Source organism: Methylocaldum sp. GT1TLB, assembly GCF_051027445.1.
Lineage (GTDB): Bacteria > Pseudomonadota > Gammaproteobacteria > Methylococcales > Methylococcaceae > Methylocaldum.
This window is the reverse complement of sequence record NZ_CP194898.1, coordinates 806,316-921,658: the sequence shown is the minus strand read 5'-3', so window position 1 is coordinate 921,658 and position 115,343 is coordinate 806,316. Positions and strand designations below refer to the sequence as shown.

Annotated in this window: 100 protein-coding genes (2 of these 100 cut by a window edge); 71 read left to right on the top strand and 29 right to left on the bottom strand. The window is 56.2% G+C overall.

The annotated features are described in order from the left end of the window. The 4 genes from atpD to ACR2R1_RS03960 all read left to right on the top strand — a co-directional run. Positions 1–667: the final stretch of a F0F1 ATP synthase subunit beta gene (atpD, locus tag ACR2R1_RS03975; protein WP_156880889.1), read on the top strand. Its footprint begins 719 nt before the window's first position; only the last 667 of its 1,386 coding nucleotides appear in the window; the start codon falls outside the window, past its left edge; its stop codon occupies positions 665–667. 194 nt (positions 668–861) lie between these two features. After that, the gene (hxlAB, locus tag ACR2R1_RS03970) at positions 862–2,031 is read left to right on the top strand and encodes a bifunctional 3-hexulose-6-phosphate synthase/6-phospho-3-hexuloisomerase (protein WP_156880888.1); all 1,170 of its coding nucleotides are present in this window, start codon (positions 862–864) and stop codon (positions 2,029–2,031) included. 279 nt (positions 2,032–2,310) lie between these two features. Further along, positions 2,311–3,219, top strand: a complete 909-nt coding sequence (locus ACR2R1_RS03965; protein ID WP_086133936.1) for a cation diffusion facilitator family transporter — start codon at positions 2,311–2,313, stop codon at positions 3,217–3,219. Positions 3,220–3,455: 236 nt separating this feature from the next. Continuing rightward, on the top strand, positions 3,456–4,325 hold the full coding sequence (locus ACR2R1_RS03960) for a L,D-transpeptidase family protein (RefSeq protein ID WP_156880887.1): 870 nt from the start codon (positions 3,456–3,458) through the stop codon (positions 4,323–4,325). Positions 4,326–4,734: 409 nt separating this feature from the next. On the opposite strand, the gene ACR2R1_RS03955 is transcribed toward ACR2R1_RS03960, so the two are convergent. Then, a complete protein-coding gene (locus ACR2R1_RS03955) occupies positions 4,735–4,896 on the bottom strand; it encodes a hypothetical protein (protein WP_156880886.1) in 162 nt (53 codons plus the stop codon). A 511-nt stretch (positions 4,897–5,407) separates the two neighbouring features. Between ACR2R1_RS03955 and ACR2R1_RS03950 the strand changes: the two genes are divergently transcribed. The 13 genes from ACR2R1_RS03950 (at position 5,408) to hxlB (ending at position 18,226) form a co-directional block, all read left to right on the top strand. Further along, positions 5,408–7,219: an ABC transporter ATP-binding protein/permease gene (locus tag ACR2R1_RS03950; RefSeq protein ID WP_434112748.1), complete on the top strand. Its 1,812-nt coding sequence runs from the start codon at positions 5,408–5,410 to the stop codon at positions 7,217–7,219. Continuing rightward, the gene (locus ACR2R1_RS03945; RefSeq protein WP_077731042.1) at positions 7,219–7,851 is read left to right on the top strand and encodes a hypothetical protein; all 633 of its coding nucleotides are present in this window, start codon (positions 7,219–7,221) and stop codon (positions 7,849–7,851) included. Before ACR2R1_RS03950 ends, ACR2R1_RS03945 begins: the two co-directional genes overlap by 1 nt. A 92-nt stretch (positions 7,852–7,943) precedes the next feature. After that, the gene (gene rlmKL / locus ACR2R1_RS03940) at positions 7,944–10,145 is read left to right on the top strand and encodes a bifunctional 23S rRNA (guanine(2069)-N(7))-methyltransferase RlmK/23S rRNA (guanine(2445)-N(2))-methyltransferase RlmL (protein ID WP_434112746.1); all 2,202 of its coding nucleotides are present in this window, start codon (positions 7,944–7,946) and stop codon (positions 10,143–10,145) included. An 18-nt stretch (positions 10,146–10,163) separates the two neighbouring features. Continuing rightward, a complete protein-coding gene (locus ACR2R1_RS03935; RefSeq protein ID WP_086133940.1) occupies positions 10,164–10,445 on the top strand; it encodes an acylphosphatase in 282 nt (93 codons plus the stop codon). Between the two features lie 69 nt (positions 10,446–10,514). Next, the gene (locus ACR2R1_RS03930) at positions 10,515–12,581 is read left to right on the top strand and encodes a DCC1-like thiol-disulfide oxidoreductase family protein (RefSeq protein WP_240506919.1); all 2,067 of its coding nucleotides are present in this window, start codon (positions 10,515–10,517) and stop codon (positions 12,579–12,581) included. Between the two features lie 172 nt (positions 12,582–12,753). Beyond that, complete coding sequence (locus ACR2R1_RS03925) at positions 12,754–13,371, top strand: MotA/TolQ/ExbB proton channel family protein (protein WP_077731046.1); 618 nt, start codon at positions 12,754–12,756, stop codon at positions 13,369–13,371. 6 nt (positions 13,372–13,377) lie between these two features. Beyond that, complete coding sequence (locus ACR2R1_RS03920) at positions 13,378–13,800, top strand: ExbD/TolR family protein (protein ID WP_086133942.1); 423 nt, start codon at positions 13,378–13,380, stop codon at positions 13,798–13,800. Continuing rightward, on the top strand, positions 13,793–14,824 hold the full coding sequence (gene lpxK, locus ACR2R1_RS03915) for a tetraacyldisaccharide 4'-kinase (RefSeq protein WP_434114193.1): 1,032 nt from the start codon (positions 13,793–13,795) through the stop codon (positions 14,822–14,824). Before ACR2R1_RS03920 ends, lpxK begins: the two co-directional genes overlap by 8 nt. Further along, a complete protein-coding gene (locus ACR2R1_RS03910; RefSeq protein WP_077731049.1) occupies positions 14,805–14,993 on the top strand; it encodes a Trm112 family protein in 189 nt (62 codons plus the stop codon). The genes lpxK and ACR2R1_RS03910 overlap by 20 nt, the downstream gene beginning before the upstream one ends. Positions 14,994–15,003: 10 nt before the next feature. Further along, entirely contained in the window at positions 15,004–15,765 is a 762-nt protein-coding gene (kdsB, locus tag ACR2R1_RS03905) for a 3-deoxy-manno-octulosonate cytidylyltransferase (protein WP_156880921.1), read from the top strand. A 355-nt stretch (positions 15,766–16,120) separates the two neighbouring features. Continuing rightward, a complete protein-coding gene (locus ACR2R1_RS03900; protein WP_434112743.1) occupies positions 16,121–16,696 on the top strand; it encodes a hypothetical protein in 576 nt (191 codons plus the stop codon). A gap of 343 nt (positions 16,697–17,039) precedes the next feature. Beyond that, the gene (hxlA, locus tag ACR2R1_RS03895) at positions 17,040–17,681 is read left to right on the top strand and encodes a 3-hexulose-6-phosphate synthase (protein WP_077731052.1); all 642 of its coding nucleotides are present in this window, start codon (positions 17,040–17,042) and stop codon (positions 17,679–17,681) included. 11 nt (positions 17,682–17,692) lie between these two features. Beyond that, on the top strand, positions 17,693–18,226 hold the full coding sequence (hxlB, locus tag ACR2R1_RS03890; protein ID WP_077731053.1) for a 6-phospho-3-hexuloisomerase: 534 nt from the start codon (positions 17,693–17,695) through the stop codon (positions 18,224–18,226). Between the two features lie 629 nt (positions 18,227–18,855). On the opposite strand, the gene ACR2R1_RS03885 is transcribed toward hxlB, so the two are convergent. Together ACR2R1_RS03885 and ACR2R1_RS03880 are read right to left on the bottom strand one after the other, a co-directional pair. Continuing rightward, the gene (locus ACR2R1_RS03885) at positions 18,856–19,380 is read right to left on the bottom strand and encodes a hypothetical protein (protein ID WP_133716093.1); all 525 of its coding nucleotides are present in this window, start codon (positions 19,378–19,380) and stop codon (positions 18,856–18,858) included. A gap of 395 nt (positions 19,381–19,775) precedes the next feature. Further along, positions 19,776–20,762 (bottom strand): transaldolase, encoded by a 987-nt coding sequence (locus ACR2R1_RS03880; protein WP_156880884.1) that lies wholly within the window; start codon positions 20,760–20,762, stop codon positions 19,776–19,778. Positions 20,763–21,217: 455 nt separating this feature from the next. On the opposite strand from ACR2R1_RS03880, the gene tkt reads away from it, so the two are divergent. The 4 genes from tkt (at position 21,218) to ACR2R1_RS03860 (ending at position 26,216) form a co-directional block, all read left to right on the top strand. Continuing rightward, positions 21,218–23,254 (top strand): transketolase, encoded by a 2,037-nt coding sequence (tkt, locus tag ACR2R1_RS03875; protein WP_434101861.1) that lies wholly within the window; start codon positions 21,218–21,220, stop codon positions 23,252–23,254. A 198-nt stretch (positions 23,255–23,452) separates the two neighbouring features. Then, entirely contained in the window at positions 23,453–24,517 is a 1,065-nt protein-coding gene (gene fba, locus ACR2R1_RS03870; protein ID WP_077731055.1) for a class II fructose-bisphosphate aldolase, read from the top strand. A gap of 3 nt (positions 24,518–24,520) precedes the next feature. Further along, a complete protein-coding gene (locus tag ACR2R1_RS03865; RefSeq protein ID WP_077731056.1) occupies positions 24,521–25,300 on the top strand; it encodes an HAD-IA family hydrolase in 780 nt (259 codons plus the stop codon). 37 nt (positions 25,301–25,337) lie between these two features. Then, on the top strand, positions 25,338–26,216 hold the full coding sequence (locus ACR2R1_RS03860; RefSeq protein ID WP_086133945.1) for a phosphoribulokinase: 879 nt from the start codon (positions 25,338–25,340) through the stop codon (positions 26,214–26,216). A gap of 221 nt (positions 26,217–26,437) precedes the next feature. Here ACR2R1_RS03860 and ACR2R1_RS03855 read toward each other — a convergent pair whose 3' ends face one another. Next, positions 26,438–28,762: a dynamin family protein gene (locus ACR2R1_RS03855; RefSeq protein ID WP_347257411.1), complete on the bottom strand. Its 2,325-nt coding sequence runs from the start codon at positions 28,760–28,762 to the stop codon at positions 26,438–26,440. Between the two features lie 338 nt (positions 28,763–29,100). Between ACR2R1_RS03855 and ACR2R1_RS03850 the strand changes: the two genes are divergently transcribed. Together ACR2R1_RS03850 and gndA are read left to right on the top strand one after the other, a co-directional pair. Continuing rightward, positions 29,101–29,790 carry a retropepsin-like aspartic protease family protein gene (locus ACR2R1_RS03850; protein ID WP_434112740.1) on the top strand — a complete coding sequence of 230 codons (690 nt, stop codon included), beginning with the start codon at positions 29,101–29,103 and terminating at the stop codon, positions 29,788–29,790. A gap of 245 nt (positions 29,791–30,035) precedes the next feature. Then, positions 30,036–31,547, top strand: a complete 1,512-nt coding sequence (gndA, locus tag ACR2R1_RS03845; protein ID WP_347257409.1) for an NADP-dependent phosphogluconate dehydrogenase — start codon at positions 30,036–30,038, stop codon at positions 31,545–31,547. A gap of 303 nt (positions 31,548–31,850) precedes the next feature. On the opposite strand, the gene ACR2R1_RS03840 is transcribed toward gndA, so the two are convergent. Then, positions 31,851–33,245, bottom strand: coding sequence for an amidohydrolase family protein (locus tag ACR2R1_RS03840; RefSeq protein WP_434112737.1), 1,395 nt, complete (start codon positions 33,243–33,245; stop codon positions 31,851–31,853). A 176-nt stretch (positions 33,246–33,421) separates the two neighbouring features. Between ACR2R1_RS03840 and ACR2R1_RS03835 the strand changes: the two genes are divergently transcribed. Beyond that, positions 33,422–34,633, top strand: a complete 1,212-nt coding sequence (locus tag ACR2R1_RS03835) for an alpha/beta fold hydrolase (RefSeq protein ID WP_434112736.1) — start codon at positions 33,422–33,424, stop codon at positions 34,631–34,633. 26 nt (positions 34,634–34,659) lie between these two features. On the opposite strand, the gene ACR2R1_RS03830 is transcribed toward ACR2R1_RS03835, so the two are convergent. Further along, entirely contained in the window at positions 34,660–36,027 is a 1,368-nt protein-coding gene (locus ACR2R1_RS03830; protein ID WP_434112734.1) for an MFS transporter, read from the bottom strand. Between the two features lie 116 nt (positions 36,028–36,143). Here ACR2R1_RS03830 and ACR2R1_RS03825 point away from each other — a divergent pair, with 116 nt between their 5' ends. Together ACR2R1_RS03825 and ACR2R1_RS03820 are read left to right on the top strand one after the other, a co-directional pair. Beyond that, a complete protein-coding gene (locus ACR2R1_RS03825) occupies positions 36,144–37,214 on the top strand; it encodes a glycosyltransferase family 4 protein (RefSeq protein WP_347258857.1) in 1,071 nt (356 codons plus the stop codon). Positions 37,215–37,541: 327 nt separating this feature from the next. Then, positions 37,542–38,618 (top strand): hypothetical protein, encoded by a 1,077-nt coding sequence (locus ACR2R1_RS03820; protein WP_156880879.1) that lies wholly within the window; start codon positions 37,542–37,544, stop codon positions 38,616–38,618. A 42-nt stretch (positions 38,619–38,660) separates the two neighbouring features. Here ACR2R1_RS03820 and ACR2R1_RS03815 read toward each other — a convergent pair whose 3' ends face one another. The 5 genes from ACR2R1_RS03815 to ACR2R1_RS03795 form a co-directional block, all read right to left on the bottom strand. Continuing rightward, on the bottom strand, positions 38,661–39,383 hold the full coding sequence (locus ACR2R1_RS03815; RefSeq protein ID WP_168175551.1) for a DUF3142 domain-containing protein: 723 nt from the start codon (positions 39,381–39,383) through the stop codon (positions 38,661–38,663). Further along, a complete protein-coding gene (locus ACR2R1_RS03810; protein WP_434112731.1) occupies positions 39,380–41,506 on the bottom strand; it encodes a tetratricopeptide repeat protein in 2,127 nt (708 codons plus the stop codon). Before ACR2R1_RS03810 ends, ACR2R1_RS03815 begins: the two co-directional genes overlap by 4 nt. Before the next feature lie 275 nt (positions 41,507–41,781). Then, the gene (locus tag ACR2R1_RS03805) at positions 41,782–42,945 is read right to left on the bottom strand and encodes an ATP-binding protein (RefSeq protein ID WP_434112729.1); all 1,164 of its coding nucleotides are present in this window, start codon (positions 42,943–42,945) and stop codon (positions 41,782–41,784) included. 184 nt (positions 42,946–43,129) lie between these two features. Next, complete coding sequence (locus ACR2R1_RS03800) at positions 43,130–44,437, bottom strand: AAA family ATPase (protein WP_434112727.1); 1,308 nt, start codon at positions 44,435–44,437, stop codon at positions 43,130–43,132. Beyond that, the gene (locus ACR2R1_RS03795; protein ID WP_434112725.1) at positions 44,434–45,561 is read right to left on the bottom strand and encodes a metallophosphoesterase family protein; all 1,128 of its coding nucleotides are present in this window, start codon (positions 45,559–45,561) and stop codon (positions 44,434–44,436) included. The genes ACR2R1_RS03800 and ACR2R1_RS03795 overlap by 4 nt, the downstream gene beginning before the upstream one ends. Before the next feature lie 290 nt (positions 45,562–45,851). Between ACR2R1_RS03795 and ACR2R1_RS03790 the strand changes: the two genes are divergently transcribed. From ACR2R1_RS03790 to hypE, 16 genes are all read left to right on the top strand, one after another. Further along, complete coding sequence (locus ACR2R1_RS03790) at positions 45,852–46,952, top strand: hydrogenase small subunit (protein ID WP_086133952.1); 1,101 nt, start codon at positions 45,852–45,854, stop codon at positions 46,950–46,952. Beyond that, the gene (locus ACR2R1_RS03785) at positions 46,949–48,742 is read left to right on the top strand and encodes a nickel-dependent hydrogenase large subunit (protein WP_077732682.1); all 1,794 of its coding nucleotides are present in this window, start codon (positions 46,949–46,951) and stop codon (positions 48,740–48,742) included. Before ACR2R1_RS03790 ends, ACR2R1_RS03785 begins: the two co-directional genes overlap by 4 nt. 318 nt (positions 48,743–49,060) lie before the next feature. Beyond that, positions 49,061–49,645: a HupE/UreJ family protein gene (locus ACR2R1_RS03780; protein ID WP_434112721.1), complete on the top strand. Its 585-nt coding sequence runs from the start codon at positions 49,061–49,063 to the stop codon at positions 49,643–49,645. Positions 49,646–49,655: 10 nt separating this feature from the next. Then, positions 49,656–50,342: a Ni/Fe-hydrogenase, b-type cytochrome subunit gene (gene cybH / locus ACR2R1_RS03775; protein WP_077732680.1), complete on the top strand. Its 687-nt coding sequence runs from the start codon at positions 49,656–49,658 to the stop codon at positions 50,340–50,342. Beyond that, entirely contained in the window at positions 50,339–50,941 is a 603-nt protein-coding gene (locus tag ACR2R1_RS03770; RefSeq protein ID WP_077732679.1) for a HyaD/HybD family hydrogenase maturation endopeptidase, read from the top strand. Before cybH ends, ACR2R1_RS03770 begins: the two co-directional genes overlap by 4 nt. Beyond that, a complete protein-coding gene (locus tag ACR2R1_RS03765) occupies positions 50,910–51,245 on the top strand; it encodes a HypC/HybG/HupF family hydrogenase formation chaperone (RefSeq protein ID WP_346425860.1) in 336 nt (111 codons plus the stop codon). Before ACR2R1_RS03770 ends, ACR2R1_RS03765 begins: the two co-directional genes overlap by 32 nt. After that, positions 51,242–51,613: a hypothetical protein gene (locus ACR2R1_RS03760; RefSeq protein ID WP_434112718.1), complete on the top strand. Its 372-nt coding sequence runs from the start codon at positions 51,242–51,244 to the stop codon at positions 51,611–51,613. The genes ACR2R1_RS03765 and ACR2R1_RS03760 overlap by 4 nt, the downstream gene beginning before the upstream one ends. Further along, complete coding sequence (locus ACR2R1_RS03755) at positions 51,613–52,461, top strand: hydrogenase expression/formation protein (protein ID WP_168175550.1); 849 nt, start codon at positions 51,613–51,615, stop codon at positions 52,459–52,461. Before ACR2R1_RS03760 ends, ACR2R1_RS03755 begins: the two co-directional genes overlap by 1 nt. A gap of 2 nt (positions 52,462–52,463) precedes the next feature. Beyond that, entirely contained in the window at positions 52,464–52,640 is a 177-nt protein-coding gene (locus ACR2R1_RS03750) for a rubredoxin (RefSeq protein ID WP_240502670.1), read from the top strand. A gap of 194 nt (positions 52,641–52,834) precedes the next feature. After that, complete coding sequence (locus ACR2R1_RS03745) at positions 52,835–54,022, top strand: nickel-dependent hydrogenase large subunit (protein ID WP_133716072.1); 1,188 nt, start codon at positions 52,835–52,837, stop codon at positions 54,020–54,022. 1 nt (position 54,023) lies between these two features. Further along, on the top strand, positions 54,024–54,365 hold the full coding sequence (hypA, locus tag ACR2R1_RS03740; protein WP_434112716.1) for a hydrogenase maturation nickel metallochaperone HypA: 342 nt from the start codon (positions 54,024–54,026) through the stop codon (positions 54,363–54,365). Positions 54,366–54,367: 2 nt separating this feature from the next. Further along, positions 54,368–55,240 carry a hydrogenase nickel incorporation protein HypB gene (gene hypB, locus ACR2R1_RS03735; RefSeq protein ID WP_086133397.1) on the top strand — a complete coding sequence of 291 codons (873 nt, stop codon included), beginning with the start codon at positions 54,368–54,370 and terminating at the stop codon, positions 55,238–55,240. Next, the gene (gene hypF / locus ACR2R1_RS03730; protein ID WP_434112714.1) at positions 55,237–57,543 is read left to right on the top strand and encodes a carbamoyltransferase HypF; all 2,307 of its coding nucleotides are present in this window, start codon (positions 55,237–55,239) and stop codon (positions 57,541–57,543) included. The genes hypB and hypF overlap by 4 nt, the downstream gene beginning before the upstream one ends. Beyond that, the gene (locus ACR2R1_RS03725; RefSeq protein ID WP_077732254.1) at positions 57,534–57,782 is read left to right on the top strand and encodes a HypC/HybG/HupF family hydrogenase formation chaperone; all 249 of its coding nucleotides are present in this window, start codon (positions 57,534–57,536) and stop codon (positions 57,780–57,782) included. The genes hypF and ACR2R1_RS03725 overlap by 10 nt, the downstream gene beginning before the upstream one ends. Beyond that, positions 57,769–58,860 carry a hydrogenase formation protein HypD gene (hypD, locus tag ACR2R1_RS03720; protein WP_434112712.1) on the top strand — a complete coding sequence of 364 codons (1,092 nt, stop codon included), beginning with the start codon at positions 57,769–57,771 and terminating at the stop codon, positions 58,858–58,860. The genes ACR2R1_RS03725 and hypD overlap by 14 nt, the downstream gene beginning before the upstream one ends. 22 nt (positions 58,861–58,882) lie before the next feature. Further along, positions 58,883–59,914, top strand: coding sequence for a hydrogenase expression/formation protein HypE (gene hypE, locus ACR2R1_RS03715; protein ID WP_276205416.1), 1,032 nt, complete (start codon positions 58,883–58,885; stop codon positions 59,912–59,914). A 166-nt stretch (positions 59,915–60,080) separates the two neighbouring features. Here hypE and ACR2R1_RS03710 read toward each other — a convergent pair whose 3' ends face one another. Next, the gene (locus ACR2R1_RS03710; RefSeq protein ID WP_077732256.1) at positions 60,081–60,746 is read right to left on the bottom strand and encodes a class I SAM-dependent methyltransferase; all 666 of its coding nucleotides are present in this window, start codon (positions 60,744–60,746) and stop codon (positions 60,081–60,083) included. 207 nt (positions 60,747–60,953) lie between these two features. Between ACR2R1_RS03710 and ACR2R1_RS03705 the strand changes: the two genes are divergently transcribed. The 6 genes from ACR2R1_RS03705 to ACR2R1_RS03680 all read left to right on the top strand — a co-directional run bounded on the left by ACR2R1_RS03705 (position 60,954) and on the right by ACR2R1_RS03680 (position 68,375). Next, positions 60,954–62,000 (top strand): VIT1/CCC1 transporter family protein, encoded by a 1,047-nt coding sequence (locus tag ACR2R1_RS03705; protein ID WP_077732257.1) that lies wholly within the window; start codon positions 60,954–60,956, stop codon positions 61,998–62,000. Between the two features lie 214 nt (positions 62,001–62,214). Next, complete coding sequence (locus tag ACR2R1_RS03700) at positions 62,215–63,108, top strand: DUF2231 domain-containing protein (protein ID WP_434112710.1); 894 nt, start codon at positions 62,215–62,217, stop codon at positions 63,106–63,108. A gap of 337 nt (positions 63,109–63,445) precedes the next feature. Continuing rightward, positions 63,446–63,694: an OadG family protein gene (locus ACR2R1_RS03695; RefSeq protein WP_077732259.1), complete on the top strand. Its 249-nt coding sequence runs from the start codon at positions 63,446–63,448 to the stop codon at positions 63,692–63,694. Between the two features lie 30 nt (positions 63,695–63,724). Then, a complete protein-coding gene (gene oadA / locus ACR2R1_RS03690; protein ID WP_434112708.1) occupies positions 63,725–65,518 on the top strand; it encodes a sodium-extruding oxaloacetate decarboxylase subunit alpha in 1,794 nt (597 codons plus the stop codon). A gap of 8 nt (positions 65,519–65,526) precedes the next feature. Further along, the gene (locus ACR2R1_RS03685) at positions 65,527–66,654 is read left to right on the top strand and encodes a sodium ion-translocating decarboxylase subunit beta (protein WP_077732261.1); all 1,128 of its coding nucleotides are present in this window, start codon (positions 65,527–65,529) and stop codon (positions 66,652–66,654) included. 356 nt (positions 66,655–67,010) lie between these two features. Beyond that, positions 67,011–68,375, top strand: coding sequence for an NAD-dependent succinate-semialdehyde dehydrogenase (locus ACR2R1_RS03680; RefSeq protein WP_086133391.1), 1,365 nt, complete (start codon positions 67,011–67,013; stop codon positions 68,373–68,375). Between the two features lie 88 nt (positions 68,376–68,463). Here the strand turns inward: ACR2R1_RS03680 and phaR are convergent, their stop codons facing one another. From phaR to ACR2R1_RS03660, 4 genes are all read right to left on the bottom strand, one after another. After that, the gene (phaR, locus tag ACR2R1_RS03675; RefSeq protein WP_077732263.1) at positions 68,464–69,012 is read right to left on the bottom strand and encodes a polyhydroxyalkanoate synthesis repressor PhaR; all 549 of its coding nucleotides are present in this window, start codon (positions 69,010–69,012) and stop codon (positions 68,464–68,466) included. Positions 69,013–69,033: 21 nt separating this feature from the next. After that, positions 69,034–69,780, bottom strand: coding sequence for an acetoacetyl-CoA reductase (gene phbB, locus ACR2R1_RS03670; RefSeq protein ID WP_086133390.1), 747 nt, complete (start codon positions 69,778–69,780; stop codon positions 69,034–69,036). A 213-nt stretch (positions 69,781–69,993) separates the two neighbouring features. Further along, complete coding sequence (locus ACR2R1_RS03665) at positions 69,994–71,172, bottom strand: acetyl-CoA C-acetyltransferase (RefSeq protein WP_434112705.1); 1,179 nt, start codon at positions 71,170–71,172, stop codon at positions 69,994–69,996. 117 nt (positions 71,173–71,289) lie between these two features. Beyond that, a complete protein-coding gene (locus tag ACR2R1_RS03660) occupies positions 71,290–71,838 on the bottom strand; it encodes a phasin family protein (protein WP_077732266.1) in 549 nt (182 codons plus the stop codon). A 386-nt stretch (positions 71,839–72,224) separates the two neighbouring features. Between ACR2R1_RS03660 and phaE the strand changes: the two genes are divergently transcribed. After that, entirely contained in the window at positions 72,225–73,493 is a 1,269-nt protein-coding gene (gene phaE / locus ACR2R1_RS03655) for a class III poly(R)-hydroxyalkanoic acid synthase subunit PhaE (RefSeq protein ID WP_434112703.1), read from the top strand. An 18-nt stretch (positions 73,494–73,511) separates the two neighbouring features. Next, a complete protein-coding gene (gene phaC, locus ACR2R1_RS03650) occupies positions 73,512–74,570 on the top strand; it encodes a class III poly(R)-hydroxyalkanoic acid synthase subunit PhaC (protein WP_077732268.1) in 1,059 nt (352 codons plus the stop codon). Between the two features lie 329 nt (positions 74,571–74,899). On the opposite strand, the gene ACR2R1_RS03645 is transcribed toward phaC, so the two are convergent. Together ACR2R1_RS03645 and ACR2R1_RS03640 are read right to left on the bottom strand one after the other, a co-directional pair. Continuing rightward, complete coding sequence (locus ACR2R1_RS03645) at positions 74,900–76,114, bottom strand: phospholipase D-like domain-containing protein (protein ID WP_434112701.1); 1,215 nt, start codon at positions 76,112–76,114, stop codon at positions 74,900–74,902. Positions 76,115–76,423: 309 nt separating this feature from the next. Further along, entirely contained in the window at positions 76,424–78,502 is a 2,079-nt protein-coding gene (locus tag ACR2R1_RS03640) for a thioredoxin domain-containing protein (protein ID WP_434112699.1), read from the bottom strand. A 140-nt stretch (positions 78,503–78,642) separates the two neighbouring features. Between ACR2R1_RS03640 and ACR2R1_RS03635 the strand changes: the two genes are divergently transcribed. Next, positions 78,643–79,737, top strand: a complete 1,095-nt coding sequence (locus tag ACR2R1_RS03635) for an alpha/beta fold hydrolase (protein WP_434112697.1) — start codon at positions 78,643–78,645, stop codon at positions 79,735–79,737. A 741-nt stretch (positions 79,738–80,478) separates the two neighbouring features. On the opposite strand, the gene ACR2R1_RS03630 is transcribed toward ACR2R1_RS03635, so the two are convergent. Further along, entirely contained in the window at positions 80,479–84,546 is a 4,068-nt protein-coding gene (locus tag ACR2R1_RS03630; RefSeq protein WP_434112695.1) for a hypothetical protein, read from the bottom strand. 1,307 nt (positions 84,547–85,853) lie between these two features. Between ACR2R1_RS03630 and ACR2R1_RS03625 the strand changes: the two genes are divergently transcribed. From ACR2R1_RS03625 to ACR2R1_RS03570, 12 genes are all read left to right on the top strand, one after another. Then, on the top strand, positions 85,854–86,651 hold the full coding sequence (locus tag ACR2R1_RS03625) for an ABC transporter permease (protein WP_434112693.1): 798 nt from the start codon (positions 85,854–85,856) through the stop codon (positions 86,649–86,651). Further along, positions 86,641–88,026, top strand: coding sequence for an ABC transporter ATP-binding protein (locus ACR2R1_RS03620; RefSeq protein ID WP_156880861.1), 1,386 nt, complete (start codon positions 86,641–86,643; stop codon positions 88,024–88,026). The genes ACR2R1_RS03625 and ACR2R1_RS03620 overlap by 11 nt, the downstream gene beginning before the upstream one ends. Positions 88,027–88,181: 155 nt before the next feature. Next, positions 88,182–88,880: a class I SAM-dependent methyltransferase gene (locus ACR2R1_RS03615; RefSeq protein ID WP_156880860.1), complete on the top strand. Its 699-nt coding sequence runs from the start codon at positions 88,182–88,184 to the stop codon at positions 88,878–88,880. 27 nt (positions 88,881–88,907) lie between these two features. Further along, positions 88,908–89,951, top strand: coding sequence for a hypothetical protein (locus ACR2R1_RS03610; protein ID WP_156880859.1), 1,044 nt, complete (start codon positions 88,908–88,910; stop codon positions 89,949–89,951). Positions 89,952–90,256: 305 nt separating this feature from the next. Next, complete coding sequence (locus ACR2R1_RS03605; protein ID WP_156880914.1) at positions 90,257–92,050, top strand: glycosyltransferase family 2 protein; 1,794 nt, start codon at positions 90,257–90,259, stop codon at positions 92,048–92,050. Positions 92,051–92,329: 279 nt separating this feature from the next. Continuing rightward, positions 92,330–93,697, top strand: a complete 1,368-nt coding sequence (locus ACR2R1_RS03600) for a glycosyltransferase family 4 protein (RefSeq protein WP_434112690.1) — start codon at positions 92,330–92,332, stop codon at positions 93,695–93,697. A gap of 20 nt (positions 93,698–93,717) precedes the next feature. Continuing rightward, complete coding sequence (locus ACR2R1_RS03595) at positions 93,718–94,596, top strand: dTDP-4-dehydrorhamnose reductase family protein (protein WP_156880856.1); 879 nt, start codon at positions 93,718–93,720, stop codon at positions 94,594–94,596. A gap of 17 nt (positions 94,597–94,613) precedes the next feature. Then, complete coding sequence (locus ACR2R1_RS03590) at positions 94,614–95,675, top strand: polysaccharide biosynthesis protein (RefSeq protein ID WP_156880855.1); 1,062 nt, start codon at positions 94,614–94,616, stop codon at positions 95,673–95,675. Next, positions 95,672–96,754 (top strand): non-hydrolyzing UDP-N-acetylglucosamine 2-epimerase, encoded by a 1,083-nt coding sequence (gene wecB / locus ACR2R1_RS03585; RefSeq protein ID WP_156880854.1) that lies wholly within the window; start codon positions 95,672–95,674, stop codon positions 96,752–96,754. The genes ACR2R1_RS03590 and wecB overlap by 4 nt, the downstream gene beginning before the upstream one ends. Further along, entirely contained in the window at positions 96,751–97,716 is a 966-nt protein-coding gene (locus tag ACR2R1_RS03580; RefSeq protein ID WP_434112688.1) for a glycosyltransferase, read from the top strand. Before wecB ends, ACR2R1_RS03580 begins: the two co-directional genes overlap by 4 nt. Before the next feature lie 99 nt (positions 97,717–97,815). Further along, on the top strand, positions 97,816–99,159 hold the full coding sequence (locus tag ACR2R1_RS03575; RefSeq protein ID WP_434112686.1) for a glycosyltransferase: 1,344 nt from the start codon (positions 97,816–97,818) through the stop codon (positions 99,157–99,159). Between the two features lie 134 nt (positions 99,160–99,293). Then, the gene (locus ACR2R1_RS03570) at positions 99,294–100,256 is read left to right on the top strand and encodes a glycosyltransferase family 2 protein (RefSeq protein WP_434112684.1); all 963 of its coding nucleotides are present in this window, start codon (positions 99,294–99,296) and stop codon (positions 100,254–100,256) included. 114 nt (positions 100,257–100,370) lie between these two features. Here ACR2R1_RS03570 and ACR2R1_RS03565 read toward each other — a convergent pair whose 3' ends face one another. From ACR2R1_RS03565 to ACR2R1_RS03545, 5 genes are all read right to left on the bottom strand, one after another. Then, positions 100,371–102,161 (bottom strand): glycosyltransferase, encoded by a 1,791-nt coding sequence (locus ACR2R1_RS03565; RefSeq protein ID WP_434112682.1) that lies wholly within the window; start codon positions 102,159–102,161, stop codon positions 100,371–100,373. 479 nt (positions 102,162–102,640) lie between these two features. Next, the gene (brnA, locus tag ACR2R1_RS03560; RefSeq protein ID WP_077732287.1) at positions 102,641–102,862 is read right to left on the bottom strand and encodes a type II toxin-antitoxin system BrnA family antitoxin; all 222 of its coding nucleotides are present in this window, start codon (positions 102,860–102,862) and stop codon (positions 102,641–102,643) included. Continuing rightward, the gene (locus tag ACR2R1_RS03555) at positions 102,843–103,112 is read right to left on the bottom strand and encodes a BrnT family toxin (RefSeq protein WP_086134743.1); all 270 of its coding nucleotides are present in this window, start codon (positions 103,110–103,112) and stop codon (positions 102,843–102,845) included. The genes brnA and ACR2R1_RS03555 overlap by 20 nt, the downstream gene beginning before the upstream one ends. A gap of 611 nt (positions 103,113–103,723) precedes the next feature. Next, positions 103,724–103,990, bottom strand: a complete 267-nt coding sequence (locus ACR2R1_RS03550; protein ID WP_434112680.1) for a PIN domain-containing protein — start codon at positions 103,988–103,990, stop codon at positions 103,724–103,726. Between the two features lie 180 nt (positions 103,991–104,170). After that, complete coding sequence (locus ACR2R1_RS03545; protein ID WP_434112678.1) at positions 104,171–104,320, bottom strand: hypothetical protein; 150 nt, start codon at positions 104,318–104,320, stop codon at positions 104,171–104,173. A 405-nt stretch (positions 104,321–104,725) separates the two neighbouring features. Between ACR2R1_RS03545 and ACR2R1_RS03540 the strand changes: the two genes are divergently transcribed. Beyond that, on the top strand, positions 104,726–104,956 hold the full coding sequence (locus ACR2R1_RS03540; protein WP_077732290.1) for a DUF433 domain-containing protein: 231 nt from the start codon (positions 104,726–104,728) through the stop codon (positions 104,954–104,956). After that, the gene (locus tag ACR2R1_RS03535) at positions 104,953–105,324 is read left to right on the top strand and encodes a DUF5615 family PIN-like protein (protein WP_077732291.1); all 372 of its coding nucleotides are present in this window, start codon (positions 104,953–104,955) and stop codon (positions 105,322–105,324) included. The genes ACR2R1_RS03540 and ACR2R1_RS03535 overlap by 4 nt, the downstream gene beginning before the upstream one ends. A 46-nt stretch (positions 105,325–105,370) precedes the next feature. Here ACR2R1_RS03535 and mpl read toward each other — a convergent pair whose 3' ends face one another. Both mpl and ACR2R1_RS03525 read right to left on the bottom strand, forming a co-directional pair. Further along, the gene (gene mpl / locus ACR2R1_RS03530) at positions 105,371–106,741 is read right to left on the bottom strand and encodes a UDP-N-acetylmuramate:L-alanyl-gamma-D-glutamyl-meso-diaminopimelate ligase (protein WP_347259266.1); all 1,371 of its coding nucleotides are present in this window, start codon (positions 106,739–106,741) and stop codon (positions 105,371–105,373) included. Positions 106,742–106,767: 26 nt separating this feature from the next. After that, on the bottom strand, positions 106,768–107,280 hold the full coding sequence (locus tag ACR2R1_RS03525; RefSeq protein ID WP_077732293.1) for an ankyrin repeat domain-containing protein: 513 nt from the start codon (positions 107,278–107,280) through the stop codon (positions 106,768–106,770). A gap of 510 nt (positions 107,281–107,790) precedes the next feature. Between ACR2R1_RS03525 and apaG the strand changes: the two genes are divergently transcribed. The 3 genes from apaG to ACR2R1_RS03510 all read left to right on the top strand — a co-directional run bounded on the left by apaG (position 107,791) and on the right by ACR2R1_RS03510 (position 110,217). Further along, the gene (apaG, locus tag ACR2R1_RS03520; protein WP_077732294.1) at positions 107,791–108,168 is read left to right on the top strand and encodes a Co2+/Mg2+ efflux protein ApaG; all 378 of its coding nucleotides are present in this window, start codon (positions 107,791–107,793) and stop codon (positions 108,166–108,168) included. 3 nt (positions 108,169–108,171) lie between these two features. Then, a complete protein-coding gene (locus ACR2R1_RS03515; RefSeq protein WP_347258420.1) occupies positions 108,172–108,999 on the top strand; it encodes a symmetrical bis(5'-nucleosyl)-tetraphosphatase in 828 nt (275 codons plus the stop codon). A 210-nt stretch (positions 109,000–109,209) separates the two neighbouring features. Continuing rightward, entirely contained in the window at positions 109,210–110,217 is a 1,008-nt protein-coding gene (locus tag ACR2R1_RS03510) for an AI-2E family transporter (RefSeq protein ID WP_347258419.1), read from the top strand. Between the two features lie 147 nt (positions 110,218–110,364). On the opposite strand, the gene ACR2R1_RS03505 is transcribed toward ACR2R1_RS03510, so the two are convergent. From ACR2R1_RS03505 to htpX, 3 genes are all read right to left on the bottom strand, one after another. After that, positions 110,365–111,204 (bottom strand): HDOD domain-containing protein, encoded by an 840-nt coding sequence (locus tag ACR2R1_RS03505; RefSeq protein WP_077732298.1) that lies wholly within the window; start codon positions 111,202–111,204, stop codon positions 110,365–110,367. A gap of 28 nt (positions 111,205–111,232) precedes the next feature. Beyond that, positions 111,233–112,204 (bottom strand): YgfZ/GcvT domain-containing protein, encoded by a 972-nt coding sequence (locus ACR2R1_RS03500; RefSeq protein WP_434112674.1) that lies wholly within the window; start codon positions 112,202–112,204, stop codon positions 111,233–111,235. 77 nt (positions 112,205–112,281) lie between these two features. Beyond that, on the bottom strand, positions 112,282–113,175 hold the full coding sequence (htpX, locus tag ACR2R1_RS03495) for a protease HtpX (RefSeq protein WP_434114188.1): 894 nt from the start codon (positions 113,173–113,175) through the stop codon (positions 112,282–112,284). A 132-nt stretch (positions 113,176–113,307) separates the two neighbouring features. Here htpX and ACR2R1_RS03490 point away from each other — a divergent pair, with 132 nt between their 5' ends. The 3 genes from ACR2R1_RS03490 to radA all read left to right on the top strand — a co-directional run. Then, positions 113,308–114,426, top strand: coding sequence for a PQQ-dependent sugar dehydrogenase (locus ACR2R1_RS03490; RefSeq protein ID WP_077732301.1), 1,119 nt, complete (start codon positions 113,308–113,310; stop codon positions 114,424–114,426). A 125-nt stretch (positions 114,427–114,551) separates the two neighbouring features. Further along, positions 114,552–115,202 (top strand): class I SAM-dependent methyltransferase, encoded by a 651-nt coding sequence (locus tag ACR2R1_RS03485; protein WP_434112672.1) that lies wholly within the window; start codon positions 114,552–114,554, stop codon positions 115,200–115,202. Beyond that, positions 115,193–115,343: the 5' end (the start) of a DNA repair protein RadA gene (radA, locus tag ACR2R1_RS03480; RefSeq protein WP_434112670.1), read on the top strand. It continues 1,229 nt past the right edge of the window; the window shows 151 of its 1,380 coding nt (coding positions 1–151); it begins with the start codon at positions 115,193–115,195; the stop codon falls past the right edge of the window. Before ACR2R1_RS03485 ends, radA begins: the two co-directional genes overlap by 10 nt.

Genomic DNA, 115,343 nt, shown 5'->3' with positions numbered 1-115,343 from the left:
CGACTCTTTGGGTAAAGAAGTTTTGTTTCTCATGGATAACGCCTTCCGTTTCGTGCAGGCAGGAAGCGAGGTTTCGGGATTGCTCGGACGGATGCCGGCCACGGTGGGTTACCAGCCCACCCTAGCGAGCGAGGTTGCGGAACTTCAGGACCGAATCGTGTCGACCCATAGAGGCGGTATTACATCGGTTCAGGCGATTTATGTTCCGGCCGACGATATGACCGACCCGGCGGTAAATGCCATCCTGGGCCACCTGGACACCCGCGTGATCCTGTCGCGCGCTCAGGCGGCCAAAGGAATTTATCCGGCGGTCGATCCGCTCTTGTCCGGCAGCAAGATGATGGACCGCTATTTTCTGGGGAATCGCCACTACGCCGTCGCCGAGGCCGTGAGAGAGCATCTGGCCCGTTATCAGGAGCTGGAGGACATCATCACGATGCTGGGTGTCGAGGAGCTTTCCGAAAAGGACAGGCTCATGGTTCTGCGAGCCCGCAGGCTTCAGAGATACCTCAGCCAGCCGTTCCACACGGTTGCCGAACATACCGGCATTCAGGGGATTTCCGTTCCCTTGGAGCGAACTCTGGCCGACTGCGAAGCCTTTCTGCGCGGCGACTATGACGATTTACCGGAGGATCGCTGCTATATGCGCGGAGCAATGCAGTCGTAACCGCTAGGTCGATCATCGCGAGCGCATGGGAGTCGTCCTGTACCGGACATCTTGCCGACGATCCGCACTCTGCTAGCATAGGCAGTCCAACGACGGGGGGAATCGGCCGGCGAACGAGATTCCGTTGGCCTTACCGGTCGCTGGCCCGTGCGGCATACACGATAACCAACGATAAGCAGTCGGAGCACATATTCATGGCAAAACCATTAATACAATTGGCATTGGACTCCTTAGACGTCGATCAAACCCTAAGGCTGGCCAGTCTTACGGCGCCCTATGTCGATATCTTCGAAATCGGAACGCCGTGCATCAAACATAACGGGATCGGTCTGGTTACCGAGCTGAAGAAACGGTTTCCGAACAAGCTGATTCTCGTCGATCTCAAAACGATGGATGCCGGCGAGTATGAGGCTGCGCCTTTCTATACGGCCGGCGCGGATATCTGCACGGTTCTCGGCGTGTCCGGTCTTCCCACCATCGCAGGCGTGATCAAGGCGGCCAACGCCCATAATGCAGAAGTTCAAGTCGATCTCATCAATGTGCCGGATAAGCTGGCATGCGCGCGGGAAGCGGCCAAGCTGGGCGTCCACATCATCGGCGTGCACACGGGTCTCGATGCGCAGGCCGCTGGGCAAACGCCGTTCGCGGACTTGCAAGCGATCGCCAAATTAGGCTTGCCGGTCAGGATATCCGTCGCGGGAGGAATAAACCAATCGACGGCTCGCCAAGTCGCGAAAACGGGCGCGGACATCATCGTCGTCGGCGCCGCGATCTATGGCGCGTCCTCGCCCGCCGATGCCGCGCGGGAGATTCGCGAACTGGTCGAAGGCAAGCATCATAAGTTCATCATGTCGAAGCTTGCGGGCGTGCTCGGGTCTACGGATTCCAACTACGAAGCAAGACTGACTACGATGCTGGACAGGGCGTCCCGAGTTTTTATCGCGGGCGCGGGGCGTTCCGGATTGGTTGCGAAGTTCTTTGGCATGCGCTTGATGCACGGCGGTTATGACGCTTACATCGTCGGCGAGGTCGTCACGCCGAGCATTCGAAAGGGCGATTTGTTCATCGTCATTTCCGGCTCCGGAGAAACCGAGACGATGATGGCGTATACCAAACGCGCCAAGGAAATGGGAGCCAACATCGCCTTGATTACGACGAAAGACAGTTCGTCGATCGGCGATTTAGCGGACGTCGTATTCCGGATCGGCAGTGCGGAGCAGTATCGCAAAGTGGTCGGCATGCCGATGGGAACGACATTCGAACTGTCCACGCTGCTGTTGCTGGAAGCGACCGTATCCCACATCATACATGCCAAGAAGATTCCCGAGGAGCAGATGCGGACCAGGCACGCAAATTTGGAATAACAACCAAGGAGGGAAGCTTGGGAATTCCAGCGCCCCGGCACGCTCCGTCGGATCGGAAGCGGGCGTGTTTTCGTTGAAAACGCACTGACACATCCGGCGAATAAGTTTTTATTCGACAAGAGATTGTTCGCCGATCGGCCGCAGGTGTTCCGCCTGAATCACGCGGCTGTCGGCGAATATGGCGATTTGCCGCGGGCTTTCCGGCCCAGATTGGGGTGCTGCGCAAATGCTATTCTTTTCACTCCTTCGATACGAAAAAGAACGACGCCACGAGGAGTCATGTCCCATCAAGCCGATTCGCTGAAATCCATTTTTTTCGCCCTGGGCGCAAACGCGGCCATTGCCGTAGCCAAGCTGTTCGCCGCCATGCATACTGGTTCCAATTCGATGCTGGCGGAAGCAATTCATTCCTTCGCCGATTGCGGCAACCAAGGTTTGCTGATCCTCGGCCTCAAGCGGGCGAAGCGTCCGCCATCGCCGGATTTTCCTTTGGGATACGGCAAGGCGATTTATTTCTGGTCGTTCATCGTCGCGCTGATTCTTTTCAGTATGGGAGGATTGTTTTCGATTTACGAAGGCATACACAAGCTGGAGGCGCACGAAGGGCTGGAGTCGCCGTGGCTGGCGGTCGGGATTCTGGTGTTCAGCATTGCCATGGAAAGTGTCTCGCTTTACGGATGCCTGCGGGAAGTTAACAAGGCCAGGGGTAACCGAGGACTTTGGCGCTGGTTCCGCGACACGCGTCAGAGCGAACTGATCGTGGTTTTGGGCGAGGACGTAGCGGCCTTGGCGGGATTGGTGTTCGCTCTGATCGCTGTCGGGCTCGCCATGGCGACCGGCGATCCGGTTTACGACGCCGCAGGCAGTATCGCAATCGGTGGGTTGTTGGTATTGGTTGCCGTGGGCATCGGTGCGGAAGTCTCCGAGTTGTTGATCGGCCAAAGCGTTGAGCCCGAGATCAAGCAAGCCATACATAATCATCTGGACAAGTGCGAGGAAGTCGCGCAGATTTTCAATCTGATCACTCTGCAACTCGGCAGCGACGTAATGGTGGCGGTGAAGGCGAAGATGCGTCGAGTGGCCGAAATGAACGAAATGATCGCCGATATCAATCGCTGCGAGGCTGGTCTGAAAACGGCTTTTCCCCAAGTGAAATGGGTGTTTTTCGAACCCGACGCGGCCGATTGACCGGATCTGTGTGCCGTAATGCCGACGAGGCAATTCGATTCGGGCCGAACCGGAATCAAGAAGCCTCTTGAAGAAGAATTTGGACAGAACGGTAAATATATGGTTTTCGGTACAAAGTGTAAGTCGCTACTTGGATTGAATTTTCGTTGTCGAAGAAGTATGGGCTGGCAAGCGACGTTCGCTCGATTGACAGCCGTGCAGCCACGGAGGCGCGATTCTTTTTGAGGGACCTGCATATGAAATCGAAATTCGAGACTATCCTGTTGCTGATGGTGGCGGCTGCCTTTTTGACTGCCTGTACAGGGAGCACTAAAAAGCACACACGAACGAGTGGCAAGCAAGTCCTCAAGGTGGTTAAGAAACATCAGTCAGTAGCGCGCCAATCGCCCATGTCGACTGTTAACCAATCTCCGATGCTTTCGCCGCATATTCTTGAGCCCAGACACCGGACTATCCATGATGTGCTTTACCAATTCGGCCCGTATGCCGAGCAAGAGCTCAAGCCGTATTTCAGCAAGGCCGGTATCTCCTATCCGCCTAGGAAAGTCACGTTTATTGCACTGAAACAGGAAAAGAAGCTAGAACTTTGGGCCAAAGACGAGGGAGAGTTCCGTTTTATCCGCGGCTATGACATCAAGGCCGCCAGCGGCGTGACCGGCCCCAAGCTGCGACAGGGTGACAAACAGGTTCCTGAGGGGATATACCGCATTGTCGGACTAAATCCGAATAGCAATTATCACCTGTCGATGAAATTGAACTATCCGAACGAGTTCGACTGGTTCCATGCCCAGCGCGAAGGCCGTTTCGATCCGGGATCGGACATTTTCATCCACGGCGACAGCGTATCCGCGGGTTGTCTTGCCATGGGGGACAAAGTGATAGAGGAACTGTTCGTGCTCACGGCACAGGTCGGAGAAGAAAACGTCAAAGTGATCATTGCCCCGCGAGACCCACGCGTGTTGCCGCTCGATCCCGATGGTTACGGGCTACCTTCCTGGACGCCCGATCTGTACCGGACGATAGCCGCGGAGATGGAAGTTTTCTCCGACGAGGTCAGGGTTTCGAACAACCGGCCATTTTATCCGGCGCGTGCGCCGCTTCGGTAGTTGCTCTTTACCGATCCTCCGATCGGTGCGGGACTAGCTCAAGACAAATGGTTTTTTCCCGCGCGAGGTAGTGCCGCTGCCCAAGGAGCCTCAGGCGAATTCGGCTCGACTGTTCTTGATCCGCACAAGCCGCCAATCGGGCGGAAAGTTGTAGCGATCCAGATGAAACCACCCAATAGTGTGGTCGGGCCGATCAGCTTGAATTCGTTGGTGATGGGGCGGCGCGGACGGCAAAGCTGAAGGCGTAGCTTTCCGGAAGCATCAGCGCAAATTGTTTGCGCGCGACGAAACTGCCGCCTTTAATTCGTGGAATCTATCCCACCCGCTCGGTTGCTCCGAGCCGGCTGAAGGATTCAGCCTAGCAGCACGGTATGTGCAAGCTTGGCCGATTACGCCTCGAGCCCTGATGTCAGGAGGCGTGCTCGGTACCTTCGGAACTCTGCGTGCGGCCGCTCGCTTCCGCTTCGTCGACTATCCCCGCCACGTGCATTCGCAGGATGCATTTCACATATTTCCATAATGCGGAGAATGTTTGTTCGCTTAATTCGCGCTCGATGACTGTGGTCGACATGACATCTTCCTCCGAATTCACACCCACTCACCCAGGAGTTTGATTTCTATAATTCGTCGGTGGTAAGGGATTGCTCTCAAGCATAACGCTTCGACCGGCCTTTCGAAATACACATGATTTGTGCCAAGAACCGCCGACGCAATATTGCAGACTAGGCGGCTGTACTTTTCAACTGAAGCGTATCGATCGCACCCTTTCGTTATGAATGTTAGCCGATACGCGAAATTACGGAGAGCTTTTTTGTAGAACTCGCTTCGATAGTGGCAATTTTGGCTGGAGATGACCACACTTAAGGCCATCGGTATCTTGCCGTCGCGGGGTCCGGCACCTTGCGGGTGATACGGGACTTGAGTCACACTGCGACCAAAAAAGCATAACGACGTTACTATATTCAGTCGGTCAGTGTGCGCCCGAACCGAATTGAATTCCGGTACCGGCGACTGTGTTCGCGTTTATCGGAACAACGCGCCGGGGGAACATGCTGCGGCGAATAATACAAAGACGATTAATTATGAGTGCAGAATTTTCACAGATTAACCGATTGACGTGGCTTCGTTTCGTTCGCGGCATCAAGAGCTTCGTGTCTTCCGAAGTGGGCCGCAGGGCCGTAATGTTGTTTGTCGGCTTGATCATGTTTCTGTTTGCGATCAACGGTCTAAATGTCCTGAACAGCTACGTAGGTCGCGATTTCATGACGGCTATCGCAGAACGCAACCGAGAAGGTTTCCTGTGGCAGGCTTCCATCTATATCGGCGTTTTGGCGGCATCTACCTTGGTCGCGGTTTATTACCGCTTCATCGAAGAGCGTCTGGGTTTGCTCTGGCGGGATTGGTTGACCCGGCGCTTCGTCAATATCTATCTCGAACATCCCACCTATTACCGGCTCAATGACCGTCTGATAGCAAACGGGGAAATCGCCAATCCGGACCAGCGGATCGCCGACGACGTGCGGGCATTCACGGTTACTACGCTGTCCTTCACGCTGATGTTTCTGAACGGCGCTTTTACCGTTGTCGCTTTCTCGGGGGTGATGTGGTCGATCAGTCCGTTGCTCTTCGGCGTAGCGGTCGTTTATGCCTTGGTCGGATCCTTTTTGACCATTCGCTTAGGCTATTCACTCGTTGGATTGAACTATAACCAGCTCGACAAAGAGGCTAACTTCCGCGCGGACCTCATTCATGTCCGGGAAAACGCCGAATCGATAGCACTGTTGCGCCGCGAAGGTCGAGCTAGAGGCAGAGTCCTGCGCCATCTCGACGAATTGACGGCCAATTTCCGAAAAATCATCGACGTACAAAGAAATTTGGGATTCTTTACTACGGGGTACAATTATCTCATCCAGATTATCCCCGCCTTGATCGTGGCGCCTCTTTATATTCGCGGCGAAGTCGAGTTCGGCGTGATTACTCAAGCGGCCATGGCCTTTGCACATCTCTTGGGGGCATTTTCGCTGATCGTAACCAATTTCCAATCCATTTCTTCGTTCGCCGCAGTCATCGCTCGCTTGGGATCGCTAGCAGAGGCGATCGAGCAAGCACAGGCAACGCCGGTTCCAACGGGCGAAGTCTGCGCCCATCACCGTCGCACCTCCGAGTGTCCTATCTGCGTCAAGACGCCGGTCGCTCCGGCCGCCATCGAAGTGTGCGAAAACGACGGACTGCTTGCGTACGAGCATTTGACGCTGCGAGCTCCCGAGGATGGTCACGTCATCGTCAAGAATTTGTCCGTTTCGGTTCCTTCCGGAACACGTCTTCTGGTTTATGGAGAAGACGACACCGCGAGAGTAGCGCTATTCAAGGCTACCGCAGGTCTTTGGGAAAAAGGCGAGGGGCGGATCATTCGTCCGGAACTCGATCAGATCATGTTTCTTCCCGAGCGCCCTTATCTTCCTCCGGGAACACTTCGTGAGCTGCTGCTCCGGACCGGCCAGGAATTCGTGATCGATGAAGCGCGTATCCGGGCCGTTCTGCGCGCACTCGACCTGGAGCCCATGCTTGCGCGGGCCGGGGGGCTGGATACGGAACACGATTGGGACAGCCTTCTATCTCTAGCCGAACAACAGCTGGTAGCCGTAAGCCGTCTGGTGATTGCCGCGCCCAAATTTGCATTCTTGGACCGTATTGACACTGCCTTGAGCACGGAGCAAGTTGCCACGGTTCTGGACATGCTTAATGCTAACCGCATTGCCTATGTCAATCTCGGCGGATTGCACGACGGACTCGAATATTATGATGCGGTTTTGGAATTTGCCGCTAATGGTGAATGGACATGGAAAGCACTTCAACCCGAGCAAGAAACCTATACGGAACGGTCCGCCGTCTGATGGGCTGCAGAAATGCCGGAAGCGCAAGGTTTCCGGTAAAATTGGCCTTTTGCTGTCTGCTTGCGGCAGTAATGGTCGGTTGTGCAACCGCCCCGCCGAAAAACCCTTCGAATCTGTGCTCGATTTTTCTCGAAAAAGAAGATTGGTACGTTGACGCCCGAAATGCGCAGCGGCGGTGGGGCATACCCGTACCGGTCCAGATGGCGATCATCAATCAGGAATCGAGTTTTGTCGAGGACGCGCGTCCGCCCCGTTACCAATTTTTGGGTGTTCTGCCGTTGTGGCGGTCATCGTCAGCTTTCGGCTACGGCCAGGTCAAAGACGACACCTGGGAATGGTATCGGACGAAAACGGGCAACGGTGGAGCAGATCGGGACGAGTTCGGGGACGTGGTCGATTTTATCGGCTGGTATGCGCATCAAAGTTTTACGCGCCTTGGAATCGCGAAGTTCGACGCCTATAACCAATATTTGGCATATCATGAGGGCCACGGCGGATTCCGGCGTAAGACGTATCTATCCAAACCCTGGCTGCTGCGAGTTGCCCAGCGTGTCGCGGCGACTGCGACGCGTTACCGTCGGCAATTATCGACCTGTCAAACATCTCTTGAACGGTCGTTAGCAAGCGACTGAGAGACTGCAAGAAGCGAAGCCATGCCTTCCGATGCTGAACGGTCCCTATCTTGTCCAATCATCGCGCAATCGATTTTTTTATTAGCCAGTCAATGAATTGTTTTCAGCGTTTCTTTGCGACCGCTCCTCTCGGTATGGAGCTTCTTTTGGCAGACGAGTTAAGAGCATTAGGTGCGGTGGAGGTTGCCGAAACCCGCGCAGGGGTGGCTTTCGGCGGTGACCTCGAAACGGCGTATAAAGCGTGTTTGTGGTCCCGGCTGGCCAACAGGATCTTGCTCCCGCTGGAGCGTTTCCCTGTCGCAAGCCCGGAGGCACTTTACGAGGGCATCCGGCGAATCGAGTGGAGCGCTCATCTGGACTCGCAGGCGACCTTCGCCGTGGATTTCGCCTCCAGCCGGTCGAAGATCACCCATACGCTGTTCGGCGCTCAAAAGGTCAAGGACGGGATCGTCGATTACTTCCGCGAGCATCACGGCGTTCGCCCGTCGGTGCGTCTCGATCGCCCCGATCTCCGGGTGAACGTTTATCTGGATCGCGATATCGCGACCGTTAGCATCGATCTTTCCGGCGAGAGTCTCCACAAGCGCGCCTATCGACAGGAAGGCGGCCGTGCGCCGCTCAAGGAAAACCTGGCGGCGGCCATTCTGCTGCGCGCCGGCTGGCCTAGGATCGCCGAGAGCGGGGGACATTTCGTCGATCCCATGTGCGGCTCGGGCACCTTGCCGATCGAAGCGGCGCTTATGGCAAGCGATTTTGCGCCGGGGCTGCTGCGGCCTCATTTCGGCCTGTTCGGCTGGAAACAACATAACAGCGCGCTCTGGCAAAACCTGGTGATCGAGGCGGAACGGCGCTGCGAGGCGGGGTTGCGAAAACTTCCACCGATCGTCGGCTACGACATCGACCGGCAAGCCGTCCGAATCGCCCTGGCAAACATCGAACATGCGGGGCTCACGGGTTACGTCCATGTGGAGCGCAAAGCCATGGGCGACGCTCGCCCCCGCCATGCGTTCGGTCTGGTTGCCGTTAATCCTCCTTATGGCGAACGATTGGGCGACGAGAAGACGCTGGTCCCTCTGTATATCCAGCTGGGAGAAACGCTGAAAAATCATTTCGTCGGCTGGAAGGCGACTCTACTGACCGGTAATCCGGACCTGGCCTTCAAACTGGGCATAAGGGCGACACGTTATTACACGCTGTACAACGGGGCTCTCGAATGCAGACTTTTCAATCTCGACGTCGAACCAGAGCGCTTCTTCACCCCGCGCGAACCCGAGCCGCTAACCGAGGCGCAGCGTAAAACCCGCGAAATCTTTCGAAAAGCCAAAGCTGTGGAGACAGCGGACAGCGGAACGGAAATGTTCGCCAACCGTTTGCGAAAGAATCTCAAAAACCTTGGGCGCTGGGCGCGGCAAAACGGAATCCACTGTTATCGACTGTATGATGCCGACTTGCCGGAGTACGCCGTTGCCGTGGATGTGTATGAAGGCGAGCAGACTTGGGTCCATGTGCAGGAATACGAAGCTCCTTCAAGCATCGATCCCGCCAAGGCCGAAATGCGGCTGACTCATGCCGTGGCTGCAATTCCAAAAGTACTTGAAATCCCGCCCGAACAGCTTTTTCTTAAAATTCGTCGTAAACAGAAGGGTTTCGCTCAGTACGAAAAACAGGCCGATGCCGGACGGTTTCACGTAGTGGAGGAGGGCGGATGGAAATTTTGGGTCAATTTCGAGGATTACCTCGACACCGGTCTATTTCTGGATCATCGCATTACGCGCCGGATGATTCAGGAGCGGTCGGCGGATAAGCGATTCCTGAATCTGTTCGCCTATACCGGAACCGCTTCGGTGTACGCGGCAAAAGGCGGAGCGGCATCGACGACCACAGTTGACATGTCCCGCACTTATTTGGACTGGGCGGCACGCAATCTAGAGCTTAACGGGATCGGTGGCAGCCGCCACGAGCTCATTCACGCGGATTGTCTCGAATGGATCGATCAGGCATCGCGGGATAAGCGGCGCTTCGACTTGATCTTTCTGGACCCACCCACCTTCTCGACGTCGAAAAGAATGCGGCAAACCTGGGACGTGCAGCGGGATCACCCGATGCTGGTAAAAAAATGCATGAATCTCTTGGCGCCGGGCGGAGCATTGGTTTTTTCGACCAATTGTCGAAAATTCAAGCTTGATTCCGAGGCGCTGGCGGGGATCAGCTTAGCGGACGTCACCCGCAAAACGATCCCGAAGGATTTCGAGCGCAATCCGAAAATTCATCATTGCTGGATAATCAGTCGCTGAGTGTTTCGAGGTGTAACGATGACGAGGCGGGTTCATGTTTTTGTAGGGGGGGTGGTTCAGGGGGTGTTCTTCCGCGCGGCTACCTGTGAGCGCGCCTCGGTCTTGGGATTAAGAGGCTGGGTACGAAATCTTCCGGACGGCCGGGTCGAAATCCTGGCGGAGGGCGCCTCGGAACGTATCGCGGAATTCTTGGATTGGTGCGCGAGCGGCCCTCCGCGCGCTAAAGTCGATTCACTGGAAGTGATCGAAGAAATCCCGGTTGAGGAATTCACTACATTCGAGGTACGCAGGCACTTTTAGCACGCCAAAGGCGGCCTGGACGTTCCTCCTGACTTTGCGGACGAGTTCCCCCAGAGACCTGAGGCACGCGTGGCTTTGGCTTTCCGAGCATTAAAACTTCGCTCATTCCGTCAGCAAAGAGTTACAATTCGCGTCATCGTGCCACACGCAAGTAACGCGACGCCGAATCGTTTTTCATTTCGAATTCCGCTCATAGCGCTCCCCTCACGCCTAATTATTCAAGCAATGTACCGAAAACTGAAATCATTGGTCGAGCAGGGGCTTGCCAAGCAAGTTCCTGCCACCGGCCTTGGTGCTTTCCGAATTGGCTTTTCATTGGTAATACTCCAGGAAATTGTTTTCCTATTTTATTTCCGGCATTTAATTTTTGATCCGGTACCATTTTTTGATAGAGCATCTCCCATACTGCATTTTTTTCTCCTTGCGTGGATTTGCGTCGCGGCATGTCTTGTCGTGGGGTATCACACTCGAAGGGCCGCAGTAGCTAATTATGTATTCTGGGTGACATTCGTCGTTTTCACCCCCATGTGGCAGGACTTCGACGGCGGATTCGATCAGTTGATGACGGGCTCCAGCTTTCTTCTGATGTTCCTGCCTACCGAGCGAGCATTATCCCTGGATAATCTGCGTCGTAAATTAAGACACTCGACATTGAATAACCGGTATGAGCCGCAAGACAAAGTAACGGTTCTTGCCTACTATATTCCACTTGCCATTTCCTTAGGATTACTCTATCTGGATTCGGGTATCCATAAACTTTCAGCGGATTTCTGGCGTAACGGGATGGGACCTTGGCTGCCGCCGACCATGCCTTATTACATGTCGGCAATCGATATGACGCCGTTGTTGAACATAAAGTCTCTGGAAATGTTTATCGGTTATACGATAATCGTCTTCCAATTCGCCTTCTTGTTCCTGTTTTGGTTCCGCCTCTTTCGGGTTCCTCTGTTGCTCACCGGGACGTTGTTTCACACGGGAATTGTGCTCTCGCTCAATATTTACCCCTTCGGTTTTGCGATGCTGGTCCATTATTTTTTACTGGTCCCGTTTAGGTGGTGGCGCAATCTGAAGAAGGCGTTCCAATTCGAGCAACCGGGGCTGACCGTTTTCTATGATCAACAATGCCCGTTGTGCAACCGCACCGTAATCGTCATTCAGCACTTCGATATTCTCAAGGCGGTTGACTTCAAGGGCTTGCAGACTAATGCGAAGGAATATCGGGAACTAGATTCGATTCCTGAAAATAAGCTATTACAAGATCTTTACGCTTTGGACGGTGAGCGGCGCTTGTATTCGGGATTGGATACTTATATCCGCATATTGGTCGGCATGGGATATACCGCCCCAGTCGGTTGGCTGATGAGATTGCCGGGCATTTACCATTTGGGAAACCGGTGTTATCGCCGAATAGCGGACCGGCGAGAACGCATCGTGTGCGATGAGGCGTGTGCGGTTCAATCGCTGCCACCACCAATTGAGGAGCATCCTTTCGCGCAATGGTATCAACGTTATGCGGCGACGACTGGACAACAAACGCAACGCATCGCGAAATTCCTGATTGTGGTCCTGATGCTGCAACTGAACAGCACGATTCATTACGGCATCTTGTACCGCTGCGGAGAGGCTTGCGATATCGGCACTGCCGGCCGATTGCTGGATCACCTCAGCAATTCGGTCATCAATTTTTCCCATGCTTTTTTGGGAATAACGCCCCATGCTCTTTACATGCACGATCATTTCGCCGGCTACAATCACATCCTGGCCCTGACTTACAAGGACCAAAGCGGCCGGGAGCAATGGTTGCCTTTCGTGAACGAGGAGGGGCGGTTGGTTGCGCCAAATTGGGGCCGAGTGCAGTCGATGTGGGCGAACGTCGCAGTGACTTCTCACATGCACCAGGAGCGATTGAGCAAGTTCCTGAAAAAGGTTACGGCATTTTGGGGTACTGAGCTGGGATTGGATTTGTCGAACGCCGAATTTCTCGTCAAATTAAAGGAAGTGCGCGTTCCCATGGACTGGGAAGATGATCTGCGCCACAAGAATATCGCTCAGCCATGGCGCGATGTCGGAAAAGTTATTTGGCAACGCGGAAATTTTCGCGTCGAACTTCCGAACATCGATATAGAAACCTTGTAATGCTTTTATACCTGAGTTTTTTAGGTGTTGGCGGGTGAACGTCGGATGACTCGAAGACTCAGAAGGTGCCCGATTCGGCGTCCTGCTTACCTTGTCCGTGATGTTAACGGACTGCCGGTTTCAAGCCGATCGACTAAAATGGTTGGCTGACTAATGTTGGGGATAATCGACGATGTTCGAAATAATTAAGGCGGGCGGATGGGTCATGGTGCCCATCATTGCCTGTTCGATTTTGGCTTTAGCCATCATACTGGAGCGCTTCTGGACCTTGCGTGCAACCCGTATTATCCCGCCGCAGCTCGTTCCGGAAGTATGGAATCAATATCGGAAAAATCGGCTGGATACCGCCTACATTCGCAGATTGAAGGCGAACTCCCCGCTCGGCGCGGTCCTTGCCGCAGGGCTCGTGAACTATTCGCAAGGGCGCGAGGTGGTGAGGGAAAGTATCGAGCAGGCAGGACGCCAGGTGATCCACGATCTCGAACGATACTTGAACACCTTGGGCACTATCGCATCCGTGTCGCCTTACCTGGGGTTATTGGGCAGCGTCCTGGGTATGATCAAGGTCTTTTCCACGTTTTCCATGGCGAGCGGTATCGGGAATCCCACCAAACTCGCCGGCGGCATATCGGAAATCCTCATTGCCACGGCTGCCGGCCTGGCGGTTGCCATTCCGAGCCTTATTTTCTATCGATATTTTCAGGGGCGAGTGATCGACTTCGCCGTGCGCATGGAGGAGGAGGCCGTGCGATTGATCGAGACTCTTTACAGCAGTCAAGAAGAGGAATAAACGGCAATGAATTTCCGCCCGCGGCGTCGGGACTACCCCGAGCTCAACCTGATCCCGATGATCGACGTGCTCATCGTGCTGCTGATCTTCCTGGTACTGACCACGACATTCAGCCGCGAAGCAGAACTGCAAATCCGCCTGCCCGAAGCTACGGGTCAATCAACAGGTGAAGAAAAGGGCGTAGATGTCGTCATCGATACCGAAGGGCGTTATTTCGTCAATGAGCATCAGGTGGTAAACACGCAAATCGAAACCTTGAAAAAGGCGATTGTCGAAGCCGCGGGCGACAATAAGAATCCGTTGCTGGTCATCAATGCCGATCAAAAAACCACCCATCAAGCCGTAATTACCGTTTTAGACGCGGCCAGCCAGCTCGGTTTCACTCATGTGACTTTCGCCGCGAAGAGCGAGGCGATCGAAAATCCCTAGTCGTTCGAGTCGCGTGAAAAAGCAATTGGCTGGCTGGTTTCAGCGGGAATGGTATGAAAAGCCGCGTCCAAATCCTTTCTTGATTCCGCTCGAAGCCTTATTTCGACAGGTCGTTACGTTTCGCCGCTGGTCATATCGAAACGGACTTAAACGCATAAGCCGCTTGCCGGTTCCGATAATTGTGGTCGGCAATTTGACGGTCGGCGGCACCGGCAAAACGCCTTTGGTCATTTGGCTAGCTCGGTTTCTTAAGGAGAATGGATTTAGACCTGGCGTCATCAGCCGCGGCTATGGAGCATCCCACGGACGTCGGCCGGTTCGAGTCGCTGAAGATTCCGATGTGCATGCTGTAGGTGACGAGCCTCTGCTCATTGCCCGGCGAACCGGTTGCCCGGTGTTCGTTTTCCCGAAACGCACCGAGGCCGCAAAAGCGCTGTTAGAAAGAACCGACTGTGACATTATTCTGTCGGACGATGGGTTACAGCATTATGCCCTGTATCGCGACGTAGAAATCGCTGTAGTGGACGGTGCGAGGCAATTCGGCAATGGTCACTGCCTACCCGCAGGGCCTCTGCGGGAGCCAGTCGAGCGATTGAGTTCGGTAGACTTGAGGATTTATTCGGCAGAGGCTCCGCCCGGTGAATATTTCATGTCTCTGGACGGCGGAGTGGCCGTTAATCTGCAAGAGGAACAAGTAAAAGAGCCCCTAAGATCCTTCGGTGGGCGCGCTTTTTACGCAATTGCCGGAATTGGCAATCCGCAGCGGTTTTTCAGCCATCTCCGGAGCTTCGGGTTGAAGTTCGACAGCCGCGAGTTTCCCGATCATCATCAGTATCGGGTCGAAGACTTAGGTTTTGCCGAAGGCCTCCCAATCGTGATGACCGAAAAAGACGCTATCAAATGCCGAACTTTCGGCGCTTCGAATTTATGGTATGTGCCTGTCGAAGCGACGCTACCGACCGAGTTCGGAGTAAATTTGTTAACCATATTGAAGGCTAAATGCAATGGACAGAAAACTGCTTGAGATCCTGGTCTGCCCTGTTTGCAAAGGCGAACTTCTTTTTAGGAAGGAGCAGCAGGAGTTGATTTGCAAAGCGGACAGACTCGCTTATCCGATACGCGATGACATTCCGGTGATGCTGGAAAACGAGGCACGAAAGATCAGCCTTGAAGAATACGACGCTCTTTCGTAACCGCAGCACCATGCCGTCCTTCAATATCGTCATTCCGGCACGCTACGGGTCAAGTCGGCTGCCCGGCAAGCCTCTGCTTCCTTTAGCCGGACGTCCGATGATCGTCCATGTCTGTGAACGCGCCTTAGAAGCGGGTGATAATGTCATCGTTGCCACCGACGACGAACGAATCCGTGAAGCCGTAAGCCATCTGCCGATACGTGCGCTGATGACCCGAAAGGATCATACTAGCGGTAGCGAGCGAATAGCCGAGGTGGCCGATCAATTGGGTTGGTCGGATGACGAAATCGTCGTCAATCTTCAGGGCGATGAGCCCTTAATGCGGCCGAACTTGGTGAGGATGCTTGCCATGATTCTGGCCGACCAGAGTATCGCTCAGGTCGCTACGCTCGCCACACCCATCAAAAGTCACATAGAAGTTTTCGACCCGAATGTCGTTAAGGCCGTGGTCGATAACACCGGCTACGCACTTTATTTCAGTCGGGCTCCCATCCCTTGGCATCGGGCTGGTTTTTCCTGCGACAGCAGTCTTTTGCCAGAAAACTTTCCGTATCTCCGGCATATCGGTATCTACGCGTACTCGGCCGGTTTTCTGCGGCGCTATGTAAGCTGGCCACCGTCCGAGTTGGAAGCCGTCGAAGCCCTGGAGCAACTGCGCATTTTGTGGCAGGGAAAACGTATTCTGGTCAGGGTAATCGAGGAAGCGCCTGAAGCAGGGGTTGATACCAAGGATGACCTACAGCGGGTCGACCAGCTATTGTCCATGCGTTAGTTCGAGGGGGTGTTTTTCTTTCGCATGGCCGCATCACCGGGCTTGCTCGGAGGGCGCCTGTGTTTACCGGAACTCGCCCCATCATCTGAGATCAGGATTTTCTCCCGATGCAAGTCAGTGATGCACATGTATACTCACTCTTCGGCGGGCAGCTAGCGCTACGGAGGGCTTCGCCGGAATGGTTTACTGAGCTCAGTTGATCATCAAAACGCGCATCTTTTGTGCTCACAGGTCATTGAAAGAGCCTCATATATTCCATTTGATGATGCGCCCCCTTATACTAAGTCAGGAGTGGCCATCCAGCGCATGCTGGCGGGGGTCTTCATCCATTTCTTAAGATGTTTAGGAGAATGATGTGAAAAAACGTAATTTGACGAAAGCGATACTTACGGCGCTGCTGCTAGCCAGCCCGTTGGCGATGGCGGAATCAGAATACCCAGCAGCAGACTTTGAGCCGGTAGTCATTACCCAAGACGCTGATTTAATCGCCAAGCACGCTGAGGCTGCAAAGGAACGAGCAAAAACCGTACAAACCATGCAGGCGAAGCAGGATTCGAGCAACTCGACGGCGGTATCAGCCGATCAACCCAGCTCTGGTGCTGCTGCCGAAAAAGCCGAGAATCCCTTGGCGGAAAATTATCCGATCGGCTTGATCGTTCTGGGCTTGGCTGGTTTCATCTTCTGGAGCAGCAGACAATCCGGATCTAATGTCCAGCCTGTTCAGCACGCACCTGCGCCAGTTTCGAGCGGTGCAGCGGGCGAAACCGGCGTGGCAAAGTACATGAAAACCCTTTCGGAACCTGCCAAAGCTGCTGCGAGCGAAACCGGCGTGGCTAAATACCTGAAAAATCTACCTTCAGCTGCCAAACCAGCGGCAGCCGTAACGGGGGTGGCGAAGTACCTGAAAAATCTCGAAGAGACCGCAAGATAAAACGGCTGTTATCGCAGAAAGTGATAGGTTCCTCCAAAACTTGGCTTTGGCAGGCATTAGACGCAGAAGCTGGTTAAGTCATCTCTTATGTGCTGGCTCGAATAATCCCGCATTTTTCGATTCATCGCCGCTATCCACCGATTGTCCCGACGCATAGTCGTGAAACTGCACATGTGTTCACGGTGTCGCGCGCTGGCGATGATAGATACGAGAGAGCGACAGAGGATCGTTGACACCTATCCCGGTTCTACTTTAGAGTTAACAAATAATGCGTTTAAAGAATGCATTTATAAAGATTAAGTTAATAAGTATCTAATCAACTATAACAATTGGAGTACCTATCATGGCAAGACCATTAATACAATTGGCATTAGATTCTTTGGACGTCAACCAGACTTTGAAACTTGCTGGCCTTGCGGCGCCTTATGTGGATATCTTCGAAATCGGAACGCCCTGCATTAAGCATAATGGAGTCAGCCTGGTCAGAGAATTGAGGAAGAAATACCCGAACAAACTGATTTTGGTCGATCTCAAAACGATGGACGCCGGCGAGTACGAGGCGACGCCTTTCTATGCGGCAGGCGCCGATATCTGCACGGTTCTCGGCGTGTCCGGTCTTCCCACCATCGCCGGCGTAATCAAGGCCGCCAACGCGCACAATGCAGAAGTACAAGTCGATCTCATCAATGTACCGGACAAAATAGCATGTGCCAGAGAGTCCGCCAGGCTTGGCGCCCATATCATTGGCGTTCACACGGGTCTTGATGCGCAGGCGGCTGGGCAAACTCCGTTTGCCGACTTGCAAGCCATTGCCAGACTGAACCTGCCCGTCAGAATCTCTGTTGCCGGTGGAATCAAGCAGTCGACCGTCCAGCAGGTTGCGCGTGCAGGCGCAAACATTGTTGTTGTTGGCGCTGCAATTTACGGTGCTCCTTCGCCTGCTGATGCCGCACGTGAGATTTGCGAGCTCGCTAGCGCCGCATAAAGGGGCATCTTATGCATCAAAAAACGATCATAGAAAAGATTTCTGGCGTCTTAGGAGCCACAGATCCCACCTATGATGAAAAGTTGACTCGCATGCTCGACGAGGCGTCGCGAGTGTTTGTAGCTGGTGCCGGTCGATCGGGACTGGTCGCAAGATTCTTTGCGATGCGACTGATGCACGGCGGTTATGATGCATACGTAGTTGGTGAAATTGTTACCCCGAGCATTCGAAAGGGTGATTTATTCATCGTGATCTCGGGCTCCGGAGAAACGGAGACGATGATTGCATTCACCAAACGTGCTAAGGAGCAGGGCGCAAAAATCGTTTTGCTGTCCACAAAGAACAGCTCAACAATTGGCGATATGGCGGATTTCGTGTGCCAGATTGGCACTGCGGAGCAGTATGGCAAAGTTGTAGGCATGCCAATGGGTACCACGTTCGAGTTATCGACGTTGATCTTCTTGGAAGCTACGATCGCCCACATCATTCACGAGAAGGGAATTCCGGAAGAAGAGATGAGGACAAGACACGCTAATCTGGAGTAGTGTCTTAAGGCTAAGGCCAATATGTATGTATTATGTATTGGCCTAGTCGAATGTCAGGGAATCAAATCGTTACGCGCTGTGTGTTAACACAACTGCTCGCGACCGAACAGTTGATACGCAGATAGCGAGTTTGGTCTTGTGGCCGGATTAACTTACGAAGAAAGTCCGGCCACGATGCCTGAGGGGTGCGGTACTATCGTAGTGCCCTTCAATAGACCATGAGCGAGTATTTGACGGGCCTTGTAGCTCGTTAAGATATTGCACCCTGGCAAAGCTCGTATCGAACAATGGTCTTGTGCCGAGACTGTTCGCTTTTCAGCGCCTGCACGTGCGTCAACCATGCACGCTTATATCGCTTTTCACGATGCCAGCGAAACCGATCGGATGGGCGTAGTGATAGCGCCTCACAAAAAATACTCCTCGCCGCCGATTTTCCAGACCGCCAGGTCTGTAGACTACAGATGAAGGACTCATCATCCGAGTCCGTCTCAATTTAAAGGCTCCGTTTCAGTTCCTGGCTCTGACGCATGCGCAACTTCGCGCGTAGCTGCGGCACAGATTCCGGAATAGCTAGCTCGAGCAAAGCATTGCAAATGCTTGAGGCCGGCATGCGCTTTTATCTGAAGCGCTTATTGTTTGGTTTGTCGCAGTTTTTGAGAGCATATGTTCTCGGCTTGGCCCGCCTTGATGAGAAGGGATACGGGGTACTTATTTTCGCGAAGGAATTTTTTCACTTCATCGATCGTAAGGCGCTTTGATTCTTCCTGTGCTATGCATTCACACAGGTTTATGATCGGGGAATCATCGCTTGTAATGACTCTATTCGGATTTGCTTTTTCTTTTTTCACGCACATATCAGCATACTTATGCTCAAAGGCGTGATGGTCCTCTTCACTAATAACATGAGCTAACGCACTGGCTGAAAATAAGCACGTTGCAATGATTAGAGTGACGCCCATTGTGCCCGATAATTTTCGGGGTAACACACGGGTCTTAGATTCATGGATAAATGAAGGGGGCATTTTGCTTCTCCAACTTAACGAATAGAAAACACGTCCGCCCAATTGATTAATTTTTCCTCGCTGAACCATGTCAATATATAAACGACCAGTTTTAGGCATCTTTCTTGGTTGACTCAATGCAAGATGGCGCATATTGGTCTGACAAGGCAGGAAGACCGGAGATAGGGCAGATCGCTCGGATGATTATGGGCTGGCGATCCTTGAAAAAACTATTGTCGAGGACTATTGCGCCGATAAGGACGTTTGGAACCAATGGAAAAGAAAGCGATTAATTGGTCCGCACCGTTGAGCTGAAAGGATCGCATTCCTCGAGGTCGCTTCTTGCTAGGGTGGACAACGTCGGCAATCAACGATGTCTGGCCGACGTTTTAATCGGTGTTCCACCCAAACTCTTACACGAAAATCGCGGCATCGAATAAGCGACTACTTCTTCCAGATTGTCGACGTGTTCCACATCGCCATAGAAGTTGGCCGCCCTCCGGATCTCGGATCCGGAAATATTCTCAGCCGCGTAGTTAGAGTCTCCTCTATCCCTCAAGGTAGGATAGTCGGGTCGCAAGGAGTTTTTCCAACGTTTCCAAGGCCTTGGTGAAACCGTCGATACCCTCTGACAGCTTTTCCGAAGCCATGCGATTCTCGGCATGCATCCGGTCGTAAGTCGCTTTGTCCATAGCGATTTTGTCGATCGAGGCACTAGCGGCCTTTTGCGGATCCAACTTCCGCGGCAGCTCGTCCTCGGTAGACTGTAGCTCGGACAACAGAGAGGGCGCAATGGTCAGGAGGTCACAGCCGGCCAACTCGGTAATTTCGCCGATATTCCGGAAGCTCGCGCCCATGACTTCCGTCTTGTAGCCAAACTTCTTGTAATAGTTGTAGATTTGGGTGACCGAAAGAACACCTGGATCTTCGGCGGGCGGATAAGAGTCGCGTCCGGTATCTTTCTTATACCAGTCCAGAATTCGCCCAACAAAGGGAGAAATCAACGTGACGCCCGCCTCGGCGCAGGCAATCGCCTGATGCAAGCCGAACAATAGCGTCAGGTTGCAATGAATGCCTTCCTTTTCCAGTACTCCGGCGGCTTGTATGCCTTCCCAGGTGGCAGCGATTTTGATGAGCACGCGTTCTTTTGAAATGCCCGCAGCTTCGTACTGCGCGATGATCTCGCGAGCCTTGGCTATAGTGCTCTCGGTATCATAAGAAAGTCTTGCGTCCACTTCCGTGGAAACGCGGCCTTCGATGATTTCCAGAATTTTTAGGCCAAAGGAAACGGCCAACCGATCGAAAGCGAGGGAAGCTACCTGCGATGCCTGTGCATCCTTGCCCAGAGTCTGTCTCGCCCCTTTCAGTGTGTCGTCGACGATGCCCTGATACTGAGGCATTTGGGCGGCGGCGGTAATGAGCGAGGGGTTGGTAGTCGCATCTCGGGGCTTAAAGGTTTCTATAGCCTGAATGTCGCCGGTGTCGGCCACAACCACCGTCATTTCTCGGAGTTGGTCAAGTAAATTCTTTGGCATAATCGAATCCTGCATTTCAAAGTAATATGTGTCTGGAGAGCTACGGGAACATCCCGGCTCCCGATTACTATTGCATTTGGCACTACAAGCATTTCTGACGGAACTGCTTGATCAGAAATACTCTAAGGCCTGCTACAGCAATAACCGGCTAAGGATACATGGAACCAAACCGTCTTAACAAGAACGGCAGGCTTACGTGTGCAGGTCGTTGCCAAATCGGTTGGGAGAAGACTTTCGATACACTGGCAAGTCTTGAGCGGCGCCCTGACGCATTTACGTTCTTTGGTCCAGGACGATTCTTGGATAATGCTCGGAGCAATGTTTTTGGCTCCAACAGCTGTCAATGATTGACCTCAAAGGGGGAAGAATCCATCAGCCGACGGCACGCTCGTGCGAATCTGGTGACAAAGCCGATCAGGCTGATAAAATTCCATCCCTACTTTCGTAAGCTAACCATAAAAAGTATCAAGGAGAAAAATATGCCTTCGCGTCGAGAATTAGCAAACGCCATACGCGCTTTGAGCATGGATGCTGTACAAAAAGCGAATTCCGGGCATCCGGGAGCGCCAATGGGAATGGCAGATATCGCCGAGGTGCTGTGGAACGATTATATGCGGCACAATCCGGCAAACCCGAAATGGCCGGATCGCGACCGCTTCGTTCTTTCCAACGGTCACGGTTCCATGCTCTTGTACTCGTTGCTGCATTTGACCGGTTACGACCTCCCGATCGAAGAGCTGAAAAATTTCCGTCAGCTCCACTCCAAAACACCGGGCCATCCGGAATACGGTTATGCACCGGGCGTTGAAACGACCACCGGTCCTTTGGGGCAGGGCATCACCAACGCGGTCGGCATGGCGTTGGCCGAACGTACGCTGGCAGGCCAATTCAACCGTCCCGGCCACAAAATCGTCGATCATTACACTTATGCATTCTTGGGCGATGGCTGCTTGATGGAAGGCATTTCCCACGAAGCTTGCTCGCTTGCCGGATCCATGAAGCTCGGCAAGCTGATCGCATTTTACGACGACAACAATATTTCGATCGATGGTGAAGTACGCGGCCACGGCAACACGCCAGGCTGGTTCATGGATGATACCCCGAAGCGTTTTGAAGCCTACGGCTGGCACGTCATCCCGAAAGTCGACGGTCATGACGCAGAGGCTGTGAAGAAGGCCATCGAGGAAGCACGCGCCGTTACCGACAAGCCCTCTTTGATCTGTTGCCAGACGATCATCGGTTGGGGCTCTCCCAATAAGCAGGGCAAGGAAGAATGCCACGGCGCCGCATTGGGTGCCGATGAAGTAGCTTTGGTCCGTGAGACCATCGGCTGGCCGCATCCGGCGTTCGAAATCCCGTCCGAAATTTATGAAGCGTGGGATGCGAATGAAATCGGCGCGAAGGCCGAGTCCGACTGGAACGACCGCTTCGAAAACTATCGCAGCGAGTATCCGGAATTGGCTGCTGAATTCGAGCGCCGCATGGCAGGCGAGTTGCCCCGCGACTGGGCAGAGAAGTCGGAAGCCTTCATCGCGAAAGTTAATGAGAAAGCCGAAACCATCGCGAGCCGAAAAGCGTCGCAGAACGCTCTTAACGGTTTCGGACCGCTGCTGCCCGAAATCATGGGCGGCTCCGCCGACCTGGCAGGTTCCAACCTGACCATCTGGTCCGGCTGCAAGAACGTGAATGCAGAAGGTTACGACGGCAATTACGTCTACTATGGCGTGCGCGAGTTCGGCATGTCGGCGATTATGAACGGCATCGCCTTACACGGCGGTTTTAAACCTTACGGCGGGACCTTCCTGATGTTTTCCGAATACGCACGCAACGCGCTGCGTATGTCGGCCCTCATGAAGGCACCGGTGATTTATGTCTACACCCACGACTCCATCGGTCTGGGCGAAGATGGTCCGACACATCAACCGATCGAGCAAACTGCCACGCTGCGCATGATTCCAAACATGCAGGTCTGGCGTCCGTGCGACTCGGTGGAAACGGCGGTGGCTTGGAAAACCGCAATTGAGCGCAAGGATGGTCCTTCATGCCTGATCTTCTCGCGGCAGAACCTGCCTCACGTGTCTCGCACTCCGGCGCAGATCGACGCCATCCGGCGCGGCGGTTACGTCGTTCGCGACTCTGATGGGACGCCGGATGCGATCATCATCGCCACGGGCTCGGAAGTCGAGCTGGCGTTGAAGGCGGCGGAGGAGCTTTCAGGCAAGGGTAAGAAAATTCGCGTGGTTTCCATGGTTTCGACCAATGTGTTCGACGGTCAAGATGCCGCATACCGCGAGTCGGTATTACCGTCTGCCGTTACCAAGCGCGTCGTCGTCGAGGCGGGTGTTAGTGATGGCTGGTTCAAGTACGTAGGACTCAATGGCAAAATCGTGGGCTTGGACCGCTTCGGCGAATCCGCACCGGCCGGCCTACTATTCAAGGAGTTCGGCTTTACCGTCGAAAATGTTGTCAAACAGGTGGAGTCGATTCTCTAGGATTGATTTTCTAGAGATTTGGGAAAGGGCCTAACTGGCGACGATTTTCAACGGATGCTCCCCTTCGGGCGGACGGTTGCCGAAAGGGAGCATACGCCATCCGGCAGTGCTCGGTTCAAGCAAGTCGCTTGGACGAAATCGTCGGTTGGCTGAATTTCGTCGCTAAGTTGGCGATCAGGAGGCGAGAGGAGTCGATCGATGGCTATCATTTCCTTAAGACAATTGTTGGATCACGCCGCCGAGCACAACTACGGTCTGCCGGCGTTCAATGTCAATAACATGGAGCAGGTCAAGGCCATCATGGAAGCCGCTTCCGCAGTCGACGCTCCGGTGATTCTGCAAGGATCCGCCGGCGCGCGTAGCTATGCGGGCGAGCCGTTTCTGCGCCATCTCGTTCTCGCCGCGGCGGAAATGTACCCGCATATTCCGATCTGCATGCACCAGGATCACGGTGCTTCGCCAGCCGTGTGCATTCGTGCCATTCAGTCCGGGTTCAGTTCGGTGATGATGGATGGTTCCTTGCTGGAAGACATGAAAACGCCTTCCAGCTATGAATACAACGTCGAAACCACCCGCAAGGTCGCCGATATGGCGCATGCGTGCGGCGTTTCCGTCGAGGGTGAATTGGGCTGCCTAGGCTCGTTGGAAACGGGAAAAGCGGGCGAGGAAGATGGCCACGGTGCAGTAGGCGAGTTGGATCATTCTCAGCTGCTGACGGACCCCGACGAAGCTGCCGATTTCGTCAAGAAAACCAAGGTCGACGCCTTGGCCATTGCCATTGGTACGAGCCACGGCGCTTACAAATTTACTCAGAAGCCGACCGGCAAAGTGCTACGCATCGACCGCGTCAAAGAAATCCACGCCAGGATTCCAAACGTCCACTTGGTCATGCACGGCTCCTCCTCGGTACCGGAAGACTGGGCGGCGATGATCAATAACTACGGCGGCGATATCGGCCAGACCTATGGTGTGCCGGTCGAGGAAATCGTAGAAGGTATTCGTCATGGCGTACGCAAGGTGAATATCGATACCGATCTTCGTATCGCGTCGTACGGCGCTATGCGCAAGTACATGGTCGAGGACAAAAAGAACTTCGATCCGCGCAAAGTCTACAAGGAAGCGCAAAAAGCTATGACCAGCATTTGTGCAGCCCGTTACGAAGCATTCGGTGCTGCTGGCCAGGCTTCGAAGATCAAAGTCATCAGTTTGGAAGAGATGAACAAGCGGTACAGCAAGGGAGAATTGGATCCGGTCGTCACTTAGACCGTGTTCAAAGCCCTTATTTTCGACGTGGATGGCACACTGGTGGATACGGAACGCCAAGGTCACCGCGTCGCATTCAATCGAGCTTTCGCCGAAGCTCGTTTGAATTGGGTTTGGGACGAAGCCCTGTATGGCGAGTTATTGACTGTTGCTGGCGGCAAGGAGCGCATCCGCCATTTCATAGCCAGTTATCACCCTGAGATCCCCTGCGGCGAGGGCGAACTAAGCCAATTCATCGAGAACCTGCACGCCACGAAGACGCGCCATTATATCGACCTGCTGAACAGGGAAGGAATTCCGGCTAGGCCGGGTATCATTCGCTTGATCAAGGAAGCCAGGGCCGCAGGATTACGGCTGGCTATCGCGACGACCGCGTCTGCGGAAAACGTCGAAGCCTTGCTGGCGGCGTCTCTCGATACCGACGCACCGGATTGGTTCGAAGTGATCGCTGCAGGCGATATCGTTTCGAACAAGAAACCGGCATCCGATATCTATGAGTACGTGCTGACGAAATTAGGCTTGAAGGCTGAGGATTGCCTTGCATTTGAGGATTCGGAAAACGGCTTGCGAGCGTCGCTCGGAGCTGGCATTCCGACTCTGATTACCGTCAACGACTACACCTCCGGTCAGGATTTTACCGGGGCAGTACTGGTAATAGATCACCTCGGAGAGCCGGAACAGCCTTTGACGTGCCTGAGCGAAGCTCCTTCGGAAGCGTTCAGTCTGGTCGATATTGACGTTCTCAGGCGATTATTTGAACGCTGGACTCGCGAAAAACCATAAAGCAACAATAAACTCGCGGTTCCTTGAGGAGTCCTCCATGTCGAAAAAGCACCCTGTCATTGCCATCACCGGCTCGTCCGGTGCGGGTACGACAACTGTAAAGAAGTCTTTTGAGCACATTTTTTTTCGGCTGGGATTAAAGCCTCTCATGATTGAGGGTGATAGCTTTTATCGATACACCCTCCTCGAAATGCATGAACGAATTACCCAGGCGCAGCAAGAAGGAAAATACTTCAGTCATTTCTCGATTGAGGCCAATATCCTGGACGAGCTGGAAAGGACCTTCAAGATATATGGGGAAACCGGCTCGGCTAAGCGTCGGTACTATATTGGCAGCGAGGAAGAGGGGAAAAAGCACGGCGGCTACCAAGTTGGGACTTTCACACCATGGGAGAAAGCACCTCGTGGGAGCGACCTGATGTTCTACGAGGGGTTACACGGCGCGGTCAAGACCGAGACCATCGATGTCGCGAAATATACCGATCTGCTCGTCGGCGTCGTTCCCATCGTCAATTTGGAATGGATTCAGAAAATCCATCGGGATAACTCTCTGTTTGGCTACAATCCGGAAGACATCACCGATACCATCCTCAGGCGGATGGAGGATTACGTGAAGGTGATTACGCCGCAGTTTTCTCGTACCGATATCAATTTTCAGCGAGTTCCCTTGGTGGATACTTCAAATCCCTTCATCGCGCGCGATATTCCGACGCCGGATGAAAGCGTTGTGATCATCCGCTTCAGAGATCCAACGAAGTTCGACATCGATTTCGAGTATCTGCTGCAGATGATTCATAAGTCCTTCATGTCCCGACACAATTCTATCGTTATTCCCGGGGGGAAAATGGGCCTGGCGATGGAAATCATATTCCGGCCGATCATGGAGCGTCTGATGGACGAGCGTAAAAAAGCGTAAAGGCTGCTGGAATCTTTCTGGATTTATGTAGCATTGGTATGGCGGACGCTACACGTTAAGGTTTCCATGAATAGGTCTACTTGTCGGTAAGGGGTTACCGACCTACGGCGGCTTTCTCCGGTCTACATGTTTGGCGTGCGTCACGCCGCAGCTGCGATGAAAAACAACTCAATAGGAAAATAAAGCAAGCCGACGGAAGACTGATAGTCCGCGGTCTCGGTTCAACTGTCGGCGCTTCTTCGACCTTGGCTGACGGCAGTCGTCACGACCTGATAAGCATCCTTGATCACTTTCTGCTTTTGCAGTTCGGAATTCAATTCGGCGTCGATATCGGTATTGAGCTGTTTCATGATCGTTTTGGCTATCTCGTCCTTGACAGATTCGAAATAGGTCAGCAAATCCTCTTCCAATTCCTCGAAATAGTTTTTTATGCCGCGGCGCGCGAATTTGTTGATTTGACGTTGTTGCTTGCGTGTGTAATCGAGCAAGCCGATCTTATAGCACTCGAGGGCACGATCGATTTCGTCGGATTGACCTGCAGTCACGGGCGATATCGGCTGGGTTTCCGTAAGGGCTCGGTAAATGCTCGTCAGTTTGTCCACCCCTAAAGCCAGCATTTGCTTGACACCCGCGTCAGGTCCGAGCAGGCGCGCGCTCTTTGCGATTTCCAGGGCGCGGTCGGCATTCTTCTGAACTAATTCCACGATGTCTTCTTTGTTCTGGACGGACTCGTCGGCCTCCTTAGCCATAATGGTACGTCCGAGTTCGTCGATGACACCGCCGTACTCGAACAGGAACACGTCACACATACCCTTCAGCCGGTTAACCATATCGCGGCCGCTCAAACGGTCACTTAGAACCGTAAGCACCTCATCCGGCAGCGCCTCGTTGGAAGAAATCCCGTCTAGCAGGCGCAAGAGATAACGGCGTACGATCTGCTCCTCCAAGAGGTGTTGCAACTGACTGCGGAATGTATGCTGAATGTGAAGGTTTTCCTCGATTTTATGCGGCAGTCGGCTGACGACGCTATGCAGATCCAGGCCTTTGAGCAGTTCGTTCTTCAGCGCTTTGCGATCCAAGGTGTCGATGGCGTTGACGATTTGCTCGCCCAGCTGCTCTCGGTCTTCATCACGCCAGAATACAAATTCCGGCAGTACCTCGGTACGCAGTACCTTGATGTGTTCTTCTACGGTGGTACGAAGGTGCCGCAGGACTTCGTCCTGGCGGCGCGATAATTCGCCGGCGATAAAGGTGCTTTTCATACTGTCATCGCTTTTGTTTTTGTAGTTTTGATACAGCGGTTCCAAGCGTTCCCGCAGTCGCTTGGCCAGATCGACATATTCGCTGCGCGCTTCGTCGAGAAACTCGGCCTTGGCGGTGTGAGCCAAGTATTCGAACAAACTGGTACGAAATGCGGCGAAGTTCTTGGCTTCGTCCAGCGACTTGATAAAACCTTCAGCCTCGTTTCGTTCAGGTATTTTGCCGATGGCTTTCTGAAGAGCATCTACATGTTCGCGAATACTGCCGCTCTTTTCCAGGCGGCCTTCCTGAATCAGTTTCAGCAGCAGGTAATTAAGCGCCGATACCCGAAACACACGGTCCTTGGCGATATGAAACCCGTAATGATCGATTTTTTGCGCGAAGTTCGCCAACTCTTCCTTTTTCTGCTGACTGCTCAGCACGTCCCACTGATTGATCGCCCAAAAGGCGCGCTGCAGCACGCGCTTGCGTTGGCTGTGGATTTCGGCCAACAGCTCGATCTCTTCGCCTTCCAGCAGGTGAAACACCTTCATGGCGATGACGAACGCCTTGGCGTCGTTTTCGACGTACGATTTGGTCACCTTGCGGTGGCGAGGATTGACCACGCCTAATCCGGGCAAGTCGACGAGAACGACGTTTTCGGGGATGCTGACATCGGTGAGGAAGACTTCTGCCTGATCTACGAACAGCACGTCCTCGTAATCTTCGGTGACATAGCTCGGCAACTCCGCCAGAGCGATTTCTTTGACCGATCCGTTGAGTTTATTCCAGCCTTCGATCAAGGTTTTCAACTCATCGAAGAATTTTTGCTTGTTGAACGAGCCGAATTGGTTTTTGTACTGTTCGATATCCTTTGCCAATGTGCCCAGCAATTCGCCTTTGCTCAGCTTTCGGTAAGTATCGCTGCTCTTGCGCAACTCCTTGGACAACTCTTCGAGATACAGGTTTTTCAGCTCGTCTCGGGCGCTTTCGTTGAGGTAATGGATAACGGCCCGATTAGCGCGCCCTTTACGGATCAGCGTGGGAATGGCGGTGAAAGACTTGGTTGCCTGGGGCAAGATATCGTCGCCCAGCACGGCGTTGATGATGGTGCTCTTGCCGGCCGAGAATGCACCCAGAAACGCCACCGGGAATTCCGGCGATTTGAGCCGTTCCAACCAAGTGCGCTTGCGGTTGACATAATATTTGAAATCGTCGGTGACTCCTAAATATGGCGCGGCGGCGTCGTAGGCTTCGAACAGGCGTGTGAATGCTTTGACGTAATTGCTGTAATCCGACTCTTTCATCCGTAGGTTTCCTGATTATTTTTAGGTGCCAGCGATATTTTAGGTTTAAGCTGCCGACAGTGGTAAAGGCCGAGCCATAAGACCATGGTCAATTAACGGAATATATTACCATTTATGTTACGCAGACCTTAGCGGCTAAAATCGATCGACTTTCCGCCGCAACGCATTCCGGGAATTTCCGTAAGGTCGCTCCAATGACGGACAAAAAACCCCTGCCTACCATAAGAAGGCGGCTCCAAACGGCGGGCGACGATTTCGGCGTACGGCTTTCCGGATCAACGGACCTGGATCGTGGTCGAAGACGGTTTCAGTGAGAGCATGATTGCATGAGGAAATTCATGGTAAGACGTCTACGCCGGTTTTTCTTAGGAATGCTTCTGATCGGCGCATCACCGACATGGGCCGAAGCGGAAACTCTGCGCACCCAGCTGGAAACGTTAGCGGCCGAACACGAATTTGTCGTGCAAGGGCTCGATCGCCTAGGACCCGAATCTGCGCGAGATACGGCGGGCGACCTGCCGACCCGGCTCAGGATGCTTCTCGAAGACTACAACTACGTCCTCATGAGTGATCGGCCCGGAGCGGTTGACCGGCTGTTGATCACCAGCGCGAAAATGCCGGCGCAAACGCGCGCCTTTAACGCCACCATCAAAACGACGCGGCTCGGCCCCCATCATCAGGTCGAAACGGTGTTGGTAGGACCAAACGGCGTGGCTTTTCCGGTTACTTTGATCGTCGACACCGGAGCCTCGACGCTTGCTTTGCCGGAATCGATGGCCAGCGAACTGGGTTTCGTTCCCGAAGCCCTTCAGCCGGGGGTCAGTCATACCGCGAACGATATTGTGCCGATTAAAGCCGGTATCCTAGAATCGGTTCGGGTGGGGCCCGTTTCGGCTGGAGCCGTGCCGGTCGCTTTTTTTCCGGACGACCGTCTCCGCGGTGCGAAGCTTTTGGGAATGAGCTTTTTGAGCCGTTTCCGCGTGACTTTGGACGAAGCAGAGAATGAACTGATTCTGCTTGCGAAATGACCTCTCTTACGCAGGGTATGGAAGACGTCCCGAGATCCAGCCGAACGGCGGTACGAATTACTAATAGTTAAGAAAGTAAAGCCACAAGTGCCCCCTCTCCCTCTCGAAGAGGGGGGTGAGAGCGATTCGAATAGGGCTTTACTTTCTTTACGCACGGTAATCACTTGCTTGGTTCAAGCAACGACCGGCGTGATTAAATGCCATTTGGAAATTCCGCTCATTATCCAGCAACAAGAGGTGCCATTATGAACAGTGACAGTGCGGACATCGGGCTAATAGGATTAGCGGTCATGGGCCAAAACTTGGCGCTGAACATCGCCGATCACGGCTATTCCCTCGCAGTCTACAACCGCAGCTCCGAGAAAACAGCGGAGTTCATGGCGCGTTGTCGGCAGAAAGAGCCATCCGGCGAGCGCGTCCTGGGCTTTACCGATCTGAAGGAGTTCACCCAAGCCATTCGGCGTCCCCGCAAGATCATTCTACTGGTCAAGGCAGGCGCACCGACCGATCGCACCATCGAAAGCCTGCTGCCTCACCTCGATCCGGGCGACATCATCGTCGACGGCGGCAATGCGCATTGGCTGGACACCATACGCAGAGACAAGGAATTGACCGCAAAGGGATTTCGGTTTATCGGTTCCGGCGTCTCGGGTGGCGAAACCGGCGCGCGGTTCGGACCTTCTCTGATGCCGGGAGGTAGCCCGAGCGCCTGGGCCGAGCTCGAACCGATCTGGCGCGCGATCGCCGCTAAGGTCGATCCGCAAAGCGGCGTACCTTTGGAAGGCGCCGCGCCCGGAAAACCGGTGGAGGGCGGCGTACCGTGCACTGCGTATATCGGACCGAACGGAGCCGGGCACTACGTCAAAATGGTGCACAACGGCATCGAGTACATCGATATGCAGTTGATCTGCGAAGCGTATTGGCTGATGAAACATCTGCTCGGGCTGGATGCCGGCGCGATCGGGGAGATCTTCCGCGAGTGGAATGGCGGCGAACTGTCCAGCTATCTCATCGAAATCACCGGGGACATCCTGGGACAGAAGGATCCGGCGGGCCCCGGTTTCCTGGTCGACCAGGTGCTGGATGCAGCCGGCCAGAAAGGCACCGGCATGTGGACGGCTGCCAGCGCATTGGAACTGGGCGCACCGGCAAATTCGATCGCCGAAGCCGTATTCGCCCGTGCGTTGTCGGCCCTGAAAGAGGAGCGGGTCGAAGCCAGTCGATTGCTGAAAGGCCCGGATCTTCAGCCGGCGTCCAATTCGGCAGAGATCATCGATGCGGTCCGGCGCGCGCTGTATTGCTCCAAGATTTGCGCCTATGCTCAGGGCTTTCAGTTGCTGTCGGAAGCACAAAAAGCCTACGAGTGGACGCTCGATTTCGGAACCATCGCGCAGCTTTGGCGGGGCGGCTGCATCATCCGCGCGCGCTTCCTGCAAAAGATCACCGACGCCTACACCCGCAATCCGGGCCTGAAGAACCTGATGCTAGACCCCTATTTCAAGGACGTACTGCATGAAGGGCAAAGCCGCTGGCGGCAGACCGTAACCATCGCCATACAGAACGGCATGCCCGTCCCGGCGTTCAGTTCCGCACTGGCTTATTTCGACGGCTACCGGAGCGCCCGGCTCCCCGCCAATTTGTTGCAGGCGCAGCGCGATTATTTTGGCGCTCATACTTACGAGCGGACCGATCAGCCACGAGGCAAGTTCTTTCATCTCGACTGGCCGACGCCCGATCGTCCTCAGATAGAGGTCTAAACGGAAGATTTCCGGCTTCTGTTTTCGATTCGGGAGCCCTGGAGCAGCCGATACGACCAGCACAACCGACGTGCCATCCGACGGGTTAATGCTGAAATCAAACGGCTGACCGACCCGTCGGCTGACCCTGGTTCGATGGCTCTACAGCATTTTACAGTTTGGGTTAGCAGCCTCCTGGCTTGTAGTAGGTCGGGAATCCTTTCCCGACATAGCGGGCCGATAAATGGCTTGGTCGGCAAAGGATTGTCGATCTGCGGCTCAAAGTCGCCCGTACGCGCGCGTTCCGCATGGAAGATAATTGAGTTACGGCTCGAGAGCATCTTGAATTCGGTTAGCCGCATTCTGCGCGGCTTCTATAACCTTCGCCGGGTTTACGCCGAGTATTTTCCCGTTATTCTTCAGCACTTGCCCTCCCACGAAGACCCATTCCACATTTCGAGGTTGGCCGTTGAACACGATTTGGCTAACCCAATCCCCACGTGGGGCAAAATTGAATTTCTCCGGATCTAGGATGATCAAGTCGGCCTGTTTGCCAGGCGTCAACGAGCCCACACGGTCGGACATATCGAGCAGCTTCGCCCCGTCCACGGTGGCCATGCGCAATGCGTCCGAGACCGTTGGATACACGTCGGGTCGAAGCGTCCTGGCGCGCTGCAGTCCTACCGCCGCCCGCATGTTATTGAACATGTCACTGGTGTCGTTCGTTCCCCCGTCCAGGCCGAGACCTACCTGAACGCCGGCTTGCTTTAGCTCCGGAAGGCGAATCACACCCGATGCCAAGCGCATATTACTGATCGGGTTGTGGAGAACGCGCACGTCCTGGGCTGCGAGTATCCCGATTTCCTCGTCGGTGAGGTGGATTGCGTGTGCACCCAGGAGATCCGGGCCGAGGGCGCCCGACTCCGCGAGTACGTCGAACATGTTTTCGTCGCGGTCCTCGATATTTTCCAACAGGTGAACATGGTGTTTTACGCCCAATTCCTTGGCCAGCTTCGCCATCGCCTTGACGTCCTGACGCAATGCGTCAGCCGGGTGGGATGCAACCTGAAAACTCGCCTTGGGATTGGGATCGATCAGGGTCTGCTTGACCAGCTTCATATGGGCGATAACGCCAGGGTCGTCGCGTCCGAAACACGCAAACACGAAACGCAGCCCTGATTCGGTCAGCGCCTGGAGTTCTCCCCGAACGAATTCCGGCGTAAAGGCGTGGGACCATTCGACGGTGGTGGTGACTCCGGTGTCGATCAGGTCCAGCGTGCTCAGCCGTACGCCGGCATAGGCCTCCGAGCGCGACACGGTAATTTGCGGGTCGAACAAGGGAAGCACACAGGCATCCAGCCAACCCATGAGGTCCTGGTCTGTGCCGCAGCCCCGGATGAGCGACTGCCACAGATGATTGTGCACATCGACAAAGCCCGGCATGACGATCATCCCGGTGGCGTCCACGACACGCCCCCCGGTACTTCGCAGATGCTGGCCGACCGCCGCGATCTTGTCCTTTTCGATCAGAATATCGGCGTTCTCCACGATCCCCAAATCGCCGGCGCCGACCGAGGAATCCATGGTCAAGATGAGGGAGGCATTTCGAATCAGCGTTTTGGCGGATTCGGCCAAAGACACCGAACAGAAGAGGACTGCCCAAACGGTCAGGAAATAGGCGATGATCGCCGGACGACGGAGGCGGACGTTTTCGATCATGAATCGATCTCCTGAACAGAAAAGCGAATCGCGCCGTGATCAGGCTACGCTCGGAAAAAGCGATTGTCACGGTCCAAGCAGGTACTCTCGTCGCTCAGGCATCACTGCCACGACCGCAATCTGCATTGCGGCCCTGCGCGCAAACATACCCTTGGCTACCTTTCGGATATAGCATCGTGAAGTTGATTCTCATCCTGGTTTTGTCCATGTTGTGCGGTTGCGCTCATCGGCAGTTCGTCACCCAACCCTATCCCAGATGGGGACAGGAGGTATGGCTGTCCAGAAATGAGCGCGACAGCCCGTTGCCGATGCGCGTGCAAATGCCGCCACGACCCGCGGTCGCTCCGGCCTGTATCCTGATCGTCCACGGCATGAACGAATACATCGGCCGCTACGACGAGATCGCCGCCTATTTTGCGAGGCGTTTCATCGTGGCGGGTTTCGATCTTTACGCTCACGGCTTGTCCAATCCGAGCCTGTTGGCCGCCGACCGGGCCATTACTGGCGGGGCTTCCGAGTTCGACGTCAGCGATGCCTATTTGGCGCAGGCGAGCTTGCGCAATCTGGAGCCGATGCGGCGAGACTTGGATCAAGTGCTGCGGCGCCTGATCGAGGTCTGCGATCAGCGCGGCAAACCGGGTCTTCCGATTTTTATCCTTTCCCACAGCCTGGGTTCGTTGATCTCAGCGTCTTATCTGCTCGAACAAGCGCCGGGGGACGATTTACGATCCCGGATACAAGGCATCGTATTCCTAGGCCCCGCCTTTTCGGTGACCGAGGTTCCGGGCTGGCGCGGCTATTTTCAAACGCCTGTCGTGAAGCTGTCCTTTTACGCCGAGGAGCATTTTCTTCGTTCTCATGGCGAGCTGCTTCCGTTGCTGATTGCCAACCAGGCATTGGCGCTCGTTACCGTCCCTTTGCTGGACGGACTGTTCGAGGTGCTGTCGTGGCCGGGCCTGCGGCATATCTTTTCCCCCACGACACCGGGTTGGGTACCGGATTACTTGAGCGACTGGGAAGACGAGAGGGCACGCCACCGCGCCGACGCCTATATCATCCGCCGCAGCATCCTGCGCTACGTGAAGGGCGTCGAAGGGGAGATCGTTCGCTTCAGACGGCATATGGAGGAGTTGTCCACCCCTTATTTCCTCGTTTATTCCGCCAGCGACCCGATCACGCCGGCCTGGGGCAGTCACGATTTTGCCGGCAAGACCTTCGATAAGCACCCGGATAACCAAGTCCTGCCGCTCATCGATAAGGTTCACCACGAACAGCTGTTTTCCGCGCCGCCATTGCGTCACGAACTCCTCAGGAAAATCGAGGGATGGCTGGACCGCCGTCTTAGCTCCATAAACGAAGTTGCCGCCGAGAGAGCGAGCGCGCGATGATCCCAAGAGCGTGTTAAAGAGGCGACTTAGGCCGCCCCGCCTATGTCCGATTTGAAAACGCCGGCTCGCCGCGCAGCGATTTGTTCCCGTAGCGCCCGCTGTCGAATACGGTCGATCGGGAAATTCCACATGATCGGCAGCCCCGACGCGATGACCAGGCACGGCAGCCAGCCGTAAATCACCAATAGCCATTTTTTCGCTTCGGGGGCTTGAACGGGGGCGGACGGCTCGAAACCGAAGGCGGCAGGGAGGGCGGTGCCCAAGAGAACGCCCAGGGCGACGGCCAGTTTGATGGCTATGCCCCATACCGCGAAAAAGAGGCCCGTCCGTTGCCGGCCCGACGCGACGATGTCGTGATCGACCACATCGGCAGCGATAGAGTTCGCCAACATGAAAATCGAAGCCAGGCTTGCGCCTCTCAATATGATCAAGGTCACATAGAGCACCGTATCGCCCCGATCGACCCAGGGAAACCCCAAGCTCCACAATCCGATCCAAAGCGCGGCGAGAATGATCGCGCGATGTTTGCCGATGCGATTCGCGATACCCATCCAAACCGGCACCATGGCAAGCGAGACGAGGTTTTCGGCAAGGATCATCGTGGCGAAGATGTCGGGGCGGCCGACCACATGGGTCAATACCAGTCGATGCAGCGTGGCTTGAATCAGGACCGCCGTACCCAGCAGCAGCAAGGTAATCAAGGTCCGCATGAAAGCCTGATTGCGCAATACCAGCCGGAGCCCCGCCCAACCGCCGAGGCGTTCGCCCGCCAGCTCCTCAGACGGAAATTCCGGCACTTTGGTCAGCGCTACGGTCACCAGCGGCGGTAAACTGACAACGATGATGATGGCGATAACCCAGAGCTGATCGCGGCTTTCCACGTACCCCAGATAATCCAAGACGGACAGCACGCCTAGGAACAATATCTGGCCCAGCGCGCCTAATCCTTCGCGCCAAGCCGCTACATGCGTACGCTCGGTGTAGTCCGCCGAGAGTTCGGCGCCCCATGCCTTGTGGGGCAGATCCACCAGGGTGAAGGCGAAGAAGAGCAGGCTCGCCCAGACAAACAGATAGAGCAGCGAAACCTTGCCGGCCGGTGCGAAGATCATCCAGGCGGACAGCATCAGGAGCGGCGTCCCGATGGCAATCCAAGGCTTGCGGCGGCCCCATCGCGTCTTGAGGCGGTCGCTCAAAATTCCGATGAGGGGATCGCTGACCATATCCAGCGCCCGCGACGCGGCGATCGCCATGCCTACCCCGGCGAGCGGCAAGGCCATGTCATCGGCGTAAAAGGCGGGAACGAAGAGCGCCACCGGCAAGGTCGCCACCGCATGCGTGAGATGCGGCGCCGCATAGTACAGCATGATCTTGTGGTGAAGCGGCGGTCTGTCCATGATATTGCGGAAAGACAATAATCCCGGAGTCTACCCGCCTTGCTGACGATTTCAATGCTGGAAAGCGGTCCGGTTTCCAGTGGTCTCTTTAAACCGGGCGGCCGCATTTCATTCGTATGCCGGCACCGCCCGAAAAATCGACGGTGCGCTTCGCCGATCATGCCCAGGAGGAAGTTTTGCGGATTATCGTGATCAGCGATGCCTGGCATCCTCAAATCAACGGCGTCGTCACGACCTTGACGAATACCCGTCGCGCGCTGGAAAAGTCGGGACACACGGTCGAAATCATCACGCCCGATCGGTTTCGAACCTGGCCGTGTCCCGGTTACCCCGCTGTGGGGCTGTCCTTCCTGTGCGGCCCCCGTCTTCGGCCTCTGATCGAAGCCTTCAAGCCGGACGCGATGCATATAGCCACCGAAGGGCCGATCGGCTTCGCGGCTCGCCGTTACTGCCGCGCGAAAGGATTTCCGTATACAACGTCCTACCATAGTCATTTTCACGAATATCTGAAGCTCCGGGCCGGCATACCCTATTGCGTGAGCTGGACGTATCTCCGCTGGTTCCACAGCCGAAGCCATCGGATCATGGTCGCAACGGAGTCTCTCGCGAACGAGTTGGCCTCCAAAGGGTTTCGCAGGCTGGTGCGCTGGTCGCGGGGTGTCGACACAGAACTCTTTCAGCCCTGGGGAAAGGATTTTCTCAGGGACGAGCGCCCGATATTTCTGTACGCCGGCCGTGTCGCCATCGAAAAGAACATCGAGGCCTTTCTCCGCCTCGATCTGCCTGGCACCCGATACGTCGTCGGCGACGGGCCGCAACGAAAAGAGCTGGAAATGAAATATCCCGAGGTCCGCTTCGTGGGCTATCGGACCGGAGAGCCATTAGCCCGCTACATGGCGGCGGCGGACGTCCTGGTATTTCCCAGCCGGACCGATACCTTCGGCTTGGTGATGCTGGAGGCGCTCGCCTGCGGCGTTCCGGTCGCCGCCTATCCGTTGCGGGGCACACGGGACGTGATCCGGGACGACCGCGTGGGTGTCTTGGACAACGATCTCCGGCACGCTGCCCTTACAGCCTTGTCGCTCGATCCGCAGGAGTGCCGGAGTTACGCACGGGAATTTTCTTGGGACGCGTGTTCCCGGCAGTTCGTTGAAAACTTGGTCCCTATGGCGATGAGAACCGATTGAATTCGGCGCGGTTACGAAGCCATCCCTCACTTTTCGCCGTTTTCAAAAACGCAACGGACTTTTTGTCTCCTTGAGCGAGACACTCGGCACCGTATGGGTCTAACTCATCATTGTTTTCACATGACTGTAACGATGCCTGAAGGGTGCAGATAATTCGCCTGCAATAGCTCGCTGGCGACCGGGGGTGGAACGTCTGTGCCGATGCTCGTTTTGGAAGCTGATTGCACCGCTTACGACAAGGTCTGGCGCACGCGGCTGAAAGCATCGCGCCAGGCTGAGAGGCAAAGGATGTGTGAGTTATATCTCGCTTAACATGGAGGACAGGATATGACTGCAAACGGCCAAAGGAACATCGCGTTTTCTCTCGGAGGGATAGGCGGCTCAAACGCCCATGGGGCCGGCTTCCTGCACGCCGCCCAAAAGGAAGGGAAAACCCCGACGCAGCTTTCCTGCACGTCCGGCATGATTTACTGGACCTGGCGCTGGCTGGAAGGGCACGACCTCGAACAGGAATTCAAGAACTCGGCCGATGATACCCGTTCGGAGATATGGCGCCAGCTGCCGCCATCCATGCTCCGATCGTGGCTGGCTTATCTGTATGGCGGGGAGGGCGTGTTCCGGCCGGCGATTCCGGAATATTTCACGCGCCTTTTCTCCCGATGGTATCGGACTCCCCCGGAACGGTGGTGCGATCTCTGGTTTCCCGCGCAACTCCTGGTGCCGACACGCTCCGAGGAGATTTATCGCCAAATCGCAGAGGCGTTCAACGCCAGCGATATCGCGATTTTCTTCAATAGCTTCAGCCCGCGTTTAGGGACCGAGCACCTTCACATGAACACCGCCGCGTGGGAGGCGTACCGCGCGGTCCAGCAGGAGCGCCGGGAAAAACGTCCAGACGATACGCACACGCAGGAGATGCGGAAGAGCGGTGATCTGCCGTCGGTCAAGGCGGAGAAAATCACGGCGGAGGCGGTTCGGGATGCGCTCTGGCTCAGTCTTTACGGATTTGAGCGCGATGGAAAGCCTCAAGAGCGCATCGACGGCGCCTATGCCCGCCAGTTCATTCTGTCGGAGTTGAGCGCCGCCCATGTGATCTATATCCCGCGGCCGCAGCGGTACCAATGGGTGGGCGAGTTGCCGGAAAGCTTTATCGAGGTTCAGGACCTGGAGACGGAGCTTTGGTTCAACGGCGCCTATGCCCAGCAACTCGCCCGCATCGAGTTGGTCAACCGTCTGTTGCGCAACGAACGACTGAAAGGCGCTCTGGAGGAGCAAGGCTTCCACGAGATCGAGCTCGTTCCCATCGAGATTCCGGTGCAGCGTGGCTTCTTCAACTACTTCATCGAGGACACGAGCGTCTTCTATCATGCCGTCGAGCAATCGGCTCTGGCCTTGCGGGATTAATCGGCTGCGATCAGGATGATTCTGACGCCTACCTATCTCACGCTACCGCTTTGCATCGGGCAGCAGGAAAATCACCGTTCCTCGATACGCCGGATGTTTCCTGACTGCGGCCAAAGCGTCCGGATCGTACTGGCCGTGCTCGACGAGGCCGAGTTTGAAGGGCACAGACAGCCCTCGGGCGAATAGGCGCTCGAAATAGCGTCGGTGGTCTTTTATCGGCCCTTTTCCTTGATAAGCCTGGAACACGATCTCATCCACCACGCCTTGCAAGGCATTCAGATCCTCAAGCTTCCCCTGGCTTGCCCAATCCATCAGGCCCGTTACGCTCAGGCGATAACGGGCCGGCAGACGGGCTCTGACCTGCCCGAGCAGTTCCCCGTAACGGTCGAGATTTCGGGTACGGGCATCGAAATCGATCTGGATTCCCCAGACCTGGTTACGTTTTGCCTCGAACGCGGCGAGATCGCGTTCCACCTGCCGTTGCAGCGGCTCCGGCCATTCCATGGCTTCGAGGCGGTACACCAGAACGACGGGGTGAGGCGATGCGGTTGGGGGAGGGAAGCCGCGGCGCTGGAAAAGCGTATCGCCGCCGCGCACCAGAAGCTCGCCCTCGAACAGATAGAGTCTGCCGGCGTCGTCCAGTATCCGCGCAAGATGCACGTTCGGATGCCAGGCCCAGTAGTCAACAGCGGCGCGCGCGCTGCCGAACCACGACGCACAGCCGGCCAGAACGATTGCCGCCCAGGCGCGAAGCCGCCGCCTCACCAATAATATTTCTGCCCCGTGGCCCAAGGCGAATTCTTGTATTGGGTTTTCAGCCGCTTGAACCATGCCGCCCGTTGCGCTTTGGGAATGTCCTGATCGCCGCAATGGTTGTTGCCCGACGAAGCGAAGCAGGTAGTAGCCCGATGCAGGGCATAGGCCAGGTCTTCATCAGTTCGCACCAGGCCACGCCGTTCGATGGTTTCGCGGTAATAATCCATGCTGGTGTAGGTCTTCCCGCCGAAAGCATCCTCAGCCGGCGTGGCCGGCAGTCCGTAGTCGCCCGGTTCATGCCAGCGATGGAGATCGAAATCGACGGGATCTGCGTCGGCGATGACCGGAGCAGGGGCATTCCAATTCCAAGTGCGGAGAAAATCCCCCATGCAGTTAAGCCAGCGCCCCGAATCCGGCGTCTTTTGCAGGGCGGCGAGCAGTTCCCTGAACGCGGGACAGGTATAGCCTTCCTTCTCTCCCTCGGATGACAGCGGCGCCAACGTGTCTCCGGCCAATGCGAATTCGGTGGGCGGATAAGCGGCCAATATCAGCTCGGCTGCGGCGAAGTCGCGGTGCCGCACCCATTGGCTGACCAGCCTGAAATAGGCGAGCGATTTTGTACGGGGCGGCAGATCATCCCGCTTGAGGAGGCTTTCCAATAAGGGCGGTTTGGCCTTGTGAATAAAGTAATCCTGAACTTCGGGGAGGGCGACAGGGGAATCCTTGGCATAAACACTGTCCAATCGGCCGGTTTCGTTCCAGGTCAAGGCCAACAGCCATTGCGCCTGTATTTTTTGCCCCGGATGTTCAACGGTTTTCAGCGTTTCCAGCCAATGGCTTTCGGCTTCCGGAAATTGCCGCAGCGCCATTAGGGAAAGTCCCCGCAATACCCAGCGGCTGTAGGCCAGGTTCGAAGGCTTTGCCGCGATGCGCTCGGATGCGGTCTGCCGGATCAGCTCCGAATAATTCTTTTCCATCCAAAATGCATGCGCCAAGGAGAGATAGGACCAGAGCGGTTCGAGCCCGGCGTTGGCGAAGTCGCCCCGATGCGCCGCGAGCATTTCGACATCCACCGGAGGCACCGACGGCTCGCCTTCGTTCTGCGGCCGCCAGGAGGCAAGCGTGCCGAGACTTGCAAGAACCGGCGAAGGCCAGAGGGCATCAACGATGTTCCCCGCCGGATCGGCCTTGCGTTCGGTTTCGTCGATGAAATCCAGGACGGTTTCGCTCGTCGTGCCGTTACCCATCGTCGCCAGCCAGGCTTGATAATCCGCTGCCAGCGCCGCGTTGTCCGCCGCCAGCCAATGAATTTTCCGAAACAAGCCCTTGGCGGAGTCGGCATATCGCCCTTCTGGATACGCCTTCAGGTAATCGCCGAACGCGGATGCCGCCCGGTCCAGAAAGGCTTTGTCGATATTCTCGGCACTCGGCTCGCTCCACAGATCGAATCGGATTTGCGCCTGATTCAAGGCCACCCGCCCCAACATGTAAAACGACGTTTCCCGCACCCAATCCGGCGCATCGGCCGAGAGGGCTTTGAACTGGGCCAGCGACGGCTCGTATCGGCCAGCGTAGAAGCTCGCCGCGGCTTCGAGGTAACGGGCATAAGGTTTGGCCGACTCCGATACCGGAAGCGGCTGATAACTCTCCATCGCTTTCTCGCACAAGCCTGCGAAGCGCAACCGCTCCTGAGCCAGCAGCATCCCGTCCTGGCCGGGCAAGGAAGCGTTCTTGAGCTCCTTGAGAAACGCCTCGACGGCTTGAACATTGTCGGTCAGGCAGCGCCCATAACCGCTTGCCGCCAAGCGCTGCAAATCGCTCGCAACGCTGTCGCCGCCGACAACACCGAGATCGGCTGCTAGGGAAGTCACGGTGTTTTCAGATTCCGCCGCGGCGGGATTCGCCGGCTCCATGAACTCGCCGTAATGAAACGGCATGGCCTTCGGCCGGTAATGAACGACGCCCTGATCTTCGAGCAATAATCCCAGGTTACCGCGGCTATCGTTGTCGGGCGCAAGAAAATAGGCATTGGGAAACTCGCCGCACCAGAAATCGCACCCATCGCCCGATGCCAGCGCGACGGCGGAAGCGAAAGAGAGTGGAAAAATCAGAAATTTAGCTGACAGCTTCATTCGGCTCATCCTCGAATGACCAGAACGAAACTTCCCCCTAAAATCGCCGCTGTGGCGGGTTGGCTCGTTTTTCATTCTTATTCTCAGGGTTGGGTTTATCGATATTGAAACTTCTATCGACAAATTCTAGGTAAGCCTTCGAAATCTACATACTTTGCGAGCACGGTAGGGCGGGTTAGGCGGCAGCCGTAACCCGCCGTGTATGCCGCGGAAATGCCGATTACGCGAGTGCGCAAATCCTCCCTCTTGGCTAAGACTCCAAAACGGATCGGCATTTAGGTTCCGGATCGAATCGCCTCCAACGATCTCGCCCCGACTCCCAGATCTCGCCACTTCGCCGGATGGCAGGTAAACAGCAGAATCTGGTGCCGCGTCGCGGCATCGAACAGCACGCGTTTCATCTGCGCGAGTCGCTCCTCGTCGCAGTGGACGAGAGCGTCGTCGAGGATGATGAGGGTGGGGCGGCCGGCGTCGCGCAATAGCCCCGCATAGGCGAGCCGGCTGATGATGCCCATCTGTTCGCGCGCGCCGAAGCTCAAGTCCTCGAAGTCGCCGAGTTCCGATCCGTTCGATCCGACGCGCGTCAGCGAGCCGGGCGAGAGGTTTTCGTCGATGTCGAGGCAGGCGGCTGGGAACAGGAGCTGGAGATAGCGGTTGAGGTGTTTTTGCAGTGGGGCCTGAAGCCTCTGGGTCAAGGCGCGGCGCTTGTCGCGCAGCAGTTTCAGCAGGTGGTCCAGCGCGTCGGCGCGGCGGTGCAGTTCTTCGACCCTGCGCTGGATCTGCGCGTGGTCGCGGGCGAGTTCCGCGCGGCGCTCTTCCAGCCCTTGGGCGCCGGTCGTCTGAAGCTCGACTTGTAGGCTCATCAATTGGTCGCGGCGCTCGTTGAAGCGCTTTTCGAGCTGCTCGGCGCTGAGGCGGAAACGCTCGATATCCTGTTTCAGAATATCGGGGCGTGCTTCGGCCAATTGCCGAGTCAATACCTCGATACGGGCGACCAGGGTGGATTGCTCGGCACGGGCGTCGACCAGGTCCCGGTTTGCCGCCGCCACTCGGTCGGGCCGCTGCGGATCGTCTACTACGGCGCGCGCGGCTGCGAGTTCGCGCGTCGCGGTTTCGAACGCCGTCTGCTCTTTGCCGGCGGCGAGCCGCGCTTCGTGCAGGCTGTCGTTGATCCGCGCGAGCGATTGCCGGCCGGATTCCTCGGCGGTTTCCGCCTCGGCGACGGAGGGGAGTTTGGCCGCCTTCGGGGTTTCGGGCGGAAGCTGGCTCAGGGCTTTTTCGATTTCTTGGACGCGCGCTTGCTGGACGGCCAATTCGGTCCGAAGCGGCTCGATACCCTGTGGGGCGAGTGCTTTCAGTGTGGCGTCGGCCGTTTTGATGTCGGCAAGCTGTCGAGTGTGGGTGTGATAACGCGCTTCGGCGGCTTCCAGCGAGGGCAAGCCGAGCCGCTGCAGCAGGGTTTCGTGTCTATCGGCGAGTTCTTTCGCTTCGGCGCGAAGCTGGGACAGGTCGGAGCCGCCGGGCGCGATTTCGAGTTGGCCCAGCCCCGGCAGCGTGAGGGGGGTCGTTTCGAGCAGCAGTCTTTCGCCCTTGCCGGTGACCGATTCGGCGCCGATTCCGATGCTACGGCCGTCTTCGATCGCGAAGCGCAGCCGTGTCGCAGCCGTGTCGCAGCCGGATTTGCGTTTCGCGAATCTGCCGGTGTTGATCCCGCAGCAACTCGAGATCTTTAAGCTTGATCTCGGTGACGGCGGCTTGCCGTTTCAATTCGACCACGGCGGCCTGCTCCGTCTCGGCTCTTGCGAGTGCCTCGGCGGCGTTTTTCAGCTTCAGCCGGCCGGCGTCAAGCTCCCGTGTCAGGCTGAGCCGGGTATCCGCCTGACGGGCAAGGCGCAGCGTCTCGCGAGCCGCCTCGTGGCGCTGTTCCGCTTCGGCACGCTTCGACTGCCATTCCTCGACGAGCGCGGTTGCTCCTTCCAGCCTTTGCCGGATGGATTCGCGTTCTGCCTCGCGTGTTTCGAGCTCCTTCTCCTGCCGCCCGAAGGTTTCCAGTTGACCGTGCAGCAGCCTGATCCGCTCGTCGACCTGGGGCGCGCGCAATTTCTCGGTGGCTAAGGTTTCTTCGACGCGCCCGATAGCCTCCAGCTTTTCGGCCGCGGCTCGTTCCTGTTCGCGAAAGCCGATCCAGGGCTTTTCGGCTTCGTCGGCGGCGTGTTCGCGGCGCAGGGCAGCGAGCGTATCGACTTTCTGGCGATAAGCGGCGATTTCCGAGTCGAGTTCACGAATGGCGTTCGCCAGTGCAGCCTCCTGATCGAGCGCCTCGGCATACACTCCCCGCGGCTTGCCGGCCGAAGGAGTCAGCAACTCGTTGCGGGCGGCTTCGACCGTCGCCAGAACCGAATCGCCGCCGCTGCTGGCTATCTCTCCCAGCGATGCGTTCAGAGCAGTACGAAGGTGGTCTATCGCGTGCGTCACCGAGTCCCGAATGTCGTGCCCGGCTCCCTGCTGGATCCACAACAACCCCGGAATGCCCCAGTGCTCGGAACCGCTGGCGCCCCGGCCGGCGTAGCGAAAACCCAGGAGTTCCGCGAGATGGTCTTCGGCCTCGGCACTGTCCAGCCGCTGCGTGCCGATCTGCAGCTCGCAGCGCTTCTTGCCGAGAAAACTCTTGAGGAGCCTGTAATGAGTATCCCCGATGGCGAACTCCAGTTCGACGGTGGGGGATGCCGATGTATCGCCCCAGGGACGCAGGTCGTCGACGCTGCCGGAACGATGCCGTTCAAAGAACGCAGCGCGGATGGCCGAGACGATCGTGCTCTTGCCGGCTTCGTTCGGTCCGGTGAACAAATTTAGCCCCGGTTCGAGGTCCTTGATCTCGATCGGTTGCCGGAACTTCTTGAACTGTTCGATACGGATGCGGGAAAGTCTCACAAGGAACCTCCGGCTTTCGCGTGCTGAGCATCGAGGATGCCCGCCAGCAGGGCCAGCGCTTCCCGTGCGACTTCCGCGTCCGCTCCGTCCTGGCTTGCGCGGAGCTCGGCGATGACTTCGCCCAGATAGCCGTCCGCTTTCAAGGCGTCGATGTCCTCCGCGGTCGGTTCGAGACGTAAAGCGGACAAATCGGCCAAGAGGCTCCGAGCGTTGCCGCGGGCTTGCTCGATAGCCACGCAAAGACGCCGGTATCCGTCGAGATCGGTTTGTCCGGACAGTTCAAGCTGCACGACGTCCGCCGGTCCGAAAGCCGAAATTTTCGGCAACGCTAGCTCGACATCGCTCGGCACCCGAAGCGCTAGCGCTTCCGAATGCCAGCGGTATTGGCCAGTCGCGACCGGCGTCACCGTCGGCACTGCACGCGGTTCCGACAGTTCGACCAGCAGCGCCCGGCCGGATTCGTTGGATCTGAAGCGATCGGTTTCCGGCGTACCGCTGTACCAGGTGCGCGGATCGATCTGTTTCGTGCCGTGCCAGTCTCCGAGCGCGAGGTAATCGAGGCGCGCTTGCTCGGCACGTTCGGCGGCGATCGGGTTGGGCGAATCGATGTCTTCCGGCAGGATGCCCTGAACGCTGCCGTGGGCCAGCCCGATCCGCAGCATGCCGGCAGGCGTCTCGGCCCCGGCGAACCATTCGGTCAGGTCGGTATGGGTATGGCGCTGGGTCAGCGGCGCGGGCAGCACGGCGATACCGATCGATTCAAGCAGCACCGGCTCCGGCTGAAGGCAGACGGTCACATTGGCGGGAATGGCCCTGAGGCGGAGCGCGCGGGTCCAGACGGATTCGGCGAGCGCCGCATCGTGGTTCCCCGGGAGCAAGATCGACGGCCCTTCGAAACCCGCCATCGAATGGAAGAGCCGGTGGATGGTCTTGTCTGCGACGCCCTGCGCATCGAAAACATCCCCCGCGACCAGCATGAGGTCGACTCGGTTTTCGCTTGCAAGCTTCGCGAGCCGCTCGACGGCCGCGAATCGAGCTTCCGCGAGAAGAGCGGCATCGTCGGGCTCGAACTGTCCGAACAGCTTGCCGATCTGCCAGTCGGCGGTGTGCAGTAGCTTGATCAAACGGGTGTCCCCGGTTGTAAAGGGTTATTGACGATCGACGAATAGTTTAACGTGAATAACCGATTGACAAGCTCGGTTATCTTCAAGTAAAAACCTTACAAAGGACATGGAATTAAAATGCCTGGGCAAGGACCGCCGGCGAGTGACGGCGCACACTCTTGGGAAACGAATCGCGCCGAACCATGCGTCAACGATGCTTGAGCCATGCCCGCAGGCGCTCGAGCGTCTGATCAGGCCGCTCATTTCCGCAATCCGTCGATCCACACGAACAAAAATATCAGGGGGAGTGGATGGTGAATTCCGAAAGCTTTTACGATGTCATGCGCCGGCAGGGCATCAGTCGCCGCAGTTTTCTGAAATACTGCGGGCTGACCGCGTCGGCTCTGGCCCTGGGGCCGCAGTTCGTCGGCCAGATCGTCCACGCGATGGAAAACAAGCCGCGCACGCCGGTCCTGTGGCTACACGGCCTGGAATGCACCTGCTGTTCCGAATCCTTCATCCGCTCGGCGCATCCGCTGGCCAAGGACGTGGTGCTGTCGATGCTCTCGCTGGACTACGACGACACGCTGATGGTATCCGCCGGCCATCAGGCCGAGGCGATACTCGAAGAGACCATCCGCAAGTACAAGGGCCGCTACATCCTCGCGGTGGAGGGGAATCCGCCGCTGAACGAGGACGGCATGTTCTGCATCATCGGCGGCAAGCCTTTCGTCGAGCAGTTGCGTTACGCCGCCAAGGATTGCCTCGCGGTGATCGCCTGGGGCTCCTGCGCCTCCTGGGGCTGCGTCCAGGCCGCCAAGCCGAATCCCACACAGGCCACTCCGGTGCACAAGGTGATCACCGACAAACCGGTGATCAAGGTGCCGGGCTGTCCGCCCATCGCCGAGGTCATGACCGCCGTCGTCACCTACATGCTGACCTTCGACAAACTCCCGGACCTGGACGCCCAGGGACGTCCCAAGATGTTCTACGGTCAGCGCATCCACGACAAATGCTATCGGCGCCCGCACTTCGACGCCGGACAGTTCGTCGAGACCTGGGATGACGAGGCCGCGCGCAAGGGTTACTGTCTCTACAAAATGGGCTGCAAGGGACCGACCACGTATAACGCCTGCTCCACGGTGCGCTGGAACGGCGGCGTGTCGTTCCCGATCCAGTCGGGCCACGGCTGCATCGGCTGTTCCGAGGACGGGTTCTGGGACAAAGGGCCTTTCTACCACCGCGTGACCGGTTTGAACGCCTTCGGCATCGAGTCGAATGCCGACACCGTGGGGTTGATCGCGGCCGGTGCGGTCGGTACGGCGATCGCGGGCCACGCCGCCGTCTCCGTCGGCAAGCACGTGAAAGGCAAAGAATCCGAAAACGATAAGAACGAGCGAGAACACGTATGACGGTCACTCAAACGCCGAACGGCTTCAAGCTGGACGACAGCGGCAAGCGCATCGTCGTCGATCCGGTCACCCGTATCGAAGGCCATATGCGCTGCGAGGTCAACCTGGACGAAAACAACGTGATCCGCAACGCGGTGTCCAGCGGCACCATGTGGCGCGGCCTGGAAGTAATCCTGAAGGGCAGGGACCCGCGCGACGCCTGGGCCTTCACCGAGCGGATCTGCGGCGTCTGCACCGGCACCCATGCACTGACGTCGGTGCGCGCGGTCGAGGATGCCCTTGGAATCAGCATTCCGGAGAACGCCAACTCGATCCGCAACATCATGCAGCTAACCCTGCAGGTTCACGACCATCTGGTGCATTTCTACCATTTGCACGCGCTGGACTGGGTGGACGTGGTCAGCGCGCTGAAAGCCGACCCGAAGGCAACTTCGGAACTCGCGCAGAGCATTTCGCCGTGGGCGAAGTCCTCGCCGGGGTATTTCCACGATATCGCCACGCGGCTGAAGAAGTTCGTCGAGAGCGGCCAGCTCGGACCGTTCGCGAACGGCTATTGGGGCAATCCGGCCTACAAACTGCCGCCGGAAGCCAATTTGATGGCCGTTGCGCATTACCTCGAAGCGCTCGATTTCCAGAAGGAAATCGTCAAGATTCACACCGTTTACGGCGGCAAGAACCCGCATCCGAACTGGCTGGTGGGCGGCGTGCCGTGCGCGATCAACGTGGACGACATCGGGGCGGTCGGCGGGATCAACATGGAACGTTTGAACCTGGTCTCGTCCATCATCGACCAGACCATCGAGTTCATCGAGCAGGTTTACCTACCCGATTTGCAGGCCATCGCGTCCTTCTACAAGGATTGGCTCTACGGCGGCGGCCTGTCGTCGACCAATGTGCTAGCCTACGGCGATATCCCGGAAAAGGCCAACGACCCATCCGCCGACAATCTGCGCTTGCCGCGCGGAGCCATCATCAACGGCAATCTGAAGGAGATTCACGAGGTCGATCTGAGAGATCCGGCCCAGATCCAGGAGTTCGTGACGCATTCCTGGTATCGCTATCCGGACGACGAAATCGGTCTGCATCCCTTCGACGGCGTGACTGAACCGAACTTCGTGCTCGGTCGCAACACCAAGGGCACCCGCACCAACATCGAAAACCTGGACGAGAGTGCCAAATACTCGTGGATCAAGGCGCCTCGCTGGCGCGGCCACGCCATGGAGGTCGGCCCGTTGGCCCGCTATATCGTCGGCTACGCAAAGGGAATGCCGGAAATCAAGGAACCGGTCGACAAGTTGCTGCGCGACCTCGGTCTGCCGCTGGACGCGTTGTTCTCGACCCTGGGCCGTACCGCCGCGCGAGGACTGGAAGCTCAGTATTGCGCAAGGCTGATGCGGCATTTCCAGGACAAGTTGATGAGGAACATCAAGGCCGGTGACCTGAGCACCGCCAACGTTGCCAAATGGGAGCCGAAAACCTGGCCCGCCGAGGCACGGGGCGTCGGCACCACCGAGGCGCCGCGCGGGGCCTTGGGACATTGGGTGAAAGTCAAGGACGGGAAGATCGAAAATTATCAGTGCATCGTGCCGACCACCTGGAACGGTTCCCCGCGCGATCCGGCCGGCAATGTCGGCGCATTCGAAGCCGCGTTGATGAACACACAGGTCGAAAAGGCGGAAGAACCCCTGGAAATCCTGCGTACCCTGCACAGTTTCGATCCCTGTCTGGCCTGTTCGACCCATGTCATGGACCGGGACGGGCAGGAATTGACGCGAATCCGTGTTCGCTAGAGCGTTTTCATCGCTGATGTACGCTCGAAAAGGAAGCTGCCTTTGGCAGCCAGTGAGTTTGAAGCGGGTCTCGCCCCGCTGGCGAGTTACTTTTCTTTGCGTGCCCAAAGAAAAGTAACCCAAAGAAAGGGCACCCGGATGGCGCGCTGATCCTGCGCGTCGCCGGCTTGAGCCGGGGGCGGCAGAAGGCACCTCCCTATGCCTCTGTCGCCGCGCGCGATCCATCGCGCGCCCCTTCGGGCTATTCCGGCTCAAGCCGGCGATGCTCGGGCGCGCCATACGGGACAAGATAGAGAACCTCATACATCGGGCAATCTCATGCGTTTTAAATACGTACTTCCTTTGCTGATACAGTTCCTATGCGCCGGTCAGGCTATCGCCCATACCGGTTTTCATCCGGTGGAAGGATTCGCGAGCGGTTTCGTTCATCCCTTGCTCGGCGCCGATCATCTTGTGGCGATGGTGTGCGTGGGCGTGTGGGCCGCGCTGGTGACCACCGAGCCGGGGCGGTTGTGGCGATTGCCCGCGGCGTTCATGGCGGCCATGGTTCTGGGCGGTGCGCTGGGAGCATTCGGGGTGGTGATCGCCGGGGCGGAGCCTGCCATTGCCGCATCGGTCCTGGCGCTGGGGCTGTTGCTTTTGGGTAAGGTTCGGCTTTCGGGCGTGCTCGCTGGCATGATCGTCGGCCTTTTCGCCGTGGCCCATGGCTATGCCCACGGCCTCGAAATGGCTCAAGGCGCCGCGTTCGCCGCCTATGCGGCCGGATTCGTGATCGCCACGGGCTTGCTGCATCTCCTCGGCATCGTGCTGGGCCGTTGCCTGCTCCGGGTGCCGGGCATGTATCGCGTCGCCGGCGGGGCCGCCAGCGTGTTCGGAGTCGCTCTGCTCGTTCAGGCCTGGTGAGGGGGCTACCATGTCCGCTATCGATTCGGTGCAGAACCCGGTTTATGTCTACGAACGGCCGGTGCGCCTGTGGCACTGGGTAAACGCGCTGGCCCTGGTGGTGCTCGCCGTTACCGGTTACTTGATCGCTTCGCCCTTGGTCGCTCCGGATGGCGAAGCCAGCGAGCACTATCTGATGGGCTATGTGCGCTTCGTGCATTTCGCGGCCGGTTACGTACTGGCGGTCGGTTTCATCGGCCGCGTCTACTGGGCGCTGGTCGGCAACCAGTATGCGCGCGAGCTGTTCGTGCCGGCGATACACCGCGCCGAATGGTGGGACGGCCTCTGGCACGAAATCAAATGGTATCTGTTTCTGGTGCCGGAACCGCGCAAGCACGCGGGCCACAATCCTCTCGCCAACATGGCCATGTTCGTGTTCTACGTGCTGGGCGCGTTGTTCATGATTGTGACCGGTTTCGCGCTGTACGGCGAAGGCTTGGGGCAGGGGAGCTGGGCCAGCCGCTGGTTCGGCTGGGTGATTCCGCTGTTCGGCCAGAGCCAGGACGTTCATACCTGGCATCATGTGGGCATGTGGTATCTGGTCGTGTTCGCCTTGATCCACGTCTATGTCGTCATCCGCGAACAACGGCTGTCGCGGCAATCCATGACCGGCACGATGATCGACGGCTGGCGCAATTTCCGGGATGATAGGCCATGAACCGGATTCTGATTCTCGGCATCGGCAATGTACTGTGGGCCGACGAGGGATTCGGGGTGCGTGTCGTGCAGGCGCTGCAACGAAACTACGACTTTCCCGAATCGGTGCGGCTGATGGACGGCGGCACCCAGGGATTGGCCTTGCTGCCCTACGTGCAGGAAGCCGATACGCTGATCATCGCCGATGCCGTGGATTTCAAATGCGATCCGGGGACGCTGGTGGAATTGCGCGATGCAGAGGTGCCGGCTTATTTGGGAGCAAAGAAGATGAGCCTGCATCAGGTCTCCTTTCAGGAGGTGCTGGCCTTGGGCGAACTGCTCGGCCATACGCCGCGGCATTTGTACCTCGTCGGCGTTCAGCCTTGCGTGTTGGAGGATTACGGCGGCAGTCTCAGCGAGCCGGTCAAGGCCATGCTGGAACCGGCGATGGCCCGCATCCTCCAGTATCTGGCCGAACTCGACATCGTTGTCGAGAAGCGGACGCAGGCGGGGCCGGATTCCGATCCCTTAGGCATGGCGGCCTACGAGGCTCGGCGTCCATCGGCAGGGGAGGCCTGTCGAGTCGGAGATGAACGCTTTCTGGCACTGCGGAGCGACTGAGATGTGCATAGGCGTTCCGATGCAAGTCGTTCGAGCGGAACCGTTTCAGGCGTGGTGCAAGGGCGCCGACGGTGAGGGAATGGTCGACATGCGTCTGGTTGGATCGCAGCCGGAGGGTACCTGGGTATTGACGTTTCTTGGCGCGGCCCGAGAGGTTCTCGAGCCCGAGCGCGCCGCGCAAATTCAGGCCGCGTTGGCGGGACTCCGCGACGCCATGGCCGGCCATTATGACCCGGCCGCGGCCTTCGCCGACCTGGTGGATCGGGAGCCTCAGCTACCCGACTTCTTGCGGGAGCCGACATGACCCTGGCGGAAATGTTCGATCGGCTTTCGGGCAGCCCGGCCATTAACTTGCTGGATAGAGAGGGCCTGGCCGAGTTCGCCGCGGCGCATCCGCAATGCCTGGTCGGTTTTTTCAACGACCCCAAAGCCCATCCGGAGAACGCCGATCTCGCCGTGGTTCTTCCGGAACTGCTGCGCGCGTTTCCGTCGCTGCGAGCGGCGGTCTTGAAACCCGAGGCCGTTGTATCCGTGGCCCGGGACTACGGCGTTGCGGTCTATCCCGCGCTGGTATTCTTGAACGACGGCCAGACATCCAAGATCATGGCACGCATACAAGCCTGGACCGATTATCACAGTCAGATCCAGCAATGGCTGGACGGGGAGGGTTAATGACCATGCTCGAACAGCACAGCCCGGTGGCCACCGAGAACGCCGCGCCGGTCACGCCTTTTGACGATCCCGAATGCGGCTATCTCGCGATGCCGCAAGGCATGCACAGCTTTTCGATGCCGCTGCCGGGGGAGATTCCCGCCTGCCAGGCCGGCATCGCCGTCGTGCGCCGATTGGCCGAGTGCTTGTCCGCCGAGTTGAACGGTATCGATTCGGACCGCATCCATCTCGATTCGTACGACGAAGAAACCCGCCGTTTTCTCGACCAGGTGTTGGGCGACGGGGAGGTCAGCGCCTTGATCGATGCTGACGATGTGCGCTGGGCGATACGCGAGTCGGTGTTCATCGGGGTTTGGCGGCTGCGCGAATTCCGCGCCGGAGGAACCGTTCGGGACTATCTCGAAGTCGGCTCGGTTCCGTCGGTGTTGCGGCATGCCGGAACGTACACGGCCGGCGTCGAACGGCCGCGGTCTTTCCCGGACGGCCTCATGAACGCGCCTTCGCTATTGACGGAGCTGTTCGCCAAATCGGTCGCCTTCCAGGAAGGACAAAGCGAGGTCATAAATCTGTCGCTGCTGCCGATGACCGAAAACGACCTGGCTTATCTGGTCGAAGTGCTGGGACTGGCCGGCGTGTCCATATTGTCCAAGGGTTACGGCGACTGCCGCATCCGTCTGACGGGCTTGCCCAATGTGTGGTGGGTCCAGTATTTCAATGCCAGCGACCAAATGATCCTGAATACCGTGGAAATCACCCCGATTCCGCAAGCGGCGCAGGCTACCCAGGAGGATTTCGAGGATTCGCTGCAGTGGATCGAGGAACTGCTCGCGATGCTGAAGGAAAGCTGATCGTGGCCGATGCAACGCGCTTCGAATGCCGCGTCTGCTGGCACGTCTACGATCCGGAGGAGGGCGATGTGCAGGCGCAGATTCCGCCCGGCACCGCCTTTTCCGACCTGCCGGAAAACTGGTGCTGTCCCCGTTGCGACGGGGCGAAATCGGGCTTTCTGCCGTGCTCGGAGGTTTAGCGGATTTTACCGTGCGGCGCCGGGATTCTCGTAGGTCGGCAATCCTTTGCCGACGAATACCCGCTTGCCGACCTGCTGCGTCGGGAAAGGATTCCCGACCTACGACTGTTCGGGAGATCAGCGCTGATACGGTCGTTTTTATTGATAGCCGAACCGTCGCGCGGTCGTGATTCACCGTTGCTCTAGGGTGGCCGTTGAGCACTAACATCGGCACCGCGGAACTGCTGATTCGCTGCGGCATTTCCTCCGAAACGATCGTGTCCGTGAGCATCACGCCGAGGCCGCTCCTTCCGGTCGAGCGCCTGGCGCTGGGCAAACCGCCGGAAGCGGTGCCCACGCTCTTCGGGCGGCTGTTTTCCCTCTGCCCGAAGGCGCACGCCAAGGCCGCGGCTAGGGCGCTGGAAGATGCGCTGGATATTTCCGTATCGCCGAATCTGGAGCGGCTTAGGGACTTGCAGACCACGGTGGAGCGGGTTCGCGAACTGAGTCTGAATCTGCTGTTGGCGTCCGACGGACGAATTTCCCCTTGGCCGCCCCGTTTGATCACCCTGTGTCGGCGTTTGATCGCGGCACTCGGAGGCGATGCCGTGCACTGGCCGGCAGCGCCTTTCGAACCGAATGCCGCTGAATTACGTGTCGGGGCGACCGAGCTCGAGGCTCTAGTGAGTCATTTGCTGGGCGGTCTGTGGCATACGCCGCAGCCAGACCTGGAAGCGGTCCGGCATTGGCTGGAGCACGATACATGCGCGGCAGTGGCGTGGATGCGACCCGCATTACAGCCCGGCTGGCCCGATTTCGGCCGCTGCGCAGTGGATGCGCTGCCGGCATTCTCCGATCCGATGCTGAAAGCGGCGCTCGGACCGGGATCGATGCGCGTGAGTCCGACATGTCCGGAATGGGACGAGCTACCGCGCGAGACCGGCTGTTTGGTCCGCCAGAGTTCGGCCCCGCTGATACGGGAGGCCTTGGCGGTTTACGGCAAGGGCTTGTTCACCCGCATGCTGGCGCGGATGGTCGAATTGAACTCGCTGGTCCGCAGTTTGATCGAGGGTATCGAACAGCTTGCGCCGATCGAACCCGGCTCGCTGCCGGGTCGTACCGGCGGTATCGGCGTCGCGCAAACCGAGGCGGCACGGGGCCGCCTCATACATCGCGTCGAGGTGGCCGACGGTCGCGTTTGCGATTATCGTATTCTGGCGCCGACGGACTGGAATTTTCATCCCCGCGGCCTGGTATACCGGGCGCTGCTGGGCGCGGCGGTCGGCGATGCGGATTCGGCCAAGGCACGGATCGAAGCGTTTTTGCGGGTCGTGGACCCTTGCGTCGACCATCGGCTGATTCTGGAGCCGGCCGAACGGCCCGTCCCAACCCCTTTGTTTTGACATGCACGAGCTATCCCTCTGCCAAGGCATCATCGATATCCTGGAGACCGAAGCAAGCAAGCAGCACTTTGCGCGGGTGCGGAAGGTCAGACTGTTAGTCGGCCCTCTCGCGGGGGTCGATCGTGCAGCCTTGAGCTTCGGCTTCGAAGCGGTGAGCCGGGACACGATCGCCGAAGGAGCGGAACTGGAATTCATCGATACGCCGGGCCTGGCCTGGTGTTTTGCTTGCGATCGTACGGTGGAAATCGCGCAATATTACGACCCGTGTCCCGCATGCGGCGGGCATCGCCTGAAAGTGACCGGGGGCGAGGAATTCAGAATTCTCGATTTGGAGGTGGAATAAGCATGTGTACCGTTTGCGGCTGCGGCGAAGCCGATCAGCACCATCACGCTCACGCCCACGATTCGGAGCATGAGCATACCCACGATCACGGCCATGACCATGGTCATCACCATCATCACCACGGCCAAGGCGCTGCCGGACTGAGTATCGACGGTCTCAGCCAGGAGCGCATCGTTCGCATCGAACAGGACATTCTCGGCCGCAACGACGCCCATGCCCGAGGCAACCGGCAATTTTTCGAAGGCCACGGCATTCTCACCGTGAACCTGCTTTCGAGCCCCGGGTCCGGCAAGACCACGCTGCTCGAGCGCAGCATCGCGGATCTTAAGGAGCGGTTCGACGTCAGCGTGATCGAAGGCGACCAGCAGACCGAGAACGATGCGGAGCGCATACGCGCCACCGGCGTTCCGGTGTTGCAGATCAACACCGGCAAGGGCTGTCATCTGGACGCTCACATGGTCGGCCATGGCGTGCAAGATCTCAAGCCCGCCGATTACGGCATCCTGTTCATCGAGAATGTCGGCAACCTGGTCTGTCCGGCCATGTTCGATCTGGGCGAGGCGGCCCGCGTGGTCATCCTCTCGGTCACCGAGGGCGAGGACAAGCCGCTGAAATACCCGGATATGTTCCATCGCGCCGATCTGGTCCTGATCAACAAGATCGATCTGTTGCCCTATCTGCGTTTCGACATCGAGCGCTGCCTCGGCTATTTGCAGCAGGTCAATCCGGACGTGGAAACGATCCGTGTTTCGGCCACTACGGGGGAAGGGATGGACCAGTGGTACGGATGGCTGGAACGACGCCGCAAGGCGCTGTTGGCCGAACGACTGGCGGGACTGGAGCGTCAGGCCGCGGCGATTCGGGCGCGGATTTGAGCGTTGCCGCCGAGGCCGGACGGCAGCGCCGGCGGCTGACGCTGAGCGGTCTGGTGCAGGGCGTGGGTATGCGGCCTTTCGTGTACCGCCTGGCGCGGGAACTGGACTTGGCCGGCCGGGTATCCAACGGCCCGGAAGGGGTCATCATCGAGGCGGAAGGCGACGCGCCGGCTTTGGCGGCATTCGAAATCCGTCTGAAGCGCGAATGCCCGCCGCAGGCCGACATCGTCGATTGCAGCGTAGAAAGCGTTCCCGCCGTCGGCGAGCGAAATTTCCGGGTCGCGGCGAGCCGTGCGGATGGCGCAGTCGCTCCGTTCGCTCTGCCGGATCTGGCCCCATGCCCGGACTGTCTTCGGGAACTGTTCGATCCCGGCGACCGCCGATTCCGTTATCCCTTCGTCAGCTGCACCCACTGCGGCCCCCGCTACAGCATCCTGGACGCCTTGCCGTTCGACCGGGAGCGTACCGCCATGGCGGGCTTTCCGCTCTGCGCCGAGTGCATCGAGGAATACCGCGATCCTTCGGACCGGCGTTTTCATGCCCAGACCACCTGCTGTCCAAACTGCGGCCCGACTTTGGCTCTATGGGACGCCGCTGGGCGTACGCTAGCGCATGGCGACGACGCGTTGGTGCAAGCCGTCGACTGCTTGCGGCAGGGACAGGTGCTGGCGCTTAAGGGCGTGGGCGGATTTCAATTGTTGGTCGATGCGGCGGATGAAAAAGCGGTGCAGCGTCTGCGCGAGCGCAAACACCGGCCCCACAAGCCGTTGGCGCTGATGGTGGCGGACCTCGCGGCGGCACGCGAGCTTTGCGATGTGACCGATCACGAAGCGCGGTTGCTGATTTCGCCCGCAGCGCCCATCGTGCTGCTAAAACGGCGTGGCGTGTCTTCGGCAATTGCCTCCGACGTGGCACCTGGCCAGAATCGCTTAGGGCTAATGCTGCCGGCCTCGCCCTTGCACCATCTGTTGGCGCGGTATTTCGGCGCGCCGCTCGTCTGTACCAGCGGCAACCGGGGTAACGAACCAATCTGCATTTCGCCCGAGGAGGCCCAGCAGCGCCTCGCCGGCATCGCCGACGGTTTCCTGGTGCACGACAGGCCGATACGGCAGCCTTTGGACGATTCCGTGCTTCGCATCGCCGACGGCAAAGTCCTGATGTTGCGGCGCGCCCGCGGCTATGTGCCGCGCCCGGTGACCCTGGATGCGGATACGCCGCCGATCCTGGCCGCCGGAGGGCATCTCAAGAACACGGTTGCCTATGCGGACGGAAGGCGCGTGATCTTGAGCCAGCACCTCGGCGATCTCGATACGGCGGAGTCACTGGATCGCCATCGCGCCACCGCCGAGTTGCTTCCGTGCCTGTTCGGCCACCCGCCTCGGTCGGTCGTGTGCGATCTGCACCCCGATTACGCCGCCGGCCGCTGGGCCGAAACCGCCGGGCTGCCGCTGCGGCGCGTGCCTCACCATCTTGCCCATGCGCTGGCCTGCATGGCCGAGCACGGTTTGAAGCCGCCGGTTTTGGCCGTGACCTGGGACGGATTGGGACTGGGCGAAGACGGCACGCTGTGGGGCGGGGAATTCCTGCGCATCGCCCCGGACGGTCATCGCCGCATCGCCGGCCTGCTGCCGCTGTGCCTTCCCGGCGGCGAACGCGCGATCAAGGACCCGCGGCGATCGGCCCTAAGCGTGTTGTACGCCCTGCACGGCGAGCAAACGCCGGACTACTTGCCGGCCACGCTGGAACCGCGGTTTAAACCGGCTGATCTGACTGCGTTATTGCGGCTGCTGCAGACCGGCACGCGGTCGCCCGGGTGCAGCAGCGCGGGGCGCTTGTTCGACGCGGCCGCGAGTCTTTTGGGACTGTGCCGGGACGTCAGCTTCGAGGGGCAGGCGGCGATGGCGCTGGAGGCCTCTGCGGAGCAAAGCGGGGAGGGCGACGGGACGACTTATCCGATGCCCGTGATCGACGGCGAGCCGAAACGGCTGGACTGGCGTCCCTTGTTCCGGGCGCTGTTGGACGACCACGCGGCCGGCGTGCCGGCGGCCGTTCTCGCCTTTCGGTTTCACGCCAGCCTTGCGGCCGCCATTACCGACGTCGTACTTGCCGAACCGATTTCCACCGTCGCCCTGGCCGGCGGCTGTTTTCAGAACCGCCTGCTGCTGGAGCTGTGCGCAGAGCGGCTCCGCAATGCCGGCTTGCGGGTATACTGGCCGGAGCAGATACCCCCCAATGACGGCGGCCTGGCGCTGGGCCAGATCGCCGCCGCGACATTTTCCGAGGAGCTTCTCACATGTGTCTAGCCGTACCCGGTCAGATCCTCTCCATCGAACAGGCCGACGATCCCTTGCTGCGATCCGGTCGGGTCGATTTCGGCGGCGTGGTCAAGGTGGTGAACCTGGCCTATGTACCGGAAGCCGAAGTTGGCGACTATGTCATCGTTCACGCCGGTTTCGCGATTTCGCGCCTGGACGAGGCCGAAGCGCAGGCGGTGCTGAAGGAGATTGCCGCATTGGAGGGCATAACCGATGAAATATCTTGACGAATACCGCGACGCCGCGTCGGTCAAGGCCCTGGCCGACGCCATCGCACGCCGGCAGACCCAGCCCTGGACACTGATGGAAGTCTGCGGCGGGCAGACCCATTCCATCGTCAAGCACGGCCTGGACCGCTTGCTGCCGGCGTCGCTGAGCCTGATCCACGGCCCCGGCTGCCCGGTTTGCGTGACCCCGGAGGCGATCATCGATCAAGCGCTGGAGCTGGCGGCCCGCCCCGACGTCATCTTCTGTTCCTTCGGCGACATGCTGCGGGTGCCGGGTTCGCAACACGACTTGTTGACGGTCAGGGCCCGCGGCGGCGACGTGCGCATGGTTTATTCGCCCCTGGATGCGCTGAATCTGGCCCGCGAACATCCGGAGCGCCAGGTGGTGTTCTTCGCCGTGGGTTTCGAAACCACCGCGCCGACGACTGCGATGGCCGTGTTGCAGGCGCAGCGCTTCGGTGTCCGGAACTTCTCGCTGCTGGTCGCCCATGTCCGGGTGCCGCCCGCGGTGGAAACCCTGCTATCGGCGCCCGACAACCGGGTCAACGGTCTGCTGGCGGCGGGCCACGTTTGTGCGGTGATGGGCTACACCGAATACGAGCCCATAGCCGCCCGTTTTCGCGCGCCCATCGTGGTGACCGGGTTCGAGCCCCTGGACATCCTGCGCGGCGTCCTGAGCTGCGTGGAGCAATTGGAAGAGGGGCGCGCCGAAGTTGAGAACCGCTATGGCCGTGCGGTGAGCCGGGAGGGCAATCGACCGGCCCAGGCGCTGATGGAGCAAGTTTTCGAACCCGTCACACTGAGCTGGCGCGGCCTGGACGCCATCGCAGACAGCGGCCTGGGACTGCGTCCCGAGTTTGCCGATTTCGATGCGGTGCGCCGCTTCGAGCTGTCCGTTCCGAAGACTGCCAGCGCCGGTCCCTGCCGCAGCGGAGAGGTCTTGACCGGGCGGCTGAAACCCTTCGAGTGCCCCGCCTTCGGCACGGCCTGCACCCCGGAACATCCCCTGGGCGCAACCATGGTTTCGTCGGAAGGCGCCTGCGCCGCTTATTACCGCTACCGCCGCGATGCCGCCTGAAGCCATGAGCGACGACACCCGGTTGATTTGCCCGGCGCCCATAGGCCAGTACGCCCAGATCGTCATGGCCCATGGCGGAGGCGGGCGGCTGATGCAGCAATTGCTGGAGCGCCTGGTGCGCCCGGCCTTCGCCAACCCGCACCTGGACCAGCGCCACGACAGCGCGGTCTTGGACGTGGGCGGCAAGCGGCTGGCCTTCACCACCGACGGCTACGTGGTCAAGCCGCTGTTCTTCCCCGGCGGCGACATCGGCAAGCTGGCGGTGTGCGGCACCTTGAACGATCTCGCGATGAGCGGTGCGAAACCCTTGTTCCTGAGCGCCGCGCTGGTGATCGAGGAAGGTTTTCCGGTCGATGATCTGGCGCGCGTTCTGGCCAGCATGAACGCCGCGGCGCAGGCGGCGGGAACGGCGATCGTCACCGGCGACACCAAGGTGGTCGAAAACGGCAAGGGGGACGGGCTGTACATCGCGACCAGCGGCATCGGCCTGATCGAACATGACCTGCAAATAGCCCCCGCCGGCATTCGGGAAGGCGATGCGATCCTGCTGAGCGGCGACATCGGCCGCCATGGCGTCGCGATCATCGCCGAGCGGGAAGGGCTGGGCTTCGAAACCGCCGTCGAAAGCGATTGCGCGGACCTGTCCGGCCTCGTGATGCAATTGCTGGCGGCCGGCGTCGAGCTGCATTGCCTGCGCGATCTGACCCGCGGCGGGTTGGCGGCGGCGGTGCTGGAGCTAGCCAGGGATGCCGGGTTCGACATGGAGCTGAACGAGGACGCCATACCGGTCGCCACGCCGGTGCGGGGCGCCTGCGAAATCCTCGGTTTCGACCCGCTCTACGTGGCCAACGAAGGCCGCATGGTCCTTTTCGTTCCGGCGAGCGCCGTAGGCCGGGCGATGGATGTGCTGCACGCCCATCCTTTGGGGCGCGATGCGTCTCTCATCGGGCGGGTCGGCGCGGCGGGCGAAGGGCGAGTCGGCCTGCGCAACCCGTACGGCATCGTCCGCGTACTCGACCTTCCGAGCGGCGAACAACTGCCGAGGATCTGTTGAGTGCTCGCTAGTACTCAGTAACTAGCCCGGATGCAACGCAGTGAAATCCGGGAAGGTCGGAGCACCGATCATCCCGGATTCAGCAAGGCTTCATCCGGGCTACGCTGGCGGAAGTTAGGTCTCTCCTTCTTGCCCGTCGCGCCAGGGTAGAGATGGCCAACCGCCATCAGCCCCAAGCGCGCCCTGAAAAAAGAGCCACGCATCCGACGACCTCGACGGAAACCTCGCGAAACCGCTGATTAAGCGCCGCCTTCAGTCCGTCCAGACTGTCGTGCGCGTTCGACATGATTCCCTTCTTGTTGTAGATGTCCATGAGGCGCTTCGCGAATCGACTTCGCGGAACGCCGCCCTGGAGCAGGGTCGAACCGAACAGGACCGCACCGGGATTCATCAGCGCCTTGAGGTGATCGAAAGCGACCGCCTTGGATTCGATGGGCCCCGGAAGGCAGTGGAGCAGGTAATTGATCCCGACCGAATCGAATTTCGGCTCGTCGATGGATATGGGTGCCAGGACGTTGCGGACATAGGTTTCCGGCTGATATCGGGCGATGCGCCGGGAGGCGAAATCCAGCGAGGTCTCGTTGAGGTCCATCAGTGCAACGCGCGGTACCAGCATCGGAAAGCGGCACTTATCCACAAAATAGCCGGTGCCGACGCCGACATCCAAATGATTCGCCGTGACGTGTTTGTTGTAATGCTCTACGAGTCGCTGAGTTGGGCACTTCCAAATCAGTCGGTTGGATAGCCCGAGCACGGCAAGGTCGTAGATTTTCAGGATAGGTCGGGTATAGACGGCCTGGCCGGCGTGAATCTGGTCTGCGGTAAAGCTCATTGCTCTTGTCTCCCTGTTGTGAATCCCGCACTCAAATCGGGACGATCGACCGGCTTGAGCTCGAGTGATGACTCGGCCTTCAAACGAAGATACATCCCGGATGTCTTCTCGTCCTCAGAGTCGGTATTATGCCCATGGAGGCTGTGCAACGAACAAGGTTTTACGCCGACGCCCGTCCCACACCGATATTCCCATCATTCCAGACCCATGTCCCTTCTCAACAGTTGGTTTCAGGAAAAGCAATCAGCCTGGTTGTATCGCGTGATCGCCGCCGCCGAGAACAATCGCCGGATGCGGCGTTTGTTTCGCAAGCTCGCCGAACAGGCCGACACTCAAGCTGCGCTTTGGGAGAGCCGTTTGAAGGCGGAAGGTTCCGCGTTGCCGCCTTTCAAGCCGACGCCGCGGGCCCGATTGATCGGCCGCCTGGTTCGGGCGTTCGGCCCGAAGGCCCTGCGCCCGGTTCTGGCCAGCATGAAGATCCGGGGGCTTTCCGCCTATTCGGGCCAAGGGCTGGAGACACGCCATGCGATGCCCACCAGCGCCGAAGATGTAGGCCGGCGCCATAAAGGGGTGGCCGGCGGCAACCTGCGGGCGGCCGTATTCGGCGTCAACGACGGACTGTTGTCGAACACCAGCTTGATCTTGGGTATGGCCGGAGCGAGCACGGGGACCGGGATGGTGGCGATGGCCGGCATCGCCGGTTTGTTGGCCGGCGCTTTGTCCATGGCGGCGGGGGAGTATGTGTCGATGCGGTCGCAGCGGGAGTTGTTCGAATACCAGATCGATCTCGAACGGGCGGAGTTCGCGATGTTCCCGGAAGAAGAAGTCGAGGAGCTGGCGGTCATTTATGCGGCCCGCGGCATGAGTTTGCAGCAGGCGCGCCGCGCCACCCGACAGATGATGAGCGACCCGGAAAACGCCCTGGATCTTCTGGCGCGCGAGGAACTGGGCGTAAATCCTGACGATTTGGGTTCGCCCTGGGGCGCCGCGTTGTTCTCTTTTCTGGCATTTTCAGGGGGCGCGAGCATCCCGCTCATCCCGTTTCTCCTGGGGTTCGACATGCATAGAGGCGTTCAGATCGCGGGTCTCTCAGCCGGAGTCAGTTTGTTTGCAATCGGGGCATGCTTGAGTCTCTTCACCGGCCGGAGTGCTCTGTTGGGCGGTCTGCGCATGGTGCTGATCGGCGGCATCGCCGGCATCGTGACGTATGCCATCGGTTCATTGATTGCCCCAGGTGCGCCGGGCCTGACCTGATGAGCGATCCAGCGCGACGTTATACCCGGTGTGGGCTTTTCAGATTCCATATCGATAAGGAGATCGCGGACGGAAAACGAAGCGAAAGTGGGGTACGGTTTCGATTCCAGGCGTTCTCTGCGAAACTTGTTTTAAGAAAGGGCGACTAAGAAAACGTCTCCGACAGTTCGGCAACGACCCCATTTGACCTTCAACTCAGTATTCGGAAGCGATCATGTTCAATTTTCCAGGTCCGGATTTGATCGGACACTTCATATCCCCCGCCGTGCACGGAGCCGGCGACGGAAATGGCGGCGGATTCCTAATGGTTGTCGAGAGCGCGCTCGACACCGTTTCCCGGACGCTCGAGTCCGGATCTTCCGGCAATCCGTTTGCCGGCATCGAGGCGCTGGGAACCAATTGGCACCCGCTAATTGTCCACTTTCCGATCGCTTTTCTGACCGGTTTTTTTCTGCTCGAGCTCATAGGCGTGGTGCTAAGACAGCCGGGTCTGCGGCATGCTGCAAGCTGGATGCTTTATTTGGGGGCTTTGGGCGCCATCGCGGCCGCTGTCGCAGGTTTGATCGCGGAAGACACCGTTCCCCACGGCAGCGCCGTACACGACATCATGGAATGGCATGAAAGGCTGGGATTGACAGTGGCAGGTTTGTCATCGGCCCTGGCCATTTGGCGCCTCTTCAGTAGAGAACGATTTTCCGCCATGGCCCAGACTTTACACTTGTTCCTGGGAGCGATCGTCCTCGCCGGCATCGTTTTTGCCGCGGACTTGGGAGGATTGATGGTCTACCAGCACGGTGTCGGGGTAAAAAGCCTACAGGCCGCAGACGACCATCATCATCACGATGGCCACGAGCATCGCCCAGCCGGCTCGGACATGGCTTTGGATGCTCATCGCGAACCGGATTCCGAGGAGGCCGTGCATATCCATGACGAACCGCCCTCCGACGAAACTGCGCATGCCCATGACAAACCGGCCTCCGACGAAACTGCGCATACCCATGCCGAACCGGATTCCGACAAGACTTCGCATACCCACGGCAAACCCGGTTCCGACAAGGCAGTTCATACCCACGGTAAACCGCATTCCGGCAAGGCTCTGGCGAAATAATCCAAGCTGCCTAAACCGGAATTTCTGGCCGGAGGACTAGCGGGGCAGGGTACCAGGGTTCAAGCAACCTCTGCCGATAGCACTCGGTCGGCGCGACCGATAGGGCCATGGCCGAAATCCGTAATTCTCGCAGCAATCGGAAAGCCGTCGGCGGCGGTTCTGCCGGCCCCACGGCGAATTAATCTCACCCGAGCCCGCCTCGCTCGCAAGGCCGAGCATCCCTGTGCAGTCAAGCGCTCCGGGACTCGGGAGTTGCTGCAATTCCGTGACAATCCCGTTCGACTTTCGCCGGTTTGCACATTATCATTCGTCCGTTTGCTCAAAGCTTTTGCGAGACATGGAATATTCAATAGCCGAATTGCTGCTTTCCGGTATCAAGCTCATGCTGATCGGCATGACGATCGTGTATCTCTTTTTAGCGTTGCTGGTCTGGGTAATCGGTATTACATCGAAATTGCTCAATCGCTACGTACCCGAACCGGAACACGCTCCAGGCGCTTCTGTCCAGGCCCCGGATGTCGAGTCGGATCAATCCGAAATCGTAGCCGCCATAACGGCGGCCATTCACCGGTACCAGAATCAATAACATACAGAGAAGAACTTAGGAGTTTGTTCCATGGCTAACCCCTTAGGCATAACCGACGTCGTTCTGCGCGACGCGCATCAGTCCCTGTTGGCTACCCGTTTGCGGCTCGAGGACATGCTGCCGATTTGCGACAAGTTGGATCAAGTCGGTTTCTGGTCGCTCGAAAGCTGGGGGGGAGCGACCTTCGACGCCTGCATTCGTTATTTGGGCGAAGACCCGTGGGAGCGTTTGCGCGCGCTCAAAAAGGCGCTGCCTCGTACCCGACTGCAAATGCTGCTGCGCGGGCAGAACCTGCTCGGCTATCGTCATTACGCCGACGACGTGGTGGACAAGTTCGTCGAGCGGGCGGCGGAAAACGGCGTGGACGTGTTCCGCATCTTCGACGCGTTGAACGACCTGCGCAATTTCGAAAGAGCCATCAAAGCGACGATCAATGCGGGCAAGCACGCCCAGGGCACCATCTCTTACACCGTGAGCCCGGTGCATACCATCCCGATGTGGGTCGACTTGGCGAAACGCCTGGAGGACATGGGCGCGCACTCCATCTGCATCAAGGACATGGCCGGACTCTTGAAGCCTTATGTAGCCGAGGAACTGATCAAGAAGCTGAAAAAGGCCGTCAAGGTTCCGATTCACATGCAGTGTCATGCGACGACCGGGCTCAGCACCGCTGCCATCGTCAAGGCGGTGGAAGCCGGCATCGATAATGTTGACACCGCGATCTCGTCGATGAGCATGACCTACGGCCACAGCCCCACCGAAGCCATCGTGGCGACCTATCAGGGGCATAAGCGGGACACCGGTCTGGATCTGCGCCTTCTTGAAGAGATTGCCGCTTATTTCCGCGAGGTCCGGAAGAAATACGCCAAGTTCGAGGGCAGCCTGAAGGGTGTCGACAGCCGCATCCTGGTGGCGCAAGTTCCCGGCGGCATGTTGACCAACATGGAAAGCCAGTTGAAAGAGCAGGGGGCTCTGGACCGCTTCGACGAAGTGTTGGAAGAGATTCCGAGGGTTCGCGAAGATTTGGGCTTCATTCCGCTGGTTACGCCGACTTCGCAGATCGTCGGAACCCAGGCCGTGATCAACGTGCTGTCGGGCGAGCGCTACAAAACGATTGCCAAGGAAACCGCCGGCGTGCTCAGGGGCGAATACGGGGCGACGCCTGCTCCGGTAAATAGAGAGTTACAACAGCGGGTGCTCGAAGGTTCCGAGCCGATCACTTGCCGGCCGGCGGACCTGCTGGAGCCCGAAATGGACAAGCTGACGGCGGAACTCAGGAAAATGGCTGCCGAGCACAAGGTCAAGCTGGCGGAAAACGAAGTGGACGACGTGCTGACCTACGCGCTGTTTCCCCAGATCGGTTGGCGCTTCCTTCAGAACCGCGGCAATCCTTCGGCTTTCGAGCCGGCGCCGGGAACGGAGGAGACTCCGAAGCCCGAAGCTCCGAGAGCCGAAGTTACGCAGGCGGCGGCATTCTCGGACGGGGCCAAGGCCTATACCGTCACGGTCAACGGCAGGGTTTATCACGTCGAGGTCGCTCCGGGAGGTGCCATCACGTCGGTGCAACCTGTCGCGGGGTCGGCTGTGCAGCCCGCCGTTCGCATCGGTACGGGGGAAGCGGTGAAGGCACCTATGGCCGGGCATATTCTTCGGATCAACGTCAAGGAAGGCCAGACCGTTACGGAAAGCGAGGTCGTGGTGGTGATGGAAGCCATGAAGATGGAAACCGAGGTTCGCACGCGTGTAGGCGGAACGGTGGGCCACATCGCGGTCAAGGTCGGCGATACCGTCGCGGCCAACGATGTCTTGCTGACCCTGGGATGAGGTAACCGATGGAGGGTTTCATCCAGCTTTGGCAAAGCACCGGATTGTCCAATTTCCAGATTGGCCAGGTGCTCATGATGGGCGTCGGCTTTCTCCTGATTTTCCTGGCTATTCGCAAGGGTTTCGAGCCGCTGCTCCTGCTTCCCATCGGATTTGGCGCCGTGTTGAGCAATATTCCGGTAGCCGGTATCGCAGAGGAGGGGGGGCTGCTGTCGTATCTTTACTACGGCATTAAAACGGGAATTTTCCCACTGCTCATCTTCATGGGCGTCGGGGCGATGACCGACTTCGGGCCCATGCTGGCGAACCCCAAGACCCTGCTCTTGGGAGCGGCCGCGCAATTCGGCATCTTCGGAACCTTGTTCGGGGCATTGGCGCTGAACCTGGTTCCGGGCCTCACCTTTTCTTTCAAGGATGCCGCAGCCATCGCCATCATCGGCGGAGCGGACGGGCCCACGGCGATTTACGTCGCCTCCAAGCTTGCGCCGGAACTATTGGGCGCGATCGCGGTGGCGGCTTATTCCTACATGGCTTTGGTGCCCCTGATTCAGCCGCCGATCATGCGCGCCTTGACGACGTCCGAGGAGCGCTTGATCGAGATGGCGCAGCTTCGGATCGTCAGCCGCAAGGAAAAGATCATTTTTCCGGTGGTCTTGCTGATCCTCACCGCGATGTTGCTGCCATCGGCCGCGCCTTTGATCGGTATGTTCTGCCTGGGCAATCTGATGCGCGAATGCGGCGTCGTCGAGCGTTTGAGCAAGACTGCACAGAACGAGCTGATCAATATCGTCACGATCTTTCTGGGGCTTTCGGTCGGATCGAAACTGAGCGCGGCGCAGTTCTTGCGGCCGGAAACCTTGGGCATTCTGGTACTCGGAGCCATCGCCTTCAGCTTCGGCACCGCGTCCGGTGTGCTCATGGCGAAGATGATGAATAAGTTCAGCGAAAACAAAGTCAATCCCCTCATCGGCGCGGCCGGCGTTTCGGCGGTGCCGATGTCCGCTAGGGTAGCCAACAAGGTCGGGCAGGAGAGTAATCCGTACAACTTCCTGCTCATGCACGCCATGGGGCCGAACGTGGCCGGAGTCATCGGTTCGGCGGTGGCGGCCGGCGTTCTCTTGGCTTTGGTCCAGTAACCGCGGTTCGCCGGAGACTTGTTCACGGCGGTCCTGCTCTAGAACTTTTCCGGTTGGCGTAGCATCCACTGGATGCCGCAGGCCGAGAATTCCTTCCCGGCGTCGGCAAAGGATTGCCGACCTACAGCACCTGGCCCCTTATCGCGGCCTACAGAACCCAGTCACCGATCCGTTACCAAAAACGTGTCTGACTCGCCAGAAGACCGGAATGAGCGAGACGTTTCCGGCCTAGCCGTAGGCCATAACTCTCGCGCATACCGCTGGTCCAATACTGGGACAAATCCCGAATTAGGCGTGCGAATTCCAAGAGCCTTTGGATAACACGCCGCTCTCACTCCCTATCAGCGAGGAGAACGATGGACTTCACAAGCATCAACCCGACAACTGGCGAGATGATCAAGCGCTATGCCTCGTGGACCGACAGCGAACTCGAACAGGCTTTGCGACTGACGGCGGACGCATCGCCGGCCTGGCAATCGACTCGAATCGCCGACCGCTGCGAACGGCTGGAAAAAGTCGCCGCCGCGCTGCGAAACCGTTCGGACTCTTATGCCGCGCAAATCACCCTCGAAATGGGAAAACCGATTCGCGAGGCGCGCGCCGAAATCGAAAAATGCGCGTGGGTCTGCGAGTTCTTCGCCGAAAATGCCGAAAGTTTTTTGCAGGACGAACCGGTCGAGACCGACGCAAGCCGAAGTTACGTGGCATTTCAGCCCCTCGGAACGGTGATGGGCATCATGCCCTGGAATTTTCCTTTCTGGCAGGTATTCCGGTTCGCCGTGCCGGTACTGGCGGCGGGCAACTGCGCCTTGCTGAAGCACGCTTCCAACGTACCCCAGTGCGCCGAAGCGATCGAGGAGGTTTTCCTGGAGTCGGGAGTACCGCCCGGCGTCTTTCAGTGGCTCAGAATCTCTCACGCCCAAAGCGAAAAAGTCATCGAAGATAAGCGAGTTCATGCGATCAGCCTGACCGGGAGCGAACTGGCGGGACGGCGGATAGCGGCTTTGGCCGGAAAAAGCCTCAAGAAGACGGTTCTGGAACTCGGAGGCTCGGACCCCTTCGTCGTTCTGGCCGACGCCGACCTGGAACTCGCCGCGACGACCGCGGTAACCGCGCGGTTCCAAAATTGCGGCCAAAGCTGCATCGCGGCCAAGCGCTTCATTCTGGCCGAATCCATCGCGGATGAATTCCTGGCGTTGCTCAAATCAAAAGTCGACGCGCTGGCGATCGGCGACCCTGCACGGGAAGAAACCCAGATCGGCCCGATGGCGAGGAGCGATCTCCGCGATGGAGTCCATCGCGCGGTCATCGAATCCGTTCGGCAGGGAGCGGTCATTCTTTCAGGCTCCGAGCCGATCGAAGGACCGGGTTATTTTTACCGGCCCTCGATCTTGGATCGGGTACAACCCGGAATGCCGGCATACGAGGAAGAGCTGTTCGGACCGGTCGCCGTGGTGTTGCGGGCGAGCGATGAGAAGGAAGCGCTTGAAATCGCAAACCGGCATCGCTACGGCCTCGGCGCATCGGTTTGGACACGCGATCGGGCCAGGGGCGAAGACTTTGCGCGGCGACTCCAATGCGGCGCCGCTTTCGTTAATGGCATGGTCAAGAGCGATCCGCGCATGCCTTTCGGCGGCGTGAAGGATTCGGGCTACGGGCGGGAACTGAGTATTTACGGGTTGCGGGAATTTACCAATATCAAGAGCGTGTGGATCGGCTGACGGGTGACCGGCTGTGGGCAAGGGATTGCCGACAAACCGCTGTAGGGTGGGTTGGGCGCGGATTGCCGCGAGCCATACCGTAAAGGACTTACGCCGAATCGCCTTTAGTCCCCTCTCCCTCTGGAAGAGGGTAAGGGCGTTTGTTTTCTTCGTCCTTTCCATCGTTAGTCCCGCTCGCTTTATCAAGTCCGTATGCCGAGAAAAAGCCGTCCTGCATTGTTTGCCAAAGCTTCAGGTTCTGCCGGGTCAACTCCGTAAACACGGACAAGGGAGCGTTCTTGATCAGATTTGCCATCTGGGCCTGCATCAGCTTTTGCTGCTTTAGAAAGACATCCATGCTTTCCTTGAGATAGGCCGTCATGAAGCCTTGCATCGCATTGCCGTAGGTCCGGATGATCTGTTCCAGAATCTCGGTGGTGAAGATCGGCTGGCCTTTTTCCTCTTCTTCCAGGATCAGCTGCAAGAGAGTGCTCCGGGTGATGTCCTCGTCGGTTTTCGCGTCCACCACCCGGAACTTGATAGCGTCTCTTACGAGTCCACGGATGTCCCCAAACGTAACGTATTTACTGATGGCCGTGTCGTATAGGCGCCGGTTGGGATATTTCTTGATGATGCGTTCGTTGTATGCGTTGCTCATATTCCGGGGTTGTCATGCGGCCTACCCCATATGTTGGCCGCCGTTGATCGAGAAATCGGCTCCCGTGATGAATCCAGCCTCATCACCCGCCAAAAAGCTTATCAGCCGGGCGACTTCCGAGGGCCGACCGAACCGGCCGACCGGGATTTCCGCCAGGATTTTAGCGCGATGCTCTTCCGGGACGCTCATGATCATCGGCGATTCGATATAACCCGGCGATACCGTGTTTACGGTAACTCCCTTTTTCGCGACTTCGCGAGCGACGGACATCGTGAACCCGTGAATTCCGGCCTTGCTGGCGGCATAGTTCGCCTGGCCGAACTGGCCCTTTTGGCCGTTCACCGAGGAGATGTTGATAATGCGGCCGAAGCCGCGATCCTGCATTCCTTCGATGATGCAGCGCGTGGTGTTGAACACGCCGTCGAGATTGGTACGGAGCACCGTATGCCACTGCTCGGGCGTCATTCTGCGCAAGGTTGCGTCGCTTGTGACGCCTGCGGCATTCACGAGAACGTCTACCCCGCCGTACTTGCGCGCGATGTCTTCGAACACGGCGGTGGTGTGCCCGAAATCCGTGACATCGCATTCCATGGCGTGCATCTCGTAGCCTTCGCTCTTGCGCGCCGCCTCCCACGCGTCGGTGACACAGTCTAGCGCCCGCGGACGGCAAAGGGCAACGACGCGGCTAGGCATCGCGGCCAGGTGCCTGCATATTTCGGTGCCGATAGTTCCGGTTCCCCCGGTTACGACGGCCACTCGTCCATTCATGAGAAAATCCTCCGTGCTAGGTATAAAGCTGGGCCGGGCCGGACCGAACCATTCGGAAATGCCGGGATCGGCTGCCCCCTTGCCCCGGCCTACAAATTATGAAAATCGTAGGTCGGCAATCCCTTGCCGACAAATGTGCTCAGGTCCGGCTTCTCCCAACAGTTGTACAAATCCTGACAAAGCCGATATGGCTTATCGACCTCCAATCTCCGTCTACCGCTCCACGGCGACGGCGATGCCCTGACCTCCGCCGATGCAAAGCGTGGCGACGCCTTTGTGTACGTCGCGGCGGCGCATTTCGTGCAACAGGGTGACCAGAATCCTCGCGCCGGACGCGCCGATCGGGTGCCCGAGCGCTATGGCGCCACCGTTGACGTTGAGCTTGTCGGTATCCCATCCAAGTTCGCGATTGACCGCGATCGCCTGGGCCGCGAAAGCTTCGTTCGCTTCGATCAAATCGAGATCATCGATGGTCCATCCGGCCCGGTTGAGACAACGCCGCGTCGCCGAAATCGGACCGGTTCCCATGATCGCCGGCTCGACACCCGCGGTGCCGAAGGCCGCGATACGGGCCAAAGGCTTCAAACCGTATCGCTCGGCCATATGCGCGGACATCACCAGCACCGCAGCCGCCCCGTCGTTGATACCGGACGAGTTGCCCGGCGTGACGGTACCGTTCGGCCGAAAGGCGGGTTTCAGCTTTGCCAGCGCTTCGGCGGTGGTGCCCGCACGCGGAAATTCATCGGTATCGAACACGATGGCCGGACCTTTGGGCTGCGGAACTTCGATCGGCACGATCTCGTCCCGGAATTTCCCCGCCTTTTGCGCGGCTTCCGTCTTTTGCTGGGAGGCGGCGGCGAAAGCATCCTGTTCTTCCCGGGATATTCCGTACTGATCGACGATATTCTCCGCGGTGCAGCCCATGTGGCAGTCGTGGAAGGCATCCCAAAGCCCGTCCACGATCATGCTGTCGATGAGCGTCCAGTCGCCCATTTTGATTCCGTTGCGCGAATTGGGCAGCAGGTGAGGGGCCGCGCTCATGTTCTCCTGCCCGCCCGCAATTACGATTTCCGAGTCCCCGCACTGGATCGACTGCACGGCCAGTTGTATCGCCTTGAGGCCGCTCCCGCATACTTTGTTGATCGTGGTGGCCGACACTTCGACCGGAAGATTGGCCTTGATCGCCGTTTGTCGGGCCGAATTTTGCCCGGTACCGGCGGTGAGCACCTGTCCCATGATGACTTCGTCGATCTGCTGCGGCTCGAGGCCGGTTTTGGAAAGCAGATCCAGGACGAGCTTGGCTCCGAGATGTACGGCCGGAATATTGGCGAGAGTGCCGCCGAATTTACCGATCGCCGTACGCACGGCGCCTACGATTACTACATCTTGCATCGATTGACCTCTTGTTGAGACTTAATCCTTGAAATAGGAAAGGGCCGGTGTCGGAGGGCGGACAACCGGCCCGTCGCGTTACGGTTTGACGGAAATGCGCTCAATCCAAACCGTCACTCATCCTTTCTGAGCTCCTCGCGGTGCCTGTTGCCCTTCGGCGCCGGCCGCGGCTTTGGCCGTTTCGCCGCCGGCCCGCGCGGTGGTTTCGGCCGCGCGCGCCGCTCTCTCCGCGGTTTCTTTCGCCGTCTGATTGGCCCACTCGTTGAATGCGTCCTGGGTTTCCTTCGCCACTCGCAGATAGTCTCCTGCGTGGTCCGCGATCTTTTGACCGAATTCGGAAATCAGTTTCCGTTCCCCGTCCTTCCATTTGTCGGGATCTCTCGTTTCGCAATTCAATTGCGCCTGGCGCGTTCCCATCTCCAAATAGTCCTGAGCCATGGCCAAATTGCATTTGGCGACTTTCTCGACGGCCTGTAACGCAATCTCGTTCCACCGCATGAACGGGTCGACCGCTATACGGTTCATCTCGAACCATTGATCGTAAACTTGCCGATTACCGGCCATCCTTTCGGCCGCCTGAAGGGCGATTTCGTTCCAACGCATCAACGGATCGAACGCCGCGCGGTTGATCTCGAACCATTGATCGCACATTTGACGAGTGTTCATCACAAGCTCCTTAACAAGGGTTTAAACACACTGGGAATCCGGCAGTATCAGTGGTGCACTGCACCATACCGGAGCGGGACAAGCCGATCAATAGGCCGGAATACTTACATTCAGCAAGAGCATTGATGTGTAAAAAGTAATAGTGATCCGATTCGGGAACCGTGCCTGCGAAACACAGGTCGGATGTCTTTGAATGACGATTTTCGTACTGGCAAACGACAGACCAGATGTATTTATGCGTATCGAAAACGAAACGCTTCGATCACGTCTTCGCCGCGAGGAAACAAGCGGTTCACCTCCGGTTTACAATGCTGCGTCGCAACATTGATCTGGTATAGTATCGACACGGTGTCATGCCGTAACAAATCCGACCAACGGAGACTCGAATGACTGATCAATCTTCCTCCCCAGTGGATGCCTGGGCTCGTCTCTGGCTAGACACGCAACGCAAGTACTGGGAGTCGTGGTCCGATCTTTCCCGTAAGGCGATCGAAGAACCTCGAGCGGCTTCCGAGGGAGCAGGCCCGGAAGCTGGACCCGGCCCGTTCGACTGGGGCGATTTCTGGATCGCTACGCAACGGAAGAGCTGGGATCTCTGGCTCGAACTTTCGCGGCAAACCTTCGAATCCAAACCCGGGGCGACGGATGAGAAAGCGCCAGCCGATCCGTGGTCACGCCTTTTCGATCTATGGGGCACCTTTTGGATGCCCCTGATACCGGGACACTCCCGCGAATCGATCGGAAAGCTGCTGGACGCCAATAAAGCCTATTTCCGCATGGGAGAGGGATTGTGGAAGATCCTTTCCAACAGCTACGGGGCCGCTCAAGGCGCGGAAAGCCAGTGGGATGCGCTCAGCCGCAGCGTCAGGCAGATGCACGAACAATTCGGGGAGCAGCTTCGGGCCGCCAAGGATCCCTGGTCCGGGTTCGCCACCTTCTGGGGCATGCCTTTGGACAACTGGCGCCGCGTCTGCTCGGCGTTCTCGATCTTGCCGGGCGACATGGAGAAGGCGGTACGCGGATTCGGCTCCCCATACGGCCCGGAAACCTTGCACCAGGGCATGGTTGGCCTCCTGTCGATGCCGACCATCGGCTATACCCGCGAATGGCAGGAAGAGCTGCAACGCTGGGGATTGCTATGGCTCGATTATTATCAGGCTCTCCAGGCGTATGCTCTGTCCCTTTCGGGAATAACGGCGAAAGCCATCGATCTGTTCGCCAACGAGCTTTACGAAAAAGCCCAAAAAAGAGAATCGTTCGACAGTCTGCGCGCTCTTTACAACTTGTGGATCGACTGTAGCGAACAGGCCTACACCGATATATCGACTTCGGATGAATTCACCCAGGCTCAAACCCTGTTGACCAACGCTGTCTTTGCCGTAAAACGCCAGGAACAGAAGATGGTCGAGGAGACCCTCAGCGCATTCAACATGCCGACGCGCCGCGAGCTGGACACCAGTCACCGCCGCGTTCATCAGTTGCAGCGGCGGGTTTGGCAGTTGGAACAGACGCTGGAGGAATCCGGCGTACTGGAGCTTCGGGCCGAAGTTTCGGCCTTGCAGCGCGAGTTGGAAAACCTGCGCGGGCAAGCGCGAGGCGAAAAGAGCGAAACACCCAGCGCGCCACGCAGAACGAGGGCCAAGACATCTACCTAAGTTATCGAGGAGCGAGCGATGCTACGCCCGGAACAGATTACTCAAGAGCTTTTTGAATTCAACCGCCGAATCGCGAACGGGATGACCACGCTCAGCAAGATCGGCCGAGTCGACGTGGAAGCGAGCCCCAAGGATCCGGTTTACCGGGAGGACAAACTCGTTCTTTACCGTTATCGCCCGCGGCGGGAACAAGTCTCAACCGTTCCGCTGCTGATCGTTTATGCCTTGGTGAACCGTCCTTACATGACGGATCTTCAGGAGGACCGTTCCATCATCCGCGGGTTGCTCGATCAAGGCGTCGACGTTTACCTGATCGATTGGGGTTATCCCGATGGAGCCGACCGGTTTCTCGACCTGGAGGACTACGTCAACCGGTACATACGCCGGTGTGTCGATTTCGTCTGCAAACAGCACGACCTGCCCAGCATCAACGTGCTCGGGATCTGCCAAGGCGGCACCCTGAGCCTGTGCTATACGGCCCTGCACCCCGAAAGGGTGCGCAATTTGATCACCATGGTGACCCCGGTCGACTTCCACACGCCGGACAACACATTGAGCCACTGGTATCGCGATCTCGATGTGGACCTGATGGTCGATACCCTGGGGAATATTCCCGGCGAGCTGCTCAACTGGAGCTTCCTGTCCTTGAAGCCGTTCCGGCTGACCGGCCAGAAATACGTGGATATGGCAGACATTCTGGAGGACGAGGACCGCCTCAAGAATTTCCTACGCATGGAGAAGTGGATTTTCGATAGTCCGGATCAGCCCGGCGAACTGTTCCGGCAGTTCATCAAATGCTTCTATCAGGAAAACCGGTTGATCAAGGGAACCTTGAAAATCGGCGGGCGGACCATCGATCTCAAGCAGATCAAGATGCCGGTGCTGAATGTCTACGCCACCGAAGACCATCTCGTTCCGCCGTCGGCTTCCATTCCTTTGGAGAAATACGTCGGCACCAAGGATTACGGCACGATCGTTTTCAAGGGCGGCCACATTGGGATCTACGTCAGCAGCCGCTCGCAGAAGGACATCCCGCCGGCGATCGCCGAATGGCTTAAGGTACGTTCAGAGGAATGAGCCGCTCGCTGCGGTAGCGTGTAAGCCCGGCTCCGGGAAGTGCGCGGAACGCGCCGACCAATTTTCTGCGACGAGGAATCTCGCCGGTCGTGATCGGTGCGGTTCGTCCACTCGCTGCACCCTACAGGTGTAGATATAGGTCGGCAGTCCCTTACCGACGAACCCGTTGCGTCGGCAAAGGATTCCCGACCTACCTCGCGGTGCCGGTTCGTAGGCCGGCAATCCCTTGCCGACGGAGCCGCATGTCGGGACGCTGCGTCGGGAAAGGATTCCCGACCTACTTGGCGGCGCAGACGTAGGTCGGCAATCCTTTGCCGACGACTGCCCTTTCAAATCCAATACTTCGCGAACAGAACCAAATGCGCCAGAAAGCGCTGCCATAACGGCCGGTTCGGGTAAGCCTCGGGCGATATTTCCTTGGAGTGCTTCAAATCCCTTAGAAACGCAGACGCCAGGGCTGCCTTCGTACCGGCTTGACGCAGCACGTAATCGACTTCCAGATCGTGCCGTAGACTCCGCGAATTCATGTTGCTCGAACCCACCGTCATCCACTCGTCGATAATGATGGTCTTGGCGTGCAGAACGCCCGGCTGATACTCGTAAATTTTCACCCCGTGATCCAGCAGACTGCCGTAGAACGTCGCCGAGGTCCACGGCATGAAAAAGATGTCGGATATCGACGGGAGAATGATGCGAACGTCGACCCCTCGCTCCGCGGCTCGGTTGATCTCGTGCAGAAGACGCTCGTCCGGAACGAAATACGCGTTGGTGATCCAGATTCGCCGCTTGCTTCGGCCGATCCGCCGCAGGAGCTCCCTCGTGCGTGCGCGGCGCTGGCGCCGGGTGTCGTTCAGACGGAAGGGAGACCGCAGTGACGTTCGGTGTCGGAGAGGATGCCAGCGCCAAGGATTCCATGCGCGCCGGAACGCCTGTTCGAGCGGCCGGGTGTCGATGTTCTCGATGCGAACCGCCGTGTCCCTCCATTCTTCGCCGCCGTGCGCGACCGGAAGATGTAGCGCGCAGACATTGAAACTGCCGATCCAGGCGATCCTTCGATCTATTGTGCAGACCTTCCGGTGATTGCGGTTGTTGAGCCGGGTCAATAGCTGCAAGAATCGCGGCGGCACCGCCCGGCCACCCGCCATGTGCCGCCAATGACGGAAAAACCATGGAATCGGATGGAATATCCGGAACGGAAATCCCGACTCCTCGAGCGCGGCGAGCAAGCGGCCTCCGGCAAGCGGCAGTCCCACGCCATCCACCAGGAAGCGGACTCTGACACCCCGCTGATGGGCATGGCTCATCGCGGCAATGAAGGCGCGCCCGACGGCGTCCAGTTCGAAAATATAGGTCTCGAGCTGAACCTCCCGGACGGCCGCGTTGATGTCGCGCACCAGATCGATGAAAAATTCATCCCCTCGAACGTAAAGCCGCTCCTCCACCGGCGATTCCGTCTCGGCATCGGGCCGATAGACAGCGGCGGACCCCGGTTTGAGCTCGGCAATCGATGAAATGGTATGGGGGTTGCTCCTAATTTTCTTCACTTGACGAAAACGTGCTTATGACACACTCCCGATAAGTTTGGTGCCGGGTCCACGCAAGGGCGTGCTAGAGAGCATGTTCCGGTTTGGCGTAGCGCCCGAAGTAGGTCGGCAATCCCTTGCCGATAAAGTCCCTGGCCAAGCCGGCCTGTCGGCAAGGGATTGCCGACCTACGAACCGGCACCGCGAGGTAGGTCGGGAATCCTTTCCCGACGCAGCTTCCCGACATGCAACTCCGTCGGCAAGGGATCGCCGACCTACACAATGCTCGTCCACCAGCAAAAAACCATATCCGATTAGACCTAGCCCGCTCTATAACGTCGTCCTGATAGGCATTCTCAGAAAATCCCTGAACTCCGGCAAGGCGCGGATCGGTGCGAGGCATGTCATGCCCGAACACGCATAAGCAATTTCCCCCGTCTCCGCCTTGCGTTCGGCCAAAGTGCCGGACAAGGACTTTTCCTCGGCGGGTATCGCGAACACCAGGCGCTGCGCGCCGGCAGCCGGCGTATCACGGACCGCATCGATCCAAGGCCGAAAAGCTTCCGGCCTTCCTCGCAGCACGATGAATTGCGGCGGATATAGCCAATCCAGCATGGCATTCAGCAAGGCACCGTGGGCATGGGGATATTGGCGCACCGACGGCATCGCGGCCCGCAGCGTACGTTCAGCGGCTTCGGTGTAGCGGTACTCGCCCACCAAATGGCCGAGGCGCAGCAAGGCCAGCGCAGCAACGCCGTTACCCGAAGACATCGATTCGTCCATGAGCGTTTTCGGCCGCTGGATCAGTTCTTCGTGATCGTCCGAGGTGAAGAAAAATCCGCCTTGTTCCCGGTCTTCGAAACGGGCGAGAAGCTGGTCGGCCAGCTTCGAGAGCCAATCGAGGCGCTCCGTTCGCCACTCGCATTGCAGGAGTTCCAGACCGGCGTCGAGCAGAAACGCGTAGTCGTCCAAATACCCATTCAAATGGGCTCTGCCATCCTTGTAAGTCGCCAGCAGCCGGCTTTCCTCGACACATAGCTCCCGGCGCAGAAACTCGAAGGCCCGGTCCGCCGCGTCGATCCAATCCTTTCGCTCCAGCAACCGGCCGGCGGAAGCCAGTCCCTTGATCATCAAGCCGTTCCAGGCCGTCAGCACCTTGTCGTCGCGTCCCGGCCTGATCCGCTTTTCGCGAGCCTGGAATAGGGTAGCGCGCGCGGATGCCAGTCGGCGTTCGGCTTCCGCCTGATCGATGCTCAAGCGGGCGGCCACCTCCCGAAGCGGCATTTCCATGCGCAGATGCCAATGGCCCTCGAAATTGGGGCCTCGATCCAGACCATAATGGAGCTCCACGACGGCATGTTCCTCGGACGAAAGAAGGTCTTTTATTTCCGCCCGACTCCAAACGTAATACTTGCCTTCTTCGCCCTCGGAATCCGCGTCCAGACTCGAGTAGAAACCGCCTTCCGGCGATTGCATCTCTCGGACAGCCCATTCCGCCGTCTCCTCCGAGACCTTCCGGAACAAAGGATCTTGGGTCGCTCGCCAAGCCTCGGCATACAGAGCCAGAAAAACGCCGTTGTCGTACAGCATTTTCTCGAAATGGGGGATTTCCCAAGCGGCGTCTACCGAATAGCGGGCGAACCCGCCGCCGATGTGATCGTAAATCCCGCCTTCCGCCATCTTGGTAAGAGTCGTCGTCACCATGCGAAGAGCGGATGCATGCCCGTTCGGGTTCCGGCCCCATAAACGCAGCAGAAATTCGAGATTGGACAATTGGGGAAACTTCGGCGCATCGCCGAATCCGCCGTTGACGCTGTCGAAATTGGCTTCCAACTCGCGCTCCGCCCGGATAAGGACACCGGCATCCGGAGCTTCCGAGCCTTCTGCTTGTCTAATGGATTGCAGGATGTCGGCAAAAGATTTGCCGTGATCCTCGAGATCTTGTTTGTGTCGGCGATAGTATTCGGCAACCTGGGCCAGCAAGGAACGGAATGCCGGTAACTGATAGCGAGCGGTATTCGGGAAATAGGTGCCGCCGAAGAACGGTAACTGATTGTGCGGATTGAGAAACATGGTCAGCGGCCAGCCGCCGGGACGGCGGGCGATAATTTGATGCGCTAGCTGATAGATCTTGTCCAAATCCGGCCGTTCCTCGCGATCCACCTTGATGTTGACGAACAGCTCGTTCATCACCGCCGCGGTCGCCTCGTCCTCGAACGATTCATGAGCCATCACGTGGCACCAGTGGCAGGCCGAATACCCGATGGACAGCAAGATCGGTTTGTCTTCCTTGCGGGCTTTTTCGAGCGCCTCGTCGCCCCAAGGGTACCAGTCGACCGGATTGTCGGCATGTTGCAGCAAATAGGGACTGGTTTCGGAACTCAGACGGTTTCTGTGAATGGAGTCCATGAGACTGCACCTTTTCTGGCGCCGGGGTACGGCGGGTTAATTTTCATTTATAGGGACGGTTGCCACCGGTCCGTTATTCAGGCTTGTGGCAGGCTTTTACCTTAACACTAGTTTGACACTCGAACAGCGGAAGAATCATCGTGGCCACGACATCATTTCCCTCCTACGGAGAGCCACCTTTATTCGTTGCCCATCCGGCGAAGCGATCAAAGCGGACGTTTCCGTTCGCCACGCCATTCGACTTCATCGGGAATTTGCGGACGGCCGAGGGAGCGACCATCCGCTACGGTATCGCTCGCCCCGCCCATGCGTTGAAACGGGGATCCGTGCTGCTGCTTCAGGGCCGCGCCGAATGTCTGGAGAAATATCGCGAAATCGTCGAAGGCCTTACCGCAAGGGGCCTTTATGTTTATTCGTTCGACTGGCACGGACAGGGGATGTCGGACCGCTTCCCGAAAGGTCGGAAAAAAGTCGACGTGACATCCTTCGACGATTATCTGGAAGACATCGCCTTGTTCATCCGGGAAGTGTGGTGCGTTCCGGAAGCCAACCGATATGTCATCGCCCATTCCACCGGCGGGCATGTCGCCTTGCGGTTCATGGCCGAACGGCGCTTGAAAGTCGACGGCGCACTGCTTTGCGCGCCCATGATCGACCTCAAAACCAAGGGCTGGCCGCGCTGGTTCGCGCCCATACTGGTCGGCGCCGTCGCCGGCATGGGATTCGCGGACTTACAGGCCCCCGGGGAACGGCATCATCTCCCGTCATTGCGGCGGTTTGAAGGCAATGCCCTGACCAGCGATCCCGAACGCTTCCGGGTTTTGCCGGAACTCGTCAAATCCAATCCGCTGCTGGAGCGCCGCGGCGCGACGTATCGCTGGGTGCGTTCGGCATTCGCCTCGATCGCCAAGCTCAATGCTCGCGGAATCCCCGAGTCCATCGACGTGCCCGTGACCATCCTGATCGGCGACGACGACCGGATCGTCGATGCCGACGCGGCAAAACGCTTCGCGCGCCGACTGCCGAACGGACGGCTGCAGCTATTGAAAGGAGCACGCCACGAAATCATGATGGAAAGAAACGCGATCCTGAAGCGTTTCTGGCTGGCGGTGGACACTATGACCGAAAGGGGCCGGGCGGGGTTGCCAACTGTCCGCGGGGGCAATGGCATGGTGAAGAAGGTTCGTAATGCGTCCGCTAAGACGGACGTCCCGAAACCTGCCTGCCGATCGTAGGGTGGGTTAGGTGCGCGTCCATCCATCCGCGTGTCGCTCGGCGAGTCAGGCGCGCACCGTAACCCACCAAAGCGAAGCGGCAAGGCCATCGAACGTTGCTCCGGTGGGTTACGGCGCACGCGAAGCGCCGTGATCCACGGCCGGTCGACGCCGGAGTGCGCCTAACCCACCCTACGAAACCCCGGTCTTTCCTGGCTCCCAAGCTCTCGCTGCGGAGCCCTACCTCAGAGGCTCTAGCTTCAAGATATGGGGTCCCAAACAGGAGTTTAGAGCGTTTTCCGAGTCGGTGTAAGGGATTCGGATATGTAGGTCGGCAATCCCTTCCCAATCGCAAACGGCATCTCTGGGAGCGCCAGAGCTGCCCTTCCGACAAAGCCCTTCGCCGAGCCGATACGTCGGCAAGGGATTGCCGACCTACGTTCCCCCCTCCTGGCACGAATCCGTACACCGGGATGGAAAACGCTCTAAGTACATTCAGGGAAGTCTTGCGGCATAGGCAACCTGCAGGACAACCCCGCCAATCAAGCCAATCTGTCGAGATTCCGTAAATATTTGCGGAATGTACTTAGGACCCAGCGTAACCGTTCGAAGTAGGTCGGGAATCCTTTCCCGACAAGATGGTCCGCAAAGGATTGCCAACCTACGAATCAGACCAATTCCACGCCGCTATATGGCGGTGAAAAACGCTCTAAGGTTTCAGCCCCGTTCCCGGCAACTCGGAACCATAGGCAAATAGCTGTATCAACCAGGCTGTCCCGGTTCCCCCAGCTTCGCCGGCTCGGCTTTTTCCTTCTTTTTCCGCGGGCGCCATAAGCCTCCCGAGGCATAGCAATTCCATCCCCAGCGCAACCAATCCAGCAGCGCATAGGCCAGCCACAAGGCCCAGGCCAGCATCAGCATGCGATAAACCCAGAGGGGCGCCGACACGATCCAGGGACGGGGAAGCGCCGGGCCGCTGCGGTCCTGATACCAGTTCAACTCGTACGGACCGGAGCCGTTGCCGGCGATTTGCATGTCGGGCAGTCCCAGCAGTCCATGCCGAACCGCCTCCAGCAAAAGAGAGAGGGCGGCCAAGGTCAGAACGGCGAGTGCGACTTGGAGCAGGTTGAATCGGGTATCGTCCAGTCTTTGTCCGGCGCTCGCCCGCCATCCCAAGGCCAGCAGCCAGCCGGCCACGACGATGCCGCCGACCACCGGAATCTGGCTGAGGCCGATCAACAGCAGAAACCATTGCCAAGCCTTGACCGGCGTCAACGGCAGTTTTCCCAATGCCACCGAAAGCAATAGGATCACGATGAGCACGCCCCAGAACAACACCGCCGGACCGAAGCGCGGGCCGCCCGTCAGCAGCACCCAACGGTCCTGTCCCAGCGAAAAGGTAATCGCGCTGTTCACACTGGGGGCGCCGAGATCGATTTCGGGGGAGACCAGACGGCTACGAATCCCGGTTCCGTCGCGCCACACCAGAGTCGCGGTCTGTTCGCCCGGATGAATCGGCAGCGAAACCAGCCGTTCTTGCTGCCGGACCGGCTGCATCGCGCCGTCGATGGTCACGGATTGAAGTTCGGCATTCTCGGGAAGTTTTACCGTATGCTGCCCGCCCTGCGAGCTTCGCAGGCTAAGCGTCAGGGTGGCGTCCGTGGCATGCAGCCCTGGATTCAATTCCAACCGGCTGCGGTCTATGGTCAGCGTATTGCCGGGTACGCCTTGAGGCCTAGTCAAGTGAAGCGTAACGGATTCGCCGGGCCACGGATGCCATTCCGGCAGCCAGTTGCCTTCCTCGTCCTGGTGGTGGATGACCACGAGGCCTTCGGGACGCATGTGCCAGATCGGGCTGACGTCCGCGCGCCAGATCTCGATCCACTCGGTGGTCTCCGGAGCCGTTAGACCGATGGCAGGCCTCTTCGCCAGAACCGATTCCCAGCTGGTTGCATGCTGGCCCGGCAATAGATTGACCATTACCTTGCCGTCGTCGACTTGCAGTCCCGGCGTGACGACCGACTCTCCCTCGATGAGCGGAATGCCGACGACCACCGGACGATCCGGCGGCGAAGCCCGGCGCACCACCGTGACCACGCGCCAGTCCAAGCCGATTTTGAGCGTGCGCTCGACCTCCAGAAACGGCGGCAAAGGCCGGGATTCCAGCGCCGGCAGTGCCTCCGCGGGCCGGTCGCCGTTCGAGACCCGCACGAGCTGCAATTGAACGTCGGGAACGCCGTTTTCGCGAATGCCTTCGATCCGCCAGCCTTCGCCCGAGGCTTCTACTCGCCGTGGCTTGAGCGGCAGAGGGATTTGCATCTGATCGCGCGAGGGCAAGATTCCGGAAAGCGTGACGACATGACGGCCCGGCATCAGGGCCAGCCAGAGCGCGCCATCCCGGTTGCGGAACAACCCCTCCGCCTGCACGTTGTCGACCTCGACTTTCGAGGGCGTCCACTGTGCGGCGTTTACCGGCAAGGGCAGGGCGATCAGTTCCTGAGCGTGGACTTCCAGGGTTTGCCGCAACTGCGAGCCCTTGGCTTCGATTTTGAGCAACGGGATCTCGGCGCATTGCGGCAGGCAATCCGGAGGTGCGAGCAGGCGCGTCTTTAGTTCCTCCAGCAAAGCCGGATCGGGAAAATCCGCCTTGGCATCCGGTATGAACAAGAGCAAGGGAAGCAATAACAGCGGCATGGCCGCATGAGGGGCAAAGGGACGAAAACGTGGCCGTCCGCCCAGAAACAGCACGGCCAACGCGATCAACACCGTAATACGCAGAAAGTTCAGCAGCAAATTGACCGCCGGTGAGAGCAGCACCAGGCCGATTTCCTGATCGCGGAGAACGGGACCGCTCCAGCCGAGCGGAATCGATTTCCACTGCCATTCCGGGAGACCAGGACCAGTTTGGGTGATCGCATTGGGATCGGTCTCCTTGAAAGCTCTGCCGCCTAAATCCGCCGCGGACGGAGCAGCCGGAGGCGCGCCTCGCTTATACAGCTTCGACCGGGGTGCATACGACTCCATGGTTTGCGGCGCTTCCACGGGCTCTTCCGCCTGTCTTCGAAACTCGGAAGGGGCGGTCGTCGACGGCATCGCGATCCAGGGCTGTTCCAGTTGCGGATAAAGCGCGAATCGGGCCTGATCGACCATGAATGGGATGGCAATCAGAATCAGCGCCAGCACGGCCAGATTCCGGTAAATACGAACGGCCGAAGCGATCTTTCCTTCCGGCAAAACCATCAGCAAGGCCGCCGCCGCCAGAATGTTGAGCCAGACGTAACGCGGCGCGCCCGGCTCGTGCCAGAGGAGCGCCAGGGCAACCAACGTAAAGGCGGCATACGGCCAGGACCACAATCGCGCCACCGCCATGGCCGTGATAAGCACCACGAATAGATCCAGCAGCGTCCATTCCGCAACCCAGGTGCCCGGCGCGTGATCCACGCCGGTCGCGGCGAATAAACGCCATCCAGGAGGAAGATTGAGCTCTGCGCTCACGCTTCGGAAATCCTTGTCCCAGCCGGTCGCCGAGAGCGTTCGGATTCCGTCGATCCGGCTGTCGGCGGAAAGATCGACCGCCCCGCGCCGGACCTCGACGCCGACCGCGCCGGTTTCGTCCTCGCGCGTGATGGATTGCGGCTCCCCGTCGATAGCGACACGTCCCAGATCGACGCCCGGCCGAACATTCAGCCGCCAATCTCGGGTCATACGTCCGCCGACGAGATCGTTCACCGTATAGCCGCCACCGTCGAAATCCAGCCAGATGCGCCTGTGCAAGGTGAGGCTGTCGGGCTCCGGTTCCGGATCGCCGCGCCGTATGAGCTTAAGATTCATCGTGGCGCCGGATTCCATCCGGTAGGCAGGAAGCGACTTCCATTCATCCGGAAGATTGGTTTGGCGCGGATCGATGGCGGGAACGCCCTCGATTTCGACCACGCGCAATTGCGGCCGAGCGTCGAAAACCCAGATTTCCTCCGTAGGCCAGGGCTCGACGCCCGGCGGCCGGCGAAGCGACTCGACCGGCCCCGGAAAGCGGGCGCCGAGTTGTACGCTCCAATGGCCAGGACGAAGCTGCAAACGCAGCTTGCCGTCGGGCTCAAGGCGGGCGGGCAGGGGAGATGAAACCTGCGCGGGAATCGAATCGGGCGGCAGAGCCCCATCGAGAACGATCTCGCGCTGTCTGCCGGACACATCAAGATCGATATGCGTCACCACGCGCAGCGGGGTGTTGTCCATGATCCGCCGGTAAACCTGCACGTCGACGGTCTCGGCTCTCGCCGATGGCCCCGTATCGTCAGACGCCTCGCTGTAGATCCACAACTGTCCCTGTTGGTTGAAGGCAGGGAAGGGGACGGATTGCCCCTTGACGATCAAAGAAATGATGCCGGTGTCGGTGGGCACCGCGAGATTTTCCGGCAGGCGGTCCCAAACAAAGCTGCCCTTGACGGAGTGCTCTCCCGGAGTGAGGCGGATTCCGGGGCTATTTTCGACCGTTGCGACAACGGCCGGTTTTCCATCCACCTCCACCTGTTGCGGCCAATGCTCGACACCGCCCGGAAGCGGCAACCAGCTCTCCGCGTAAACGCGAGCCTTCAACGCGAACCGGCCGGCATGATCGTCCAAAACCAATTCGAGACTCGTCGGCCAAATGCAGCGCCGCTCTTCCGGATTACCCTGTACTTGCGGGCACGACCGATTTTCGTATCCATGCAATACCCAGTCGGTCCAGGGTTTGAGAGAATCGGGGACCGAATCCGCGGGCAGCGGATCGGCCAGGGCGATGACCGTGAACAGCAGAACAGGAAAGACCAGCAGCGCCGACCGACGAAACATCAGGGGATCTCCATCTGAGTTGATACGGGAAAGGCAGGGAAGAGATTAGCGTTTTAGCGTTGTAAAGGTAGTGTAACGGCTGAATTACGTCTATCGTCGAAAGTCATGGAGACGAAAGCGCAAGGCTTAATGGGATACGGCATAGTAACGATCTCGATGTCCTTGCTCATCAAACGCAAGGAAACACTCAAGACAGCGCATGTAACGGGTTCGCACCCGTGGCTGCGCTTATTCCGGTATCGTCCGTAGGAAATGACAATGTAATCTTTCTCAAGCGACTATTCCAAGGCGGAAAGCGACTCGGACGCAATTGGCCGATGTACGAATTTCCCGATCCTCACCGCCAAACTGAGGTAAAAAATGCTCTAGTACTACAGCCGCAGTTGTTCCGGCTTGTGCCGCTGAGAGTGATAGTAACAGGCACGAGCTTGATGGCGCCGCCGCCAAGCGGAACCAATGGATAAAGGCCGTCACCGGCGGCCCCTGCTGCCAGAGCAAGCCGGCGAGCAACCGTCTTAGTTCGGAGAGTGAGAGTGGGCCGATGAGCATGGATCGCCTTGGCTTCCCTTTTGGGTCAGGATCACCTCGACCGACTTCGAACTCCGAGATCGGGTGATGGCGAGCAGGGCGTGTGCCAAGAGGGACAAGGTGACGTGTCGGTACCATCCGGTCCAAGACAAAATTCGTAATGGTCAAGACCTATCTCGCCTTTCGCCCGTTCAAAACCGTCTTCAATCGTCCAGCGCTGTCCGGCGACGGACACGAGTTCGCCTAAAGAGGTGTCCACCGGACCAAAGGCCACGTAGTACGCGTACTTCAAAGAGGTCGTGATCTTACGGCGCACCAGGAACCAAGAGCCCCAATGTGTCGCCGTCCGAGGCTGGATCGGCCAGCTGGGCCCAGTCATCGAGGCGCGGTCCCTGCGTGCCCGCCCAGCGGTGCCCGCTTCCGCATACCCTTGCCGGTCATGACTGCCGCTCCTTAGAAGTCTTCAATCCCGAATCTGACTTCGCCTCCCATCAAAAGTGCGGCTGTAGTACTAAACTTCCAGCTTTTATTGGACCTTGGTTGACGTTGCTCAGAGAGCCTTTATAATCCCTTGTCCACTAATGCGCACAGAGCATTCTGTGCTGCTGTGCAGCACTGGAAGATTGAAAACAAGGGTGTGCTGCCCATCTTTAGCAAAGACTAATTTGATCGTCGCTATTGGATAAGCCCTAAACAAGGAATTACAGGGCCCTGCCTTAATTCTTCACTATTTTGATTTTCACTAACTAATAATGTGCCGAGAGCTTAAAACTTCACCGGTGGCTATCATCACAAGTTTCTGGCTTAATCGCCAGCTTATCTGGCAAATGACCAAACGCGATGTGATTGGGCGTTATCGCGGCTCCGTGATGGGGCTTTCTTGGTCTTTCTTTAATCCTATCCTTATGCTCGCGGTCTACACATTCGTCTTCAGCGTAGTATTTAAAGCGCGCTGGAGCGAAAGCGGCGAAAATAGTAAGACCGAGTTCGCTATTATTCTATTTGCTGGGCTAATCGTTCATGGCATGTTTGCGGAATGCGTTAACCGCGCGCCTGGACTTATACTAAGCAATGTAAACTATGTCAAAAAGGTCGTGTTTCCACTCGAAATTCTTCCGTGGGTTACGATGGGCTCGGCGTTATTTCATGCGGCAATAAATATCGTAGTCCTTTTAATTTTTTACGGAGTAATAAATTTTTCCCTAAATTGGACATTTGTTTTTTTGCCGCTTGTCTTAGCGCCGCTTATGCTAATCACGATGGGAGCTACATGGTTTTTGGCTGCCACCGGCGTCTATCTACGTGACATCGGGCAAACTACTGGCATCATCACTGCCATCATGATGTTTCTTTCGCCAGTGTTCTACCCCATATCCGCCTTACCGGAGATTTATCAGCGTTGGCTGCATTTGAATCCATTGACTTTTATTATCGAACAAACGCGAAACGTGTTGATATGGGGTAGGACTCCCGATATGAAGGGAATTGGGTTGTACGCGGTGGTGAGCCTGATGGTCGCCTGGATAGGGTATATTTGGTTTCAAAAAACGCGCCGGGGTTTTGCCGATGTCCTTTGATGAAATCGCTATTCGCGTAAGTAATCTTGGTAAATGCTATCAGATTTATGACCGTCCACAGGATCGGCTCAAGCAGTCCATCATCCCTCGCTTACAGAGGCTCGTTAGATCTACGCCTAAAACGTATTTTAGGGAGTTCTGGGCACTAAAGAACGTCTCCTTTGAAATCAAGAAGGGCGAAACGGTTGGGATCATCGGTCGCAACGGCAGCGGAAAATCCACCCTCCTGCAAATGATTTGCGGCACTCTCACACCCACCTGCGGCTCGGTAGAAGTGAAAGGGCGAGTGGCTGCTCTGCTCGAACTAGGCGCCGGCTTTAATCCCGAGTTTACCGGGCGCGAAAACGTATACATGAATGGGGTGGTGTTAGGTCTGAGCAGGGAGGAAATAAACGAGCGGTTTGACGATATTGTGGCATTCGCGGAAATTGGCGATTTTATCGAGCAGCCGGTAAAAATTTATTCTAGCGGTATGTTCATGCGGCTTGCTTTTGCCGTTATCGCTCATGTAGATGCCGACATACTGGTAATTGACGAAGCATTATCGGTAGGAGATGCTTTTTTTACTCAAAAATGTATGCGATTTTTACGTCGATTTCAGCAATCTGGGACAATTCTATTTGTAAGTCATGATACGGGCGCGGTGACCAATCTATGTGACCGAGCCGTTTGGATGGTCAATGGCTCAACTGAATGTGACGGGCCAGCGAAAGAAGTGTGCGAACAATATTTTGCAGCTCGTTATGAAGAAGAGAGGGGAGACAGATTCAAGACTAAGGCATCGGAAGTCCGGGTAACCGCTTCAACGTCTATTAAACAAGAACAAACTATGTCGAGATCGACCATCGGTACTAACATACGTGAGGCTCCAAAAACCGCACAAGTATTGGAAACCTTCGGTTTCAATTTAGAATCCCTTGGATTCGGAACCGGCGACGCAACAATCGTCTCTGTAGACTTTCTTGACAGCGCAGGCGCTCCTCTTACATGGATAGAGGGTGGCGAGGATGTTAAAGTTGTTATTCGGGCCTTGTGCAACAGGGATATCGAGTCTCCTATCATAGGCTTCATACTAAAAGATCGCTTAGGGCAGCCGCTCATAGGTGATAATACATTTCTGAAATATCAAGCCAATCCTGTTGATGTACATAAGGGGGAAATGGTGGAAGCGTGTTTTCAATTCACACTCCCCTTGCTTGCGAGCGGTAATTACTCCATTTGTGCAGCTATTGCATCCGGAACTCTCACATCCCACGTCCAACATCACTGGATTCATGATGCGTTAATGTTCACCGTTCATGCAAGCACCGTTACTGGAGTGATCGTTGGAATCCCTATGAAATCCATCACTCTCGCCACTGTCCCAGTAGACTAACCCAGTTACGTGGCGATCCATAACCGTAGCACATCTTGAATTACGAATATGGGCGTGGAAATGACATCATCAGGTATTCTGCCAGAAATTTTTGCTGCTTCAGGCCTGGGTCAAATTTAATATAACTATCACAAGCTGTTTTGGAAGCAATTCTTATGATTTTACCAAACTCCGAAAAAATAATTTTTAACGAGGGCGAGCGTTTAATTCCAGGTAGGACTCATGACCTCCAGGAGGTCATACGACATAAGAGCAGCTACGGCTTTTTTAAGCGGATTATCGAGCAGGACCTAAGCAACAAACTAGTGAGACTTCCTCTAAGGATACTCGATTACGGTTGCGGAGTAGGTCATGGATGTGCCTTGCTCGCAGGGATTCCCGGAGCCTATGTTGTGGGCGTTGATGTATCTTTGGATTGTATAGCTTACGCAAAACGTCATTATGGAAGAGCGAACATCGACTATCACTTCATTGCAGTAGACTTTATGGAGTCGATGCCCAAATTTGACTATATCGTTTCACGAGGAGTGATAGAGCATATTCCAAATGGTCTGGAACTTGTCGTCAACGCACGTTGGGGTAGCAGATTGATTTTTAACGTGCCGTACAACGAGCCGCCGGGAAATCCGCACCACGTTCTCCTGGGAATAACAGAAAAAGATTTTGCGCCATTCAAAGATGCTGAACTCTTTTACGAAGATCTCGACGGAGTGACATACGATAGTAACACAAAACCACCGAGTCCAAATATGATTACCTGCGTTTGTAGCCACCCGTCTTTACCTCGCATCGAGAGCATGGGACTTCCGTTTCCCCTTCCTGCATGGGGCGAAAATACTAGCGAAAAATACTAAAACACCTCAAAGGAAAGAACAAGACTAATGACTATTTATTGGTACAAAAAGAACGAGTTAGCGGACTCTGTGAGACATCGTATCGCAACAGTTTCAACGGTTTTAGACATCGGCTGCGGCATACGGCCACAAACTTATACCAACCCGCTGGTACACATTTGTTGTGACCCATTCGAGCAGTATGTCGATTATCTCGAGAAATGGACAGAAACAGAAATGGTTGGGATTTTTCTGCCCGTCAAGGCCGGCTGGAAAGAGATCGCGGAGCAGGTTCCTCCAAAGTCTGTGGATACGGTCTTTCTTTTGGACGTTATCGAACATTTGGAGAAAGAGGAAGGATCTCGTTTGTTGAGACTTACCGAGAAAATAGCAAGGCGTCAGGTTATTATATTCACTCCACTGGGATTTCTTCCTCAAGAGCACAGCGGGGCTAAGGATGCTTGGGGATTAGATGGTGCGGATTATCAGGCACACAGATCGGGATGGTTGCCAGATTTGGACTTCGATGAAACATGGGAAATTCATGCGAGTAGAGAATTTCATTACATTGATAATAATGGCAATCCTTTTGATAAACCATATGGAGCTTTCTGGGCGATCAAAACGCTTCCTTTCGATGATAGCAGTAAAGAGGAGTCAAGTGCGTTATATGACGTTAACAGTATATTAATTAGTCTTGGAGAAGCGCCAATTCCTACAGAAAAATTGTTATCTGTAGCGCTTAATCGGTGCCGAAGCGCTGCGGTCAAATACAATGAGGCGGCGTTAGAAAAAGAACGCTCCATTTCTGAATATAGCCGGGTTCTAGCGGAATTGGATACAGCCTGGAAGCAGGCTAGTGAAACCAAAGTCGAGTTAGAGAATGAATTATACAAAACGAAAGAGCATCTGAGCCAGATCACAGCTGAAGCGCAATCCTTACTGCAAGCGTATAACAAGCTCACACGCGACTGTGAGAGAGTCAAGGCCTTAGCTATTTATAGAATCTGGCGCAAAATTTTGACGTATCCTGGATTTGTAAAGATAGCTAAAGGGTTATCTTCATTACTCTGGTTTAAGGTTAATAAATAATATTGAGCTTAGACAGGGAGGCGTTTAAGGTAAAGTAGTGTATCCTATCGTTCGGATTTTCAAATGCTTTTTAATTTGTAAGTGCTCTTGAGGAGAAAACATCCAATTGCGTAAGTATTTGTAAGAATCAAGAAATCCTCTTCATTATTTTCTGCCTACCCTTTTTATCCTATTGGCTTATTAATGCGTTTTGGATCATGTTCTCCATGGTTTGCGGTAGAGATGTATTGTTGCGAAATTTGCTCGCTATATCTAGGTCTAGATAGCCTTTTTCCGGAAAAGTGAGATTTACGGAGAGTATCTTGATGCTTGCATTACCTAAAGTCTCCATTATCATTCCTGTCTATAATGGATCTGACTATGTATCAGAGGCCATTGATAGTGCGTTGGCACAGACCTATCCGAACATTGAAGTGCTCGTAATCAACGATGGTTCGAATGATCAAGGAAAGACCGAAAACATTCTTAAATCCTACGGGTCTCGGCTCCGATACATAAGCAAATCAAACGGTGGCTGCGCGTCTGCTCTAAATGAAGGTATTAGGCAGATGACAGGCCAATATTTTTCGTGGCTAAGTCACGATGATGTCTATTATCCCGATAAGATCGCACGCCAGATGGAGTATCTAGGTAAATGCCAGTCGAAGGACATTATTCTCTACGGTGGTTACGAACTCATAAATGAGAGTTCCTGTTTGATCGGTTTAGTAAGGCCAGATTCTCTATATAGCATTGAAAAACTAAACATTCCACTTTTTCCAGTGGTGAGAGGCCTAATTCATGGTTGCTCGCTTCTGGTGCCGAGACACTGTTTTGATACTACTGGTCTTTTCGACGAAAACTTGAAAACCACCCAAGACTATGCGCTTTGGTTTAAGATGTTTAGAAATTATCAGGTGCATTTTTTGCCTGATATTCTCATTAAGTCGCGCATTCACCCAGGGCAGGGAACGCACACGATATCTGGTCACTTGGAAGAGTGTAATCAATTGTGGATTTCATTTTTGGATTCGGTAAGCCTGGACGAAATGTGCACCATGGAGGGAACACCTTACCTCTTTTATATTCGTACAGCTGAGTTTTTGAAGGACACTCCATATTTAACAGCTCAGGAGTACGCACGATGGCTCGCCAAGAACGAGTTACAGAAGAAAAAGATCAGTGTGGTTATTCCGTTTTATAACAGGATCGAATGGACATTAGAGGCGATCAATAGTGTTTTTAAACAAACGCATACTAACTTCGAAGTCATTATTATCGATGATGGCTCAACAGAAAGCGTGGACAGAATTGTAGAATTATGCCAAAGCGACTCGCGAGCGCATTATAAATTACAAAATAACAACGGGCCAGCGGCTGCGAGAAACCTAGGCATACAGCTGGCCACTGGTGATTACATTGCGTTTCTCGATTCCGATGACACATTCCACCCTGAAAAGCTCGAACGGCAACTTGAGCTTATGGAGCTAAATCGGAGCAAATTTTCGCATACCTCTTACGAAAGGATGTTCGCGGATGGCAGATCTGGTGAAGTCGTGAATTCCGGGCGCTTGACGGGCGGTGTATTCCCGCAACTAATATCTTGTTGTCCTATCGCTACTCCTACAGTGATACTCAGTAAGGACGCCATAAAAGGGAAATGCTTTAATGAAGGGTTCGCGTACGGAGAGGACGTTTGCTTGTGGATTGAAATTTCCGAAAGCTATGAGGTTTTAGGAATCGACGAATGTTTAACAAGAGTTAGGATCGGCGATTCCACCGCAGCACTAAATATAGACAAGCAAAAAATTGGGATCATTAATCAGCTATTTTTCTTAATCAATCATCCAAGATTTGGCAGATTTCATGACGAAATTAGTCAGTTGATTTTTGCTCTAGGCAGTTTTTATGGAATTCCAGGTCGTCTCAGCAACACGAGTGAACCGTCACAAGTTTCTCGAAGAAATTTTAAGAGTCGCATTTCACAGTTTATTAGCAAGAACAATCTCTATTCTAGAATATATCGGAATGCCCGTAGAGTTGTGCGGTCGCTAGGTAGGGATGGTCTTAACGTTACTTTACGCAAGATTTATAGGGGGCTTTTTTCCGGAGCTATTTGAGGCTGTGAATATATCTTTGCTTGACTCTAATGTATTTAGCTCTTGGATCTCTGGTCGAGAGTAATTGTGGTTTATTGGATCTTGATCTATTTGAGTGATATTGGATTGCTGCAATCGGTGCATATTTTGCGTAAACGTGAAACGGTGTCAGTTCTTGTAATCTCTTAGCACTAAACGGGCTCTGCCTTTTCAAAAAACTTCGGTGACACATGGTTTCTGGGCAGTAACTCTGATCGTAGTAACAATTCGGGAGATTACACATAGGTATTAGGAGCGCAAGTGATTCCAAGAATACTCTTTGTCGCCATGCAGAACAGTCCGCATGCTGCGAACTGGATAAACCTGATTGCAGATCAAGGCTGGGACTTACATTTGTTTGCTATTAACGATCACCCGGTTCTCCCTGAGATGAGGGGCGTAACAGTTCATCGACCCTGGTTGCGGCTACGGCCACGCATGGCGCTCAAGACCTTTCTAAAGGACCCTATCGGATTCCACCGGAATTGGCACGATATCGAGAGACAATTAAATCCTGATGCGCTTCCTGTCCGTCCGATCTTTCCTCTGCCGGTGGTTCCACCTGTTGATCGAGCGCTCAATTATGCTCGCCCGGTACGGTTGGGTGAATCCGATGCACATACATCTCGATTCTATGGTCCTTCGGTTTTGTTGCGACTCATCCGGGGGTTACAACCGCATCTGATACATTCAATGGAGTTTCAACACTGCGGCTACAATGTACTCCGCGCGAAGGAGCTCTATGGTCAAGAATTCCCACCATGGTTGGCGACTAACTGGGGCAGCGATATTTACTACTATCGCAACTTTCCTGATCACCGAAGCCAAATCACCAGGTTGCTCAAAAACATCGATTACTATTCGTGCGAGTGCAGGCGCGATGTCACGCTCGCGAAGGAACTTGGTTTGGCTGGAAAGGTTATGCCCGTGCTGCCGAACGCTGGTGGTTTCGACCTGGAATACATTAATCCACTCCGCCGGGTACACACCCCATCAGCCCGCCGCCTGATCATGGTGAAGGGCTATCAGCACTTTGCCGGACGCGCTTTGACCGCCCTCGATGCGATAGAACGCTGTTCGTTGTTATTGAAGGATTATTGTATCGTCGTATTTTCTGCGTCTCCCGTGATTTACGAACGTATTGAGGAACTGCGTGCCTACCTAGGCCTTGATATACATGTGTTACCTTACTCAAATCGCGATAAGATGCTGCGGATGTTCGCGCGTGCGCGCCTATATCTGGGAGTAAGTATTTCCGATGCCATCAGTATCTCGATGCTGGAGGCAATGGCTCTGGGGGCATTTCCCATCCAGACCAATACCTCCTGCTGCGAAGAATGGATCGACGACGGAAAGAGTGGCTTTGTAATTTCCCCGAACGACGTGAATCAGATCGCGGACCGCTTGCGCCAAGCATTGACAGACGATAATTTGGTGGACACAGCCGCAGAGATCAATTGGAGGACTGTTCAAGAACGGCTTGATATGCGTGTACTTAAAGAGAAAGCCGTTGCTTTTTATGATGAGATCTTTTTGGATATCAAGCGAAAACAAAATGGGAAACAACAAAATGAGTCTATTGCCTCGCGACACACTGTGGAACGGTTCCCTGATGCCACAACGCTATGAGTGAATTGGAGGCTTAGGCGATGTCCGAGAGCAAAAAAATACTGGTGCTAGGCGCAACCGGAATGTTGGGGCACAAACTTGTGCAAAAGCTTTCCGGCCGATTCGAAGTTACCGGAACAGTTCGGGGCGATGCAGTACAGTATCGTAATATACCGGCACTAACTGCCGCAAGATTGTTGCCGGGAGTTCTAGTGGAGGATCTAGATTCCCTTGCCCGTGCGATGGATGCAGCATGCCCAGATGTTGTAATCAACTGTATCGGATTAATTAAGCAATACAAGGAGGCAAAAAATCCGCTGCTTTCTATTCGCCTTAATGCAATGCTTCCACATTACCTTTCCGAGATTTGCGGTGATCGAGGAGTACGGCTAATACATTTCAGTACCGATTGCGTATTCTCCGGAAATAAGGGAGCGTATATGGAGGAAGATTTTCCAGATGCATCTGATATTTATGGTCGCACTAAGCTGTTAGGGGAAGTCGGTGGCAGTAATCAATTGACTATCCGCACCTCCATTATAGGACACGAGTTAAGTTCTGCCGTTAGTCTGATCGATTGGTTTCTAACACAAACTGATCCCGTTAAAGGGTATGCCTCTGCAATCTATTCTGGATTTCCAACGGTAGAAATGGCTAGAATTTTGATGGACTATATTATTCCAAATGAGTCACTAGAAGGTTTATATCATGTCTCCTCATCTCCAATCTCGAAATATGAGTTACTTACCCTTGTTGCTAAGCAATACAGAAAGATAATCGAAATCATCCCCGACGATGAAGTCAGGATTGATCGATCATTAGATTCGACGAAATTTTCTAGAATCACTGGCTATGTTGCGCCCGGTTGGGGAGAGTTGATTGCAAGAATGCATCATGATTATTTGGCAAGTTACCAGTGATAGTGGATGGCTAACAAATGAAAGTATTTGAAAACAAAACAGTCGTCATTACTGGGGGCACGGGTTCCCTTGGCAAAGTGCTAACGCGCCGCTTACTTCGGGGCACGAATGGACTACCCAAAAAAATTATTATTCTCTCCCGCGATGAAGCGAAACAGCATTTTATGCGCATGGAATACAAACATGCCTCGAAGGCTACGGATGAAGTTATCTATCACAACTTTGATCAATTGCTAGAGTTCCGAATTGGTGATGTTCGGGACTATGCCAAGACCAGTTCAACTTTAAAGGGGGCCGACATCGTAATTAATGCAGCAGCACTGAAACAGGTGCCATCCTGCGAATATTTTCCCTTTGAAGCTTCGTTAACTAACGTAGTAGGTGCGGAGAACATCGTCAGGGCCATCCACGAACATGAACTCCCCGTTGAGACAGTGGTGGGCGTATCAACGGACAAGGCCTGCAAGCCTGTAAACGTTATGGGTATGACCAAGGCACTGCAAGAGCGCATCTTTATTGCCGGAAACATACTCAATCGCCAAACTAGGCATATCTGCGTGCGCTACGGGAATGTAATGGCGTCGAGAGGCTCGGTCATCCCGCTTTTCCATGAGCAGATTCGTAAAGGTGGTCCAGTTACGTTGACGACTAAGGACATGACCCGCTTTCTTCTGCCACTGGAGAAAGCAGTAGACACAATATGTGCAGCTATTGAATCCGCAAAGCCTGGAGAAACTTACGTCCCTCGCGCACCAGCCGCCAGAATGATTGACATTGCAAGAGCGATGATCGGTGACAGGGATATCGGTTTGGTAACAACCGGCATCCGCCCAGGCGAGAAGATCCATGAAATCATGGTTTCGGACGAAGAGGCTGTACGGACGGTAGAGCGGGGCGAGTATTACGCTATAAAGCCAATGTTACCGGAGTTGCTAGAGGCCGATGAATTGCCAGCCTTATCCAATGAATACAGTTCAGCCGATAGCTTGTTGAGTCTTGATGAAACACGTGAACTCCTCGCGAGCCATCACTTACTCGTTAATGATGAAATTGAGGAAGAGGGTGAGATTCTAAGATGAAGGTAATGACTATCTTGGGAACTCGGCCTGAGATTATTAGACTTAGCCGCGTAATTCCAAAACTTGATGTTTTCGCCGATCATGTATTGGTCCACACTGGACAGAATTTTGATGATCGCTTGAGCGATATTTTTTTTTCTGAGCTGGCTGTCCGGACACCGAACTTCCACCTAGATACCCGAGCCAATTCTGCTATGGGGCAAATCGGTCGTATTATCGAGGGGGTTGACAAGCTTTTTGCCGAAGTGAAACCTGATCGGGTTCTTATACTCGGAGATACCAATAGCGCACTATGCTCAATTCCGGCCAAGCGGCGAGGCATCAAAGTTTTTCACATGGAAGCCGGAAACCGGTGCTACGACGATAGAGTGCCAGAAGAAGTGAATCGAAGAATCGTCGATCATAGTAGTGATGTACTTTTGCCCTATACGCAACGCAGTCGGGAGAACTTGCTGCGTGAAGGATGTGCTAATAACCGAGTCTATGTCACGGGAAATCCCATTTACGAGGTGATGGAATACTACCGCTCGAACTGGATTTCCTCGACAATTTTAAAACAGCTCGACATAAAGCCTAGAGAATACTTTCTTGTTACCTTACACAGAGCCGAAAACGTTGATGACCCAATTCGACTGGAGAAGTTCCTAACTGCTTTATCTAGACTTGCAAGTGAATATTCGCTTCCAGTGATTTGCAGTGTCCACCCAAGAACACGGTCACAACTAGAAAAACAAGGAAAGCAAATTGATCATCAAAAAATACTGGCTATTGATCCAGTTGGGTTTTTCGATTTCTTAAGATTAGAAAGTGAAGCCTGCTGTGTCCTGAGTGATAGTGGTACGGTGCAAGAAGAATGTTCCATTATGCGTGTACCAAACGTTACCCTTCGTGATGTAACTGAACGGCCTGAAACTTTAGAAGTAGGTAGTAATTATCTGACCGGCTGTGAAGTCGATTCCATACTGGCGGCAGTAAGAGCGGCAGTCAGTATGGAGCGTAGCTGGACTGCACCACTGGAATATCAATGCACGAACGTTAGCGATACTGTTGTTCGTATCATACTGAGTCATTGGATGTGAACGGTAAGATAACCGATCCACTAGTCTCTATAGTAATTCCCGTATATAACGGATCGCGGTACCTGGGCGAAGCCGTCGAGAGCGCGCTTAGTCAGACCTATCCAAACATAGAGGTATTAGTGATTGATGATGGATCCGACGATAACGGTGCAACTGAAAACATATCTAGGTCCTTTGGAAACAAAATACGTTATATCAAGAAAAACAATGGCGGAGTTGCATCTGCTCTTAATCTTGGATTAAGTATTATTAAGGGCGATTATTTTTCCTGGCTTAGCCACGATGACATTTACTATCCGAATAAAATTGAAACACAAATCAATTTTTTACGAAATAGCGGGCTAGGTGCGATATGCTATTCCGATTACGATATTGTCGATGAAAATTCTCGATTACTTGATATCAAACGACTAAAACGAATACATCCGAGACAGTTTCGCCGCTTTCTAGCGGAAACAAGTGATCTTCACGGTTGTACTCTCCTAATTCCTTCAGATTGCTTTCGAGTTGTTGGTAAATTCGATGAGAGGAGGAAAACGACTCAGGATTACGACATGTGGTTTCGACTCGCAAAAAATTTTCAATTCCTACACGTGCCCGAAGTGCTTATCCAATATCGCCGTCACAGTGCACAGGATACCCGTAAACTTCCCTCAATTGTACGCGAGGAATGTGACGCATTATATAGCGAGTTTGTTATCACCTTGACAGATAGTGAAGTAAAAGACAGCACGCACTCTTTCCAACAGTATTTTCTCGATCTTTCTGAGGTTTTATATAAACGCGGTTTCTTTTCGGCATCTTCGGTATCTCGACAAAGAGCTAAGGCTTACCTATGCGATGCCTCCCTGAGAGAATGTCTTCACTATAAACTGACGATCCTAATACAGACCTTTATCAGATTTCCTTTGTTTGAAATTAAGAAACGCGTTAAGAATATTATGGATTCGTTCATTAAATAAAATAATATCTATCTTTTATTTATGGCTGAAATTCGTTGTTGATGTAGATTTTGAACTTCCGATAAAAGCCTATCCCATCATATCCGCACTGTGAGCTATGTGAGTCACTCCGTTCACGATCAACCTTGTCGTGGAGACAGTCCAGCTGTTCTCCATATAACTCATAATCTTGGCGGTGGAGTTGAGAAATACATAAAGGAGCTCAACGAGCTAATTTCTGATAACGCAACAGTTCTGGTGTTAACTCCGACGGCGGCAAAGAACCTTCATCATGTTTCCGTTCGGACCGAATCCGGCAGACATCAGTTTTATCTTCATCGACAACGCAATTGGCAGAAGTTGCTGGAGATCCTATACCGCTGTGAAATTTCACGAATACACTATCACCACCTTTTGGGTTTGGATGAACGAGTGTGGTTGCTCGGAAAATACCTGAATATTCCGTATGATGTCACATTGCATGACTACTTTTTCGTTTGTCCTCAGATTCACTTGAGTAAACGTTTCCGCCGATATTGTGGTGAGCTTGGCGAAGAACAATGTGTCTCCTGTTTAGAATCGGGAAGTCCAGTCGGAAAGGTCGACATCCACAGTTGGCGGAAACGGTCTGCCGAATTCTTACTGCAAGCAGAGCGAATTTTTGCACCTTCAAAGGATACTGTTGAGCGCTTTCTGCGATATTTTCCGAATATAAACCCCATAATCACGGAACATCCCGACGTCCTGTGTATTGATAAGAATCGACCCGTTGTTCCACGAATGCTTGGATCGAATGAAAATTTACGTATCGTATGTATAGGCTTGACTTCGCGCTTAAAGGGCCTTGAATTAGTGAATGCTTGTGGGGTATTGGCGAGGCATCACGGTATGCCGTTGGAATTCCATGTCCTTGGTAAGCCATATGGTCGGATTGTTCGAGAACCCCAATCTGCCTTGAGGGTTCATGGTTTTTACAATGATTCTGAATTGAAAGACTTTCTTGAAAATATACAACCACATATTGCGTGGTTTCCGTCTCTGTGTCCAGAAACATATAGCTACGCGCTTAGTGGAGCATTAAGCGCTGGATTGCCAGTCGTTTGTTCAGATTTAGGTTCATTTCCAGAGAGGATTTCGGACCGTGAGTGGAGTTGGATTGTACCTTGGGAAAGTAGTCCACAAGACATGATCGAATTTTTTATACAGTTAAGAAAAGTTAATTTTCTCACAGGATTGCCTCCGGCTTTATACCAAATAGATGAAGGCATAAGAACCTATTCTAGGTTTAGATATGATGAACATTATCTACTTCCGCGAAAACGGAAAAAGTCACAATCTTCCGACTCGTTCTTTAGATTAAATGATTCTGATTATAAGTATACAAGGCCCAGCCTCGCCTATCGGATCAGCCGGCTTATTCTGTTTCTTCGTTTCCTTTTGGTGTCTATAGCTCACCGCTTTTAATATATAAACAACGGAAACTGATTTTTTCTGCGTGTTACACAAGGACACCGTTCAGGCCTTTTTGCCACGCTCATCGGATCGATACAAGTGTTTGAAGGCGATAGATAATTTTGAGGTGAGATTGGGGGTAGCAGGTGAAATCATACCCTAGAGTTTCTGTAATAATTGTAAATTACAATTCCGGACAATTACTGCAGAAAGTATTGATGGGCTTGGATGCTCAGTACTTTAAAGACTTTTCTATTATAGTCGTTGACAATAATAGTACCGACGATTCACTTACGGTTATTGATGCAACTCCTAGCTTAAACATTACTGTTATTAAGGCTGGAGAAAATCTCGGCTTTGCTCGTGCTAACAATCTTGCTGCCGAAAAAGCCAATACGGACTTTTTGCTCTTTTTGAATCCGGATGCTGTTCCGGCACCAGATTGCCTACAAGAAATCGTCGCCTACGCCGATTGCCATAGCGAATATGATTTGTTCGGTGCTTGTTTATTATGTGCAAATAACCCTGATTATTTAGATGGCATTGGTGATATTTATCATATCTCTGGGTTAACATGGAGGAATGGCCATTGTACGAAGGTAACAAATAACCTACTCGTTGAGAAAGAAATATTTTCTCCGTGTGCTGCTGCGGTTTTGGTGACAAACAGAGCATTTTCTGAGTTGGGCGGTTTTGATGAAGATCTTTTTTGTTACATTGAAGACGTTGATTTTGGATTTAGAGCTCGATTAGCGGGATATAGAAGCGTGTTTGTTCCTAATGCCCAAGTACTTCATGTTGGCTCTGCAATAACAGGAAAGAAGAGCGACTTTAGCATCTATCATGGCCACAGGAACATGGTTTGGGTATATACTAAAAATATGCCTGGTATTTTATTTTGGCTATGTTTGCCTTTACATATAGGGTTAAATATCTTTTCTATATTATGGTTTTCGGTGCGCGGCCGATGGAAAGTAATCGTAAAAGCAAAGTTCGACGCGATAAAGGGTATTCCGAGATTCTGGAAAAAGCGCAAATATGTTCAGTCGAATCGGAAGGTTAAAACGAGAGAAATTTTGCGCTGGATGAACAAGGATCTATATCGGTGATATGGCTATTATGATAATTATTGGATTCCTCGTGGCAGGTTTTGAATGGAATAACAATGTGGTTATTAGCAGTTTTTGTGTTCGGATTTTGGCGATGTGGGTAGCTAGATCATATTAGAGAAACTTTCGGGGAGTAAATTTGATATCCGTAAGGGCATCTGAATTATCAAAGCACATATCCAAATTTATCCGATTCGCAGCTTCTGGCGTCACTTTTTGGTAACCCGGTATATTCGATAACCAAACTAGGGCAAATCTCATAACTGGAAGAGGTATATGGATTATTTTACATTTGGTTCCGAGATGCCTGGATATCCGATTGACCATATCGCAATAAGTAAGAACTTCTCCACCACTTAAGTTGTAGGATTTGCTGAATGTTTTTTCGTTATCGATTGCATCGAGGCAGGCTATAGCTAAATCCTCTGCGTGAACAGGCTGGCGTAATCCATCTCCGGTTCCGACCAAGGGAAAAAACCGGAATCGCTTGATAAAACGGGCAATCGTTGTGATGTTCTTGTCTCTTCCCAGACTGTAGACCATCGTGGGCCGAAAGATCGTCCAATCGATATTCCGTTTTGCGCAGTAAGCATGAAGGTCCTCCTCGGCTTTTTTTAGCTTGCTTACCATTTCGCGCTCTTGTTCGTACCCCGAGTTCTCTTTCGTAAAGAGGCTGGTCGAACTGAAGGCGATGATGCGTTTTATTTGGCCGTCGTTGGCAATACCGTCTAGTAAGGGCGGTAACGTCCATAATGGGGCTAAATGGATCAATATTTCGGCCCCGTAGGTGTCAGCTAATCCGCCATTACTGATGTCCTGCCGATGCCAGATGATGTGCCGATGAGTTGCCGGAATCGGCGGTTTGCGGCTTATGGCATGAATCTCGAAACCGGCTCGAAGCAAAGCGGGTAACAAAAAATCGCCGATTAAGCTGGTGGCTCCGGTGACGATTGCCCGCCGGTTAGGGAGAGGATGTTCGACCGTTTCGACCGGTTCAGGATGCATGTTCGAGGAGTCGGCAATATCGTCTTTCTTTTTCGGACCGATCATGACTGCCAACGATCTTACGAAGTACCGAATACCGATACCCGCCATAACAAGCCACATGAGACCGGTCGGATATTGATGGCGAAAGAACTTTCTGTAAAAGCGAACCATGCCTCTGTGCTTGTAGTATTCCACAAGGGCCGGCCGCGAGGCGCTGCAAACGCCGCCGACGTGCAGGATTTCGATGTCGGGTACGAAAAGAATCTGGAATCCCGCCTGCCGGAATCGCATGCACCAGTCCAAGTCCTCGCAATGCATGAAATAGCCTTCGTCCAAAGGACCGACCTTTTCCAGGGCGCTGCGTCGCACCAGCATGAACGCGCCGGAAATGGCTTCGATGCCGACCGGTTCGGTCGGCAGGGGAACATCTGTCTGGATAAAGCTATTCAGTTTTGGATGGTACTTCGAGAGCCTGTATAGACTCGTGAGCCGGACAAACGTCCGCCACGGTGTCGGAACCGCGCGCCGGCACCCTGCCTGTTCGCTTCCGTCGGGGTTGCGGATTAAACACCCCGCCATCCCAATCTGCGGACGTTTTTCCATGACAGCCAGCATTCTGGAGAGCGTGTCTGGCCGGATCAGACAATCCGGATTCAGGAATAGGAGATAGTCGCCTTGTGCGACAGGGAGGGCGATATTGTTCGCTTTGGCGAAGCCGAGGTTTTCCTGATTTTCGATGATTTTCAACCGATCCTCGGCCGGAAAGTCACGGCGCAGAATATCCATGCTGTTGTCGGTGGACCGGTTGTCGACGACGATTGCTTCGACCGGTACGGTGGATGCGAGCACCGAGCGCACGCAGTCGGAAAGAAAATGGCCAGCGTTAAAGTTGACGATAATGACGGAAATCGGCTTCATTGCGTCCAGTTTTGGGATACCCCTGTCATATAAAAATCACGAATGATTGCACTTCGACCCTGACAACCATTATGTGTCCTTCGAACACAGTTGTCGGCAAAGGATTGCCGACGTACAAGCCATACGGGGTATGCACGGCGTACCTTATACCTTATGCTTTGAGCACCGTCACGATGCTGGACTTCAGCAATTTACGAAAGCCTTTGTCGAAAGTCACGAGGTGCAAATGATGGCTTTGCGTCGCGCGGGCAATTGCTCGACCTCCGGCCATTCGTCGCCCAACGACGGAAGTGCGTAGGTTGGGGTGACAAAGGAATCCCAGTACCAAATTGACCAGGCAGGGCAGTCTTTCGGTGGCTCAAAGCAAATTTGGCTATTCTTCGACGGCTTGGAGCCTATCCCGGTAGGTCCCAAAAACCCTTCGACTCGGCTCAGGACAGGCCCTTCGACAGGCTCAGGGCGAACGGCCTGGTAGGCTCTTAGTGGTGTTGCAACTTATCCGCTAGCCAGAGCTTGATTAGGGATTGACGAGTCACACCTAGCCGATGCGCTTCTCGATCGAGCGAACGCACCATCCAGACGGGAAAATCCACATTGACGCGCTTCTGCTCCAGGCCGGGGCGGCGCGCCTTTTCAAGGTCGAGCATGGCCGTCACGTCCTCGCCTGCATCAAATTTCTCGTCAAAATCCGAAGCTTTCATAGATTTCTATCTCTTCTTTCCGGGAGCGCCTGACGGAAATCAGACGGATGTTCTCGTTTCGATAGGTGACGACCGCTGACCAATGCTTGCCGCCGATCATGCCTATGACCAAATAGCGCGGTTCGTCCACTGTCTTCGCTGGAATCTCGATAAGATCGGGATCGTCCCACAAAGTTTGCGCCTCATCGAAATCAATTCCGTGTTTGTGCTTGTTAGCAGAGCTTTTGTCCTGGTCATATTCGAAAGCCATATTGGGGATATAGCAGAAAAAGAATAATTATAGAACCTTTTTTATACTTTTAATGACGGTAACCAGGACCTCCAGTTCGGGGCAGCGAGCCTGGTGCCATACTCTACACGGCTGCTCTTGATCCTTAAGGAAGCTCTGATTAAGTCCTTCGAGTCGGCTCAGGACAGACTTGTCGAACGCTCTCCTGAGCCTGTCGAAGGGGCATGAACGGAATCCACTTGTTCAGAGCTCCTTAAGGTCATTTGCCTTCAGATACGGTCGTCGGCAAAGAATTACCGATCTACGAGCCATGTACCGCGAACCATGCGGGTGCGGTTCATGCCGCACAATCCCCGTCCGGTGTTTTTCGCGCTGCTTGCCGCGTACCAATTCGCCGGGAGCCGAATGTGGTAAACGACGTTTGCCCTGCGCCCAAAGCCTGAGATGGCTTTGGTCGATTGGAACGTGCGAGGCACAGCCCAAAGGATGAGCGTCAGGAAAGAGGCTAGTAATCGGTCGTCCTGCTGATTTGTCGTATCTGAGCCCATCCTACAAACCCACCGGGCGGCCAAGAATCGCGGACCCACAAGCCATGCAGGGAACGTATTGAACGCATTTGTGTACTTGATACCTCACGCCTTGAGCACCGTCACCATGCTGGACTTCAGCAATTTACGAAAGCCTTTAAAGCCTTTGTCGAAAGTCACCAGGTGCAAATGATGGCTTTGCGCTGCATCGGCAATCCAGGCATCCAGGACCGCATTGCCGGTCAGATTGTATCGCGCGCGCAATTGCTCGACCTCTGGCCATTCGTCGCCCAACGAAGGTAGGACCACCCCTGGCGAATCCAGCACGGCACGCAGGAAAGCCAAAGCCGCATCAAGGGGCGTAGGCTCCACAAAAACCTAAAAACCTTGGGATGCGTGGCTAGGCGCAGGAATCCCGAAGCCACCACCGGCAAAATGGCCAACGATTGCCCTTCGACGCTTTTTGCTAGGGCATCTCCAGCCAAGCCAGGGCCGACTGATGGTGCGGATGATCCTGCCGAGAGGTGGCCAAAAGGACATTGACATCGGGCGTCACTGGGCCGAATCCGCTTCATCTGCCGCCTCGAGTAGGGTGCGCTGGGTCAATGTGTCGCGTATCGTCGGCCGCAATCCACCCCGTCCGGCGTAGACCGTCAATACCTGGCGCATCTTGCCAGAACGTTGCGAAGTGCGCAGTCGCATCGAAAGACCTTCCTCGATCAAACGAGTCAAACTGACATGTTCATTGGCCTCACTCAGCAAGCGGTCGTCGATATCTATTAATCAGGCCCGTAAATACCCTCCTGGTATTTCGGGCCGCCGCCCAGGCCGGTACACGCCCGGCCTGGGCTCACGCGGCTTGTCGCCGCGCCGGGGCATCCCTGCCCCGGATTAACCCGGCCTATATTTATAGGCCGGGTTAATAACGTGGTTCTCATGGAGTAAATTCCAATACTGATTTCTGCATATTTAATCCTGGACCAGCATTCTACGCCATGACCTTAAGCCGGGGAACGTGCGCAACGCATAGGTTCATGTTCGAAAATAGTTCTTGAAATTTGGTCTCAATAGCCTAGTCTCGCAATAAATTAAGATGAGGAGGTGAACATGGAATCACTAAACCGCATTACTCAGCAACCCGGCGTCATGGGCGGCAAGGCGTGCATCCGTGGCATGCGGGTAACGGTCGGTATGATCGTCGGCCAAATCGGAGCAGGGCACAGCATCGAAGAGGTCCTCGCGGATTATCCCTACCTCGAACGCGAGGATATCCTACAGGCGCTACGCTACGCCGCGTGGCGTGCGGAAGAACGGGAAATTACGCTGGCGAGCGCATGAAGTTATTGGTCGACATGAATCTGTCACCGCGCTGGGTCAGCCTGTTGGCTGACGCGGGCTTCGAGGCGGCGCACTGGTCTACACTGGGCGCAGCCAATGCCCCGGACGCGGAAATCATGGCCTTCGCCAAGGCTAACGGCTACGTGGTGCTCACGCACGACCTGGACTTCAGCGCGATTCTTGCGGCAACCCACGGCGAGAAACCCAGCGTCGTGCAAATTCGTGCCGAGGATGTCAGCCCGGGCGCAATCGGCAAGCCGGTTAGCGATGCCCTGTTGCAAATGACGGCCGAGCTGGAAGAAGGTGCGTTGCTCACCATTGATCCGAATCGCACCCGGTTGCGGCTCCTACCCTTACACTTCCGATAGGCCAAGCCGTTTTGGCACTGAGCGGCAAATGCGCGCGGTGCGTACATTACATAGCCGCGCGCAAAGCGTCCTCGACCTTTTTGTGAATCCCGCCGAAGCTGCCGTTGCTCATGAAAACCAGATGGTCGCCGGGGCGGGCGTCTTTCGCCAGTCGCTCCACGATTGAATCCAGCGAGCGGCATACGCTAATGTGTTCGGCTCCCTGAATTGCCTGCTCGGCGTCCCAACCGAGGTCTTCGGGTTGGAAAATGATGGATTGATCGGCAGCCTTCAAGGAATCGGCAAGCGTATCGGCGTGAACGCCCATGCGCATGGTGTTGGACCTGGGTTCCAACACGGCGATGATGCGGGCGCTGTCGACACGCGCGCGCAAGCCTTCGAGCGTCGTGGCGATGGCGGTGGGATGGTGGGCGAAATCGTCGTAAAGGGTGATTCCGTCGATGCGGGCGCGTACTTCCAGTCGGCGTCTGACATTCTTGAACATGCTCAACGCGGCCGCGCCCTCTTCGGGGCTTACGCCGGCATGGTGAGCTGCGGCGATGGCGGAAAGCGCGTTCATCACGTTGTGGCGGCCGGTCAGGCTCCATTCCACGACGCCGCTGGGCCGTCCCTGGTGGTAAAGCTGGAATTGGCTGCCGTCGGGTGCCAACAGAGCAGCACGCCAAACGGCGTTCTCGGGATTTTCTTCCAAAGTCGTTTTCTCGACCGGCGTCCAGCAACCCATTTGCAGGACTTCGGCCAGGGTTTTGTCCGTCTCCGGAGCGATGATGAGCCCGTTTCCCGGAATGCTGCGTATCAAGTGGTGAAACTGCCGCTGGATTGCGGCGAGGTCGGGAAAAATGTCGGCGTGGTCGAATTCCAGGTTATTGAGAATTGTCGTGCGCGGTCGGTAATGGACGAACTTGGAACGTTTGTCGAAAAAAGCGGTGTCGTACTCGTCGGCTTCGACGATGAAAAACCGGCCGTCGCCCAGACGCGCGGACAAGCCGAAATTGAGCGGGACGCCTCCGATCAGAAAGCCGGGCTTGAGTCCCGCGCTTTCGAGTATCCAGGCGAGCATGCTCGATGTGGTCGTTTTGCCGTGCGTTCCGGCCACGGCCAGCACCCAGGAGTTCTTCAGCACATAGCAATAAAGCCACTGCGGACCCGACGTGTAGGCGAGTCCCCGATTAAGCACCGCTTCTATTTCCGGATTGCCGCGGGAGATGGCATTGCCTACCACGACCAGGTCGGGCGCCGGGTCCAGATTCTCCGGGCTGTATCCTTTCATGAGCGCGATTCCTTGCTCCTCGAGCTGGGTGCTCATGGGGGGATAAACGTTTTGGTCGGAGCCGGTGACGTGATGGCCCATTTGTTTGGCCATGATCGCCAAACCGCCCATAAATGTCCCGCAGATGCCCAAAATATGAATGTGCACGATCCTGTCCTCTTAGGTTCGGTCCGTTATTTCTTGACGTTGTCCGGGTTTTTGTTCGCGGACGTTCCGTCATCCGTTTTGCCTTCCGAGACGGGTTTAACCATCGCGGCTTGTTCCAATATCGCTGCGATCCGCATATGCCCGCTTTTCTTGGCTCGATCGATAAGCGTGAGTCCTGAATTTTCTTTTGCGGAAACGTCCGCTCCGCCGGCGATCAGCGCCCTGACGGCATCCTCGTAGCCTTGCGCGGCAGCCTCCATGAGCGCGGTCACCCCGCGCTGGTCCGCTGCATCGGGATCGGCGCCGAAACTCAAAAGCTTTCTGATCACCCGGACATTGCCCGAAAATGCCGCCGCCATCAGCGGCGTGCGGCCGGCGCCGTTTTTGCCGTTGACGTCCGCGCCCTGGGCGAGCAGCGAATCCAGCCGTTCCAGCTGCCCGGATGCGGCCGCGGCGAACAGTGCCTGATTCGGATCTTCCGCTTGCAGAACGGTTGTCGACGCGAGCAGGGCAAGAACGAGCATGGCTTTTTTTAACATAGCGAAAACCGGTTTGGTCTGAAAGACATTCTTTGAAATTGCCGGATAGTCCGGAACGCGCCGCCTGGTGAGGGGCCTGCTACCAATGCCGTTAAGTTAAGCCCCACCTCGTCATTCCGGCATGGATTGCTCGCCCCTTCCCTGGGGCTCGTCCTTCGGACCGTGCTCCGCACGTCCAAATTTGCTCCAGGCAAATTTGTGCCGGACAAATCGGCAGGATTGCCGATTTGCACGCGAAGCGCCCGTAGGGTGCCGCACAGGGACTGTGCGGCATGAATCTAGAAGCCAAGGATGGCATCGGCTCGGATCACATCCCTGTACTCTGGATGCCGGCATTCCAATCGCAAACGGTCGCTTTAGTCGCGACCTTTCCCTGCCGGCATGACGGCTTAACTTAACGGCATTGGGCCTGGTACCCGGGGCATCGGCGGTTGCGAAAGGTGCTTGAAGAACTCTCTTCCGTTTAAACTATCGGCAAAAAAACAATCGTCTGTAACCATAGTCCAAGCCATGAACAACAAGTATCGTATCGATATCGACGCCGTAACCGATTATTTGGAAGCCGAATCCTCCCCGGAGACGAACCGCTATGTGTTCGCCTATACCATCACCATCCGGAACGCCGGCGACGTGCCCGCAAAATTGGTATCCCGCCACTGGATCATCACCGACGCGCACGGAAAGATACAGGAAGTCCGCGGGGAAGGGGTAGTGGGCGAACAGCCTCATCTTTCTCCGGGCGAATCCTTTCGCTATACCAGCGCCGCCATGATCGAAACGCCGGTGGGCACGATGCGAGGCGAATATCAAATGATTGCCGATGACGGTGAGCATTTCGATGCCGAAATACCGTCGTTCACCCTGGCCATTCCGCGAACCTTGCACTGATCGATGGCGATATACGCAATTGGCGACGTACAGGGTTGCTTCGCCGAGCTTCAACGTCTTCTGGACCAGATCCGTTTCGATCCGGCTGAGGACCGGCTCTGGTTCACGGGCGATTTGGTCAACCGCGGCCCGCAATCTCTGGAGACTCTACGGTTTATCCGATCCTTGGGGGACAGGGCCGTTACCGTGCTCGGCAATCACGACCTGCATCTTCTCGCCGTGGCACACGGCGTGTCGAGGACAAAGCGCAAGGACACGTTTTCCGATGTCCTCACCGCTCCCGATCGCGACATCCTCGTCGATTGGTTGCGCCGCCGTCCGTTATTGTTTCGAGACGGAGCATTTTACTTGATTCACGCCGGTTTGCCGCCCCAGTGGAGTGCGGAGGATGCGGAACGTTATGCCAAGGAGGTGGAAAGCTGTTTGCAGGGCGATGATTTCGTTGAGCTGTTTCGGCATATGTACGGCGATCAACCCGATCTTTGGACAGAGACCTTGCAGGGATGGGACAGGCTGCGTTTCATCACCAACTGTTTTACGCGCGTTCGGTACTGCGACCGCTACGGGCGTACCGATTTCAAGGAGAAAGGCGGTCCCGGGACGCAACCGTCTCATCTGATGCCTTGGTTCAAGGTGCCGGGACGGAAAAGCGCCGGGGCCGAAATCGTTTTCGGCCATTGGTCGACCTTAGGGTTTTATGCCGACGATGATGTTTACGGGATCGATACCGGCTGCCTGTGGGGAGGGGAGTTGACGGCGCTTCGACTCGACGGGGAAAAGAAACGCTTCTGCGTATCGTGCCGCGAAGGCGGCTATCAGAAGCCTTCGTAGGGCGCATTAGCGCTAGCGTAATGCGCCGATTGGAACGGCGGAATACGCGAGTACGCTATTCCGCCCTACATGAGCTTCTGAGTATCGCAATGTTTTTGGGCATATGGCTTCAGCCAAACAGGCAGGTTTGACGGAAAAGGAACCGCCTCTATCACGTCGGGGAGACTAACCATCGACAGAGTTCTGCGCTTTATCACGCTAGGCGTCTTTTTGACCGTACTGGTGTTCTTGATCTTCCAGGTCATGAGCGCTTTCCTGCAGCCGATCGGCTGGGCCGTGATCTTGGTTTATGCGACATGGCCTCTCCACGTTCGCCTAACGCGCTTGTTGGAAGGACGGAGCAGCCTCAGCGCGCTTACCATGACTTTGCTTTTGGCCGCCTTGCTGATCATTCCGTTTATCGGCCTGACCATTATTCTTCAGGCCGAAATGGTCGAGTTTTTCCAGCGACTCCCCGCCTGGCTGGACCAGAAACCGGAGTTGCCCGAATGGTTAAGCAAGATTCCCATTCTCGGCGCCGAGCTACAGTTCATATTCGATCAATTCGAGGACTTGCAGGGCTTGATGCGCCGGTATGTATTGCCTTGGCTGACCGGACTTTCCGGTAGAGTCGTGGGCATGTTGGAAGGCGTCGGCTACCTGGGCGCGAAGCTTTTCTTCACCGTATTCTTGATGTTTTTCGTTTACCGCGACGGGCACCGGTTGATTTATGAGGTGCGTCAAGGGTTGTTGCTGGCTCTGGGCGAACGCGCCGACGAGTACCTTTCCACCACCGAAGTGACCGTCAAGGCGGTCGTTTACGGCATTGTACTGACCGCTATAGCCCAAGGCGTCATGGCCGGAATAGGGTACTGGATTGTCGGCATCAGGGCGCCGGTCCTTCTCGCCGCATTCACCACGTTTTTCGCGCTGATCCCTTTCGGGACGGTAGCGGTCTGGGTTTCCGCAAGCCTTTGGCTGATGCTGAACGGAGACTATTGGGCCGGAGCCGTGTTGTTCCTCTGGGGAACCTTGGTCGTGAGTTGGATTGACAACCTGGTCCGCCCCCTGGTCATCAGCCGCACCACCCGCATTCCGTTCGTGGTCGTGATGTTCGGAGTCTTGGGCGGGTTGGCCAGCTTCGGGTTCATAGGTTTATTCGTGGGACCGGTGATTCTGGCCGTGGGCATGGCGGTATGGCATGAATGGCTGGAGTCCGCGCCGCGTTATCAGCCTTGAGTCGAATCGCCTAGCTATGGCGGACTCGCCGGCAAAAGATTGCCGGCCTACGAACTTGTGTCGCCATGTAGGTCGGGAATCCCTTCCCGACGCAAAATCGGTCGACAAACGGGTTTGTCGGCAAAGGATTGCCGACCTACTTTGCGCTTACGCAAACAGTTGCTGTGCTTCTTCGACTTCGGCGGCGACGCCTTCGATTTCCAGGACTTCGATTTCGGGATCGAGTCCGAGCTTGGTGAAGGCCGGGACGCCCGAAAGGTCGACATCGGGCGCTGCCTTCGTGCCCATCACGCTTTCCAGATAAGCGACCTGCACCAGATCCACATAATCCGGCGCGGGGTTGCCGCCTCTCTCGAAATCCCTATATTCCCAGGCCGCACGACTCAAACTGTCCGGGAGCCCCCAAGTTTCCATGATGATTTTGCCGATCTGGGTGTGCAAATTCTCGAGGTGGTTTTCCAGCACCGCATCATCTTCCAATAGTTCGGAAAACTTTTCCGCCAACGCGAGGATCGGCAGTTTACCGATCTGATGAACAAGCCCGGCAAGCATGGCTTGGTCGGGATCCAGCGGACGGGCGCGCAGCGCCAAAGCGCGGCTCACGGCGGCGACATTGAGACTGTGTTGCCAAATGTCGTGAAAACGGCTTTCCAACAACAGGGAAGTGGGTTTGAAAACTTGCTTCATCGCCAAATTCATCACCAAACTGCGTATGGTGTTATGTCCCATTCGGGTGATGGCGGCTTGAAGATTGTCGATTTTCTGTCTGGCCCTGTAGAGCGGACTGTTGGCGATTTGCAGGAGCCGCGCGGAAAGCGCCGGATCGGACGAAATCGTTTTTGCTATCTCGGCATCCGACGCGTTGTCCTTGTTGATCGCTTGGCGAACCTTGAGGGCGACTTCAGGAATCGTGGGCAATTGCAATTTATCGTTCTCGATCGCGGCTTTGATGTAATCGAGAAAGACCTGCTCGTTTCTTAGGTCCATATTTGACTGAACTCTATCCGCATTATTGTTATGGAACGTCGAAAGTATAGGGCAAAGTCAGAAACTCGGCGGCCGGACCGTCGGGTCGAAAGAGCCGGAGATCGGCATCTGGAGAGCGGTCGAGAGGCAGAACCGCCAGCAATTGAAAACTCCGCTCCGCTTCAGGCGCCGCAGCGACGACTTGCCCGACCCGCTGCCCATCGGCTTCGCCGGACTGATAGAGCGGATCGCCGGGCTTGGGCTCGTGCTCGCTGATCGTTCGAAGACGAAACATCCGTCGTTTCAGGTGCCCGAGAAAGTGCGTCCGTGCCACGACCTCCTGCCCGGTATAGCAACCCTTGCGATAGCTGACGCCGCCTAGAATATCGAGATTGAGCATCTGCGGGAGGAATTCCTCGCTGGTCACCTGCGTTTCGCTCGGAAGACCGTCTTCGATTTCCTTCAAGCGCCACGCACCGGAACTGACCAGGCTGTAATCCGATGACGACAGGAGACCTTCCCAGAGTCGCTTGGCGGTCTCGTTCGGTGCGGCAATCAGAATGCGCGCGGAGCTTTGGTCGACGCGGACCGCCAGCACGTCGCCGCCCTGGCCATCGAGAAGCCCGGAGCCGCGCCGGAAAAGCCCGATGAATCCCCAGTGCGGCGTCAGATTTTCTATGGAAACTTTCGAGCGCAGCACATACATGCGAAGGCGCTTGTGTATCGCCTCCACCAAATCGGCCGGCACAAAGAGGTAATAACCTTCGACGCGGCGAAGGACACGGAAGCTCGCTATGACGCGGCCCTTGGGATTACAAAAAGCTCCGAGTCCGGATTCGTCGAACCCAAGGCTGGCGATATCGCAAGTCGATTGGCCTTGCAGAAAAGTCTCCGCATCGACGCCGGAAACCCGCAACAAGCCTAAATCGGCCAAACCGCAAAACGCCGATCCTTCGCCCTTTGCCCGAAAATCGGCGGTAGCCTCGCTTTCGCTCAGTAGGTCCGACCATTCGATGCTCATGGATGTAGTCCCGTGGTCAATCGATAAAAAAGCCCGCCCGGATGGGGTTCTCGGGCGGGCGGCAAGGGCGCTTTACGTTAGCGCAGATTCTGCAGAGCGGCGATACGCTCCTCCAGCGGAGGATGGCTCATGAAGAGTTTCTTGAAGCCGTAGCCTAAACCGCCGTTGATTCCAAACGCAGCGAACTCGCCGGGCAAATCTCTATGGTCATGGGCTCGCTGCAAGGCCCTCAGGGCTCCGATCATCCGGTTCTGACCGGCCAGGCGCGCGCCGCCGGCATCGGCGCGAAACTCGCGCCAGCGGGAGAACCACATGACAACCATCGTCGCCAGGATGGAGAGGAATATTTGCGCCACAATTTGCGTCAAATAATAGGCCGGTCCATACCCGCCACGGTCATCTTCCGAGCGGAACACCACCCGGTCGATGAGATGGCCTGCGATGGAGGCGAAGAAGTAGACGAACGTATTCACTACGCCCTGAATAAGGCCCAGGGTGACCATATCGCCGTTGGCCACGTGGCTGATCTCGTGTCCCAAAACGGCTTCCACTTCATCGGCATTCATGTGGTGCATAAGACCGGTGCTGACGGCGACGAGAGCATCGTTCTTGTTCATGCCGGTCGCGAACGCATTGGGCTCCGGGGAATCGAAAATCCCTACCTCGGGCATGCCGATGCCGGCCTGCTGCGCGTGGCGCCGGACAGTGTCGACCAGCCAGCGCTCGGTTTGATTGGTCGGTTGCTCGATCACGTAGACGCCCATGGATTGTTTGGCCATCCATTTGGACATCATCAGCGAAATGAAGGAGCCGCTCATGCCGATGATGGCGGACATCAGGAGCAAGCTGTCGAGGTTCAGATGAACGCCGCGCTGGCTGAGAAAGTTGCCGAGCCCCAAGATATGGAAAACGATGCTGATCAGAAGCAGTACCGCGGCGTTAGTGAGCAGAAAGAGAAATATGCGCATGATTGTCGGTCACCTATGGAAATCGTGGGTGTTACCATATTTGGAGGCGAAGCATTAAAAATCAAGTCGTTCGCCGTAAACACAATTTTGCCCTCCAAGCCTTTCATGAATCTTTCAGCTCATTGAGGGAGACGTATGGACGTAAGAGAACATTCTTGGCTGAAGCTCGCGGCGTGTGCGCTCGGTTTGACGGTCTGCGCCGAAGTCCGGGCCGAAGCGCTGTTGAGCGAGATCAAGCTCCCTCCCGGTTTTCGAATCGCGCTCTACACCGATCAGACGCCCAACGCCAGGTCTTTGGCTTTGGGGAACGACGGTACCGTATATGTAGGCAGCATGGAGGAGGGCAAGGTTTACGCAGTGCGCGATCGGGACGGCGATGGCAAAGCCGATCAGGTCCAGGTGCTGGCCGAGAACTTGAACATGCCGAACGGCATCGCTTATGTCGATGGCGACCTGTATGTTGCGGAGATTCCGCGCATTCTGAGGTTCAAGGACATCGGGCGGCAGGTATCGAACCCACCCAAGCCGGAGATCGTCTTCGACCGCTATCCCGAGGATGTGCACCACGGCTGGAAATATCTGCGAGTGGGACCGGACGGGAAGCTTTATGCCCCCGTGGGCGCTCCCTGCAATGTCTGCCTTTCCGAAAAAGACATTTACGCGACGCTGACGCGATTGGACAAGGACGGCTCGAACTTCGAAATTTATGCTCGCGGCATCCGCAATACCGTCGGTTTCGACTGGCATCCGGAAACGAAAGAACTGTGGTTGAACGAGAACGGACGCGACTGGATGGGCGACGACGTGCCGCCCGATGAGCTGAATCATGCGCCGAAACCGGGGCTGCATTTCGGATTTCCGCATTGCCATGGCAAGGACATCGTCGATCCGTCTTTCGGCAAAGGGAAATCCTGCGCCGAATTCGAGTCGCCCGCGTGGACGTATCCGGCCCACGTCGCACCGCTCGGCATGCGCTTTTACACCGGCAAGCAATTTCCGGCCGAATATCGGGGCCAGCTTTTCGTCGCCCAGCACGGTTCATGGAATCGAAGTGCGCCCGTCGGCTATCGGGTCGTGATGGTCGAATTCCGCGGGGGAAAACCCGTCAACGACAAGATTTTCGCGGAAGGCTGGTTGCGGCCCAACGGCGAAGTCCTCGGCCGACCGGTGGATGTCTTGGAAATGCCCGATGGAGCGCTATTGGTATCGGACGATAAGGCCGGGGCGATTTACCGCATTGTTTATCGACCGTGAACCGATGCTTAATTTGTAACTCTTAATGATCGATCATGAATGAAGTGACTGCTGAAAAACTTTTTTCCGGCCCGATCGGGGAAGAATACGAAATGCTAAAGCGGATTTGTCCCGCGGCGGCCGACATGAGCCGGCGAGTCGGCGAGTTCGTGGCCGGCTGGACGCCCAAGGTTTCGACGGAATCGTTAAATTTGCTTGAACTCGGCTGCGGCACCGGCGTGACGACTATGAATCTCATCCGCGCACGATCCGATGCGATGATTACTGCGGTCGACAACGAATCCACCATGTTGAGCCAAGCGCGTCGGAATCTGGCCGGCGTTTTGGAGCATGGACGCCTGCGACTGGTCGAAAACGATGCTCTGTCCTATCTACAGGGAGTGCCGTCGGCAAGCATAGACGTCGCCGCCTCGGCCTATACGCTGCACAACTTTCTGAATAGCTATCGTGTCCGAGTGCTCGAAGAAATCTTTCGCGTTCTAAAGCCGGGAGGGGTATTCGTCAACGGCGATCGCTATGCCCTGGACGATTCCCTGACCCATCTGCAGTCGACTCAGGAAGAGGTAAGGCAATACTTCCGTACGTTTACCGAGCTTAACCGCATCGACCTTTTGGAACAGTGGATCGTTCACCTTTTCAGCGACGAATCTCCCGATCACGTCATGCCTCTCGATAAGGGTTTGGGCGCCATGCGCGAGATCGGCTTCGATGCGGTGACGGTGCATTTTCGGCAGGATGTGAACGCTTTGGTCAGCGGGGGTAAACCGTGGCCGTAAGCCGTACCAAAGACCGGAAGATCGTGTTTCGCTGTACCGAGTGCGGGCACGCTCAAACCAAGTGGTCCGGACAGTGTCCGGCCTGCAATTCCTGGAATTCGATGGTGGAAGGCGTGGAGGATCGGGTGGCGCCGTCCGCCT

What these genes read in the sequence shown, in the direction of transcription:
- hxlAB (WP_156880888.1), top strand. Translation starts at nt 862, where the DNA reads ATGGCAAAACCATTAATACAATTGGCATTGGACTCCTTAGACGTCGAT.
- ACR2R1_RS03965 (WP_086133936.1), top strand. Translation starts at nt 2,311, where the DNA reads ATGTCCCATCAAGCCGATTCGCTGAAATCCATTTTTTTCGCCCTGGGC.
- ACR2R1_RS03960 (WP_156880887.1), top strand. Translation starts at nt 3,456, where the DNA reads ATGAAATCGAAATTCGAGACTATCCTGTTGCTGATGGTGGCGGCTGCC.
- ACR2R1_RS03955 (WP_156880886.1), bottom strand. Translation starts at nt 4,896, where the DNA reads ATGTCGACCACAGTCATCGAGCGCGAATTAAGCGAACAAACATTCTCC.
- ACR2R1_RS03950 (WP_434112748.1), top strand. Translation starts at nt 5,408, where the DNA reads ATGAGTGCAGAATTTTCACAGATTAACCGATTGACGTGGCTTCGTTTC.
- ACR2R1_RS03945 (WP_077731042.1), top strand. Translation starts at nt 7,219, where the DNA reads ATGGGCTGCAGAAATGCCGGAAGCGCAAGGTTTCCGGTAAAATTGGCC.
- rlmKL (WP_434112746.1), top strand. Translation starts at nt 7,944, where the DNA reads ATGAATTGTTTTCAGCGTTTCTTTGCGACCGCTCCTCTCGGTATGGAG.
- ACR2R1_RS03935 (WP_086133940.1), top strand. Translation starts at nt 10,164, where the DNA reads ATGACGAGGCGGGTTCATGTTTTTGTAGGGGGGGTGGTTCAGGGGGTG.
- ACR2R1_RS03925 (WP_077731046.1), top strand. Translation starts at nt 12,754, where the DNA reads ATGTTCGAAATAATTAAGGCGGGCGGATGGGTCATGGTGCCCATCATT.
- ACR2R1_RS03920 (WP_086133942.1), top strand. Translation starts at nt 13,378, where the DNA reads ATGAATTTCCGCCCGCGGCGTCGGGACTACCCCGAGCTCAACCTGATC.
- ACR2R1_RS03910 (WP_077731049.1), top strand. Translation starts at nt 14,805, where the DNA reads ATGGACAGAAAACTGCTTGAGATCCTGGTCTGCCCTGTTTGCAAAGGC.
- kdsB (WP_156880921.1), top strand. Translation starts at nt 15,004, where the DNA reads ATGCCGTCCTTCAATATCGTCATTCCGGCACGCTACGGGTCAAGTCGG.
- hxlA (WP_077731052.1), top strand. Translation starts at nt 17,040, where the DNA reads ATGGCAAGACCATTAATACAATTGGCATTAGATTCTTTGGACGTCAAC.
- hxlB (WP_077731053.1), top strand. Translation starts at nt 17,693, where the DNA reads ATGCATCAAAAAACGATCATAGAAAAGATTTCTGGCGTCTTAGGAGCC.
- ACR2R1_RS03885 (WP_133716093.1), bottom strand. Translation starts at nt 19,380, where the DNA reads ATGCGCCATCTTGCATTGAGTCAACCAAGAAAGATGCCTAAAACTGGT.
- ACR2R1_RS03880 (WP_156880884.1), bottom strand. Translation starts at nt 20,762, where the DNA reads ATGCCAAAGAATTTACTTGACCAACTCCGAGAAATGACGGTGGTTGTG.
- fba (WP_077731055.1), top strand. Translation starts at nt 23,453, where the DNA reads ATGGCTATCATTTCCTTAAGACAATTGTTGGATCACGCCGCCGAGCAC.
- ACR2R1_RS03860 (WP_086133945.1), top strand. Translation starts at nt 25,338, where the DNA reads ATGTCGAAAAAGCACCCTGTCATTGCCATCACCGGCTCGTCCGGTGCG.
- ACR2R1_RS03855 (WP_347257411.1), bottom strand. Translation starts at nt 28,762, where the DNA reads ATGAAAGAGTCGGATTACAGCAATTACGTCAAAGCATTCACACGCCTG.
- ACR2R1_RS03850 (WP_434112740.1), top strand. Translation starts at nt 29,101, where the DNA reads ATGGTAAGACGTCTACGCCGGTTTTTCTTAGGAATGCTTCTGATCGGC.
- gndA (WP_347257409.1), top strand. Translation starts at nt 30,036, where the DNA reads ATGAACAGTGACAGTGCGGACATCGGGCTAATAGGATTAGCGGTCATG.
- ACR2R1_RS03840 (WP_434112737.1), bottom strand. Translation starts at nt 33,245, where the DNA reads ATGATCGAAAACGTCCGCCTCCGTCGTCCGGCGATCATCGCCTATTTC.
- ACR2R1_RS03830 (WP_434112734.1), bottom strand. Translation starts at nt 36,027, where the DNA reads ATGGACAGACCGCCGCTTCACCACAAGATCATGCTGTACTATGCGGCG.
- ACR2R1_RS03825 (WP_347258857.1), top strand. Translation starts at nt 36,144, where the DNA reads ATGCCGGCACCGCCCGAAAAATCGACGGTGCGCTTCGCCGATCATGCC.
- ACR2R1_RS03820 (WP_156880879.1), top strand. Translation starts at nt 37,542, where the DNA reads ATGACTGCAAACGGCCAAAGGAACATCGCGTTTTCTCTCGGAGGGATA.
- ACR2R1_RS03810 (WP_434112731.1), bottom strand. Translation starts at nt 41,506, where the DNA reads ATGAAGCTGTCAGCTAAATTTCTGATTTTTCCACTCTCTTTCGCTTCC.
- ACR2R1_RS03790 (WP_086133952.1), top strand. Translation starts at nt 45,852, where the DNA reads ATGGTGAATTCCGAAAGCTTTTACGATGTCATGCGCCGGCAGGGCATC.
- ACR2R1_RS03785 (WP_077732682.1), top strand. Translation starts at nt 46,949, where the DNA reads ATGACGGTCACTCAAACGCCGAACGGCTTCAAGCTGGACGACAGCGGC.
- ACR2R1_RS03780 (WP_434112721.1), top strand. Translation starts at nt 49,061, where the DNA reads ATGCGTTTTAAATACGTACTTCCTTTGCTGATACAGTTCCTATGCGCC.
- cybH (WP_077732680.1), top strand. Translation starts at nt 49,656, where the DNA reads ATGTCCGCTATCGATTCGGTGCAGAACCCGGTTTATGTCTACGAACGG.
- ACR2R1_RS03770 (WP_077732679.1), top strand. Translation starts at nt 50,339, where the DNA reads ATGAACCGGATTCTGATTCTCGGCATCGGCAATGTACTGTGGGCCGAC.
- ACR2R1_RS03765 (WP_346425860.1), top strand. Translation starts at nt 50,910, where the DNA reads ATGAACGCTTTCTGGCACTGCGGAGCGACTGAGATGTGCATAGGCGTT.
- ACR2R1_RS03760 (WP_434112718.1), top strand. Translation starts at nt 51,242, where the DNA reads ATGACCCTGGCGGAAATGTTCGATCGGCTTTCGGGCAGCCCGGCCATT.
- ACR2R1_RS03755 (WP_168175550.1), top strand. Translation starts at nt 51,613, where the DNA reads ATGACCATGCTCGAACAGCACAGCCCGGTGGCCACCGAGAACGCCGCG.
- hypA (WP_434112716.1), top strand. Translation starts at nt 54,024, where the DNA reads ATGCACGAGCTATCCCTCTGCCAAGGCATCATCGATATCCTGGAGACC.
- hypB (WP_086133397.1), top strand. Translation starts at nt 54,368, where the DNA reads ATGTGTACCGTTTGCGGCTGCGGCGAAGCCGATCAGCACCATCACGCT.
- ACR2R1_RS03725 (WP_077732254.1), top strand. Translation starts at nt 57,534, where the DNA reads ATGTGTCTAGCCGTACCCGGTCAGATCCTCTCCATCGAACAGGCCGAC.
- hypD (WP_434112712.1), top strand. Translation starts at nt 57,769, where the DNA reads ATGAAATATCTTGACGAATACCGCGACGCCGCGTCGGTCAAGGCCCTG.
- ACR2R1_RS03710 (WP_077732256.1), bottom strand. Translation starts at nt 60,746, where the DNA reads ATGAGCTTTACCGCAGACCAGATTCACGCCGGCCAGGCCGTCTATACC.
- ACR2R1_RS03705 (WP_077732257.1), top strand. Translation starts at nt 60,954, where the DNA reads ATGTCCCTTCTCAACAGTTGGTTTCAGGAAAAGCAATCAGCCTGGTTG.
- ACR2R1_RS03700 (WP_434112710.1), top strand. Translation starts at nt 62,215, where the DNA reads ATGTTCAATTTTCCAGGTCCGGATTTGATCGGACACTTCATATCCCCC.
- ACR2R1_RS03695 (WP_077732259.1), top strand. Translation starts at nt 63,446, where the DNA reads ATGGAATATTCAATAGCCGAATTGCTGCTTTCCGGTATCAAGCTCATG.
- oadA (WP_434112708.1), top strand. Translation starts at nt 63,725, where the DNA reads ATGGCTAACCCCTTAGGCATAACCGACGTCGTTCTGCGCGACGCGCAT.
- ACR2R1_RS03685 (WP_077732261.1), top strand. Translation starts at nt 65,527, where the DNA reads ATGGAGGGTTTCATCCAGCTTTGGCAAAGCACCGGATTGTCCAATTTC.
- ACR2R1_RS03680 (WP_086133391.1), top strand. Translation starts at nt 67,011, where the DNA reads ATGGACTTCACAAGCATCAACCCGACAACTGGCGAGATGATCAAGCGC.
- phaR (WP_077732263.1), bottom strand. Translation starts at nt 69,012, where the DNA reads ATGAGCAACGCATACAACGAACGCATCATCAAGAAATATCCCAACCGG.
- phbB (WP_086133390.1), bottom strand. Translation starts at nt 69,780, where the DNA reads ATGAATGGACGAGTGGCCGTCGTAACCGGGGGAACCGGAACTATCGGC.
- ACR2R1_RS03665 (WP_434112705.1), bottom strand. Translation starts at nt 71,172, where the DNA reads ATGCAAGATGTAGTAATCGTAGGCGCCGTGCGTACGGCGATCGGTAAA.
- ACR2R1_RS03660 (WP_077732266.1), bottom strand. Translation starts at nt 71,838, where the DNA reads ATGAACACTCGTCAAATGTGCGATCAATGGTTCGAGATCAACCGCGCG.
- phaE (WP_434112703.1), top strand. Translation starts at nt 72,225, where the DNA reads ATGACTGATCAATCTTCCTCCCCAGTGGATGCCTGGGCTCGTCTCTGG.
- phaC (WP_077732268.1), top strand. Translation starts at nt 73,512, where the DNA reads ATGCTACGCCCGGAACAGATTACTCAAGAGCTTTTTGAATTCAACCGC.
- ACR2R1_RS03640 (WP_434112699.1), bottom strand. Translation starts at nt 78,502, where the DNA reads ATGGACTCCATTCACAGAAACCGTCTGAGTTCCGAAACCAGTCCCTAT.
- ACR2R1_RS03630 (WP_434112695.1), bottom strand. Translation starts at nt 84,546, where the DNA reads ATGTTTCGTCGGTCGGCGCTGCTGGTCTTTCCTGTTCTGCTGTTCACG.
- ACR2R1_RS03620 (WP_156880861.1), top strand. Translation starts at nt 86,641, where the DNA reads ATGTCCTTTGATGAAATCGCTATTCGCGTAAGTAATCTTGGTAAATGC.
- ACR2R1_RS03615 (WP_156880860.1), top strand. Translation starts at nt 88,182, where the DNA reads ATGATTTTACCAAACTCCGAAAAAATAATTTTTAACGAGGGCGAGCGT.
- ACR2R1_RS03610 (WP_156880859.1), top strand. Translation starts at nt 88,908, where the DNA reads ATGACTATTTATTGGTACAAAAAGAACGAGTTAGCGGACTCTGTGAGA.
- ACR2R1_RS03605 (WP_156880914.1), top strand. Translation starts at nt 90,257, where the DNA reads ATGCTTGCATTACCTAAAGTCTCCATTATCATTCCTGTCTATAATGGA.
- ACR2R1_RS03595 (WP_156880856.1), top strand. Translation starts at nt 93,718, where the DNA reads ATGTCCGAGAGCAAAAAAATACTGGTGCTAGGCGCAACCGGAATGTTG.
- ACR2R1_RS03590 (WP_156880855.1), top strand. Translation starts at nt 94,614, where the DNA reads ATGAAAGTATTTGAAAACAAAACAGTCGTCATTACTGGGGGCACGGGT.
- wecB (WP_156880854.1), top strand. Translation starts at nt 95,672, where the DNA reads ATGAAGGTAATGACTATCTTGGGAACTCGGCCTGAGATTATTAGACTT.
- ACR2R1_RS03565 (WP_434112682.1), bottom strand. Translation starts at nt 102,161, where the DNA reads ATGAAGCCGATTTCCGTCATTATCGTCAACTTTAACGCTGGCCATTTT.
- brnA (WP_077732287.1), bottom strand. Translation starts at nt 102,862, where the DNA reads ATGAAAGCTTCGGATTTTGACGAGAAATTTGATGCAGGCGAGGACGTG.
- ACR2R1_RS03555 (WP_086134743.1), bottom strand. Translation starts at nt 103,112, where the DNA reads ATGGCTTTCGAATATGACCAGGACAAAAGCTCTGCTAACAAGCACAAA.
- ACR2R1_RS03545 (WP_434112678.1), bottom strand. Translation starts at nt 104,320, where the DNA reads ATGCGACTGCGCACTTCGCAACGTTCTGGCAAGATGCGCCAGGTATTG.
- ACR2R1_RS03540 (WP_077732290.1), top strand. Translation starts at nt 104,726, where the DNA reads ATGGAATCACTAAACCGCATTACTCAGCAACCCGGCGTCATGGGCGGC.
- ACR2R1_RS03535 (WP_077732291.1), top strand. Translation starts at nt 104,953, where the DNA reads ATGAAGTTATTGGTCGACATGAATCTGTCACCGCGCTGGGTCAGCCTG.
- ACR2R1_RS03525 (WP_077732293.1), bottom strand. Translation starts at nt 107,280, where the DNA reads ATGTTAAAAAAAGCCATGCTCGTTCTTGCCCTGCTCGCGTCGACAACC.
- apaG (WP_077732294.1), top strand. Translation starts at nt 107,791, where the DNA reads ATGAACAACAAGTATCGTATCGATATCGACGCCGTAACCGATTATTTG.
- ACR2R1_RS03515 (WP_347258420.1), top strand. Translation starts at nt 108,172, where the DNA reads ATGGCGATATACGCAATTGGCGACGTACAGGGTTGCTTCGCCGAGCTT.
- ACR2R1_RS03505 (WP_077732298.1), bottom strand. Translation starts at nt 111,204, where the DNA reads ATGGACCTAAGAAACGAGCAGGTCTTTCTCGATTACATCAAAGCCGCG.
- ACR2R1_RS03500 (WP_434112674.1), bottom strand. Translation starts at nt 112,204, where the DNA reads ATGAGCATCGAATGGTCGGACCTACTGAGCGAAAGCGAGGCTACCGCC.
- ACR2R1_RS03490 (WP_077732301.1), top strand. Translation starts at nt 113,308, where the DNA reads ATGGACGTAAGAGAACATTCTTGGCTGAAGCTCGCGGCGTGTGCGCTC.
- ACR2R1_RS03485 (WP_434112672.1), top strand. Translation starts at nt 114,552, where the DNA reads ATGAGCCGGCGAGTCGGCGAGTTCGTGGCCGGCTGGACGCCCAAGGTT.